Annotated in this window: 109 protein-coding genes and 1 riboswitch (2 of these 110 cut by a window edge); of the genes, 50 read left to right on the top strand and 59 right to left on the bottom strand. The window is 69.1% G+C overall.

All coding sequences use genetic code 11. From position 1 onward, the window contains the following. Window positions 1-8,184, bottom strand: partial view of a non-ribosomal peptide synthetase gene (locus C8D87_RS20570; RefSeq protein WP_170166508.1) — the 5' portion only. 1,134 nt of this gene lie to the left of the window's left edge; the window shows 8,184 of its 9,318 coding nt (coding positions 1-8,184); it begins with the start codon at window positions 8,182-8,184; its stop codon lies beyond the left edge, outside the window. A gap of 404 nt (window positions 8,185-8,588) precedes the next feature. On the opposite strand from C8D87_RS20570, the gene C8D87_RS20565 reads away from it, so the two are divergent. Genes C8D87_RS20565 through C8D87_RS20555 form a run of 3 tightly spaced genes read left to right on the top strand, consistent with a single transcriptional unit; the run spans window position 8,589 to window position 10,876 of the window. After that, on the top strand, window positions 8,589-9,578 hold the full coding sequence (locus tag C8D87_RS20565; protein WP_112227963.1) for a class I SAM-dependent methyltransferase: 990 nt from the start codon (window positions 8,589-8,591) through the stop codon (window positions 9,576-9,578). Window positions 9,579-9,591: 13 nt separating this feature from the next. Further along, entirely contained in the window at window positions 9,592-10,653 is a 1,062-nt protein-coding gene (locus C8D87_RS20560; RefSeq protein WP_112227962.1) for a histidinol-phosphate transaminase, read from the top strand. A 16-nt stretch (window positions 10,654-10,669) separates the two neighbouring features. Continuing rightward, window positions 10,670-10,876 carry an MbtH family protein gene (locus tag C8D87_RS20555; RefSeq protein ID WP_112227961.1) on the top strand — a complete coding sequence of 69 codons (207 nt, stop codon included), beginning with the start codon at window positions 10,670-10,672 and terminating at the stop codon, window positions 10,874-10,876. A 3-nt stretch (window positions 10,877-10,879) separates the two neighbouring features. Here the strand turns inward: C8D87_RS20555 and C8D87_RS20550 are convergent, their stop codons facing one another. Continuing rightward, the gene (locus C8D87_RS20550; protein ID WP_146231593.1) at window positions 10,880-11,773 is read right to left on the bottom strand and encodes an ArsR/SmtB family transcription factor; all 894 of its coding nucleotides are present in this window, start codon (window positions 11,771-11,773) and stop codon (window positions 10,880-10,882) included. A gap of 1,366 nt (window positions 11,774-13,139) precedes the next feature. Here C8D87_RS20550 and C8D87_RS20540 point away from each other — a divergent pair. Beyond that, window positions 13,140-13,997 (top strand): hypothetical protein, encoded by an 858-nt coding sequence (locus C8D87_RS20540; RefSeq protein WP_112227959.1) that lies wholly within the window; start codon window positions 13,140-13,142, stop codon window positions 13,995-13,997. Here the strand turns inward: C8D87_RS20540 and C8D87_RS20535 are convergent. Further along, window positions 13,994-15,427 (bottom strand): IucA/IucC family protein, encoded by a 1,434-nt coding sequence (locus tag C8D87_RS20535; RefSeq protein ID WP_112227958.1) that lies wholly within the window; start codon window positions 15,425-15,427, stop codon window positions 13,994-13,996. The two genes, C8D87_RS20540 and C8D87_RS20535, sit on opposite strands and share 4 nt — an antisense overlap. Before the next feature lie 22 nt (window positions 15,428-15,449). Between C8D87_RS20535 and C8D87_RS20530 the strand changes: the two genes are divergently transcribed. Beyond that, window positions 15,450-16,823 carry an IucA/IucC family protein gene (locus tag C8D87_RS20530; protein ID WP_112227957.1) on the top strand — a complete coding sequence of 458 codons (1,374 nt, stop codon included), beginning with the start codon at window positions 15,450-15,452 and terminating at the stop codon, window positions 16,821-16,823. Between the two features lie 7 nt (window positions 16,824-16,830). Here the strand turns inward: C8D87_RS20530 and C8D87_RS20525 are convergent, their stop codons facing one another. After that, the gene (locus C8D87_RS20525; protein ID WP_112227955.1) at window positions 16,831-17,844 is read right to left on the bottom strand and encodes a transcriptional regulator; all 1,014 of its coding nucleotides are present in this window, start codon (window positions 17,842-17,844) and stop codon (window positions 16,831-16,833) included. A gap of 72 nt (window positions 17,845-17,916) precedes the next feature. Next, entirely contained in the window at window positions 17,917-18,207 is a 291-nt protein-coding gene (locus C8D87_RS20520; RefSeq protein ID WP_112227954.1) for a hypothetical protein, read from the bottom strand. A 236-nt stretch (window positions 18,208-18,443) separates the two neighbouring features. Between C8D87_RS20520 and C8D87_RS20515 the strand changes: the two genes are divergently transcribed. The 5 genes from C8D87_RS20515 (at window position 18,444) to C8D87_RS20495 (ending at window position 21,936) form a co-directional block, all read left to right on the top strand. After that, window positions 18,444-18,974 (top strand): NUDIX domain-containing protein, encoded by a 531-nt coding sequence (locus C8D87_RS20515; RefSeq protein WP_233439602.1) that lies wholly within the window; start codon window positions 18,444-18,446, stop codon window positions 18,972-18,974. Then, window positions 18,974-19,834, top strand: a complete 861-nt coding sequence (locus C8D87_RS20510) for a cobalamin-binding protein (RefSeq protein WP_112227952.1) — start codon at window positions 18,974-18,976, stop codon at window positions 19,832-19,834. The genes C8D87_RS20515 and C8D87_RS20510 overlap by 1 nt, the downstream gene beginning before the upstream one ends. Next, the gene (locus C8D87_RS20505) at window positions 19,825-20,796 is read left to right on the top strand and encodes a D-cysteine desulfhydrase family protein (protein ID WP_112227951.1); all 972 of its coding nucleotides are present in this window, start codon (window positions 19,825-19,827) and stop codon (window positions 20,794-20,796) included. Before C8D87_RS20510 ends, C8D87_RS20505 begins: the two co-directional genes overlap by 10 nt. A 66-nt stretch (window positions 20,797-20,862) precedes the next feature. After that, window positions 20,863-21,243, top strand: a complete 381-nt coding sequence (locus C8D87_RS20500) for a tubulin-like doman-containing protein (protein WP_112227950.1) — start codon at window positions 20,863-20,865, stop codon at window positions 21,241-21,243. Between the two features lie 51 nt (window positions 21,244-21,294). Next, window positions 21,295-21,936 carry a GTP pyrophosphokinase gene (locus tag C8D87_RS20495; protein ID WP_233439600.1) on the top strand — a complete coding sequence of 214 codons (642 nt, stop codon included), beginning with the start codon at window positions 21,295-21,297 and terminating at the stop codon, window positions 21,934-21,936. Window positions 21,937-21,959: 23 nt separating this feature from the next. Here the strand turns inward: C8D87_RS20495 and C8D87_RS20490 are convergent, their stop codons facing one another. Next, a complete protein-coding gene (locus C8D87_RS20490; RefSeq protein ID WP_112227949.1) occupies window positions 21,960-22,355 on the bottom strand; it encodes an SSI family serine proteinase inhibitor in 396 nt (131 codons plus the stop codon). A gap of 49 nt (window positions 22,356-22,404) precedes the next feature. Here C8D87_RS20490 and C8D87_RS20485 point away from each other — a divergent pair, with 49 nt between their 5' ends. Next, entirely contained in the window at window positions 22,405-23,490 is a 1,086-nt protein-coding gene (locus tag C8D87_RS20485; protein WP_325049693.1) for an MFS transporter, read from the top strand. Here the strand turns inward: C8D87_RS20485 and C8D87_RS20480 are convergent. Continuing rightward, window positions 23,477-24,298 carry a MerR family transcriptional regulator gene (locus C8D87_RS20480; RefSeq protein ID WP_112227947.1) on the bottom strand — a complete coding sequence of 274 codons (822 nt, stop codon included), beginning with the start codon at window positions 24,296-24,298 and terminating at the stop codon, window positions 23,477-23,479. The genes C8D87_RS20485 and C8D87_RS20480 overlap by 14 nt on opposite strands. 101 nt (window positions 24,299-24,399) lie before the next feature. Here C8D87_RS20480 and C8D87_RS20475 point away from each other — a divergent pair, with 101 nt between their 5' ends. From C8D87_RS20475 to C8D87_RS20465, 3 genes are all read left to right on the top strand, one after another. After that, window positions 24,400-25,323, top strand: coding sequence for an anti-sigma factor RsbA family regulatory protein (locus tag C8D87_RS20475; RefSeq protein ID WP_112227946.1), 924 nt, complete (start codon window positions 24,400-24,402; stop codon window positions 25,321-25,323). A gap of 216 nt (window positions 25,324-25,539) precedes the next feature. After that, window positions 25,540-25,893, top strand: a complete 354-nt coding sequence (locus C8D87_RS20470; RefSeq protein ID WP_211337383.1) for a DUF742 domain-containing protein — start codon at window positions 25,540-25,542, stop codon at window positions 25,891-25,893. A gap of 63 nt (window positions 25,894-25,956) precedes the next feature. After that, complete coding sequence (locus C8D87_RS20465) at window positions 25,957-26,322, top strand: LapA family protein (protein WP_407656947.1); 366 nt, start codon at window positions 25,957-25,959, stop codon at window positions 26,320-26,322. On the opposite strand, the gene C8D87_RS20460 is transcribed toward C8D87_RS20465, so the two are convergent. Beyond that, on the bottom strand, window positions 26,276-28,897 hold the full coding sequence (locus C8D87_RS20460) for a helix-turn-helix transcriptional regulator (RefSeq protein ID WP_146231591.1): 2,622 nt from the start codon (window positions 28,895-28,897) through the stop codon (window positions 26,276-26,278). The two genes, C8D87_RS20465 and C8D87_RS20460, sit on opposite strands and share 47 nt — an antisense overlap. Window positions 28,898-29,177: 280 nt before the next feature. Here C8D87_RS20460 and C8D87_RS20455 point away from each other — a divergent pair, with 280 nt between their 5' ends. Further along, a complete protein-coding gene (locus C8D87_RS20455) occupies window positions 29,178-31,748 on the top strand; it encodes an AAA family ATPase (RefSeq protein WP_170166507.1) in 2,571 nt (856 codons plus the stop codon). Window positions 31,749-31,782: 34 nt separating this feature from the next. Continuing rightward, window positions 31,783-32,286 (top strand): EF-hand domain-containing protein, encoded by a 504-nt coding sequence (locus C8D87_RS20450; protein WP_109637954.1) that lies wholly within the window; start codon window positions 31,783-31,785, stop codon window positions 32,284-32,286. Here C8D87_RS20450 and C8D87_RS20445 read toward each other — a convergent pair. The 4 genes from C8D87_RS20445 to C8D87_RS20430 are packed head-to-tail and all read right to left on the bottom strand — an operon-like array spanning window position 32,265 to window position 34,287. Next, window positions 32,265-32,834, bottom strand: a complete 570-nt coding sequence (locus tag C8D87_RS20445) for a maltokinase N-terminal cap-like domain-containing protein (protein WP_112227944.1) — start codon at window positions 32,832-32,834, stop codon at window positions 32,265-32,267. The two genes, C8D87_RS20450 and C8D87_RS20445, sit on opposite strands and share 22 nt — an antisense overlap. Window positions 32,835-32,844: 10 nt before the next feature. Further along, window positions 32,845-33,321 (bottom strand): DinB family protein, encoded by a 477-nt coding sequence (locus C8D87_RS20440; RefSeq protein ID WP_112227943.1) that lies wholly within the window; start codon window positions 33,319-33,321, stop codon window positions 32,845-32,847. A gap of 31 nt (window positions 33,322-33,352) precedes the next feature. Next, a complete protein-coding gene (folE, locus tag C8D87_RS20435) occupies window positions 33,353-33,913 on the bottom strand; it encodes a GTP cyclohydrolase I FolE (RefSeq protein ID WP_109637549.1) in 561 nt (186 codons plus the stop codon). Then, window positions 33,910-34,287 (bottom strand): DoxX family membrane protein, encoded by a 378-nt coding sequence (locus tag C8D87_RS20430; RefSeq protein ID WP_112227942.1) that lies wholly within the window; start codon window positions 34,285-34,287, stop codon window positions 33,910-33,912. The genes folE and C8D87_RS20430 overlap by 4 nt, the downstream gene beginning before the upstream one ends. A gap of 78 nt (window positions 34,288-34,365) precedes the next feature. Between C8D87_RS20430 and C8D87_RS20425 the strand changes: the two genes are divergently transcribed. Continuing rightward, window positions 34,366-35,016: a helix-turn-helix transcriptional regulator gene (locus C8D87_RS20425; protein WP_112227941.1), complete on the top strand. Its 651-nt coding sequence runs from the start codon at window positions 34,366-34,368 to the stop codon at window positions 35,014-35,016. Window positions 35,017-35,062: 46 nt separating this feature from the next. On the opposite strand, the gene cobN is transcribed toward C8D87_RS20425, so the two are convergent. Next, on the bottom strand, window positions 35,063-38,626 hold the full coding sequence (cobN, locus tag C8D87_RS20420) for a cobaltochelatase subunit CobN (protein WP_112227940.1): 3,564 nt from the start codon (window positions 38,624-38,626) through the stop codon (window positions 35,063-35,065). 8 nt (window positions 38,627-38,634) lie between these two features. Further along, window positions 38,635-38,776: riboswitch (adenosylcobalamin (AdoCbl) riboswitch) on the bottom strand. 26 nt (window positions 38,777-38,802) lie between these two features. On the opposite strand from cobN, the gene C8D87_RS20415 reads away from it, so the two are divergent. Genes C8D87_RS20415 through C8D87_RS20405 form a run of 3 tightly spaced genes read left to right on the top strand, consistent with a single transcriptional unit; the run spans window position 38,803 to window position 41,911 of the window. Beyond that, entirely contained in the window at window positions 38,803-39,849 is a 1,047-nt protein-coding gene (locus tag C8D87_RS20415; protein WP_112227939.1) for a hypothetical protein, read from the top strand. After that, window positions 39,846-40,466: a precorrin-8X methylmutase gene (locus C8D87_RS20410; RefSeq protein WP_112227938.1), complete on the top strand. Its 621-nt coding sequence runs from the start codon at window positions 39,846-39,848 to the stop codon at window positions 40,464-40,466. The genes C8D87_RS20415 and C8D87_RS20410 overlap by 4 nt, the downstream gene beginning before the upstream one ends. Next, window positions 40,463-41,911: a precorrin-2 C(20)-methyltransferase gene (locus C8D87_RS20405; RefSeq protein ID WP_109637535.1), complete on the top strand. Its 1,449-nt coding sequence runs from the start codon at window positions 40,463-40,465 to the stop codon at window positions 41,909-41,911. Before C8D87_RS20410 ends, C8D87_RS20405 begins: the two co-directional genes overlap by 4 nt. Here C8D87_RS20405 and C8D87_RS20400 read toward each other — a convergent pair. After that, on the bottom strand, window positions 41,886-43,073 hold the full coding sequence (locus C8D87_RS20400) for an MFS transporter (protein WP_109637953.1): 1,188 nt from the start codon (window positions 43,071-43,073) through the stop codon (window positions 41,886-41,888). The two genes, C8D87_RS20405 and C8D87_RS20400, sit on opposite strands and share 26 nt — an antisense overlap. 94 nt (window positions 43,074-43,167) lie before the next feature. On the opposite strand from C8D87_RS20400, the gene C8D87_RS20395 reads away from it, so the two are divergent. Beyond that, window positions 43,168-44,100 (top strand): LysR family transcriptional regulator, encoded by a 933-nt coding sequence (locus C8D87_RS20395; RefSeq protein WP_170166506.1) that lies wholly within the window; start codon window positions 43,168-43,170, stop codon window positions 44,098-44,100. Here the strand turns inward: C8D87_RS20395 and C8D87_RS20390 are convergent. The 7 genes from C8D87_RS20390 to C8D87_RS20360 all read right to left on the bottom strand — a co-directional run bounded on the left by C8D87_RS20390 (window position 44,054) and on the right by C8D87_RS20360 (window position 49,846). Then, window positions 44,054-44,773 (bottom strand): cobalt-precorrin-6A reductase, encoded by a 720-nt coding sequence (locus C8D87_RS20390; protein ID WP_215732401.1) that lies wholly within the window; start codon window positions 44,771-44,773, stop codon window positions 44,054-44,056. The two genes, C8D87_RS20395 and C8D87_RS20390, sit on opposite strands and share 47 nt — an antisense overlap. Further along, on the bottom strand, window positions 44,770-45,510 hold the full coding sequence (gene cobM / locus C8D87_RS20385; protein WP_109637527.1) for a precorrin-4 C(11)-methyltransferase: 741 nt from the start codon (window positions 45,508-45,510) through the stop codon (window positions 44,770-44,772). The genes C8D87_RS20390 and cobM overlap by 4 nt, the downstream gene beginning before the upstream one ends. After that, window positions 45,507-46,652 carry a precorrin-6y C5,15-methyltransferase (decarboxylating) subunit CbiE gene (gene cbiE, locus C8D87_RS20380; protein ID WP_109637524.1) on the bottom strand — a complete coding sequence of 382 codons (1,146 nt, stop codon included), beginning with the start codon at window positions 46,650-46,652 and terminating at the stop codon, window positions 45,507-45,509. The genes cobM and cbiE overlap by 4 nt, the downstream gene beginning before the upstream one ends. Beyond that, a complete protein-coding gene (locus tag C8D87_RS20375; RefSeq protein ID WP_109637952.1) occupies window positions 46,633-47,022 on the bottom strand; it encodes a PPOX class F420-dependent oxidoreductase in 390 nt (129 codons plus the stop codon). The genes cbiE and C8D87_RS20375 overlap by 20 nt, the downstream gene beginning before the upstream one ends. An 83-nt stretch (window positions 47,023-47,105) precedes the next feature. After that, complete coding sequence (locus tag C8D87_RS20370; protein WP_109637521.1) at window positions 47,106-47,315, bottom strand: hypothetical protein; 210 nt, start codon at window positions 47,313-47,315, stop codon at window positions 47,106-47,108. 17 nt (window positions 47,316-47,332) lie between these two features. Beyond that, a complete protein-coding gene (locus C8D87_RS20365) occupies window positions 47,333-47,521 on the bottom strand; it encodes a hypothetical protein (protein WP_109637519.1) in 189 nt (62 codons plus the stop codon). 48 nt (window positions 47,522-47,569) lie between these two features. Then, complete coding sequence (locus C8D87_RS20360) at window positions 47,570-49,846, bottom strand: chitobiase/beta-hexosaminidase C-terminal domain-containing protein (protein WP_411711420.1); 2,277 nt, start codon at window positions 49,844-49,846, stop codon at window positions 47,570-47,572. Window positions 49,847-49,971: 125 nt separating this feature from the next. Here C8D87_RS20360 and C8D87_RS20355 point away from each other — a divergent pair, with 125 nt between their 5' ends. Further along, complete coding sequence (locus C8D87_RS20355) at window positions 49,972-50,817, top strand: helix-turn-helix domain-containing protein (RefSeq protein WP_109637514.1); 846 nt, start codon at window positions 49,972-49,974, stop codon at window positions 50,815-50,817. After that, window positions 50,792-50,974, top strand: a complete 183-nt coding sequence (locus C8D87_RS20350) for a DUF397 domain-containing protein (protein ID WP_109637512.1) — start codon at window positions 50,792-50,794, stop codon at window positions 50,972-50,974. The genes C8D87_RS20355 and C8D87_RS20350 overlap by 26 nt, the downstream gene beginning before the upstream one ends. Here the strand turns inward: C8D87_RS20350 and C8D87_RS20345 are convergent. The 4 genes from C8D87_RS20345 to C8D87_RS20330 are packed head-to-tail and all read right to left on the bottom strand — an operon-like array spanning window position 50,952 to window position 55,085. Next, entirely contained in the window at window positions 50,952-52,616 is a 1,665-nt protein-coding gene (locus C8D87_RS20345; RefSeq protein WP_112227935.1) for a PAS domain-containing protein, read from the bottom strand. The two genes, C8D87_RS20350 and C8D87_RS20345, sit on opposite strands and share 23 nt — an antisense overlap. Window position 52,617: 1 nt before the next feature. Further along, window positions 52,618-53,376, bottom strand: a complete 759-nt coding sequence (locus C8D87_RS20340; protein ID WP_211337381.1) for an amino acid ABC transporter ATP-binding protein — start codon at window positions 53,374-53,376, stop codon at window positions 52,618-52,620. Continuing rightward, entirely contained in the window at window positions 53,363-54,193 is an 831-nt protein-coding gene (locus C8D87_RS20335; RefSeq protein WP_109637504.1) for an amino acid ABC transporter permease, read from the bottom strand. The genes C8D87_RS20340 and C8D87_RS20335 overlap by 14 nt, the downstream gene beginning before the upstream one ends. Then, window positions 54,183-55,085 (bottom strand): ABC transporter substrate-binding protein, encoded by a 903-nt coding sequence (locus C8D87_RS20330; protein ID WP_112227934.1) that lies wholly within the window; start codon window positions 55,083-55,085, stop codon window positions 54,183-54,185. Before C8D87_RS20330 ends, C8D87_RS20335 begins: the two co-directional genes overlap by 11 nt. A 135-nt stretch (window positions 55,086-55,220) precedes the next feature. On the opposite strand from C8D87_RS20330, the gene trxA reads away from it, so the two are divergent. The 8 genes from trxA (at window position 55,221) to C8D87_RS20290 (ending at window position 59,784) form a co-directional block, all read left to right on the top strand. Continuing rightward, on the top strand, window positions 55,221-55,586 hold the full coding sequence (gene trxA / locus C8D87_RS20325) for a thioredoxin (RefSeq protein WP_109637499.1): 366 nt from the start codon (window positions 55,221-55,223) through the stop codon (window positions 55,584-55,586). A 33-nt stretch (window positions 55,587-55,619) separates the two neighbouring features. Then, window positions 55,620-56,009: a phage holin family protein gene (locus C8D87_RS20320; RefSeq protein ID WP_109637951.1), complete on the top strand. Its 390-nt coding sequence runs from the start codon at window positions 55,620-55,622 to the stop codon at window positions 56,007-56,009. After that, window positions 56,006-56,293, top strand: coding sequence for a DUF3618 domain-containing protein (locus C8D87_RS20315; RefSeq protein WP_112227933.1), 288 nt, complete (start codon window positions 56,006-56,008; stop codon window positions 56,291-56,293). The genes C8D87_RS20320 and C8D87_RS20315 overlap by 4 nt, the downstream gene beginning before the upstream one ends. Continuing rightward, window positions 56,290-56,559, top strand: a complete 270-nt coding sequence (locus C8D87_RS20310; protein ID WP_112227932.1) for a DUF4235 domain-containing protein — start codon at window positions 56,290-56,292, stop codon at window positions 56,557-56,559. Before C8D87_RS20315 ends, C8D87_RS20310 begins: the two co-directional genes overlap by 4 nt. Window positions 56,560-56,664: 105 nt before the next feature. Beyond that, a complete protein-coding gene (locus C8D87_RS20305; protein WP_146771801.1) occupies window positions 56,665-57,525 on the top strand; it encodes a chorismate transformation enzyme, FkbO/Hyg5 family in 861 nt (286 codons plus the stop codon). 37 nt (window positions 57,526-57,562) lie between these two features. Continuing rightward, entirely contained in the window at window positions 57,563-58,081 is a 519-nt protein-coding gene (locus tag C8D87_RS20300; RefSeq protein ID WP_109637490.1) for a VOC family protein, read from the top strand. Window positions 58,082-58,096: 15 nt separating this feature from the next. Next, window positions 58,097-59,185, top strand: a complete 1,089-nt coding sequence (locus C8D87_RS20295; RefSeq protein WP_112227930.1) for an S-(hydroxymethyl)mycothiol dehydrogenase — start codon at window positions 58,097-58,099, stop codon at window positions 59,183-59,185. Next, a complete protein-coding gene (locus tag C8D87_RS20290) occupies window positions 59,185-59,784 on the top strand; it encodes an MBL fold metallo-hydrolase (protein WP_109637486.1) in 600 nt (199 codons plus the stop codon). Before C8D87_RS20295 ends, C8D87_RS20290 begins: the two co-directional genes overlap by 1 nt. On the opposite strand, the gene C8D87_RS20285 is transcribed toward C8D87_RS20290, so the two are convergent. Both C8D87_RS20285 and C8D87_RS20280 read right to left on the bottom strand, forming a co-directional pair. Further along, the gene (locus C8D87_RS20285) at window positions 59,781-61,133 is read right to left on the bottom strand and encodes a pentapeptide repeat-containing protein (protein ID WP_112227929.1); all 1,353 of its coding nucleotides are present in this window, start codon (window positions 61,131-61,133) and stop codon (window positions 59,781-59,783) included. The genes C8D87_RS20290 and C8D87_RS20285 overlap by 4 nt on opposite strands. Continuing rightward, entirely contained in the window at window positions 61,133-61,891 is a 759-nt protein-coding gene (locus tag C8D87_RS20280) for an enoyl-CoA hydratase/isomerase family protein (protein ID WP_112227928.1), read from the bottom strand. Before C8D87_RS20280 ends, C8D87_RS20285 begins: the two co-directional genes overlap by 1 nt. Window positions 61,892-61,995: 104 nt before the next feature. On the opposite strand from C8D87_RS20280, the gene C8D87_RS20275 reads away from it, so the two are divergent. Further along, window positions 61,996-62,964: a DUF2332 family protein gene (locus C8D87_RS20275; protein WP_112227927.1), complete on the top strand. Its 969-nt coding sequence runs from the start codon at window positions 61,996-61,998 to the stop codon at window positions 62,962-62,964. Here C8D87_RS20275 and C8D87_RS20270 read toward each other — a convergent pair whose 3' ends face one another. Then, the gene (locus tag C8D87_RS20270) at window positions 62,965-63,558 is read right to left on the bottom strand and encodes a pentapeptide repeat-containing protein (RefSeq protein ID WP_112227926.1); all 594 of its coding nucleotides are present in this window, start codon (window positions 63,556-63,558) and stop codon (window positions 62,965-62,967) included. After that, the gene (locus C8D87_RS46015) at window positions 63,545-63,718 is read right to left on the bottom strand and encodes a hypothetical protein (protein WP_170166505.1); all 174 of its coding nucleotides are present in this window, start codon (window positions 63,716-63,718) and stop codon (window positions 63,545-63,547) included. Before C8D87_RS46015 ends, C8D87_RS20270 begins: the two co-directional genes overlap by 14 nt. A gap of 9 nt (window positions 63,719-63,727) precedes the next feature. Here C8D87_RS46015 and C8D87_RS48630 point away from each other — a divergent pair, with 9 nt between their 5' ends. After that, window positions 63,728-63,862, top strand: coding sequence for a hypothetical protein (locus tag C8D87_RS48630; protein ID WP_267899874.1), 135 nt, complete (start codon window positions 63,728-63,730; stop codon window positions 63,860-63,862). 146 nt (window positions 63,863-64,008) lie between these two features. After that, the gene (locus C8D87_RS20265; protein ID WP_112227925.1) at window positions 64,009-65,376 is read left to right on the top strand and encodes a glycoside hydrolase family 28 protein; all 1,368 of its coding nucleotides are present in this window, start codon (window positions 64,009-64,011) and stop codon (window positions 65,374-65,376) included. A 3-nt stretch (window positions 65,377-65,379) separates the two neighbouring features. On the opposite strand, the gene C8D87_RS20260 is transcribed toward C8D87_RS20265, so the two are convergent. After that, on the bottom strand, window positions 65,380-66,198 hold the full coding sequence (locus tag C8D87_RS20260; protein WP_112227924.1) for an esterase/lipase family protein: 819 nt from the start codon (window positions 66,196-66,198) through the stop codon (window positions 65,380-65,382). A 223-nt stretch (window positions 66,199-66,421) separates the two neighbouring features. On the opposite strand from C8D87_RS20260, the gene C8D87_RS20255 reads away from it, so the two are divergent. Together C8D87_RS20255 and C8D87_RS20250 are read left to right on the top strand one after the other, a co-directional pair. Next, window positions 66,422-67,816 (top strand): WS/DGAT/MGAT family O-acyltransferase, encoded by a 1,395-nt coding sequence (locus C8D87_RS20255; protein ID WP_233442212.1) that lies wholly within the window; start codon window positions 66,422-66,424, stop codon window positions 67,814-67,816. A gap of 50 nt (window positions 67,817-67,866) precedes the next feature. After that, the gene (locus C8D87_RS20250; RefSeq protein ID WP_146771800.1) at window positions 67,867-68,370 is read left to right on the top strand and encodes a hypothetical protein; all 504 of its coding nucleotides are present in this window, start codon (window positions 67,867-67,869) and stop codon (window positions 68,368-68,370) included. Here the strand turns inward: C8D87_RS20250 and C8D87_RS20245 are convergent. The 3 genes from C8D87_RS20245 to C8D87_RS20235 are packed head-to-tail and all read right to left on the bottom strand — an operon-like array spanning window position 68,280 to window position 70,718. Continuing rightward, on the bottom strand, window positions 68,280-69,194 hold the full coding sequence (locus tag C8D87_RS20245) for an alpha/beta fold hydrolase (protein ID WP_112227921.1): 915 nt from the start codon (window positions 69,192-69,194) through the stop codon (window positions 68,280-68,282). The genes C8D87_RS20250 and C8D87_RS20245 overlap by 91 nt on opposite strands. A gap of 43 nt (window positions 69,195-69,237) precedes the next feature. Beyond that, window positions 69,238-70,119 (bottom strand): hypothetical protein, encoded by an 882-nt coding sequence (locus C8D87_RS20240; protein WP_112227920.1) that lies wholly within the window; start codon window positions 70,117-70,119, stop codon window positions 69,238-69,240. Next, window positions 70,116-70,718 carry an RNA polymerase sigma factor gene (locus C8D87_RS20235; protein ID WP_112227919.1) on the bottom strand — a complete coding sequence of 201 codons (603 nt, stop codon included), beginning with the start codon at window positions 70,716-70,718 and terminating at the stop codon, window positions 70,116-70,118. The genes C8D87_RS20240 and C8D87_RS20235 overlap by 4 nt, the downstream gene beginning before the upstream one ends. A gap of 71 nt (window positions 70,719-70,789) precedes the next feature. Here C8D87_RS20235 and C8D87_RS45225 point away from each other — a divergent pair, with 71 nt between their 5' ends. Both C8D87_RS45225 and C8D87_RS20230 read left to right on the top strand, forming a co-directional pair. Continuing rightward, complete coding sequence (locus tag C8D87_RS45225; protein WP_146771799.1) at window positions 70,790-70,996, top strand: hypothetical protein; 207 nt, start codon at window positions 70,790-70,792, stop codon at window positions 70,994-70,996. A gap of 369 nt (window positions 70,997-71,365) precedes the next feature. Further along, the gene (locus tag C8D87_RS20230; RefSeq protein ID WP_215732400.1) at window positions 71,366-71,671 is read left to right on the top strand and encodes a hypothetical protein; all 306 of its coding nucleotides are present in this window, start codon (window positions 71,366-71,368) and stop codon (window positions 71,669-71,671) included. Here the strand turns inward: C8D87_RS20230 and C8D87_RS20225 are convergent. Further along, window positions 71,668-73,764, bottom strand: a complete 2,097-nt coding sequence (locus C8D87_RS20225) for a discoidin domain-containing protein (protein ID WP_170166538.1) — start codon at window positions 73,762-73,764, stop codon at window positions 71,668-71,670. The genes C8D87_RS20230 and C8D87_RS20225 overlap by 4 nt on opposite strands. A gap of 463 nt (window positions 73,765-74,227) precedes the next feature. Between C8D87_RS20225 and C8D87_RS45220 the strand changes: the two genes are divergently transcribed. After that, entirely contained in the window at window positions 74,228-75,751 is a 1,524-nt protein-coding gene (locus tag C8D87_RS45220; protein WP_146771798.1) for a Mom family adenine methylcarbamoylation protein, read from the top strand. A gap of 41 nt (window positions 75,752-75,792) precedes the next feature. Beyond that, a complete protein-coding gene (locus C8D87_RS20215) occupies window positions 75,793-76,845 on the top strand; it encodes a hypothetical protein (RefSeq protein ID WP_146771797.1) in 1,053 nt (350 codons plus the stop codon). A gap of 30 nt (window positions 76,846-76,875) precedes the next feature. On the opposite strand, the gene C8D87_RS20210 is transcribed toward C8D87_RS20215, so the two are convergent. Together C8D87_RS20210 and C8D87_RS20205 are read right to left on the bottom strand one after the other, a co-directional pair. Then, window positions 76,876-77,736, bottom strand: a complete 861-nt coding sequence (locus C8D87_RS20210) for a patatin-like phospholipase family protein (RefSeq protein ID WP_112227916.1) — start codon at window positions 77,734-77,736, stop codon at window positions 76,876-76,878. Window positions 77,737-77,747: 11 nt separating this feature from the next. After that, complete coding sequence (locus tag C8D87_RS20205) at window positions 77,748-78,839, bottom strand: alkaline phosphatase family protein (protein ID WP_233439596.1); 1,092 nt, start codon at window positions 78,837-78,839, stop codon at window positions 77,748-77,750. A gap of 48 nt (window positions 78,840-78,887) precedes the next feature. On the opposite strand from C8D87_RS20205, the gene C8D87_RS20200 reads away from it, so the two are divergent. After that, window positions 78,888-81,218, top strand: a complete 2,331-nt coding sequence (locus C8D87_RS20200; protein ID WP_112227915.1) for a Tex family protein — start codon at window positions 78,888-78,890, stop codon at window positions 81,216-81,218. 49 nt (window positions 81,219-81,267) lie between these two features. Here C8D87_RS20200 and C8D87_RS20195 read toward each other — a convergent pair whose 3' ends face one another. After that, entirely contained in the window at window positions 81,268-82,506 is a 1,239-nt protein-coding gene (locus C8D87_RS20195; RefSeq protein WP_146771796.1) for an ABC transporter substrate-binding protein, read from the bottom strand. Between the two features lie 205 nt (window positions 82,507-82,711). On the opposite strand from C8D87_RS20195, the gene C8D87_RS20190 reads away from it, so the two are divergent. From C8D87_RS20190 to C8D87_RS20180, 3 genes are read left to right on the top strand one after another with little or no spacing between them, the layout of a single operon-like run. Beyond that, window positions 82,712-83,251, top strand: coding sequence for a hemerythrin domain-containing protein (locus tag C8D87_RS20190; RefSeq protein ID WP_109637441.1), 540 nt, complete (start codon window positions 82,712-82,714; stop codon window positions 83,249-83,251). Then, entirely contained in the window at window positions 83,248-84,111 is an 864-nt protein-coding gene (locus C8D87_RS20185) for an NAD-dependent epimerase/dehydratase family protein (protein ID WP_112227913.1), read from the top strand. Before C8D87_RS20190 ends, C8D87_RS20185 begins: the two co-directional genes overlap by 4 nt. Then, window positions 84,108-85,646, top strand: coding sequence for a phytoene desaturase family protein (locus C8D87_RS20180; protein WP_112227912.1), 1,539 nt, complete (start codon window positions 84,108-84,110; stop codon window positions 85,644-85,646). Before C8D87_RS20185 ends, C8D87_RS20180 begins: the two co-directional genes overlap by 4 nt. Here the strand turns inward: C8D87_RS20180 and C8D87_RS20175 are convergent. The 4 genes from C8D87_RS20175 to C8D87_RS20160 form a co-directional block, all read right to left on the bottom strand. Continuing rightward, entirely contained in the window at window positions 85,640-86,086 is a 447-nt protein-coding gene (locus tag C8D87_RS20175) for an SRPBCC family protein (RefSeq protein ID WP_109637433.1), read from the bottom strand. The genes C8D87_RS20180 and C8D87_RS20175 overlap by 7 nt on opposite strands. A 38-nt stretch (window positions 86,087-86,124) precedes the next feature. Continuing rightward, window positions 86,125-86,754 (bottom strand): DUF4041 domain-containing protein, encoded by a 630-nt coding sequence (locus tag C8D87_RS20170; RefSeq protein WP_170154978.1) that lies wholly within the window; start codon window positions 86,752-86,754, stop codon window positions 86,125-86,127. A 75-nt stretch (window positions 86,755-86,829) separates the two neighbouring features. Further along, window positions 86,830-87,588 carry an LLM class flavin-dependent oxidoreductase gene (locus C8D87_RS20165; protein ID WP_109637428.1) on the bottom strand — a complete coding sequence of 253 codons (759 nt, stop codon included), beginning with the start codon at window positions 87,586-87,588 and terminating at the stop codon, window positions 86,830-86,832. 30 nt (window positions 87,589-87,618) lie between these two features. Then, window positions 87,619-88,092 (bottom strand): hypothetical protein, encoded by a 474-nt coding sequence (locus C8D87_RS20160; protein ID WP_109637426.1) that lies wholly within the window; start codon window positions 88,090-88,092, stop codon window positions 87,619-87,621. Between the two features lie 142 nt (window positions 88,093-88,234). On the opposite strand from C8D87_RS20160, the gene C8D87_RS20155 reads away from it, so the two are divergent. Beyond that, window positions 88,235-88,786: an NlpC/P60 family protein gene (locus tag C8D87_RS20155; protein ID WP_109637424.1), complete on the top strand. Its 552-nt coding sequence runs from the start codon at window positions 88,235-88,237 to the stop codon at window positions 88,784-88,786. Here C8D87_RS20155 and C8D87_RS20150 read toward each other — a convergent pair. Both C8D87_RS20150 and mug read right to left on the bottom strand, forming a co-directional pair. Then, on the bottom strand, window positions 88,776-91,607 hold the full coding sequence (locus C8D87_RS20150; RefSeq protein WP_109637422.1) for an AfsR/SARP family transcriptional regulator: 2,832 nt from the start codon (window positions 91,605-91,607) through the stop codon (window positions 88,776-88,778). The genes C8D87_RS20155 and C8D87_RS20150 overlap by 11 nt on opposite strands. A gap of 193 nt (window positions 91,608-91,800) precedes the next feature. After that, on the bottom strand, window positions 91,801-92,295 hold the full coding sequence (mug, locus tag C8D87_RS20145) for a G/U mismatch-specific DNA glycosylase (protein ID WP_112227910.1): 495 nt from the start codon (window positions 92,293-92,295) through the stop codon (window positions 91,801-91,803). Between the two features lie 23 nt (window positions 92,296-92,318). Between mug and C8D87_RS20140 the strand changes: the two genes are divergently transcribed. Beyond that, entirely contained in the window at window positions 92,319-92,786 is a 468-nt protein-coding gene (locus C8D87_RS20140; protein WP_112227909.1) for an HAD domain-containing protein, read from the top strand. On the opposite strand, the gene C8D87_RS20135 is transcribed toward C8D87_RS20140, so the two are convergent. From C8D87_RS20135 to C8D87_RS20115, 5 genes are all read right to left on the bottom strand, one after another. Then, complete coding sequence (locus C8D87_RS20135) at window positions 92,773-93,420, bottom strand: SIMPL domain-containing protein (protein ID WP_109637415.1); 648 nt, start codon at window positions 93,418-93,420, stop codon at window positions 92,773-92,775. The genes C8D87_RS20140 and C8D87_RS20135 overlap by 14 nt on opposite strands. A 23-nt stretch (window positions 93,421-93,443) precedes the next feature. Beyond that, window positions 93,444-93,758: a sunset domain-containing protein gene (locus C8D87_RS20130; protein WP_112227908.1), complete on the bottom strand. Its 315-nt coding sequence runs from the start codon at window positions 93,756-93,758 to the stop codon at window positions 93,444-93,446. A 9-nt stretch (window positions 93,759-93,767) separates the two neighbouring features. Then, on the bottom strand, window positions 93,768-94,223 hold the full coding sequence (locus tag C8D87_RS20125; protein WP_109637410.1) for a hypothetical protein: 456 nt from the start codon (window positions 94,221-94,223) through the stop codon (window positions 93,768-93,770). 74 nt (window positions 94,224-94,297) lie between these two features. Beyond that, entirely contained in the window at window positions 94,298-95,947 is a 1,650-nt protein-coding gene (locus tag C8D87_RS20120) for a bifunctional metallophosphatase/5'-nucleotidase (RefSeq protein WP_112228253.1), read from the bottom strand. 89 nt (window positions 95,948-96,036) lie between these two features. Next, window positions 96,037-96,345, bottom strand: coding sequence for a hypothetical protein (locus tag C8D87_RS20115; protein ID WP_112227907.1), 309 nt, complete (start codon window positions 96,343-96,345; stop codon window positions 96,037-96,039). Window positions 96,346-96,533: 188 nt separating this feature from the next. On the opposite strand from C8D87_RS20115, the gene C8D87_RS20110 reads away from it, so the two are divergent. Next, window positions 96,534-97,259: a response regulator transcription factor gene (locus C8D87_RS20110; RefSeq protein ID WP_325049691.1), complete on the top strand. Its 726-nt coding sequence runs from the start codon at window positions 96,534-96,536 to the stop codon at window positions 97,257-97,259. After that, entirely contained in the window at window positions 97,237-98,646 is a 1,410-nt protein-coding gene (locus tag C8D87_RS20105; protein WP_112227906.1) for a sensor histidine kinase, read from the top strand. Before C8D87_RS20110 ends, C8D87_RS20105 begins: the two co-directional genes overlap by 23 nt. A 226-nt stretch (window positions 98,647-98,872) precedes the next feature. Here C8D87_RS20105 and C8D87_RS20100 read toward each other — a convergent pair whose 3' ends face one another. From C8D87_RS20100 to aspS, 4 genes are all read right to left on the bottom strand, one after another. Next, window positions 98,873-99,643 (bottom strand): SGNH/GDSL hydrolase family protein, encoded by a 771-nt coding sequence (locus tag C8D87_RS20100; RefSeq protein WP_233442211.1) that lies wholly within the window; start codon window positions 99,641-99,643, stop codon window positions 98,873-98,875. Window positions 99,644-99,696: 53 nt separating this feature from the next. After that, window positions 99,697-100,869, bottom strand: coding sequence for a hypothetical protein (locus C8D87_RS20095; protein WP_112227904.1), 1,173 nt, complete (start codon window positions 100,867-100,869; stop codon window positions 99,697-99,699). A gap of 102 nt (window positions 100,870-100,971) precedes the next feature. Then, entirely contained in the window at window positions 100,972-101,913 is a 942-nt protein-coding gene (locus C8D87_RS20090; protein ID WP_109637400.1) for a DUF389 domain-containing protein, read from the bottom strand. After that, on the bottom strand, window positions 101,913-103,682 hold the full coding sequence (aspS, locus tag C8D87_RS20085; protein WP_112227903.1) for an aspartate--tRNA ligase: 1,770 nt from the start codon (window positions 103,680-103,682) through the stop codon (window positions 101,913-101,915). The genes C8D87_RS20090 and aspS overlap by 1 nt, the downstream gene beginning before the upstream one ends. Window positions 103,683-103,800: 118 nt before the next feature. Here aspS and C8D87_RS20080 point away from each other — a divergent pair, with 118 nt between their 5' ends. Further along, the gene (locus C8D87_RS20080) at window positions 103,801-104,088 is read left to right on the top strand and encodes a hypothetical protein (RefSeq protein WP_112227902.1); all 288 of its coding nucleotides are present in this window, start codon (window positions 103,801-103,803) and stop codon (window positions 104,086-104,088) included. Between the two features lie 47 nt (window positions 104,089-104,135). On the opposite strand, the gene C8D87_RS20075 is transcribed toward C8D87_RS20080, so the two are convergent. From C8D87_RS20075 to C8D87_RS20065, 3 genes are all read right to left on the bottom strand, one after another. Beyond that, window positions 104,136-105,305 carry a S8 family peptidase gene (locus tag C8D87_RS20075; RefSeq protein WP_109637392.1) on the bottom strand — a complete coding sequence of 390 codons (1,170 nt, stop codon included), beginning with the start codon at window positions 105,303-105,305 and terminating at the stop codon, window positions 104,136-104,138. Window positions 105,306-105,420: 115 nt separating this feature from the next. Then, on the bottom strand, window positions 105,421-106,494 hold the full coding sequence (locus C8D87_RS20070) for a S8 family peptidase (RefSeq protein WP_325049690.1): 1,074 nt from the start codon (window positions 106,492-106,494) through the stop codon (window positions 105,421-105,423). Window positions 106,495-106,571: 77 nt separating this feature from the next. Then, complete coding sequence (locus C8D87_RS20065; RefSeq protein WP_109637389.1) at window positions 106,572-107,735, bottom strand: S8 family peptidase; 1,164 nt, start codon at window positions 107,733-107,735, stop codon at window positions 106,572-106,574. 179 nt (window positions 107,736-107,914) lie between these two features. On the opposite strand from C8D87_RS20065, the gene C8D87_RS20060 reads away from it, so the two are divergent. Further along, a complete protein-coding gene (locus C8D87_RS20060) occupies window positions 107,915-108,820 on the top strand; it encodes a helix-turn-helix domain-containing protein (RefSeq protein ID WP_146771795.1) in 906 nt (301 codons plus the stop codon). Here C8D87_RS20060 and C8D87_RS20055 read toward each other — a convergent pair. The 4 genes in view from C8D87_RS20055 to C8D87_RS20040 are tightly spaced (at most 13 nt apart) and all read right to left on the bottom strand, a layout consistent with a single transcriptional unit that may run on beyond the window. Further along, window positions 108,760-109,572 carry an alpha/beta fold hydrolase gene (locus C8D87_RS20055; RefSeq protein WP_112227900.1) on the bottom strand — a complete coding sequence of 271 codons (813 nt, stop codon included), beginning with the start codon at window positions 109,570-109,572 and terminating at the stop codon, window positions 108,760-108,762. The genes C8D87_RS20060 and C8D87_RS20055 overlap by 61 nt on opposite strands. Before the next feature lie 13 nt (window positions 109,573-109,585). Then, complete coding sequence (locus C8D87_RS20050; protein WP_112227899.1) at window positions 109,586-110,725, bottom strand: acyl-CoA dehydrogenase family protein; 1,140 nt, start codon at window positions 110,723-110,725, stop codon at window positions 109,586-109,588. Beyond that, window positions 110,722-112,569 carry an ATP-binding protein gene (locus C8D87_RS20045; protein WP_112227898.1) on the bottom strand — a complete coding sequence of 616 codons (1,848 nt, stop codon included), beginning with the start codon at window positions 112,567-112,569 and terminating at the stop codon, window positions 110,722-110,724. The genes C8D87_RS20050 and C8D87_RS20045 overlap by 4 nt, the downstream gene beginning before the upstream one ends. 5 nt (window positions 112,570-112,574) lie before the next feature. Continuing rightward, on the bottom strand, window positions 112,575-113,528 hold the 3' portion of the coding sequence (locus C8D87_RS20040) for an acyl-CoA carboxylase subunit beta (RefSeq protein WP_112227897.1). 597 nt of this gene lie beyond the right edge of the window; 954 of the gene's 1,551 nt are visible here — the last part of the coding sequence; its start codon lies off the right edge, out of view; it ends in the stop codon at window positions 112,575-112,577.

Raw genomic sequence — 113,528 nt, 5'->3', positions numbered from 1 at the left:
CGGGCCGGAGAGCACGAGCGTGGCGCCCGCGACCAGCGTGCTGAAGATGTCCTGCACGCCGCCGTCGAAGCTCATCGAACAGACCTGCAGCACGCTGCTGTCCGGAGTGAGGCCGTACGTCTCGTTGATCGCCTGAACGACGTTGTACAGCGACCGGTGTTCCACCATCACGCCCTTCGGCGTGCCCGTGGAACCGGACGTGAACATCACGTAGGCCAGATCCCGGTCGTCACCGGCGACGTCCGGCGCGGTGGCCGGCCGGGCCTCGACGCCCGCGCGGTCGCGGTCGAGCAGCACGACGTCCACATCGGACCCGGCGAACCGGCCTGCCTGGTTTTCGAGCGTCAGCAGCACACGCGGCTTGGTCTCGGCGAGCATCGTGGTCAGCCGTTCGGCGGGGTAGTCCGGGTCCAGCGGCACGTACGCGCCACCGGCCTTGAGCACCGCGAGCACCGCGACGACCAGGTCGGTGCTGCGTGGCACCGACACACCGACGAGCACGTCCCTGCCCACTCCGAACGTGGACAGGTGGTGTGCCAGCCGGTTCGCCGCCGCGTCCAGCTCGCCGTAGGTCGTGGCGACCCCGTTGTGCACCACCGCGACATCGTCCGGCGCGGCGGCGGCGCGAGCGCCGATCACCTCGTGCAGACGACCGCCGGTCCGAGCCGGCCCGGTGCTCGCCCACTCGGTCAGCAGCGTCCGCCGCTCGGCCTCGGTGAGCAGGGACAGCTCGCCGACGCACCGGCCGCCGGAGTCCGCGACCGACTCGAACACCATGCGCAGGTGTCCCGCCATCCGCGCCACGGTGGCCGGGTCGAACAACGCCGGGTCGTAGTGCAGCAGCAGCGAAAGCTCGTCCTCCGGGTAGACGACCACGTTGAGCGGGTAGTTGGTGCCGCTCGTCGAGCCGATGTCCACAATGGACGGTGCATCGCCCTCGGCGGGGTCGACCGGGTAGTTCTCGAACACGACGATGCTGTCGAAGAGGTCGCGGCCGCGCGGCAGCCCGCACCACTCCACGACCTCCGACAGCGACACGTGGTCGTACTGCCGGGCCGCAGCCTGCCCCGCCTGCTGGTCGCGCAGCCAGGTGACGACGTCGGCGTCCGGGTCGACGCTCACCCGCACCGGGAGGGTGTTGATGAACATGCCCGCGATCTGGTCGGCACCCGCGAGATCGGCGGGCCGCCCGGCGACCGTCGCGCCGAAGCACACGTCGGTCTCGCCGCTGTAGCGGGACAGCAGCAGCGCCCACACGCCCTGGACGACCGTGTTGATCGTCACCTGCGCCCGCTTCGCCGTGGCGTACACGCGCGCGGTGAGGTCCTCCGGCAGCGCGACCCGCAGCCGCGCCGACGACACGGTGCGGTGCAGCCCGGACTTCGGCCGGTCGAACGGCAGCGGCGTGGAGGCCTCGAACCCGGCCACCGCCCGCTGCCAGTACTCGCGCGCGGCGGTGAAGTCCTGCCGCGCCAGCCATTCCACGTAGTCGCGGTACGGGCGCCTGGGTACGGGCACCGCCTCGGCCGCGCACTCCCCGAGCACCTCGGAGAGCACCTGCATCCCGCTCCAGCCGTCGAGCAGGGCGTGGTGGAACGTCCACACCAGACGGACGCGCGCGTCGGTGAGGCGGATGATCGCCACCCGCATCAGCGGCGCCTCACCGAGGTCGAGTCCCGCCTTGCGGTCCTGGTCGAGGTAGTGCGCGACGGCGGCGTCCAGCTCGGCCTTCGCCAGGCCGCGCCAGTCCAGCACGGTCACCGGAATCCGGACGTGCTCGTACACGACCTGGTACGGCGCAGGCAGGTCCTCCCAGACGAACGCGGTGCGCAGCACCGGCACCCGGCCGGCCACCCGCTGCCACGCCGCGGCCAGCACCGACGAGTCGCGCACGCCGTCCAGAACCGCGGAGATCTGCTCGAAGTAGGCCGTTCCGCTGGTGTCCATCAGGCTGTGGAACAGCATGCCGTTCTGCATGGGCGTCAACGGGTAGATGTCCTCGACGTCCCGACGCGTCCCCACGATCTCGTCCACTGTGGACTGGTCCAGCGCCGCCAGCGGGAAGTCGGACGGCGTCCGCCCGCCGGTGCCCGGAGTCAGGCAGTGCGCGACGGCGGCGGTGAGCTCGGTGACGAGGTGGTTCGCGAGCCCCGTGATCGTGTGCTCGTCGTGCACGTTCGCCGAGTAGTACCAGCGGAACTCCAGACGACCGCCCCGCACCGTGCCGACGACGTCGACGAGGTGCGGCCTGGTGTCGCCGGGGTGCTGGTGCAGCCCGATCTCCGAGACGGAGCCGAAACCACCCGCGGCGGAGCCGAACTGGCCGAGGTAGTTCAGCACCACCTGCGGGTCCAGCTCCGGTACCCGTCCGGCGTCGCGGAGCACGCCGTAGCCCAGCCCGCGCCGGGGAACGGCACGCACCTGCTCCTTCACGGACTTCAACGCCGCGTCCCAGTCGCCGCCCGCCTCGACCACGAGCGGGAACCGCGTGGTGAACCAGCCGACCGTCCGCGTGATGTCCAGGTCCTCGAACAACTCCTCGCGGCCGTGCCCTTCCATGCCGAGCAGCACGCGCCGTTGCCCGGTCCACGACGCCAGCACCCGCCCGAGGGCGGCCACGAGCACGTCGCCGACCTCGGTCCGGTACGCCTTCGGCACCTCGCGCAGCAGCTTCGCGGTGGTGTCCGCGTCGAGACCCGCCCTGACGATCCTGGTGCTCTCCACCGAGTTCGGCCCGGTTCCGTCCACGGGCACGGTCACGTCCACGCCGTCCAGCGCGGACCAATGGGCAGGCTCGTCGTCGAACCCGCCCGCGGCCAGGTGGCCGGCGAGCCTGCCGGCCCAGGCCTGCGGGGAGTCGGTGGTCGCGTCGAGCACGATCCGCTCGCCGCGCGAGGCCTGGTCGAGCGCGACCCGCAGGTCCTCGATCAGCACGCGCCACGACACGCCGTCCACGGCAAGGTGGTGCACCGCCAGCGTGAGGCGCCCCTGTGCCAGGACTGCCCCCACCAGCCTGCCCTCGGTGATGTCGGTGGAGGCCGAGGCGATCTCGACGGCGCGTTCCGCGGTGACCTCGTCGACGGTCTCGAACGCCGCGCCCGCGGCGGTCTCCTCCTGCCACCACTGGCCGTTCTCCGAGAAGAACCGGGTGCGCAACGCGCCGTGGTGCGCCACAAGTGCTTCGACCGCCGCACGCACGGCGGAGGGCGCGACGGGAGGCAGTTCCAGCGTCACGTGCTGGTGGAAAGCCGCAGTGGGGGTGAACGTGTCGAAGAAGAACCGCTGGATCGGAGTCAGCGGAGCGCGTCCTTCGAACCGGACCGACGGCGCGGCAACAGGTTCTCCCGTCGCCACGACCTCCAGCGCCGCGATCGTCGGGCGTTGGAACAGGTCCCGTGCGCTCAGCCGGAATCCGGCGTCCCGCGCCTTCGCCACGACCTGCATGGCCACGATCGAATCGCCGCCCAGGGTGAAGAAGTTGTCCTCGACGCCGACCTGCGGCACGCCGATCGCGTCGGCCCAGATCCCGGCGAGCACCCGCTGGACTTCCGTGCGCGGCTCGACGTGGGTGACGACGCCGACAGCCTCGGGTTCGGGCAGCGCGGCGTGGTCCACCTTCTCCCGCGACGTGAGCGGGAACTCCGCCAGCACGACGACCGCGGCCGGCACCATGTACTCCGGCAGCACGCCACGCACGTGGTCGAGGAGTACCGAAACCTCCGGGTCACGTCCCGACGGCACGACGTACCCGATGAGGCGCACGCGTCCCTGCGCGTCCTTCCGTGCCACCACGACGGCCGCCGCGACGTCGGGGTGCTCGGCGAGCACGGCCTCGACCTCACCGGGTTCCACGCGGTAGCCGCGGATCTTCACCTGGTTGTCGACGCGGCCGAGGAAGTCCAGCTCGCCCGTGGGCAGCCGGCGCACCAGATCACCGGTGCGGTACAGCCGCGCGTCGGGATCCGGCGAGAAGCGGTCCGGCACGAACCGGGTCGCGGTCAGCTCGGGCCGGTTGACGTAACCGCGGGCGACGCAGACACCGCCGATGTGCAGCTCGCCGGGAACGCCGACCGGCAGCTGGTTGCCGTGCGGGTCGAGCACGTGCACCGTCGTGTTCGCGACCGGCACGCCGATGGTCGGCAGCACACCGGGTTCGACGGTGCCCTCCGGCGCGACCCGCGACCCGGTCGCGAGCACCGTCGCCTCGGTCGGGCCGTAGTGGTTCACCATCAGGAACCGGAACTCGGGGCTCGGGCGGCGGCGCAGCACGTCACCACCCGCGATCACCACGCGCAGCTTCGTGTCCACCCGCTCGAGCTGGTCGAACACGGCGTCGACGCGCGGCGTGATCACCACGGACAGCGTGACGCCCTGCCCGGCGAGCCAGCGGACGAGCACAGCGGGGTCGTCCAGCACGTCCGGCGTCGCCACGGCGACAGAGGCACCGGCGGTGAGCGCCGGCCAGATCTCCAGCGCGACGGGGTCGAACCCCTGCGCGACCAGGTGCGACGACCGGTCGTCCGGGGTGACGTCGTAGTAGTCGTGGTACCAGAGGCAAAGATTGACCAACGAGCGGTGCTCGACCATCACGCCCTTGGGCCTGCCGGTCGAACCCGAGGTGTAGACGACGTACGCGACATCGGTCGCCGCGACGCCCGTTTCCGGTGCGGTAGCGGGATTCGCCGCGATGACCGGCCAGTCGTCGTCAAGGCGCACGACCGTTGCGTCTACTTCGGACACTCGCGCGGCGACGGAGCGCTGGGTCAGCACCACCCGCGCCCCGGTGTCGCCGACGACGAACGCCAGCCGGGCCGCCGGGCTGTCCGGGTCCAGCGGCACGTACGCGCCGCCGGCCTTGAGCACCCCGAGCAGCGCGACCACGAAGTCCGCGCCGCGGTCGAGGCACACCGGCACGGGCACGTCCGGGCCCACGCCGAGGCCGACGAGGTGGTGCGCGATCCGGTTGGCCCGCTCGTCGAGCTCGCGGAAGGTCAGCACCCGCTCCCCGCAGACCACCGCCACCGCGCCGGGATCACGCCGTGCCCGCCGCGCGACGAGCTCGTGGACGCTCACGTCCAGGTCGTGGTCGACAGCGGTGTCGTTCCACTCCGCGAGCTGCCTGCGCTCCCCCGCGGTCAGCAGGGACAGTTCTCCCACCGGCAGGTCGGGAGTCGTGGCGAGCTGGTCCAGCAGCACGTGCAGGTGGCCGGCCATGCGCTCGATCCGCGCGGCGTCGAACAGGTCGGTGTTGTACTCGACCATCACGTCCATGCCGTCGTCGAGCTCGGTGAACTCCACCGTCAGCTCGAAGATCGACGACACGTGCGGGAGCGCCTGCCGCTCGACCCGCGCGTCACCGAACCGCAGCGGCTCCGCCGGGGTGTTCTGCAGCACCACCAGCGCCTGCACCAGCGGCGTGCGGCTGGGGTCGTGGTCGGTACGCACCTCGGAGACGACACGCTCGAACGGCACGTCCTGGTGGGCGAACGCCTCCAGCACGGTGGTGCGGACGTGGCCGAGGAACTCGGTGAACGGCAGCGCCGCGTCGACCGTCGAGCGCAGCGCCAGCGTGTTGATGAAACACCCCACCAGCCGCTCGAACTCGACCCGGCCGCGACCGGACACCGCCGTGCCGACCACGACGTCGCGCTGGCCGCTGTAGCGGGCGAACAACACCTGGCAGGCGGCCACGAGGACGGTGAACAACGTGGTCCCGTGCGCCTCCGCCAGCCACCCGAGCCGCGCGGAAAGGCCCGCGGGAAGCCGGAAGCGGTGCTCGGCGCCGGCGGAGGTGCGCACCGCGGGACGCGGCCGGTCGGTCGGCAGCTGCAGCGGTGCCGCGCCCTCCAGCTCGTGCCGCCAGTGGTCCAGCGACCTGGCCAGCGCGGAGCCGGTCAGCGCGGCGCGCTGCCACACCGCGAAGTCCGCGTACCGCGCGGGCAGCGGCTCGATCCGCGCCGCCCGCCGCTCGAGCGCGGCGGCGTACCGCTCACCCAGCTCGCCCGCGAGCACGCCCATCGACCAGCCGTCGATCGCGATGTGGTGCACGCCCAGCACGAGGACGTGCTCCTGGTCGGCCACCCTGATCAGGCGCACCCGCGCCACCGGTCCGGCGGCGAGGTCGAACGGGGTGGCGACCTCCTGGTGCAGCAGGCGGTCCAGCTCGGCGGCGTCCTGCCCGCGGAGATCGGTCACCGTGATGGCGGCCGATTCCGGACGGATCACCTGCCGCCGTCCGCTGTCCACGGTGGTGCGCAACGGTTCGTGGGCCTCGACCACCCCGCGCCACGCCAGGGCGAGCGCGGCGGCGTCGAACGGGCCGCTGATCCGGTAGGCGAAGTGCACGTTGCTGTCGACGGCGCCGGGGTCGAGCTCGTGCGCGACCCACAGGCGTTCCTGCGGGAACGACAACGGGAAGACCGAACCGGGTGTGTGGTGCGGTGCCGCGGTCACCTCGGCGGCGGGACGCGCGGTGATCTTCGACGCCAGTTCCGCGAGCGTCGGCGCGTCGAAGAGGTCCGCGACGGTGAGCTCGACACCGAACCGGGCGAGAATGCGCGCCAGCACGCGCACGGCGAGCAGCGAGTTGCCGCCGAGCGCGGAGAACGCGTCCCCCGCGCCCACGCGGTCGACCGGCAGCACCTCGGCCCAGATCTCCGCGAGCGCGGTCTCAACCTCACCGCTGGGTGCCCGATGACCCGACTCGGCCCCGCGTCCCGGCTCCGGCAGCGCGGCGCGGTCCACCTTTCCGTTGGGCGTCAAGGGGAACCGGTCCAGCAGCACGAACTCCGACGGCACGAACGGCTCCGGCAGCACCCCGGTCAGCCGCTCGCGCAGCAGCACCGGCGTGACGCCCGCACCGCTGTCCGCGACGACGTACGCGACCAGGCGAGCACCCTCCGCCTCACCGCGGCGCACCACCACGACGGCGTCCGTGACGCCGGGGCACTGCCGCAGCCGGGTCTGCGTCTCGCCGGGTTCGACGCGGAAGCCGCGGATCTTGACCTGGTCGTCGGTGCGGCCGAGGAACTCGAGCCGGCCGGCGTCGTCCACCCGCACGAGGTCACCGGTGCGGTACAGCCGCTCGCCAGACGGCGCGGCGACGAACCGGGTCGCGGTGAGGGCGGGACGGTTCAGGTAGCCCCGCGCGAGCCCGTCACCGCCGATGTACAGCTCGCCCTCCTGCACCGGCCGCAGGTTCTCGTCCAGCACCCGCAGCGTCGTGCCGTCCAGCGGCACGCCGATCGGCACCGGACCGGTCACCTCGGTGATCCGGTGGCAGGCGGTGAAGGTGGTGCCCTCGGTCGGCCCGTAGCCGTTGACCAGCCCCAGATCCGGGAACCGTGCCAGCACCCGCGCGCAGTGGCCGGGTGAGAGCACGTCGCCACCCGCAAGCAGCAAGCGCAACCCGCCGAACACGGTGACGTCCGCGTCCACCACCTCGTGGAACATGCCCGCGGTCAGCCACAGCACGCTCACCTCGAAGCCGGAGAGGAACCTGCCCAGCTCGGCCACGGACACCGCACCGGACGGCCCCACGGCGAGGCTCGCGCCACTGCTCAGCGCAGCCCACACCTCGAAGGTCGACGCGTCGAACGACACCGATGCCAGGTGCGCCACGACATCGGCGGGAGTCAGCGCGGCGTAGCTCTGGCCGCGGACGAGCCGCACGACACCGCGGTGCTCGACCAGCACGCCCTTCGGCTGCCCGGTGGAGCCCGACGTGTACATGACGTAGGCGAGATCGCGGCCCGTGACCTCGACCTCGGGGGACTCCGCGGGCTGCGCCGCGATCAGGTCCGCGTCGGTGTCCAGGCAGACGACGGCGGCGGCACCGGGCGGAACCCGGTCGCGCAGCCGCTGCTCGGTCAGCACGAGCGGCGCGGCGGTGTCGGCGAGCATGAACGCCAGCCGTTCGGCCGGGTAGCCCGGGTCGAGCGGGAGGTAGGCACCGCCCGCCTTGAGCACGGCCAGCTCGGCCACGACGAGGTCGACGCCGCGGTCCAGGCACAGGCCGGTGACGACGCCCGGACCGACGCCGCGCCCGGCCAGGAAACGCGCCAGCCGCGAGGCGCGCGCGTCCAGTTCGGCATAGGTCAGGCTCAGCCCGGCCGCGGACACCGCGGTCGCGTCGGGTGTGCGCCGGACCCATTGCTCGAACAGCTCGTGCACGACCGTGGGCATGACGGTATCCACGCTGCCGCTCCGTTCTGTCGATTCCCCCGGGAAGAATGCGGACACCACACCCCCATGTGGCCCGCTCACCGGAAGTCTTGTTCGGCGGCCCACCCACGGCAACGTCTTTAAGCCGAGACCAAAAAGGACTCGCTGCCGGGCTCCGCCGAGCTGGGCTTTTCGGCAGTACCTAAAGGAGGTGGAATCCTGCGGCGTCCTGCGCAAGGCTGTTGTGGCCGGGCAACCGTGCCGTTCGCAGTCCTGCACGCGGCAATGCCTGCGATGCACCGGACACGTGTTCCGGCATTGCCGGGCAAACATTCGGTGAACACCGAGCGAGTTCTCGACGCCCGCCTGTACCACCGTTTCCGAAAATCGGAGTCGCGGCGTCGCCGCGCGACAGGAGGCTGTCCATGACCAGCACGACCACGCGGGCGACCGCGCAGATCTTCAACTCGGCGGTGGCCGCGTCCGCCATCGCCGCGGCGTGGGAACTGGGGGCACTGGCGGAACTGCGCGAGTCCGGCACGCTGGACGTACCCGAATTCGCCTCGAGGCATGATCTGCACGAGCAGTCCACAATGGGCCTCTTCGTGGCTCTCGCCAGTGTCGGGGTGGTGCGGCGCGACGGCTCGACGGTGGCCACCGGCGAGCACTTCGACGAGGTCTACCAGGCAAAATCGCTGTTCCACTGGCTCATGCGGGGTTCTGCCCCGCTGTTCGCGGAAATCCCGGCGGTGCTGCGCAACGGCAACCGCACCGGCGCCTTCTACCGGCGTGACGCGAAGGCCATCAGCGCCGCGTGCCGGGAAGCGAACGCGCAGTTCTACGACCCGGTTTTCTGGCCGGTCCTCGAAGGTCTCGACTTCGATCCGACCGTGGTCGCCGACCTGGGTTCGGGAAGTGGTGAGCGACTTCTCCAGATTCTCAAGCGCCACCCCGGTGCGCGTGGTATCGGAATCGACATCGCGAGCCCCGCGATCGACATGGCGAGGACCGAGGCGCAGCAGGCCGGCATGGGTGACCGGCTCACGTTCATCGAGGCCGACGTGCGGCAGCTGGAGCCGGCCGCAGAATTCGCCGACGTGGATCTGCTCACCTGTTTCATGATGGGCCACGACTTCTGGCCCAGGGAACGGTGCATCACCTCGCTCCAGCAGCTGCGGAAGGCATTCCCGTCCGCCCGCAGGCTGTTGCTCGGCGACAACGTGCGCACCACGGGCGTGCCGGACGACGAAATCCCGGTGTTCACGCTGGCCTTCGAATTCGGCCACGCCATGATGGACGTGTACCTGCCGACGCTGGACGAATGGCTGGACGTTTTCGACGAGGCCGGGTGGAAGTGCGTCGAGGCGCACCACGTCGAAAGCCTCGCCGGAGCCGTCGTGTTCGAGCTGAGCTGAGCCGGAGCACCCGATGACCATCCCGGTTCGCCCAGACCTCGACGCGCTGCCCCTCTACCAGCAGCTGCCCACGACCGCGCGGGTCCAGCTGTCGAACAACGAGACCGCCTTCCCGCCGTTGCCGCGGGTGGCCGCCGCGCTGGCGGAAGGCCTCGAGCACATCAACCGGTATCCCCCCGTCAGCCCGCACGCGGTCGCGACTCACCTCGCCGAGCACCTCCGCGTCCCCGCCGGCTCCGTCGCGGTGGGCGCGGGGTCGGCCACGCTGCTGCTGCAACTGATGCAAGCGGTGGTGCACGGACCGAGCAGCATCGTGTACCCCTGGCGTTCCTTCGAGGCCTACCCGATCCTCGTGCGCGTGGCGGGCGCGGAGCCGCGACCGGTGCCGCTGACCGGCGACCTCACGCACGACCTCGACGCCATGCTGGCCGCGGTGACGCCGACGACCCGCATGATCATCATCTGCAATCCCAACAACCCCACCGGAACCGCGCTGCACCGGGAGGCGCTCGCGAAGTTCCTCGCCGCCACGCCCGATCACGTCGTGGTGGTGCTCGACGAGGCCTATCACGAGTTCGTCACCGACCCGGACATCCCGGACGGGCTGGAGCTGGTGCGCGAGGCCGCAGGCCGGGGCAACCTCGTCAGCCTCAGGACGTTCTCGAAGGCCTACGGCCTGGCGGGACTGCGCATCGGCTACTGCGCGGGACCGGTGAACCTGATCCAGGCGGTCACCAAGGTCGGTGTGCCGTTCAGCGTCAGCACCCTGGCCGAGACCGCGGCGCTGATCAGCCTCGACTCGGCCGACGAACTGGCGGAACGCTGCCGGCTCGTGCGCACCGAACGCGACCGCGTCGGAGCGGGGCTGCACGCGCTCGGGCACGAGTTCGTGCCGTCACAGGGCAACTTCCTGTGGCTGCCGCTCGCGGACCGGGCGGCCGCCTTCGCCTCGCACTGCATGGCCGACGGCGTGATGGTGCGCCCGTTCGCCGGCGAAGGCGTGCGGGTCACGATCGGCAGCCCCGCGGACAACGACGCCTTCCTGGCGGTCGCACGCACCTTCGCGACCGGCTGACACAAAGGAGATTCCCATGAGCAGCAACCCCTTCGACGACCCCGACGGCACCTACCTCGTGCTGGTGAACTCGGCGAGCCAGCACTCGCTGTGGCCGCTGGCGATCCCGGTGCCCAGCGGGTGGACCGAGGTCCACGGGCCGGGCACCAGGCAGGAGTGTCTCGACTACGTGTCGGGCCACTGGACGGATCTTCGTCCGCGGGAGACCGCCGCACGGGCGTGACGCTCACTCACCAGCCGCCGCTTCCATGAACTGGTACGTCGTGTACTCCAGCAGCGCGGTGCCGAGCGGCGTCACGCTGTGCAGCACGGTGTTCCGGTTGCGGCGGCTGGTGATCAGGCCGGCCTCCCGCAGCACCGACGTGTGCTGGCTGATGCTGGCCGACGAGATGTTCAGGCGTTCGGCCAGCTCGCCGGTGGTGCAGCTCTCCACCAGCTCCTGCAGGACCGCCGCACGCGTCCGCCCGACCAGGGCGGCCAGCGCCTGCTCGCCGCGTTCGGTGACGTCCCAGAAAGCCGTCGCCGCGCTCGCCGCCGCGCTGACGGGCGGCGCGGCGAACACGAGGATCGGGCTGGACTCGTCCCACTCGGCGCCGATCAGCACGGCCGCCGCACCGTCGTGCAGGAACAGCGACGGCGCCAGCAGCAACCCGCGGCCGTTGAGGTGGACGTCGATCTCCTGGTCGTGTGGCACTTCCAGCACCGACGAGCGCCATCGCACCTTGGGGTGCAACGTCCCCAGCAGGCGCTCCACACCCCCGGTCATCGCCAGACGCCCCCTGACGTCGCGGACCGTCTCGAGATAGCCGCGCACCTGCCGCCAGTAGGGCGACACCGCCACGCGGCAGAACCCGTGCGCGGTCTCCAGCACGTCCTCGCGACTCAGCCCGACCTTGCCCAGTGCTCTCTCGTCAGCCTTGAATCCTCCGTCCACCAGCCACAACAAATCCGGGACCGGCCGCAGCGCGTGCAGCATGCGTTCGATGCGACCGGCACGTTTGCCCAGACGCTCGCCCACACGCTCGCGCCAGATCCCGAAGAAACCACCTCGTGTACGTCCGAGCGACTCCATGGCGAACACGGTCTCCGCACCCATGCCCAACGTCGCCGAGACTTTCACCCGCGCCAGATCCTCGCTGGTGAAATGAATCCTCTGCAACCCTGCCCCCCGGTTGTTGGCCCGTTCGGCTGACGCGTCGATCGCGAACTCAGCCGATTCGGGACCAGTCCAATGTGGACCGAACGGAGCACCTGAAGGTTAAAGCTCCTCCCAGCCCGTGTTTGTCCGCAAGACCAGGGCAGCCCTGATCTCCTGAGCGCAGGCAAACGTTCCCCCAGGACCGCGCGTCAGGTGCGTCCATCCCAGCCTACATACTCGAGAGGGAAACCGCCGCACCTCATTGGAGAGAGCGAAAGTCTTTCACCGCGAACACTTCCCGGCCTTTAAGCCAGAGCTGAAAGTGCAGACACGGCAGCGCGCGTCACGTTAGGTTAAAAGGCTAGCCCGCGAACGGGCGCACCCCGGCGACCAGCCCTCTTACCACAGCTCAGCCGCCAGTCAACCGGTTGTGGACACGCCACCCAGGAGACCGTCACCACACGATGGACCAGTCCCGGTGGCACGGCCGCAACCTACTCGCGAATAAAGTCAACGGCTCACTCCTGCGCGCCCCATCGGCACGATCCAGCCAGAACGCCGAAAAGACCAGGAAATCACCCATTGAGCCCACTCACCCTCAATTGAACGAAAGACCGTTCGATCACGCCGTGTAACCGGGCGATTACAGCGAGATGAACTCGCCTGGTGGACATTTCAAATTCACCGATTCGACGACGTCAGTCGGGAATATGCACTTCAGAAGTCCGCATCGGCCCCTGATTGTCCACACCGGACCAATAACCCGACGATTCCCTCAGGCCATCGGACCGTGCCGGAAGGCGTGCAAGACGGTCTGCACGCGTTCACACAGGCGGAGCTTGTGAAAATGCGCGCGACACAGGTATTGACGGCCTCGTGATCGGCAACCCGCGGCATCACCTGGGGTTTCCCTGCCGAAGGAGGCGAGCCCCGGCTCCACCGACGATGTCAGCGGGTACAGCACGCCCGCCACGTCGCGTGGGCGGGGCAGTTCGAGGGGCAGACGACGATCGGGCTGGGCGTGCGCGGCTGCCGTTCCGGGTGTTCTGCTCGACGGACCGGGCACCGGGTTCGCGCTACATCACCGAGCCGTGCCTCACCGCGGAGGGCCCTTGCGTCGCCGTAGCCCGCACACGACGGCGGTCAGCAGGACCACCAGCACCTCGGCCACGCGAATGGACAACAACGATGTCTCCACCACGATGCGCATCGGTCTTCCCTTCCGGCTGCTCGTGATTACACGATGTCGGCAGCGGTCCTGTTCGTCATCCTCCTGTTCAGGAGGCTCGTCAGGGCGTTGCTGATGCGCCGGGCGCGTGCTGGAATGAGGTGATCTCCAGGGGGTGCCGTGCACTTCAACGACGAAGTCGACTGGCCGGAGGTGTTCGGGGAGCACATTTCCCGGCCCAGCCTCGCGGATCCGCGCAACCCGCGCCGGTCCGTCTACGCCGCCACGATGGTGTTCCTGGAGGGCGGGCTCCAGGAGATCGACGACCAGCTGTCCGGCCGCAGCCGCCGCAGCCGCGACGAGCTCGCCGGTGCACGGCTGACGCGGACCGTTGTCGTGCGCAGGGCTGCCGCGCTCGCCGCTGACCTGCCGTGCGCGGTGAGCGTGGGCGAAGGCGCGTTCAAGGATCGCTGGCCGAGCCACGGCGGTATGGCGAACTTCTTCATGTGCCTCATCAAGTACACCTGCACGGCGCCGCGCTGGGGGCTTTTCCTCGACTACGGACCGCGCCGGGCACTCGCCGAACTGCCCAGGGTGCGCGCGGGAGAGCTCGAACTCACCGACCTCATCACGAAAATCGCCACGCACGACCTCCGGATGCGCACGCGACTTGCGCGGTACTGGCTCTTCCAGCTCTCGCTGACCATCGACGCGAAGTGGCGGTCCGTTGCCACGAAGGCGTATCGCGAGATGCTCGACGCGTACTCCACGCGATGGGTGCCCGTGTACGAGGAAGGCCTGCGGCTGCTCGGCGTCCGGCTCCGGCCCGGCATCACCGCGAGGATGCTCAGCTCGATGGTGTCGGCGCAGACGTCGGGCTTCGCGCAGCACATCGCGGGCACCGGCGACGACACGAGGGAGAACCGGGACCTGTTCGTGGCTTCCGTCCAGGCGCTGATCTACGCCGCGCTCGACCCCGGTGACGAGCGCGCCATCACCGACGCGTTGCGCAGGATCCTCGGCGAGGGCCCCGGCTAGTTCCGATACAACGGGTTCGGGCAGTCGACGTACCGGCTCGCCGCACCCTCCGCACGGGTCCAGCGCAGCAGCAGGTTGGCCTTCGCGGGCACGACCGGGCTCTCCAGCAACGACGTCAGCAACGGAAACGACCCGTACCCGGCGAAAACGGCCCGCGCCTCCGCCCACACGCCGAGATCGGGGTGCCGGGACAGCACCGCGCCCGCGATCTCCACGAGGTGGTTCACCACGAGGCAGTACTGCAGCCGCTCCCAGCCCTTCGCCTCCGAGACACCGCGCGACCCGCTCTCACCATCCACTTCGGACAGAAGTGCGGCATGCCCCGGCAGCAAACGCATTCCCTCGTGGTCGCGGTAGAACGCCTGCACCGGCATCCCGGCGGCGTCCACGCCCACCAGGACGTTCTGCAGGTGGCACTCCATCACGACGCCGTGCGCGAAGAACGCGTGCAGCACAGGGGGAACGACGACCGACACGTACTTCCGGAACCACCGCAGCGCACCGTCCCGGTCCAGGCCGTCCAGCGGGTTGCCTTCGAAACCCTCGCTGATTCCGGCCGCCAGCAACGGGGTGACGCCGGGCAACGTGTGCCGCCGCACGCCGTCGCGCACCACCACCGCGAGCCCTTCGAAACAGTCCGGCGACGTCCGGTAACCGCGATCGATCAGAAAAGCCGTACCGGGATAGGTCGAGGCGATGTCCGCGAACACGGGTCTCAGCACCCGCGCGAGCGGCGGGATCCAGCGCAGGTCGTGCGCCCACAGCCGGCGCACGTCGTTGGTGATCTGCACGTCGAGGCTGAACTTGTAGAACAGGTCGGCGGCCGGGTCGTAGACCGTGCGCACCGACGACGTCGGCCAGACCTCGTGGTCGGCGACCTCCCCGGACATCCCGAGCAACGACAGCTGCCACGGATGCGCGGGCAGCACTCCTGGCGGCAGCGGCACGTCGCCGTCGTCGGCGAACTCGCCTTCCAGGTGCACCAACGAAAAGCGCGCGTGCACCTCGGGCGAGTACGGCAGCCACTCCGCCGCGGGCAGGCCACCGCGGCCCTTCGGCGCCGGGTGGTAGCGGTGACCGGCGACCAGCGCCTGCTCGGAGCGCTGGTAGAGGTCGGCGGGCGGAGCGGGACGCGCGCCCAGCATCGCCGCGATGGCCGACCGGGAGCCCGCGATCTCGTCGAGGAAGCCGATCGGCGGGTCGCCGAGCTCCTTGGTGATCAGCAGAGCCAGTTCCTGCCACGACAGGGATTGCCACGAACCGGTGAACACCTCGGGATCTGACAGCCAGCGGCCCTGCCGTGCGCGCAGCAGGACGCCGGTCCGCGGCAGGCGGATCGTGCCGTCCTCCCTCACCTGGCCGACCTCGCGCCGCAGGCAGTTGAGCAGGGCGGTCGAGGTGATGCCGTCGGGATCAGAGGTCGCTTCCACCGGTGTCCGCTTCCCTGGGGCGATGTGTCAGGATCTGATCATTCTGACCGAGACGCCGATCGAGGCCGAATTCGCCGCGGCACTGGACGGCGAGCGTGCCGAGCGCTTCCTCGCGGCACTGCCAGGAGCCCGCGCGGCCGTCCTCGCGCGCCTGCGCAGAGCCCTCGCGATCGAACCGTTGCCCCAGGTCAGCGCCACCGAGGCCGAGTACGCCCATCCGGTCGGCCTCCTCACCGCCCTGCGCTGGCCGGGCTCCGCGAACCTGATCGCCGAGGTGGCCCACAGCGTGGCCGGGCTGGCGCTGTCCCGCACGACGAGCCCGCTCACGACACCGTTCCTCGACCGCACTCTGGAGGAGCACGAGCAGAGCGTCGTCGACGGCCATCCGCTGCACCCGTGCTGCCGCAACCGCACGGGTTTCACCGCCCACGACCACCTGGCGTACGGACCTGAACACCGCCCCACGGTCGCGCTGCGCCTGCTCCCCGCGCAAGACCACGTCGTGTACGGCGACTGGCCTTCCGAACTCAGGGACGGCAAGGCGATCCTGCTCCCGGTGCACCCGTGGCAGGCCGGCCGCCTGAACCTCCCCAGCGCCGGCACGCTCGACGCCAGCCCCCTGATGGCACTGCGCACCCTCTCGACCGGCGGCTGGCACGTCAAAACGACGCTGAGCGCCCAGATCACCTCGGCCGTGCGGGACATCTCCGGCAGCTCGATCACCACCGCGACCACGGTCTCCGACTTCCTCGCTCAGGTCGTCGAGGGCATCGAACTGCAGCACAACCGAGCCTCCGCCGCAGTCGTCACGAACGGTGAGCCGAACCGCGAACTGGGCGTGATCCTGCGAGACAAACCGGTTCCACGCGAGCACGAAACCCTGCTGCCACTGGCCGCACTGACCGCCCTCCCGGTCGACGGCGGCCCTCCCCCGATCCGCGCGCTCGGCGATCCGGTCGAGTGGCTCGGCGAGTTCGCCGAACTGACCGTGCCACCGTTGATGACGCTGCTCGCGCGCGGTGTCGCGTTGGAGGCGCACGAGCAGAACCTGCTGGTGGGCCTCGTGAACGGCAGACCACGCCGGGTGATCTACCGCGACCTGGCCGACATCCGCGTCAGCCCGCGCGAGGACCTCCCCGAACGCCTCCACGCGAACCGGGAGACGTTGCGCACCAAGGCTTTCGCCACGTTCTTCTCGACCGCGCTGACCGGCCTCGTGACCGCGCTCGACGCACCGGCCGGCGAACTCTGGCGAACGGTGGCGAAGGCGGTCCCGGACACCCCGGACCGGCCCGCGCTGCTGCACGACCCGCTGCCCGCCAAGCCCCTGACGTTGATGCGGCTCGACCCGAGGACCACGGCCTGGGCCTACCTGCCCAACCCCTTCAGCCCGTGATCGTGGATCAAGCGCACAACAACGACTCCCGGTGCTGCCACGCCAGCGACAACAGCGCCGCGCCGGCCGCCTGGGTCGGTTCGCCGTGGACGAAGCGCTCGACGTTCGCGGCGGTGAACGGAAGTCCCTCCAGGACCCGGCCTTCGTCGTTGTGGGACACCAGGTCGCCGAAGAGGGAGTCGAACTGCCCGGCCTCGATCACCGCGACGGTCAGCATGTCGGTCGCGAACGTCAAGGGATCCACGCCCATGCCGAGGTACGACACCCGCGCCGCCGACGTCAGCCGCCGCGCGAACGGCCAGGTCCCGTAGTCGGCGCCGTGCACCTCCGGCACCCCGAGCAGCTCCTCGGCGAACTCGCGGATCATGCTGTGCCACAACGAGAAGTCGTCGTCACCGGCGGACTGGAAGACCCCGACGGGCAGCACCTGGTACATGCCGCCCGCGTGCCCGACCCGCTTCGGATCACGCCAGTGCAGGAAGAACGTCGCCTCGCCCGTCGCCTGGTCGTGCCGGATCGTGAGGGTGCTGATGGCGACGTTGGTGGGCCGCCGCGAAGGGTCGCACGGGTCGCCCACAGCAGCACGCAACGGCAACGCGTCGGTATGCCCGAGCTCGCGCGCCGCGTACTCGTGCGCACACGCCTCGCCCACGTCGATGCCGTCGAAGTACGAGCCGATGCCGAACGTCAGCCGCCGGTCGGTGAAGCCGAGCAGGCGGTAGGTCTCGCGGTTCTCGAACACGGCCGGCGCGGCGAGGGCGGCCATCGCGTCCGAGTAGCTGCGGAAGCCGTCGGGGAGCAGGTCCGAGGTGAAACCCGGGAGCGGCGACGAGCGGGCCAGTTCCAGCGAGAGATCGGCCAGCGGGACCGGCGCGGCGGGCATCCAGTGCGGGGACGTGAGCAACGGCGTGCCCGCGACCTTCGGAACGTCCGGATACTCCCCGGCGGCCTTCGACGCCAGCGCGTGGCGGTGTCGCAGCAGGTGAGCGCGTACTTCGAGCCACTGTTCCGGCGTCGGCATGAGGCCATTGTCCCGAACAGGGCGACATGACCGGGCCACCCTGCCTGGCCCGGTCTCCGCTCTGCGAGGCTGTCAGGCCCTCCAGCGCCGCGACGCGTGGACCACGTCGCCGACCGCACGCGCGAGGCTTCCGTCGGCGTCGACGTGGCACTCGTACTCGGCCGGAAGCGGCTCGGCCACCTCGGGCGGGGCCTCGTACGGGTCGCTGTCTTCCCAACGCAGCCTGCGCGCCGTCTTCACGAACGCGACCGCCGCGGCCAGCAGCAGCACCCCGATCGCGACCGGCCACCAGACCGATTCCGCGACCGCGATGGCGAACTGGACCTGGGCCACCACGACGAAGACGACAGTGAGCCCGACCACCGACCACGGGGCCGATCTACCATCGCTTCTGCGCTTGGCGGCACCGGTTGCCCCCATTGGCGTCACCTCCACCGATGTTGCCGTGGACATCGGCGATTGATCGCACGGAGTTACAACCCCCAAGCGTACTCCCTGGTCGTTCGGTTGCGTTCCGTCATCGTCGGCACCACCGCCCACCAGGCGCTGACCACGGCACAGCCCGTGCGGGATTCACCCTGTGGTGTGATCATCAACTCGTGTCAGCACAGCACGCGGGAGACCCCGCAGCCTTCGCCGCCGACGTCCTCGAAGAGGGACCGGCCGAGGTCGAGTACGAGCCGGGCATAGCCGCCAGGAGGCCCGGCAAGACGTCCGCCGGCGGCGCCCTGATCCGTGATTCCACCGGACGTGTGCTCTTCGTGGTGCCGACGTACAAGCCGGTGCTGGACATCCCGGGAGGCATGACCGACGAGAACGAGTCGCCGAAGGCGGCGACGATCCGCGAGATCCGCGAGGAGCTCGGCCTCGACGTCGAACTGGGACCGCTGCTCGTGGTGGACTGGACGCCGCGCAACGGCGTGTGGCGCGACTGTCACCAGTTCGTGTTCGACGGCGGGATCGTCGACGACGCCAGCCCGCACGACGACGAGCTGGAGGCCGTGGTCTACCTGAGCCTCGACGAGGCCAGGCCGCGGATCTACCCGTCGCTGCACCGCAGGCTGACCCTGGCGCTGAAGGCTCTCGACGCCGGGACGACGTTCTACGCCGAGTTCGGGCGGGAGGTCTGATGCGGATCGTCTCGCTGCTGCCCGCCGCCACCGACATCGTCGCCGAGCTGGGCCTGCTCGACCACCTCGTGGGCCGCACCCACGAGTGCGACTGGCCGGCCGGGGTGGCGGGCGTCCCGGTCGTCACCAGCACCGGCATCGACCAGAACACGCTGAGCAGCAGGGAGATCTCGGCGACCGTCCACCGCGGGTCGTCGCTGTACGGGTTGGACACCGCGCTGCTCGACGACCTCAAGCCCGACGTCATCCTCACCCAGGACCTGTGCGACGTCTGCGCGATCTCCTACCGCAGGGTCACGGACACGGTCCGCATGATGGACGTCGGCCCGACCGTGCTGAGCCTCGAACCTTCCACACTGGACGAGGTGCTGGACTGCCTGAAGACCGTCGGTGACACGCTCGGCGTGGACAGCACGGACAGGATCGCCGCGCTCCACCACCGCGTCGACCGGATCGAACAGCAGACCAGGGACCTCGCCCACCCGCGAGTCGCCGCCATCGAGTGGCTGGACCCGGTCTGGCCGGCCGGGCACTGGGTCCCGGAGCAGATCGCGAAGGCCGGTGGCGTCCCCCTCCTCGCCGAGAAGGGCGAACACACCAAGCCGATCACCTGGCAGGCCGTCCACGACGCGAACCCGGACGTCGTCCTGCTGATGCCCTGCGGCTTCCCGCCGGAACGAACCCTGCGGGAACTCCCCGCCGAGCCACTCCCCGAGACCTGGGTGCTCGACGGTCCGTCCTACTACAACCGGCCGGGCCCTCGCGTCGTGCGCGGCATCGAGGTGCTCGCCCACGTCCTGCACGGCCTCGGCCCGGACCCGCGGCCAGGGGAAGCACATAAGCTCGCGGCATGGATCTGAGCGCGTTCCCCCGAGTCGCACTGGGCAACTGGCCGACCCCGCTGGACGAGGCACCGAGGCTCACGGCCGCGCTCGGCGGCCCGCCGGTCCTGATCAAGCGCGACGACGTCAACGGCCTCGGCGCGGGCGGCAACAAGCTGCGCAAGCTCGAGTTCCTGCTCGGCCAGGCGATCGAGCAGGGCGCGGACACGATCATCACGTTCGGCGCGCTGCAGACCAACCACGGCCGCCAGACCGCCGCCGCCTGCGCCAAGCTCGGGCTGCGGTGCGAGCTCGTCCTCACCGCCAAGGTGCCGATGTCTGGCGACGCGTACGAGAAGTCCGGCAACGTCGTGCTGGACCACATGTTCGGCGCGAACGTGCACGTCTGCGCGGACGCCGAGGAGACCGTGCGGACGTACGAGAAAGTCAACCACGACAAGGCCGTCACGCTGCCCGTCGGCGGCTCGAACGGTCTCGGCACGCTCGGCTACGTCGCCGCGGCAGCCGAGCTGGCCGGGCAGCTCACCGAGCGGGGCATCGACAATGCCACCATCGTCGTCCCCCAAGGCAGCGGCGCGACGGCCGCGGGCATCGCGCTCGGCACCGAGCTCCTGGGCTGGCAAGGCACCGTCCACGCCGCGAGCGTCTCCCACAGCGGGGAAGACGCCGAGCGGGAACTGTGCCAGCTCGCCGGTGACGCCGCCGAACTGCTCGGCACGGGCGAACCGAAGCTCGGCCACGTCACCGTCACCGACGACACCATCGGCCCCGGCTACGGCGTGCCGACCCAGGACGTGTGGGACGTGCTGAAGCTGTTCGCCCGGACCGAGGGCGTCATCCTCGACCCGGTCTACACGGGCAAGGCGGCGGTGAAGTTCGCCCGTCTCGCGCCCGCCTGCGACGTCCCCGTCGTGTTCCTCCACACGGGTGGACTGCCGGGTTTCTACGGCTACGCGCAGGAGGCCGTCGCGCAGTTCTGACAGTTGGCCAGGTTTTGCCCATGATTTCCGTTCATCCGGCCGGGCCCGGCCGGATGAATTGAGCTCATGCGGATCCACCGGCCCACGCTGTACGTCGGACTGGGCGGCACCGGCTGTCGCGTCGGGGCCGAGCTGGAACGCGGGCTGCGCGAGCACTTCCCGCCGGACCAGCTGCCCTCTCGCGTTCAGTTCTTGTACGCGGACCTCAACGAGAACGACCTTCCTGCACGGCCGCACCCGCCGTCGCGGCTCTTCGACCGGATCGTCGGCCTGGCGGCGGGCGAGCTGGACCTCGCCGAATCCGGACAGTACCGGGAGTTCTGGGCGGAGACGCTGCCCGGCGCGCTGCGGCTGCCGTTCCGCGGTGTCCGCAACCCGTTGCAGGACAACCTGCACGACCTGCGCGAGTGGGTCGCGCGCGAGCCGGAGCGGCTGGCCCGGCCGTAGCGCTGCGTGACCGCCGCGAGGTCGCCCCCGCGTGATCAGTACCCTGGTGACGTGACCGACTTGGCCGACGACCTGAGCCTGCTTCGCGACCTCGAACGGCGGTTGCTCGTCTACAAGTTCGCGATCGAAGAGCTGATGACGAAGCTCCGGATCCTCAGCGAGGAGTTCGACTCCGTCCACCGGCACGACCCGATCGAACACATCACGAACCGGGTGAAGAAGCCGGAAGGCATTCTGGAGAAGTTGCGGCGCAAGGGGTTGCCGCTCGACGTCGACGCCATCGGCGAGGTGCTCGACGACATCGCCGGTGTGCGGGTCATCTGCCCGTTCGTGTCCGACGTGTACCGCGTCTCGGCGATGCTGGCGCGCCAGCACGACGTGGAGATCCTGCGCACCAAGGACTACATCGCCGTGCCGAAGCCGAACGGCTACCGCAGTCTTCACCTGATCGTGCGGATTCCGGTGTTCCTGTCGGACCGGGTCGAGCACGTGAAGGTCGAGGTGCAGCTGCGCACCATCGCCATGGACTTCTGGGCCACGCTGGAGCACAAGCTCTTCTACAAGTACGACGACAGCCCGCCCGCCGACTTCGTGGACGAGCTGATGTCCTCGGCGATGATCGCGGCGCAGCTGGACGAACGCATGGAGTCGTTGCACCGCAGGATCCACCAGGACGAGGCGCGACAGCCCTGAGGACCGCCGCGCCGGACGGATGGTTACCTGATCTCCGGCACGAACACCGAGCCGGTCTCCCGGATCAGCTCACACGTGCTCGGGAACGTCTCCTGGTAGTTGACCTCGTGGCCCATCCACCTGCCGGTCGCCGACACGGTCACCGGGTCGTAGATGTAGGTGCACAGCAGGCCTGGTTCGCCGGGCAACGCCGCGAAGTCGCCGTTCGCCGCCTCGATCTCGGCACACGCGGCATCGGCGCTCGGGTGGTCACCGCCGTCCGGGTTGCACGTGAGCGAGTACGCGGCCGCAGCGCTGGTGTTCTGCGGCGTCACGGTCATGGTCAGCTCGCCATCGGCAGCCGCGGCGGTTCCGGACAGTGGAAACAAGAGGCCGGCACAGGCGAGCGCGGACATGGTCACGATTCGCTTGCTGTTCATGACCGAGGGCTTCCCGCGAACCCAGGGGAGCCAACATATTCTGGCTCGCGTGAAAAACGTCCTACCGTTGTGCGCCGCGGGTTTCGTGACCGCGTTCGGAGCTCACGGCGTCGCATCCGGTTTGGGATTTCTGCAGACCAACCTGCTCGCGCTCGGGCTCCTGCTCGCGATCTACGACGGCGCGGAGATCGTTCTCAAGCCGGTCTTCGGCTCGCTGGCCGACCGAATTGGCCCCCGCCCGGTGCTGCTGGGCGGCCTCGTGGCGTTCGTCGTCGCGAGCGCCGCGTTCGTGCTGATCGACAACATCGCCGTCGCGCGGTTCGGGCAGGGCGTGGCCGCGGCGGCGTTCTCCCCCGCCGCCGGCGCGATGGTCGCCCGCCTCACCCCGGCGGGCGCCAAGGGCAAGGCGTTCGGCCGGTACGGCGCGTGGAAGGGCGTCGGCTACACGGCCGGACCTCTGCTCGGTGGTGTGCTGATCCATCTCGGCGGCTTCGACCTGCTGTTCCTGACCATGGCCGCACTCGCGGCGGCGGTGGGCGCATGGGTGTTGACGGTGCCGGCCCTGAAACCGCTGCCCCGCCACCGGCAAACCCTCGCCGACCTCGCGAAGCGCCTGTCCCACAGCGACTTTCTGAGGCCGACGGCGGCACTGGCGGCGTCGACGGCCGCACTGGCCACCGCGGTGGGCTTCCTGCCGGTGAAAGCCGCCCAGCACGGCCCGATCGTCACCGGTGCCGCGGTGTCGCTCCTCGCGATCACCGCGGCACTGGTCCAGCCGCGCCTCGGCAGGGCGCTGGACGCCGGACGCGTGACGACCCGCCCGGGCATCCGCGCAGGCGTCCTCACCGCCGCGGCGGGTTTCGTGGCCGCCGCGGTGATCCCCGGACTCGCGGGCGCGCTCGTGGCCGCCCTCCTGATCGGCGCCGGATCAGGAGCCGTGACCCCGCTGGCGTTCGCGGCGCTCGCGACCGCCACGCCGGAGGAACGCCTGGGCCAGACGATGGGCAGCGCCGAGGTGGGCAGGGAACTGGGCGACGCGGGCGGCCCGCTCCTGGTGGGCGGGCTCGCCTCGCTCGCCTCGCTGCCGGCCGGGCTGCTCGGCCTGGCCGTGGTGATCGCTCTTACGGCTTGGTGATCTCCAGCTGCAGCTCGGTGACCCAGTCCGCGGGGTCGCCCACGCCGTAGTTCAGGTAGACCTCACGGGCGAACCCGTTCTGCTGGTAGCCGTGAGCCTCGACCCACTTCGCCACGGCCTGGTACGTGACGTCGACGTCGTCCATCGTGCCCCGGTGCACGATGGTCGCCGCCTCCGCCAGCGCCGGCAGGTCCACGACCTCGAAGTCGTACGCCGGGGACGGGTCGGCCGACACCGTCATCCCCGCGTGGACCAGCACCTGATCCCCCTCGGCGGGCTCGTACGTGGCGATCCCGTACCCGGTGATCGGCACCCCGGCGCGCTCCAGGCGCGCCATCAGCTCCGGGTACAGCGGCTGGATCACGGGCCCGATGTCCTCGGGCCCGTACGACGCGGCGGTAGCCGTCAAACGGGCGATCCGCGCAGCCTCGACCGGCTTCACAACAACGTCGTCAGTGGGCATTGCGCCTTCCCTTTCAATGGCGCGGAGACGTGCTTCAACCCGCCGCAACCGCGACTCGTCCGCGAGAATCTGCTGCCTCAGCTCGGCGCGCCGCAACGAAAGCATTCCGTGCAACTGTTCAACGGAAAGCTTTTCGTCGAGCACGATTTTTACCTGGTCGAGCGTCAGACCGAGATCCTTCAACGCGACCAGCCGGTTGAGCCGCTGCAGCTGCGCGGCGGTGTAGAAGCGGTAGCCGGACGACGGGTCCACGTGGGCCGGTGGGAGCAGCCCGACCGCGTCGTAATGGCGGAGCATCCGCACCGACACACGCCCCAGATGGGCGAAGTCTCCGATGGTGAACATGACTGCTCCTGTGTAGGGGCTGACACGGTGTCAGGGTCAAGAAATGATGGTTTGAGCAACGCACCGGGTGCGCATCCTGGGGCGTTGACGAGAGGTGGCACATGACGTTCGCACATCCGGCGTTGTTCTACTCCGACGAGGAGTCCTACATCGACGGGACTGTTCCGTTCGTCGTGGAAGGCCTGGCCAACGCCGAGCCCGTCGCCATCGCGGTGCCGAGCCAGAACCTGACCCTGCTCAGGGACGCTCTCAGCAGGTTCGCGCACCTCGTGACGTTCATCGACATGACAGACACCGGCCGCAACCCCGGCCGGATCATCCCCGAGCTCCGCGCGTTCGCCGACCGGCACCGCGGGGCCGTGCGGATCATCAGCGAACCGGTGTGGAACCACCGCACCGAGGTCGAGTACCCCGCGTGCGCGCTGCACGAGGCGCTGGTGAACTACGCGTTCAGCGGCCGTGACCTCAGCATTCTCTGCCCGTACAACACCTCGGTGCTGCGCCACGACGTCCTGGCCGACGCCGAGAAGACCCACCCGATCGTGATCGACGCGGGCGGCCACCGTCCCAGCGACCACTTCCACCCCGCACGGGTCGTCCTCGCCGCGCACTCGCTGCCGTTGCAGACGCCGGTGGACGCGGCGAGCACGTCGGCCGCGGCCGGAGCGATGGCGGCGGTGCGGGCGTTCGCACGTGAGCAGGCCTTCAAGCTGGGGCTCGCGCAGGACCGGGTGGACGACTTCGCCCTCGCGGTGACCGAGCTCGCGACCAACAGCGTGCGGCACGGCGGCGGCGAGAGCACCGTCCGGGTCTGGACGGAAAGTGAAAGTATTGTTTGCCAAGTCAACGACAACGGGCACATCACCGATGTGCTGGCCGGCCGCACCCCTGTTCACGCAAACGAACCAGGCGGTCGCGGTCTGTTGCTGGTGAACCGTTTGGCGGACCTTGTGCGCACCCAAACGACGTCGTCCGGGACCGCAATCCAGGTCAGATTCGATCTGGCCAACAAAAAGGCAACGTGATCGACATACATTCGGGCGTGTTCGTTATAGCTTGAGCACGTGCACGACGAGGAAGCGACGGAAATCGGTTACACGGGGGCGCGTTTCGGGTCCCCGGCGACCCGTAGACGACTGCGCGCCGAACGTACTCACGACACGAGCGGTGCGGAGACGCAACAACTGCCCCGTCAGCAACCGTTGCGCCAACGCCCGCCGGAACCGCCACCGGAGTGGCCGATGCAGGAAGAAGAACCACCCCATGTCCCCGCGCGGGACAGCGCTCTCGTTCGTCCGTACGCCCGCACCGGCGGCCGTACGGCGGCCCGTCACGACCTGCGCCTGGAAACGCTGCTCTCCACGGACGAGGACCGCCTGTACCGCGCGAACAACGACCAGGCGGCGATGATGCGGCTGTGCCTGCAACCGCGGTCGGTCGCCGAGATCTCCGCGCTCATGAAGATCCCGCTGGGTGTCACGCGGGTGCTGCTCAGCGACCTGATCACGCTCGGCCTGGTCGCCGTGCACGAGCCGAGCGCCCAGCCGAACCTGTCGCTGCTCGAACGCGTCCTGTCCGGTCTGCGTCGTCTCTAGGGCCGGTGGTAGCCACCCGTTCGCCGACGAGCAGGATCACCGGGGGTCGCCGATAATGAGATCGTGGCGACCCCGAACGACGAGACGTCAGACCCGATCACCAAGCCCGTGCCGGTGTCGGGAAGCGAAGCCGCACCGAAGAAGCTGCGGCCCACGAGAATCAGCGGCACCTGGATCGCCGTGCTGATCGCGATCGTCGTGCTGATCTTCCTGCTCGTCTTCATCCTGCAGAACGGCGGCACCACGACCATCCGCATCATGTGGGGCCAGTTCAGCCTTCCGCTGGGCGTGGCACTGCTGTTCGCGGCGATCGGCGGTGCGGTGCTGGTCGCGACCGTGGGCGCGGCCCGCATCCTGCAGTTGCGGCGTCAGGCGAAACGGCTCACTGGTCGTCCCTCGACCTCATCACCAGCTCGACGCGAGAGCTGATTTCGAGCTTCCGGAAGATCTTGCGCAGGTGGAAGTTCACCGTGTGGGGTGACATGAACAGCTGCGTGGAGATCTGCCGGTTCGTCTGGCCCTTCGCCACGAGGTTCGCGATCGCCCGTTCGGTGTCGTCCAAACTGGACCATCCGGACGCGGGGCGCACCGGTGCCGCTCTCCTGCGCCTGCCGAGCTTGCGCAGCCGTCCCAGCACCCGCGCGCTGTCGCGGGACGCGCCGATCTCCCGGTACAGCTCGAGCGCGTTCTCCAGCGCCTTGACCGACGCGGCACGCTCGGAGGTCGTCAGCAGCACACCGAGGTCCTCGGACGCGTTGGCCCGCGCCCACAGGTCGCGGTGCTGCTGCGACGCCAGTTCCAGCAGCGTGGCGTCACCGTCGAACAGGCCGCGCGCGTGCATCGCGGCCGCCGCCACCGCGCGGAACCCGGGGTTCTCCTCTGCCAGCCGCTCCACGCGGTCGACGACGGCCTTGGCCAGCCGCTCGTCCCCCGCCTCCACGGCCCGGCGCACGAACCACCCGGCCGCACGGGGTTCCTCGGCGAACAGGCCCGACGACACCAGGCCCGGATACTCGTCCGTCAGCTTCGCCATCGCCTTGTCGAGCCCGAACCCCACGTGGGAGACGAGAACGTCGGCCCACTGGTAGTAGGCGCGCGAGAAGACGATCCCGTCGACCGGCACCTGCCCGCGGTAGCGCTCGACGTGTTCGATCGCGGCGGGGAGGTCACCGGTGTGGATCGCGACCATCGCGAGCACCGTCAGCGCCGGTGCCACCAGCGCGGTGTGCCCGGTCTCCTCCGCCACCGACAGCGCGTTGCGCGCCTCGACCGACGCCTCCTCGATCCGCCCGGCCTGCAACAGGATCCGCGCCTGCACGACCGAGGTCATGAGCTCCTTGGTCACCGCCGACGACGGCCCGCTGCGCGCCCGCCGCACCACGCTGTCGGCCTCCGCGAACTCCCGCAGGCCGGAGTGGAGCGTCGCCAGCAGCAGCTGCGGATACGCGCACAGGTCGTACGAGGTCACGGACTGCGCGGCCTCGCGCGCCAGCTCCAGTGCCGCGCCTGGCTGTCCGGTGTCCCGCGCGATCGCCGCGAGCACCGCCAGCGCGGTGGCCAGCACGTCGTCCGGCAGGCCCGTGTGGGTGCGCACGACCGTCTCGGCCAGTTCCTCCGCGCGCTGCCGGTCGTGGCCGAGCAACGCCATCATCCGGGTGATCTCCACCCACGGCGCCAGTTCCGGCGGCAGATCGGGTTCGTCCAGCAACGCCTCGCAGATCTCGGCCGACTCGGCGTGCTGCGCGCCCAGCGCCGTCGTCATGGCCACGCAGTGCCGCAGCTTGGCGGCGGGCGCCGGGGGAACCTGGCGGGACAACGCGTCCTGCGCGAGCGCTTGCGCCGCCGTGAGCTTCCCGGCCGCGATCAACGCCCGGACCGCGATGACCGTTCGATGCACCAGCGAACCCGACGCCTGGTCGGTGAGCTCGAGTGCGCGGACCGCGAGCTCGGCGGCGGCGTCCGGCGCGTTCCACAGCACGGCTTTCGCGGCGGCGACCAGGCCGTCGATCGACCGCACGTCACCGCGCTGGGCGCCGTGCAGGAGGTGCTGGGCCGCCACGACCGCGGAGTCCCCGCGCCCGAGCAACATCTCGCCGGCCTCGCGGTGCAGCGCCCGCCGCACCGGTGGCGGCACCGAGTCGGCGACCAGCCGCCACACCAGCTCGTGCCGGAACGCCAGGCGGTCGTCGAGCGACGTCACCACGCCCGCGCCGATGACCTCGTCCAGCGCCGGCAACAGGATCGCCGTGCTGGAGGCGAGCATCTCCGCGACGTCACCGGGTTCGAAGCGCGGGCCGAGCACCGACGCGACCTGCAGCAGGTGCCTCGCTTTGCCGCTCAGCGAACTGACGCGGTCGCGCAGCAACGCCTCGGTGCGGCGCGGCAACCGGTCGGAGCGCAACGACGCGTGCTCTGCCGACACCTCGACCTGATCGTCTTCGCGCAGGGCGGTGAAGAGACTGATCAAGGCGGCGGGATTTCCCTGCGCCGTCGAGGCCAGTGCCCGGAGATCGTGATCCGGGATTCCGCCGGTGAGGTCGGCGACGAGCTCCGCGATCACGTTGTCCGTCAACGGGCGCAGCTCGATCCGCACGGCACCGCGCGCGGCGGCGGCCGCGAACAGTCGGTCCGCGCCCTCGCCGCAGCGGCGGGCGAGCAGCCAGACGACCTTCTCGTGGGTGGAGGCCGGTAGCAGCGAGCGCAACGCGGCCAGGGTGCCTGGCTCGGCCAGGTGGAGATCGTCGAGCACGACCAGGGTGGGACCGTCCGGTTCACGTTCTGCCAGACGGGCCAGCAGAAACGGCTGATCCAGCTCGTCCTGCGCGGTGGCGACGTCGAAACCGCGGCGTGCGGCGACCGCGGCGGCCTCGGCCAGCAACCGCGTCTTGCCGGTTCCCGCCGCGCCGTCGACCAAGACCACACCGGTGCCCGCTTCCAGCACACCGTTCAGGAGCTCTCGTTCTCCCTCACGGCCGCGGAACACCCCGTCCCGATTCCCCGACACCCATTTTTCCTTTCGCTCCGCGGCGGCGGAGAACACACGCTGCACTACCACAACGCCCGTACCGCGACCAGCCCTGAGGCAGTCTCCCTAGGCCGTCCGGATGACCAGGTGAGGCCGCTTCCCGGCTGCCGCTACCCGTTCGAGTAGTTGCCCGGCGGATCATACGGGCCGCAGACGTGTTGAGACGCCCATAGCGTAAGAACCTCTACCTGGGCAAGTGGCGCTGTTTCTCCTAGCATCAATTCCGCTGATCCATTCACCACCGGATTGCGGGGAGATCTTGAAAAACCGGCTGAAAGTGTGGTGTGCCGGAATCAGCGACCAGGTGACGCCGGGCACGACCACCGTGCTGGAAGGCGCTCCCGGGACGGGCAAGACCGCGGTGGTGGACGATCTCGCCGCGCGCTGGGAGGCCTGCGGCAGGCAGGTCGTGCGGGCGCGCGGCAGTGCCCTCGAGGGCGATCTTCCGTTCGGGATCGTGGCCCAGCTCTTCGACATGGCCGACCCCGCTCTCGTGCCACCGGAGGCTCTCGGGGCGCTCCAGCTGACCGCGCCGGCCGCCGACTTCGCCGTGCTGCACGGCGTGTACCGGCTGGCCACGGCGCTCGCGGGCACGTCAGGGCTGCTCATCGCGGTGGACGATGCGCACTGGGCGGATGCCGCGTCGTTGCGCTGGCTCGCCTACCTGGCTCTGCGCGTCCAGCGTCTGCCCATCGCCCTGGTGCTGGCCGTGGGTGCGGGTGAGCGATGTGACGACGCTTCTTATGGCGAGATCATGGCCACGTGTCGTCGCGTGACGCTGACCAACCTGTCCGCGGACGCCATCGCCGGGCTCATCACTCCGGCACCCGCCCCCGAGTTCGTCGCCGCCTGCTTCGAGGCGACCGGTGGCAACCCGCTGACCGTGACGCGGCTGCTCGCGGCGTTGGAGGAGGACGGGGTGCCGCCGACCGCCGAGGCCGCGTGGCAGGTGGCCCAGCGCGGTGCGGAGGTCTCCGCCGGTGTCATGGCGGACTGGCTGCGCCGTCGGCCCGCCGCTGTGGTGGCGGCGGCGCAGTGCATCGCCGTGCTGGGACCGTCGCCGCATCCCGGCGTGCTGGCGGAGCTGACCGGGCTGGGCCCGGTCGAGCTGACCGAGGCCGTTCGGACGGTCGAGCTGCTGGGCGTGGCCGGGCCGGCGGTTCTCCACGACATGCCCGGACCCGCGCGGGCTGCTTTGCATCTGCGGGCCGCACGGTCGCTGCGCGCGCACGGCGCGTCGGACCGGGTCGTGGCCGATCATCTGCTGGAGACCTCGCCGGGGCTGGAACAGTGGGCGGGCGAGGTGCTCGACCGGGCCGCGCAGGAGGCGGTGAACCAGGGCGACATGCCCGGTGCCGCGCGGTTGCTGTGGCGGGCGCTGCGCGAACCGGTGGCGAACCCGTCGCGGGCGTTGCGGCTGCTGGGTGTGGCCGAGCTGGTCGGCAATCTTCCCGGCGCGACCGCCCGGCTGCGCGAGGCGTTCCAGTCCGATGAGGACGATGAGGAGTCCGCCGTCGCGTTGTCCTACGCCCTGCACGCAGAGGGAAAGCCCGTCGAGCTGGCGGCGGTGCTCTCGGGCGGTTCGCCGTGGGCGCAGGCCCACCTCGCCGTGCACGGGCTGGCGTGGCAGGAAGCCGTGCCGTCGTCGGTGTCGCTGGACACGCCCGCCGGGGTGCTGCACCACGTGATGGTCGGTGACATCAGCGCGGAAGAGGCTGTTTCGCTGGTGTCGGCCGACAGCACGATGTCCGCGCTGGCGTCCGCGATGATCCTCAACCTGGCCGACGCGCTGGACTCGGCGCTGACCGTGCTCGACGACGTGGACCGCGCGCAGGCACCGGCGTTGCGCGCCCTGACGTACGTGATGCGCGCGAACGTCCAGCGCCGCAAGGGAGATCTCGTCTCCGCCCGCGCCGACCTGACGCTCGCCGGCGACCACCTGCGGCAGGACGGGCGCTGGCTCGCGGTGTCGACCTGGCACGCCGCGCTGCTCGCCGACATCCTGCTGGAGGAGAGCCGCACGGACGAGGCCGCCGCCGTGATCGCGGCGGCGTCGACCGACGAGGCTCGGCAGATGTGGACGTACGGCGGCCTGCTGACCATCCGCGGCCGGATGCAGACCGTGCGCGGCGACGACCACGAAGCGCTGGAGTCGTTCCTGGCCGCCGGACGGCACTGCGAGGCGTGGCCCTACCGCAATCCCGCACCGCTGGCGTGGCGTTCCGGAGCGGCCTTGGCTTATGCGGCACTGGGTGACGGCGAACAAGCGCGCAAGTTCGCCGACGAAGAGGTGTCGTTGGCACGCGCGTGGGGTGCGCCGCGCGCGCTGGGCATGGCATTGCGCGCGGCGGGCCGGGTCACCGCGGGCACCGCCGGTCGGACGTTGCTGGAAGAGGCCGTGCGGGTGCTTCGGACCTCCCCCGCCCGTTTGGAGCTGGCGCGCGCGTTGGTAGACCTTGGTGTTGTTCTGCGGCGTCAGGCCGACACGTCCGGTGCGCGCGCCAGTTTGCGTGAGGCTTTGGATCTCGCGCAGAAGTGCGGGTCTTCCGCGATGGCCGCGCGGGCGTACTCCGAACTGGTCGCGACGGGCGCCGGCCCCCGCCGCCTGCGCCAGACCGGTCCGACCGCGCTGACCCCGGCCGAGCACCAGGTGGCGGCGCTGGCGGCACGGGGACGGTCCAACGAGGAGATCGCCTCGACGTTGCTGATGCCCGCGGACACCGTCGAGGGCGTGCTCTCCGGGATCTGCCGCAAACTGGGCGTCTCCAGCCGTTTGCAGCTTTCGGAAGCACTCGATGGTCACACTGGTTCGGACCCGTTCGGCCGATAGTTTCTGTTACGACGATCGGCCTATGGTCCTGCTCATGGCGAGCGACTTGCAAAGACGCAAGGTGTCGGTGGTGTTCGGCGCGATGGACGCCAACGGCGACGGCTACCTGGACGAGACCGACTTCCGCGCCCTCACCGCGCGCTGGGTGTCGTTGCGCGGCGGCGACGAGGAACTGCTGTCCGGCGTGATGATGGGCTGGTGGGCGACGCTGCACGCGATCGCGGGCCAGAGCCGCGTGACCATCGACAACGTGCTGAGCATCGTGGACGCGCTCCCGAAGACGCCGGAAGCCGTCACCGACACCGCCGACGCGATGTTCGCCGCCGTCGACGAGAACCACGACGACTACATCTCGCGGTCCGAGTACCAGACGATGATCACCGCCTGGCTCGGCCACGAAGGCGTCACCGACTTCGCCGCGCTGGACTCCGACGGTGACGGCAGGCTCTCGCGCGAGGAGTTCGCCCGTCTGTGGCTGGAGTTCTGGGCCGGCGACGACCCGGACGCCGCCGGCACCTACGTCTTCGGGCCGGTCTGACGGAGCACGGCGAGACGACCGGACTTCACCGAACCGTCCTCGTGCCACGAGCCGGTGACCACGCCGATCGCGTCCCCCGGCGTGCTTTCCGGGACGATCCGCCGGTCCAGGTCGATCGTGACCGCCTCCGGGACGAGTGGCGCACGGATCAGCCGGCCGCGCGCCTCTGCCGGACCGAACCCGCTGCGGGCAGCCGGATCCGAGGTCCCGCCGGTGGCGACCAGGCCGAGGATCGCGGCGATCCACACCGGATCCGTCACCGCGTCGTAGATCCACCGCGTACCCAGCACGCTGTGTTCGGCGGTCGTGACGAGCGCGCCTCCGGCGAGCGGCGCGGGACGGTACGTCAGCGGCACCTGGTACACCGCCTCGCCGTCCCGGAGCACGTGTGTTTCCACGCCGACCTGGCCGGCCGGGTCCTCGAAGCGGAGGAAACCGACCGGCCGCGGTGAGCCTTTTCCGTCGTACCACGGCTGACCCGCCAGCCAGGCGGGCAGGAAGTCGCGGAACGACGGGGTCAGCGTGGCACCGGCGTGAATCTTCCCCATGCTGTGCAGGCTAGGCGAGCACCTGTTCGCGCAGGATGTCGGCGTGCCCGCAATGCTGCGCCAGCTCGCGCAGCACCTGCAGGTACACCCAGTGCAGCGTGCGCGGCCCGGACCGGTGGCCGGTCACGACGGCGTCCAGCGGCAGGTCCGCGACCGCGGTTCTCGCGGTGGCGCAGGCTTCCCGGTAGGCCGCCGTGACCGAGACGATGGTGTCGCCGGGGTCGAGCCGGAAGGACTCGTCCGGCCTCTGCACCAGGCCGAGCTCCCGGCGCGACGTGCCACCGACGCATTCCTCGAACCACACCCGCTGCATCCACGTGACGTGCTTGAGCAGCCCGAGCAACGTGGTCGCCGACGGGACCAGCCGGCGGCGGGCCTGTTCCTCGGTGAGACCGTGAAGAGTCACCTCGATGGCGCTGCGACAGTCCTCTATGAACGCTTCGAGCTGTACGCGTTCCTCGTCCAGCGGTACATCGAACACACCCATCAGAGTCTCCCGTCCGGCGGCGACGTCGACTCTAAGCATGCACGAGGGTGAAGAACTCCTGACGTGACGCGGGGTCCGACCGCAGCAGGCCCTGCAGCGCCGACGTGACGGTGCGGGATCCGTTGACCCGCACGCCTCGCAAGGCCATGCACAGGTGCTCCGCCTCGATCACGACGCCGACTCCCTTGGGGCGCAGGTGTTCCTGAAGCCAGTCCGCGACCTGTTTGGTCAGTCGTTCCTGCACCTGCAGGTCGCGCGCGAACATCTCCACGACCCTCGCGAGCTTCGACAGGCCCAGGATCCGTTCGCCCGGCAGGTAGCCGACGTGCGCGACACCGTGGAACGGCAACATGTGGTGCTCGCACAACGACTGCACCGGAATCCCGCGTGCCAGCACGAGCTCGTCGTAGCCCTCGTCGTTCGGGAACGTCGTGAGGTTGAAGGCCCTCGGCGTCAGGAGTTCCGCGTACGCCTCGGCGACCCGGCGCGGTGTGTCCGCCAGGTGCACCGAGAACGGGTCCTTTCCCAGCGCCTTCAGCAGGTCGGTCACCGCGTGCCGGGCCGCCTCCGTGTCGATGACGGGATCGGTCATCGGCTGGCCAGCCTGGACAACGCGAGCGCGCCGACCAGCAGACCGACGTCGCGCAACGCGACGTCGTAGTAGCCGGGCAGGGTCAGCAGGTTCACGATGATGCCGAGCAGCCAGGCGGCGACGACCAGCCCGCCCCACTTCGGCTGCAGCGCGACCAGCACACCGGCCACGATCTCGATCACGCCGACGATGTACATCGCGGTCTGCGGGCTGCCGGGCACGATCGAGTCGATCCACGGCGCCAGGTAGACGGGCCAGTCCACGAGCAGGTTGAAGAACTTGTCCAGCCCGAACAGGATCGGCGCCACCGTGAAGACCGTGCGCAACAGCACGAACGCCTGCGTCGCGGGATCCGTGCGCGTCAGGACTGCCATGACTCCTCCTTCTAACGACAACTTTCGCTAACGTTAGAACCACTGGCGGATTTTCGTCAACCGAAGTAGGTTTTAGAGATGGCCGACCCCGTCGCCGCCGTCGCGGCCCTCGACGAGCCGAACCGGCGCAAGCTCTACGACTTCGTGGTGCGCCAAACCGCGCCCATCAGCAAGGACGAGGCGTCCGAGGCCATCGGTCTGCCGCGCACGACGGCCGGGTTCCACCTCGACAAGCTGGTCGAGATGGGGCTGCTGGACGTGGTCCACGAGCGGCGCTCCGGACGCACCGGGCCCGGCGCCGGACGGCCGGCGAAGCTGTACCGGCGGTCGGACGAGCAGATCGAGGTGTCGTTGCCCGATCGGCGGTACGAGGCCGCGAGCCACCTGCTGACCGAGTCACTGCTCGAGGCGGAGAGCACCGGGGAGCCGCCGCGCGAGATCCTGAACCGGCGCGCGTACGAGTGGGGCGAGGACCTGGCGACGCAGGCGGATGGCGACGTCGTGCAGGTGCTGGAGGATCTCGGGTTCGAGCCGCAGGCCGACGGGGACGCGGTCCTGCTGGGCAACTGCCCGTTCCACAGCCTCGCCCAGAAGCACACCCAGCTGGTGTGCGGGATGAACCTGTGCCTGATCAGCGGCTTGCTGGACGGCCTCTCCTCAACAACGCACACCGCCAGCCTGGCCCCCACTCCAACCCACTGCTGCGTCCGCCTGGATCAAGAGCGATGAGGGGAGCTTTCATCAACCTGAGGTTTGTGAAAGCTCCCCTCATCAGTCAGGCGCCGTCTTCCAGGTCGCCCTCGGTCTCCAGGTAGGCCGACCTGAGTGCGTCGAGAGTCGCCGGCTCCGGGTGCTCCCACATCTTGCGCTCCGCCGCCTCCAGCAGCCGCTCGGCGATGCCGTGCAACGCCCACGGGTTCGAGGCCTGCAGGAACTTGCGGGTCTCCGGGTCGAGCACGTAGGTCTCGGTCAGCTTCTCGTACATCCAGTCCGCGACGACACCGGTCGTGGCGTCGTACCCGAACAGGTACTCGACCGTCGCCTGCAGCTCGAACGCGCCCTTGTACCCGTGCTGCCGCATCGCCCCGACCCAGCGCGGGTTCACCACGCGGGCGCGGAAGATGCGTGAGGTCTCCTCGGTCAGGGTCCGCGTGCGCACCGCCTCCGGGCGCGTGCTGTCACCGACGTACGCCGCGGGTGCCTTGCCCGTCAGCGCCTTCACCATCGTGACCATGCCGCCGTGGTACTGGAAGTAGTCGTCCGAGTCGGCGATGTCGTGCTCGCGGGTGTCGATGTTCTTGGCCGCCACCGCGATCCGCCGGTATGCCGACTCCATGTCCTCGCGCGCGGCAACACCGTCGACGCCGCGTCCGTAGGCGTAGCCGCCCCACACCGCGTAGACCTCGGCGATGTCGGACGAGTCGCGCCAGTTGCGGCTGTCGATCAACGGCAGCACGCCCGCGCCGTACGCGCCCGGCTTGGAGCCGAAGATCCGCAGCGTAGCCCTGCGCTCGTCGCCGTGCTCCGCCAGGTCCGCGACCATGTGCGCCCGCACGAAGTTCCGATCCGCCGGCTCGTCCAGTGACGCCACCAGCTGCACGGCATCGTCCAAAAGGGACACGACGTGCGGGAAGGCGTCGCGGAAGAACCCGGAGATCCGGACCGTGACGTCGACGCGCGGCCTGTCCAGCTCCTCCAGCGGGATGACCTCGAGGCCCGTGACGCGGCGGGACTGGTCGTCCCACACCGGCCGCACGCCCAGCAGCGCGAACACCTCGGCGATGTCGTCGCCGGCCGTGCGCATCGCCGACGTGCCCCACACCGACAGGCCGACCGAGGGCGGCCACTCGCCGTCGTTCTCCTCGCGGTACCGGGCGAGCAGCGAGTCGGCCATCGCCTGACCGGTCTCCCACGCGAGGCGCGACGGGATGGCCTTCGGGTCGACCGAGTAGAAGTTGCGGCCGGTCGGCAGCACGTTCACCAGGCCGCGCAACGGAGAGCCCGACGGACCGGCCGGGATGTAGCCGCCGTCCAGCGCGTGCAGCACGTTCGTCATCTCGTCCGTGGTGCGCGCCAACCGGGGCACGACCTCGACGGCGGCGAACTCCAGGATCTTCTGCACGTCGGCCGACTCGTGCAGAGTCCGTGCCACGGAAGCGTCCCAGCCCGCGTCTTCCATGGCCTGGACGAGCGCGCGAGCCTGTTCCTCAACGGCGTCGACGTCTTCGCGGGTCGTCGTGGTGAGTCCGAGTGCTTCGCGCAGGCCCGGCAGCGCGGCGACCTGGCCGCCCCACATCTGACGTGCCTGCAGCATCGCGAGCACGAGGTTGACCCGCACCGAACCGGTCGGCGCCTCGCCGAGGACGTGCAGGCCGTCGCGGATCTGGACGTCCTTGACCTCGCACAGCCAGCCGTCGACGTGCAGCAGGAACTCGTCGAACTCCGCGTCGTGCGGCCGGTCGTCCAGGCCGAGGTCGTGGTCGAGCTTCGCGGCCTGGATCAGCGTCCAGATCTGCGCCCGGATCGCCGGCAGCTTGGCCGGGTCCATCGCGGAGATGTTGCCGTACTCGTCGAGCAGCTGCTCCAGCCGCGCGATGTCGCCGTAGCTGTCGGCGCGGGCCATCGGCGGTACGAGGTGGTCGACCAGCGTGGCGTGCGCGCGCCGCTTCGCCTGCGTGCCCTCACCGGGGTCGTTGACGAGGAACGGGTACACCAGCGGCAGATCGCCCAGCGCCGCGTCCGTGCCGCAGGACGCCGACATGCCGACGGTCTTGCCCGGCAACCACTCCAGGTTGCCGTGCTTGCCGACGTGCACCACGGCGTCCGCGCCGAACCTCGACTCGATCCACCGGTAGGCCGCGAGGTAGTGGTGCGACGGCGGCAGGTCCGGGTCGTGGTAGATCGCGATCGGGTTCTCGCCGAACCCGCGGGGCGGCTGGACGATCACGACCACGTTGCCGGACTCCAGCGCCGCCAGCACGATCTCTCCGTCCTTGGACCGCGAGTGGTCGACGAACAGCGAGCCGGGCGCGTCGCCCCAGTGCTCCTGCATCGACTCGCGGAAGTCCTCGGGCAGCGTCTCGTAGAACTCCCGGTACTCCGCCGCGGCGATGCGCACGGGGTTGCTCTCGAACTGCTCCTGCGTGAGCCAGTCCGCGTCCTGCCCACCGGCGGCGATCAACGCGTGGATCAACGCGTCGCCGTCCTGCTCGTCGACACCCGGCAGCTCGGTGCCGATGTCGTAACCGTGCTCCCGCATGGCCTTCAGCAACCGCACGGTCGAGGCGGGCGTGTCGAGACCGACCGCGTTGCCGATCCTGGAGTGCTTGGTCGGGTACGCCGACAGCATCACCGCGATCTTGCGCTCACCGACCGGGATGTGCCGCAGCCGCGCGTGCCTGACCGCGATGCCGGCGACGCGCAGCGCCCGCTCGGGATCCGCCACGTAGACGGTGAGGCCGTCGGAGTCGATCTCCTTGAACGAGAACGGAACCGTGATGATCCGCCCGTCGAACTCGGGGATCGCCACCTGCGTCGCGGTGTCCAAAGGGGACAGTCCGTCGTCGTTGGAGTCCCACGACTCGCGGCTCGACGTCAGGCACAACCCCTGCAGGATCGGCACGTCCAGCGCCGCCAGCGCCCCGACGTCCCACGCGTCGTCGTCCCCGCCTGCGCTCGCCTTGGCGGGGTTCGTGCCACCGGCCGCCAGCACCGTCACGATGAGCGCGTCGGCCTGGCCCAGCGTCTCCAGCAGCTCGGGCTCGGCGGTGCGCAGCGACGAGCAGTAGACCGGCAGCGGCTTCCCGCCCTTGGCCTCGATCGCGTCGCACAACGCGTGCACGAACGCCGTGTTCCCCGCGACGTGATGCGCCCGGTAGTAGAGCACCGCGACCGTCGGGCCGCCCTGCGCGGGCTCGCGCTCCAGCACACCCCACGTGGGCGTGGCGGCAGGTGCCGCGAACCCGTGCCCGGTCAGCAGGATCGTGTCCTCGAGGAACTTGTGCAGCTCGGTGAGGTTCGCCGGCCCGCCGTGCGCCAGGTAGAGGTGGGCCTCGGCGCAGACACCGCCGGGCACCGTCGACAGCTCCATGAGCGCCGCGTCCGGCTGCTGCTCACCGCCGAGCACCACCACGGGCAGCCCGCAGGCCAGCAGCCAGTCGAGCCCTTCCTCCCACATCCTCCGCCCGCCGAGGATGCGCACCACGACCAGGTCGACGCCCTCGACGAGCGCGGGCAGGTCGTCGACGGTCAGTCGCGCGGGGTTGCCGAGCCGGTACTCGGCGCCACTCGCCCGGGCCGACAGCAGGTCGGTGTCGGAGGTCGACAGCAGCAGGATCACGCAGGCTCCATCCCTCGTGGGGTCCTCGCCCCAGGTTGCGGGTGACAGACGAAGCGGAGTTCCTGACTCCCAGCGGTTCGCTGGTCACAGTGGCGGGACCGCGCCGGATTCACACCGGCTTCCTCCTGCGCTTCGTCGTTCGGGCTCACCCTAACCGGCGGGTTACAGTCCGACCTATGCGTACTCACCCGGATGCCTGCCCAGGCGCCGTCGAGCTGCACCAGGCGGCTGACGGCGGCCTCGCGCGCATCCGGGTGCCCGGCGGCACCCTCACGGCAGCTCAGTGGGACGTCGTGCGGCTCGCCGCCCTGGAGCTCGGCACCGGCTCGCTGGAGCTGACCTCGCGGGCGAACCTCCAGATCAGGGGCCTCGCGGACGGTCTGGAACTGGGTGCGCGGCTGCGTGCGGCAGGCCTGCTGCCTTCGGACACGCACGAGCGCATCCGCAACATCATCGCGGCGCCGCTGGAGGACAACCAGGCGCTGGTCGACGCGCTGGACGCGGCGCTGTGCGCGGAACCCGCGCTGGCCTCGCTGCCCGGGCGTTTCCTGGTGACGGTTGGTGCGCCGGTCAGCGGCCTCGGCGGCGACTTCGGGCTGGTCGACGACGTGCTGCTGCTCGCAGGGACCGACACGGGTGTGCGTGTTCAGGACCCCGTGGACGCTCTCGTGACCGCCGCCCGTCTCTTCCAGGAGATGCGCGGGGCCGCCTGGCGCCTGTCCGAAGTGGACGGCGGTGTGCGGAAGATCACCGAGCACTTCGGTGCCACCGACAGCCCGCTGATCACTCCGGCTGTGACGCCTGTCGCACCTTCGCCGACCACACCGGGTGTGCCGCTGGGACGGCTGGATGCGCATCTCCTCGCGGGTGTGCCGGTGCGGTTGACGCCGTGGCGCAGCCTCGTCGTGCCGACGGGTACCGACACGTCCGGCCTGATCACCGACCCGGCCTCCCCTTGGCACGGCGTGAGCGCCTGCACCGGCCGCCCCGGCTGCGCGAAGTCACTCAGCGACGTACGGGCCGACGCGCGCGCTTGGGTAGACGCGGCCCACCACACACACGCACCGGCCGGGGTTCCCCCAATTTCAACTCCAGTGAGCAGGTCTGACATTTCTCGTGGCCAACCGGTCCACTGGTCGGGTTGCTCACGCCGGTGTGGCCGCCCCACCGGCGATGTGATCGAGTTCGTCGCGACCGGCGACGGCTACGAGGAGACCAGGTGACGGAGTACATCAAGGAAGGCGCGGAGATCTACCGCCGCTCCTTCGCTACCATTCGCGCGGAGGCGGACCTCGCCGGCTTCCCGCAGGACGTCGCGCGGGTCGTCGTGCGGATGATCCACTCGTGCGGCATGACCGACCTGACGCACGACATCGCCTTCTCCCCCAACGTCGTGCGGCACGCCCACGCCGCGTTGCTCGACGGCGCGCCCATCCTCTGCGACGCCAACATGGTCGCGGCCGGGGTGACCCGCCGCCGCCTGCCCGCGGACAACGAGGTCCTGTGCTACCTGCAGGACCCGCGCACGCCCGAGCTGGCCAAGCGCATCGGCAACACCCGCAGCGCGGCAGCGCTGGAACTGCTGGCGGACCGCTTCCAGGACGCGGTGATCGCGATCGGCAACGCGCCGACGGCGTTGTTCCACCTGCTCGACCTGATCGCGCAGGGCGCCCCGAGGCCGGCCGCCGTCCTCGGCATCCCGGTGGGCTTCATCGGCGCGGCGGAGTCCAAGGAAGCTTTGGCCGGAACGGATCTGGAGTACCTGGTGGTGCACGGCCGGCGCGGCGGCAGCGCCATGACGGCAGCAGCTATCAACGCGATTGCGAGCGAAGAGGAATGACGGGCAAGCTCTACGGCGTCGGCCTGGGTCCTGGCGACCCGGAACTCGTGACGGTCAAGGCCGCGCGGCTCATCGGGGAAGCCGACGTCGTCGCGTTCCACAGCGCCCGCCACGGCCGCTCAGTGGCCAGAACCATTGCGGAGCCCTACTTCCGCGAAGGTCAGATCACCGAACAGCTCGTCTACCCGGTGACGACCGAGGACACGGACGACTACCAGGGCGAGATCGACCAGTTCTACGAGGAGGCCGCCGCCCGCCTCGCCGCTCACCTCGACGCCGGCCGCAACGTCGTCGTCCTGGCCGCGGGCGACCCGTTCTTCTACGGCTCCTACATGCACATGCACAAACGCCTCGCCGACCGCTACGAGTGGGAGGTCGTTCCCGGCGTGACGAGTGTCAGCGGCGCGAGTGCCGTCCTCGGCACCCCGCTCGTGGAACGCGACGAGGTCCTCACGATCCTGCCCGGCACCCTGCCGCCGGCCGAGCTGGCAGCCCGCCTCGCCGACACCGACTCGGCCGCGATCCTCAAGCTGGGCCGCACCTTCGGCAACGTCAAGGCAGCCCTCGAAGCCTCCGGCCGACTCGGCAACGCCTGGTACGTCGAGCGCGCCACCACGGGCCGGCAGAAGACCTCGCCGCTCGCCGACGTGGACCCGGACACCGTCCCGTACTTCTCGCTGGCGCTGCTGCCCAGTCACTCCAAGCCCAAGGCGCGCAAGGGCGAGGTGACCGTCGTGGGCCTGGGCCCCGGTGCCACCGCCTGGCTGACGCCGGAAGCCCGCCAGGAGCTGGAAGCCGCCGACGAGCTCGTCGGCTACACCACCTACCTCAACCGCGTCCCCGACCGGCCCGGCCAGACCAAGCACGCCTCCCACAACCAGGTCGAGTCGGAACGCGCCGCCTTCGCCCTGCACCTGGCGCGCCAGGGCAAGCGGGTCGCGGTGGTGTCGTCGGGCGACCCCGGCGTCTTCGCGATGGCCACGGCGGTTCTTGAAGCAGCCGCCGAACAACCGGACGTGCCGGTCAGGATCATCCCCGGAGTCACCGCCGCGAACGCCGTGGCGGCCAAGGCGGGCGCGCCGCTCGGGCACGACTACGCGGTCATCTCGCTGAGCGACCGCCTCAAGCCGTGGGACGTCATCGCCGAACGCCTCACCGCCGCCGCCAAGGCCGACCTCGTCATCGCCATCTACAACCCGGCGTCCAAGGCCCGCACGCACCAGGTCCACGAGATGCGCGACCTGCTGCTCCAGCACCGCGCCCCGGACACACCGGTGGTGGTCGGCCGCGACGTGGGCGGCCCCGAGGAGGAGATCCGCGTCGCCACGCTGAAGACCCTCGACCCGGACACGATCGACATGCGCTGTCTGCTGATCATCGGCTCGTCGCAGACAGTCGTGACGGACGCGGGCGTGGTGTTCACGCCGCGCCGCTACCCGTCCTGAGCAGCAACGGGGTCGCGAGCAGGAACAGTCCCGAGAGGGTGATCGCGGTGAGCGGGCTGGTGAGTGTCGCCAGGCCGCCCCAGATCACCATCAGGGCGGCCTGAAGGAGTTTGCTGCTGACGCTCCACGTCGTGAGCACCTGCGCGACGCGGTCCGCGGGAGTGCGGCGCAGGCGTTCTGTCGCGAGGATCGGGTTGAACACGCCCATGCACGTGATCAGCAGGCCCTCGACGACGATCACGGTGAGGAGTCCGGGCAGGCCGGGCTGGACCAGCGCCAGCCCGAGCGGGAAGAACGAGCGCGACCAGCCGGAGACGATCATCACCCGGTGCCGGCCGTAGCGGGCGGAGAGCCGGGCGGAAAGACGGGCACCGGCGAAGCCGCCGAGTGCCGGCAGGCCGAACGCCAGACCGTACTGCCAGGCGGGGTAGTGGTACTGGCCGAGCAGCAACACGGACAGCAGCGGCACGGTCGCCATGATCAGGCCGCTCACCAGGATCGCGTTGAGGAACAGCCGCCGCAGCGCACGGTCGCCGACGATGAACCGCCAGCCCTCCAGAAAGCCGGATTCCCGTGACGCTGCGGGTGCGGCGACGTCGCTGCCCCGCAGGCGCAGGATCCCGAGCGCGGACAGCAGGTAGCTGAGCGCGTTGGCGAGGACGGTGACGACCGGGCCGAGCACCGCGACGAGCGCACCGCCCAGTGGAGGACCGGCCGCGGTCGCCACCCAGCTCGTGCCCTCGAACCTCCCGTTCGCGACGAGGAGCTGGTCGCCGCGGACGAGGTGCTTCAGGTACGCGCCGGACGCGGCGGTGAAGGCGATGCTCGCGGTTCCGGAGACGACCGAGACGGCCAGCAGCTGACCGAACGACAACGAGCCGCAGAAGTACGCGAGCGGAACGCTTGCCATCGCGAGGAACCTGGCCAGGTCCATCGCGATCATCACGGGCCGCTTGGCCCTGCGGTCGACCCACGGCCCGAGCGGGAACGCGACGACCGCCGCGACGGCGAGCCCCGCCGCTTCCAGCAGTGCCACGGCGAACACCGTTGAATGCAGCACCTGGACCGCGATGAGCGGGAACGCCCCGAACGCCATCCACGTGCCGTAAGTGCTGACGGCGTAAGCCGACCACAACCACCGGAAGTTGTGCCCCAATCGCATGCGCCGCATCACATCCCCTGCACCGCGGCAAGATCAAACAACCGTCTCCCCGACAAGCCACAACGATCGGTTGGGCATGCATAGGCTGCGTCCCATGGACACCGAGGCAGTGCGATCCTTCGTCCGCGCGGCCGAGCTCGGGCAGCTGCAACACGCGGCCGACGAGCTGGGCGTGACGCAACAGGCCGTCTCGAAGCGGATCGCCACGCTGGAACGGCAGCTCGGCGTCCAGCTGTTCACCCGCACCGCCCGAGGTGTCGAGCTGACCCTGGACGGGCAGGCGTTCCTGCCGCACGCGCGCGGCATCGTCACGGGCGCCGACCGCGCCGTCACCGCGGTCACGCCGGGCTCGCGCGCACTTCGCGTCGACGTGCTGGGCTTCCGCAGCGCCCAGGCCGTCGTGCTGCACGACTACTGGCGATCACATCCGGGAGTCCACCTCGACGTGGTGACTCTCAAGGCCAACGACCCGCGCACGGTGGTCACCGCCATCCAGGCAGGTGATGTCGACGCCTCGTTCCGCACCGTCACCGATCCGGCCGCGCTGCCGCCCGGCGTGCGCATGATCCACGCCTTCGACTCCCCGCTGGAGCTCCTCGTCGGCCCTCGGCACCCGCTGGCCTCCGCCCGCACGCTGACCCCGGCCCAGCTGCGCGGGCACCGGATCTGGGTGCCGGGAATCGCGCCCCGCAGCGAGTGGGCGGAGTTCTACGACCAGCTCGTCACCGCCTTCGACCTGTGCCTGGACGGGGCGGGCCCGCACTTCGGCGACGAGGTGCTCCTCGACACCCTCGCGGAGTCCGCCGACGTGGCCACCTTCGTCGGCGCGCGCGACCGGTACGTCTGGCCCGCGAGCTACGACCTGCGCCGCATCCCGATCGTGGACCCGGTGCTCGTCTACCCGCTGTCGCTGCTGCTCCCGGAGCACGCGCATCCGGGACTGCGGCCGATCATCAACCACCTGCGGAACCTGCCACCGCTCACGGCGAAGGCCTGGCGCCCGTCCTGGGCTTCTCCAGCCACGTGAGGGCTTCCTCCACGGTCGCCACCACCTGCGCGGGCGGGAGTGGCGGCCGGCGCACGACCACCACCGGAATCCCCAGCTGCCGCGCGGCTTCCAGCTTGGCCGACGTCATCGAGCCGCCGCTGTCCTTGGTGACCAGCACGTCGATCTCCCACGACCGCATCAGCTCCAGCTCACCGTCCACAGTGAACGGACCGCGCGACAGCAGCACCTCGATCCGTTGCGGCATGGGCGGCTCCGGTGGCTCGACCATCCGCGCCAGGAACCACTGCCGGCAGCCGGCGAACTCCGCGAGATCCTGACGCCCGGTCGTGAGGAACACCCGCTCCCCCGGCAGGTGCCGCGCGGCATCGGCGACGCTGTCCACCCAATGCCATCCCTCGGCGGGCGTGAAACCGGGCCGGCGCAGGACGAGGAACGGAACCCCGGCTCGCGCGCAGGCCTTGAAGGCGTTGGCGGTGATCTGCCGCGCGAACGGGTGGGTGGCGTCGACGACGGCGTGGATGTCGTTGTCCCGCAACCACTGCGTCAGCCCGTCCACCCCGCCGAACCCGCCGACCCTGACCTCGCCTTCAGGCAGCTTGGGGTTGCTCACCCGGCCGGCGAGCGACGAGATCGCGGGGACGTGCCGAGCCAGCTCCCGCGCCTCTCCCGTCCCCCCGAGGATCAGGATCATCGAACGCGAGTGGCCGAGTACAGGTGGCTGTCGGGGAACTGGGTCGCCCCCAGCACGTTCCCGACGATGATCACCGCGGTCCGCTTGATCCCGGCGGCCCGCACCTGGTCCGCGATGTCGTCCAACGTCCCGCGCAGCACCACTTCATCGGCACGGGACGCGTAGGCGACCACCGCGACCGGGCAGTCCGGCCCGTAGTTCGGCACCAGCTCCGCGACCACGTCCTCGACCCGCTGCACGGCCAGGTGCAGCACGAGAGTCGCGTGGCTGCGGCCCAACGTGTCCAGGTCCTCACCGTCCGGCATCGGCGTCGCGCGCTGCGAAGTCCGCGTGAGGATCACCGTCTGCCCGACCCCCGGCACCGTCAGCTCACGCTGCAACGACGCCGCCGCGGCCGCGAACGCCGGCACGCCTGGCGTGACGTCGTACGGAATCTCCAGCGCGTCCAGCCGGCGCATCTGCTCGGCCATCGCGCTGAACACCGCCGGATCCCCGGAGTGCAGCCGCGCCACGTCCAAGCCCTGCTCGTGAGCCGCCTGAAGCTCAGCGATGATCTCGTCCAGCGTCAGCTCGGCGGTGTCGACCTTCCGCGCGCCGGCGGGACAGAAGTCCAGCAGCTCGACCGGCACCAGCGCCCCCGCGTACAGGCACACCGGCGAAGCGGCGATCAGGTCACGCCCGCGCACGGTGATCAGGTCAGCGGCACCGGGCCCGGCGCCGATGAAGTGCACGGTCACTTGGTCACGCTCCACGTCGTCACGGGCATGTGCGGCCGCCACCCGGTGAACTTGCCGACGGGCGAACCGCGGTTCACCGCGATCCGCACCAGGTCGCCACCGAGCCGCTCGTACCACTGCGCCACGACGGCCTCGGACTCCAGCGTCACCGCGTTCGCGACCAGCCGCCCGCCGGCGCCCAGCGCGTCCCAGCACGTCTGCATCACACCGGGTACGGTCAGCCCGCCACCGATGAAGATCGCGTCAGGCTTCTCCAGTCCCTCCAGCACCTCGGGCGCGCGGCCGAGGTGAACCTCGATCCCGGGCACGCCGAGCGCGGCGGCGTTGCGCTGAATCCGTTCAGCGCGCACGACGTCCTGCTCCACCGCGATCGCCCGGCACGTCGGATGCGTCCGTGCCCACTCGATCGCGATCGACCCCGACCCGGCACCCACGTCCCACAGCAGCTGCCCCGGCAACGGCGCCAACGTCGACAGCGAAATAGCCCGCACCTCACGTTTGGTCAACTGGCCGTCAGTCTCGTAAGCGTCGTCCGGCAGCCCGGGCACCCGCGAATAGGCGCTCCCGGCGTACTCGGCAGCGATGACGCACAACGGATCCGCACTCTCTCCGGACCACTGGTAGACCCGCTCGGCGGGCCCACCCAACTGTTCGAGCACTGTAATCGGCCCAGCCATTTCCGCAACGGTCGCGGGATCACCACCCAGCACCAAAATCCGGCGGCCGGGCGTCAGCGCAGGTCGCAGCAGGTCGGGCGAGCGGCCCACGAGCGACACGACCTCGACCTCGTTCAACGCCCACCCGAGCCGCGCGCAGGCCAGCGACACCGACGAGGGGTGCGGGATGACGGTGACGCGCGAGCCCAGCAGCCGCACCAGCGTCGTGCCGATGCCGTGGAACATCGGGTCGCCCGACGCCAGCACGCACACGTCGCGGTACTTCTCGAACAGCGCGGGCAAGGCCGGGACCAGCGGCGACGGCCACGGCACCCGCTCGAACTCCCCAGGCACGAGGTCCAGCTGCCGCTTCGACCCCATCAGCACCTTCGCCCCCGCGACGGCCTTCCGCGCGGCAGGCGACAGCCCGTCCCACCCGTCGGCCCCGATGCCGACGACGACGACGTCAGACGGTTCCGGTGACACGCTGCACCTGAATCTCGATCACCACGCGCTCCGGGTTGACCCGCGGCTGCCGGTACCGCTCGGCGTACCGGCGCACGGCGTCCTCCACGGATTCCACGTCATCGCGAACGACAGCGGGACCCTCCAACGTGGACCAGCGGCGACCGTCCACCTGGCACACAGCGGCGTACCCGGCCTTGCGGACGTGCTTGACCTTCCACGACGCGCCGTGCGTGATGATCCGCGCCACACCGTTCTCACGATCGAGGGTCACGCCCACCGGCACCACGTGCGGCGTCCCGTCCGGACGCACGGTGGACAGCGTGCACAGGTGCCGCTCGGTCCAGAACTCGGCGAACTCTGCGCCCCGCTCGATCGACATGGCACGCATCATGCAATGCCGCGCGCGCGAAACGAAATCAGCCTCTCACTCCGCGAACCGCGGCTTGTTGAGGCAGTGGTCGTGGTATCGCATCACAGCCCGGCCTTCGCCGGTGCCCAGGAACCACGCGCCCCCTGGCGGGTCGGCGGGAACGTGCCGTCCAGCAGTTCCACGAACCCGTCGGCCACTTCGAGGATCCGGCCGACCTCGACGTGGTCCTTTCCAGTTCGCGTGAAATCACGCGGCACGTCACCGGACTCGCGGGCGCACCGTCGTGCCTCGAGGGAGATCTCCAGCAGCACACGCGACTGTTCCGGGGTCAGCCCACGAAGGACTTCCCCACGTCGAGGCATTCCAGGGTGCCCCGCCAGTCCTCGGCGCGCTCCGCCAGCCACGGGTCAGCCACGCGCTCGGCCTGGTCGATCAGGTAACCGGGCCACACGGCGAGGGCGTCGTCCAACACCCAGAAGCCCTGGTCCTCCACCGAGACCGTCGTCGTCCTGCTCACCAGGCGAGGGTACGGCCCGCCACCTCGGTGACGGGCCGCATTTCCGCACTACGGGTAACTGACGACGTTCACCGGCACCGTGCCCGGCGGCGTCACCGCCCCCACCTCGTTCACCACGTGCGTGATCGTTCCCTGGTAGTTGAGCGACACGGTCAGCAGGTTGTGCAGCCGCACGCCGGGCCGGTCGGGCACCTCGAACGCGTGATGCGCCCGCACCGACGGGTTGACGTTGAAGAAGCAGTAGCTGCCGAGCCCCCACGCCTCGTGCGTGGTGACGTTGTCGCCGACCTTGTAGGCCGCATAGCCGGCCAGCCCGTTCGGACTCATCCACGTGGCCTGGTTCGGCACGTCGTAGGGCATCTCGTTCTGGAAGAAGATCGTCCGCCCGCCCTGGCCGTTCCAGATCACCTGGTACTTCTGGTAGTGCTCGACGAACAACCCGGTCGCCAGCACGTTGTTGCCGTTCACGACGACGCCCGTGTCACCGACCGCCTCGGTCCAGCCCCAGGTGCCCGCGTTGCCGTGGTCGGCGCGCCAGGCCCAGGTGTGGTCGATGATCGTGTTGTGGCTGTTGACGACCAGGCTGTTGGTCGCCTTGCCCGCGATCGCCCCGCCGACCCGGAAGAACACGTCCTGCAACGTCGTCGGGTTCGCCGCGTGCGACGCCGACGAGCCCGCCGGCCCCACCGTCAGCAACGCGTCCGATCGCGTCGTCCCGGCGTCGAACAGGATGCCCTTGATCCGCACGCCGTCGACGTCCGCGACCTGCATCGCGTTGACCCCGTTGTCCGGCACGATCGTGGCGTAGCCGATGCCGAGCACCACGGTGTTCGGCCGGGTCACGTTGATCGTCTGGTTCACGTGGTAGATGCCGGGCGTGAAGAACAGGTTGCAGCCCTGCGCCAGCGCCGCGTTGATCGTCGACGCGGTGTCACCGGCCTTCACGACGTAGAACTGGCTCATCGGCAACGACGTGCCCGGCGTGCCACCGTTGATCCACGACGCACCGGAAGCGTTGGTGCGCAACGAAGGCAGGAACACCCGGTACTGGTTGCCTTCGAGGTACAGGTACGGCACGTCACGCGAGACCGGCGTGGTCGCCAGGTTCGTCGACGGCGGGTTCGGGAACGTGGTCGGTGGTGCGCCCGGCGTCCCGGAGAACACCATGTTCCACACGCCGCCGTTCCAGCTGCCGTAGTTCGAGTCACGCGTGTACCACTGCTGTTGCGAGACCGATGCCGTCTGACCGGACACGCGGGTGTCCGCCGTGTAGCCACCGCTGGCGAAGCCGTACGACGCCGGGTACAGCGCGAGGTTGCCGCGGATGTCCATGCGGCGGAACGGTGCCGCCTGCGCCACGGCCCACCGGTTGGTGCCGTTGCTCGGGTTGACCGCCATGTTCTCGGCGGAGCGCCAGAAGTTCTGCAGCGCCACGCCCTTGTCGGACTCGTTGAAGGCGTCCACGGTGATGTCACCGTTGATCAGAACATCTCCGGGGTTGCGCCCCAGACCCGAAACGGACGTGTAGTAGCCCACGTCGTCGTGGATGCCGTTGTACGTGCCCGGCTTGAACAGGTGCGCGACCCGGCGCGGCGCCATCTGCGCCGTCAGCGTGTCCTTCTGCATGTTGAAGTCCGCGTCGAGCTGCGTCTGGATGCTCGCAGCGGACATCGACGGGTCGAAGATGCGCGTGTTCGGCCCGAAGTTCGGGTTGTCGGACTGGACGCAGCCCTGCTGCGTGCCGATCGTGTAGGTGGCGCTGCCCACCGACGAGTTCGTGAGCCCGGCCTTGATGCCTATCGCGTTGATCGTGCGGCTGGTGGGCACGGAGATCGGCCCGGTGTAGAGCGGAGAGCCGGCGGTCGGCGTGGAACCGTCCACTGTGTACCGGATCGACGCGCCGGCGGTGGCCGTCGTGATCGTCACGGTCTGGGCGGACGTGTACGCCCCACCCGGCGGACTGAAGGTTGGTGTGGCCACGGGAGCTTGCGTGCTGCCGTGTGTGTAGGTGAAGTGCGGCGTGTCGTACTGAGGTCCGCTCTTCTCGTAGGTGAACCAGTATTCGATGGCAGTGCCCGATGACAGCCCACCGACGGTCTTCTGCCAGACGCCGCCGTTGTTGGTCATGCGGAAGTTCTGCTGCGGAACACCGGTGATCAAGTAGTGCACGTCGACGTACAGGGCAGGGGTTGTCGGCGTGAAGTCGATCCGCGCCTGAGTGGAGTCCAGCGCCGTCACGTTCTGCGTGTAGTCCTCGGCCGCGGACGCGGCGGTGGACGACGCCAATGACGACAGGGCAATCGCTGCGGCGGCCAGTCCGGCCAGCCATCTCACCTTTGAGAGCGCTCTCACACCTCGAACGGTAAGCGGCGGACGCCTGTTTGAACAAGCGACGTTTTCACCCGAACGAGCCCGTACCTTGAACCGGAAACAACCCATAGCGTTGACACATGACCGCGACGACATCCACCGCCTACAGCCGGGATCTCGGCGAGGAACTGCGCCTCCTGCGCGAGCGGTGCTCCACGCTCAACGGCCGCAAGTTCGCGATTTTGCTTGGATGGGATCCAAGCAAGGTGTCCAACATCGAGCACGGCAAGGCGCGCGCGAGCGAGATCGACCTGGTCCAATATCTCACGGCGTGCGGCAAGGACATCGACTACTTCAACGACTTCCTGACCCGGTACCGCAACGCCTTCGACCCGTACATCGCGCAAGTCCCGGACGATCTGCGCACGCTGGCCATGGCCGAGTCGATGGCCACGAAGATCACGTGGGTCGACGTGCTCGCCGTCCCCGGCCTCATCCAAACTCGGGAGTACGCCGACGCCCTGTACCGCAAAGCTGGCCTCGTACCCGAGGAAAAGATCGCGGGGTGCGTCAAGTTCCGCATGGACCGCCAGTCGATCCTGCGCCGTGTCAACAGGCCGGAATGCCGGTTCTACGTCCTCGAACGCGTCTTGCAGACACGTGTCGGCAGCGACAAGGTCATGGAGGACCAGTACCTCCGCATGCTCTTCAACACGCACATTCTGCGGATCGTCCCCGACGACGCCATCACTCTGATGGCGGGTTGTGCGTTGCTGGAGTTCGACAAAGCGCCCACGCTCGCTTACAGCGAAACCGACCTGGCCCAGGTGTTCGCGCAGGACAGCCTCGCCGTCGATCGCACCACCAGCCTGTTCAAGCGACTGGATGAGCTGGCATTGGATGAGGAACAATCGAAGCGCAAGCTGGCGGAGTACGTCAGCCGACTTCGAGAGGAACCTCATGACGGAGAAGCGGACCTGGCGTAAGAGCAGCTACAGCGGTGGCAGCGAAAGCGGCGCCTGTGTGGAGGTGTCGCTGGCCCAGGACGCATTCGTGCGGGACTCGAAGAACGCGAGTGGCGACGTGCTCGCGTTCTCGTCCCCCGCCTGGGCAAGCCTGATCAGGTACCTCGGTTCTCGTTGAGGTAGTTGTAGATCGTGTAGCGGGTGACCTCCAGGACACCCGCCAGGTGGTCGACGGAGTCGCGGATCAGGAAGAACCCGGCTTCGTCCAGCACGCGCACGACCTGCGACTTGTGCACCTTCTTCATCAGCTCGACCGGCACACCCACATCGGCGATCGCCTTCTCGACCAGCACCCGTTGCAGCGTGTCCACGTCCTGCGGAAACGACTCGACGGGCCCGGAAGCCTCGTGCACGGCCAGCTTGTTGACGCACAAGCACCCCACGGCCACACCGGCCGCATCGCGCACGAAAGTGGTCGACGACCAGATGGCCCGCCCATCGGGCGCGTACGTCTCATAGCCGGGCATGTCGGTGGTCGTGCCGCGCCGGACCAGCCCCAGCAACAGGTCGGTCATCGGCCCGCCCACCTGCCGCCCGGTCAGCGAGCCCGCGATCGCGATGATCGAGTTCGGCAGCCGCGACAGGTCGTGCACGACGACCTCGGTGTCGGGCCCCAGCGCCGACGCGAGGCTGTCGACCGTCGGCACCAGCGCCGACAACGCCGCCGGAACCTCGGAGACCGAGGGCCCGGACAGCGACTTCAACGCGGCCCGCACCCGTTCCAGCGTCCCGCGCGTGGTCGTGGCGTGCGGCGACAACCGGACGTGCTCGGGCCGCACGGTCGCGGTGACTCCGAAGGCGTTCAACGCCTCCCCGACCACGGAAGCCGCCTCCGGCATGGTGAACGCGAGGATCCCGGCCCGCCGCTCGCGAGCCGACACGATCTTGCCGCCGCACGACAGCACGATCTCCTCCAGCTCGGAGACCACCTCCGCCACCGCCGCTTCCAGCGAGCTGACCCCGGCGAGCTCGACCAGCTCCAACGCTTCCGCGAAAGCGCCGGAGACGACCGGCGAGAGGTTCGTGATGTTCCAGGAGGCGGCGTCCGGAGCGGCGTCGTGCACCGAGTTGTCGAACAGCCCGGCGTCGACCGCGCCCGTCCACCCGGAGAGCACCGGCGAAAGCCGCTCCAAGGCCCGGTCCGACAGCACGACGAAACCCGTGCTCCACCCGGCCCGCAGCCACTTCTGCCCACCGACGACCAGCACGTCGGCGAGCTCCCACGGCTCGTCGACCACGCCGAAGCCCTGGATGCCGTCGACGATCAGCAGCCGGTCGCCGACGACCTCGCGCAACGCCGCCAGGTCCGCGCGGTAGCCGGTGCGGAAGTCCACAGCGGACACCGACAGCGAGGACACCTCGGGCGTCAGGCGGGTCGCGACGGCGGCCGGCGCCACCGGACCCTCGAAGACGATCGACGGCAGTCCCGCCCGCACCCACGGATAGGTGTTGGCCGGGAACTCCGACGCCGAGTACATGACGGTCCCGGACAGCCCGAACGCGGCCTGGAACAGGCCGATCGAGGTGCTGGGCACCAGCGCCACGTGGTCGGTGTCGGAGCGGCACAGCCGGGCGACGGCGGCCTTCACCCGTTGTTCCTCGCGCATCAGCGTGTCCACTGTGGAGGGCCCGGCGAGCGAGGCCTGTTCCATCAGCCGCGAGGTGGCCTGCACCACCGGGATCGACGGCGGGCCGAAGCGGGCGAAGTCGAGGTACCCCTCCGGTTCACGGAACTGGGCGAGGTACGAGGAGTCGGTCAACTCAGAACACCTTTGCGAGGAACTGTTGCGTGCGCGGCTGCTGTGGATTGTCCAGCACGTCGGCCGGTGTGCCGCTCTCCACCACGGCGCCGTCGACGAGGAACACCACGCGGTCGGCGACCGAGCGGGCGAAGCCGATCTCGTGAGTGACCACGATCATCGTCATGCCGTCGCGGGCCAGCGAGGTCATGACGTCGAGCACCTCGCCGACCAGTTCCGGGTCCAGTGCGGACGTGGGCTCGTCGAACAGCATCAGCTTGGGCTTCATCGCCAGAGCGCGCGCGATCGCGACACGTTGCTGCTGGCCGCCGGACAGCTGGCCCGGGTACGCGCCCGCCTTCTCCGCGAGGCCCACCCGTTCCAGCAGCGCCAACGCCTCCGCCCGCACCTCGGAGCGGGCGCGCCGCAGCACCTGGACCGGGCCCTCCATGACGTTCTCCAGCGCGGTGCGGTGCGGGAACAGGTTGAAGCGCTGGAACACCATGCCGACGTCGCGACGCTGCCGGGCGACCTCGTGCTCGCGCAGCTCGTGGAGCTTGCCTCCGGCCGCGCGGAACCCGACCGGCACGCCGTCGACCCAGATCCGGCCGGCGTCGATGGTCTCCAGGTGGTTCACGCAGCGCAGGAACGTCGACTTGCCCGCGCCCGACGGCCCGAGCAGGCAGACGACCTCGCCGCGCTCGACCTCCAGGTCGATCCCGCGCAGCACCTCGGTGTGGCCGAAGGACTTGCGCACCCCGATCGCCTCAACGAGGGCCATAAGCACGCTCCAGGTAGTGCTGCCCGATCGACGCGACGGACACCATCACGAGGTACCAGGCCGCGGCGGCGAACAGGGTTTCCATGATCTCCAGGTTGCGCGACGAGATGTTGTTCGCGGCGTGGATGAGCTCCAGGAAGGCGATCACGGACGCCATCGAGGTGCCCTTGATCATGTTGATGAAGTTGTTGCCGGTCGGCGGGATGATCACGCGCATCGCCTGCGGCAGCACGACCCTTCTGAGCGTCGTCATGGGTGTCATGCCGATCGACTTGGCCGCCTCGGTCTGGCCGGAGTCGACGCTGCTCAGGCCCGCGCGGACGATCTCGGCCATGTAGGCGCTCTCGTTCAGCCCCAGGCCGAGCAGTGCCGCGACGAACGCGGTCATGACCACGTTGGTGGGCACCGAGAACAGCATCGGGATGCTGATGTTCTGGAACACCAGCGCGAGGTTGAACCAGATCAGGATCTGCAGCAGCACCGGCAGCCCGCGGAAGAGCCAGATGTAGCCGACGGCGAACCACCGCGCGACCGGGTTCGCCGACAGCCGCATCAGCGCGATCACCACGCCCAGCACGATCGCGCCGCCCTGCGCGCAGACGGCGAGCACGATGGTGTTGAGCAGGCCTTCGAGCATCACGGGGTGCGTGAAGAACCCCGGCACGTCCTCCCACTGGATCTGCGCCTCGGCCATCGCCCAGCCGAGACCGCCGATGACCAGCACGATCACCGCGCCGCTGAACCACCGCCAGGGATGGCGCAGCGGCACGACGACCAGTTCTTCCCGGAGGTCGTTCTGGGCGAGATCACTTGCCATTGATGGTGGCCTTCGCGATCGCACCCTGCTTGATGTCCCAGGTGGTGAGGATCCTGTCGTAGGTGCCGTCGTCGATGAGCGACTGCAGGGCGCCCTTGATCGCCTCGGACAGCTTGGCGTTCTCCTTGTTGACGCCGATGCCGTACGGGCCGCCGTTGATCGGCGGGAGCTGGACGACCTCGAAGTAGCTGCCGTCACCGGCGGTCTTCGCGACGTACACGGCGGTCGGCAGGTCGTTGAGGATCGCCGCGACCCGGCCGGTGCGCAGCTGGTTCTGGTTGCCGGTGTCGCTGTCGGTGACGCTCAGTTGCACCTCGGGCTTGCCCTGGGCCTGGCACTTCTGGCTCTGCTCCTTGGCGAACTGCTCCTGCGAGCTGCCGAGGTTCACCGCCACGCCCTTGCCGCACAGGTCGTCCGGTCCCTTGACGCCCTTCGGGTTGCCCTTCTGCACCATGATCGTGATGCCGGAGGTGAAGTAGTCGACGAAGTCGATCTTCTGCTGGCGTTCGGCGGTGTCGTTCATCGCCGCCATGGTCACGTCGACGCGCTTGGTCTCCAGGCTCGTGATCAGCGAGCTGAACGCCATGTCGCTGTGCTCGGCCTTGAGCCCGAGCTTCGCGGCGATCGCCTTGATCAGGTCGACCTCCGAGCCCATCGGCGTCTTGCCGTCCTGGTCGTAGAAGTTGTTGGGCGGGTTCTGGATGTTCGACCCGACCCGCAGCTTGCCCGCCGACGCGATCTCGGGCGGCACCAGCGCGGCGAGCTTGTCGTCCTTCTTGACCGACGACAGATCCGACGAGGGCGGCGTGGACGTCTGCGCGGGGTCAGACGTGGACCCGCAGGCGGCGAGCCCCAGTACGAGCAGCGAGGTCACGAGCAGGCGCGGCATCATGGCGGGGACCGTACAACGCCGAGTTGAACACGTCCACAAAAAGTTGAAGTCGTGAGCGGCCGCGCGCATCCCGGGAATTCCGTTGACGTCTGCTCCGTTGGAGTGGGTACCCCCCAGAAAAACGAGGAGGACCACATGGCGACGGTCGAGCTGACCACGGAGAACTTCGACGAGGTGGTCGGCGGATCCGGCATCGTCCTGGTCGACTTCTGGGCCGAGTGGTGCGGCCCGTGCCGCGCGTTCGCGCCCACGTACGAGGCCGCGTCGGAGAAGCACGAGGATCTCGTGTTCGGCAAGGTCGACACGGAGGCGCAGCAGGAGCTGGCGGCCACGTTCGGCATCCGCAGCATCCCGACGCTGATGATCGTCCGCGAGGGTGTCGTGCTGTTCGCGCAGCCGGGTGCGCTGCCCGGCAACGCGCTGGACAGCCTGATCCAGCAGGCGCGTGACGTGGACATGGAAGAGGTCCACGCCAAGGTGAAGGAAGCCCAGCAGGGCTGATTGGCCCAGATCAGCTGTGGGTACCTGACGTGCATGAACACCGACACGTCGACCGCACAGCTGGTCAACCAGCTGTCCGAGCAGGTGAGCAGGCTCGCCCGCGATGAGATCCGTCTCGCGGTCGCCGAGCTGAAGGACAAGGGCAAGCACGCCGGTGTCGGCGCCGGGATGTTCGGCGCGGCCGGCGTGTTCGCGTGGTGGGGCGGGCTCAGCGTCGTCGCGGGCATCATCCTCGCCCTGAGCCTCGTACTACCCGCGTGGGCGTCCGCGCTGATCGTCGCGGCCGTCCTCTTCGTGATCGCGGGTGTCGCGGCGCTGATGGGTCGTTCCCAGGTCCGGCAGGCCACCCCGCCGGTGCCGAGGCAGGCGATGGACAACGTCCAGGAGGACATCGCGACGATCAAGGAGCGTGCGCACCGATGAGCGATCCCAGGGAAGAGCTGCAGCGCGACGTCGAGCGCACCCGCCGCGAGCTCGGTGAGACCGTGGAAGCGTTGGCGCACAAGGCCGACGTGCCCGGCAGGGTGAAGGAGCGGGCGCGCGACACCAAGGTCAGGATGACCAGGGCCACCAGCGAGGCGATCGAGTCGCTGCCGGAGCCGGTGGCGGAGCAGGTCGAGAAGGCGCGCCGGCATCCGGCGGCCATCGCGGCAGTGCTCATCGCACTTGTCCTCGTCATCTGGAAAATTTCCAGGAGGAATGGATGAAGTTGCTCTACCGCCCACTGGGAATGCTGTTCGGCGCGCTGGGAGGCTTCGTCGCGACCGCCATCTTCGGACAGGTGTGGAAAGTTGTGGCAGGCGACAAGGAAGCGCCGAGCGCGACGATGAGGAACCGCACCTGGCGCGAGGTCCTGCTGGCCGCGGCGTTGCAGGGAGCCATCTTCGGCCTGGTCAAGGCCGCGATCGACCGCGGCGGAGCCAAGGGATATCAGAAGCTGACGGGCAAATGGCCCGGCGACGAAGAGGATTGATCGGCACCCGTAACCGGTTCCGCCGAACATCCAAACGAGACACAGCGGTACACACCAATCGTTTGGCGACTTAATCTGGCCCGGTTGCCTGCGAAAGGGCCAGTGATGACTCGTCAGCTGCGGGCTCGTGCGCTTTCCTCGAGGTTCGAGCCGCTGACCGCGGTTCCGGACGACCCGGCCCGCTCCCGGCTGGGCGTCGTGCGGTTCGCCGGCACGTCGTTCAACCCGGTGCTGCGGGCCGGTCACCCGGAACTGACCGTGCACCTGGCCGACGAGCGGAGCGGCTTCGCCGAGGTCTGGACCAGCTCGCGGGGCGTCGAATCCGGTGAGCACAAGGCGATCACCTACGCCCACGACGGCGAATACCTGTTCTGCGCGGGACGAATTCCCCCGTGCGACGAGTACACCTACGCCGGGCGGCTCGCGTTCCGCGCCGCGCTGGAGCTCGCCGGCAAGCTCGGCTACCACCACATCTTCCGGATGTGGAACTACCTGCAGGACCTCAACCCGCAGAGCTACCGCGAGTTCCTGCTCGGCCAGGCCGAAGCGTTCGCGAAACGACCCGTGACGTGGAGCGGCCTGCCCGCGGCGACGGTGATCGGCTCACGCGGCGGCGGCATCGCGTTCCACTTCCTGGCCTGCCGCGCGGGCACCCCGATCACGATCATCGCACCGAGCGGCGCGCGTGGCGTCTACGTGCACGGCAGGCTTTTCTTCACCGCACCGTCGCTCGACGACGCCGAACAACTGATGAGCGCGGTGAACCTCGGGCAGTGGGGAATCGAGGACGGTTTCGGCCTGCACGACATCACGTCGCTGAAGGTCTACGCGCGGCAACCGGGTGATCTTTCCCTGGCGCGGTTCGAGTGCGACACTCGTCTGGATCGTGAGACGAGCCTGGCATATCTGCAGGCCACACTGCTTCAGGAAGAGCGCGTTCTGGAGTTCGAGGGCGTCGCTGGTTAGCCTGCGAGAGTTTGAAAACTAAACTATTCTCACTCGCATGCCACAGCCAGAGGGTGCCGAGCTCGACGCGATCAGGTCCAAGCGCGACGAGCTGCGCGACAAGTACGTGAAGCCGCTCGACGAGCGCGGCGGCTCACCCACCCGCGGCGTCCACCACATCGCGTTGATCTGCAAGGACGTCGAGGAGACCATCAAGTTCTACCAGGAGTTCCTCGGCTTCCCGCTGGTGGAGCTCGTGGAGAACCGCGACTACCGCGGCTCCAGCCACTTCTTCTTCGACCTCGGCAGCAAGAACCTGCTGGGGTTCTTCGACTTCCCCGGTCACGACCACCCGGAGTTCATGGAGACGATCGGCGCCGTGCAGCACCTGGCGCTGTCCACGTCCCCCGAGCGGTTCGACGAGATCAAGGCCAAACTGGACGACGCGGGCATCGAGTACCTGGGCCCCGACCGGGGCGTCGAGGACAGCCTGTACATCCGCGACCCCAACGGTGTAGGGATTGAGTTCTACCGGGAAGAGCTCGGCGAGTTCGAAGGCACGACCTTGATCAGGTAGGAACGGAGTCGCAGCGTGGCGCAAGAGGTCAGAGGTGTTGTCGCCAGAGGAAAAGGTCAGCCGGTAGAGCTGACCACGGTGCTGGTGCCCGATCCCGGTCCGGGCGAGGCCGTGGTTCGCGTGCAGGCGTGCGGCGTCTGCCACACCGACCTGCACTACCGCGAGGGCGGCATCAACGACGACTTCCCGTTCCTGCTGGGCCACGAGGCCGCGGGCGTGGTGGAGTCCGTCGGCTCCGGCGTCACCGACCTCGCGCCCGGCGACTTCGTCGTGCTGAACTGGCGCGCCGTCTGCGGCACCTGCCGCGCCTGCAAGCGCGGCAAGCCCTGGTACTGCTTCTCGACGTTCAACGCCTCCCAGCCCATGACGCTGACCGACGGCACCAAGCTCTCGCCGGCACTGGGCATCGGCGCGTTCGCCGAGAAGACCTTGGTCCACTCAGGACAGTGCACAAAGGTCGATCCCTCCGCACGAGCCGCAGCCGTGGGCCTGCTGGGCTGCGGTGTCATGGCCGGCGTGGGCGCCGCCATGAACACCGGCGGAGTGACCCGCGGCGACTCGGTGGCCGTGATCGGCTGCGGCGGCGTCGGTGACGGCGCCATCGCGGGTGCCCGCATCGCCGGCGCCGCGAAGATCATCGCCGTCGACACCGACCCGCGAAAGCTGGAGTGGGCCAAGGGCTTCGGTGCCACCCACACCATCAACGTCCGCGACGTCGACGACGTGGTCACCGAGATCCAGCACCTGACCGACGGCTTCGGCGCCGACGTGGTGATCGACGCCGTGGGCCGCCCCGAAACCTGGAAGCAGGCCTTCTACGCCCGCGACCTCGCCGGAACCGTGGTCCTGGTCGGCGTTCCGACGCCGGACATGAAGCTCGAGATGCCGCTGATCGACTTCTTCTCGCGCGGCGGCTCGCTCAAGTCCTCGTGGTACGGCGACTGCCTCCCCTCACGCGACTTCCCGATGCTCGTCGACCTGTACCAGCAGGGCCGCTTCGACCTGGACGCGTTCGTCACCGAGGAGATCTCGCTGGAAGGCGTCGAGGGCGCGTTCGAGAAGATGCACCACGGCGAGGTGCTGCGATCGGTCGTGGTCTTCTGATGGCGCTTCGTGTTGACCACGCCGTCACGTCCGGCACCTTCTCGCTGGACGGCGAGACTTTCGACGTCGACAACAACGTGTGGGTCATCGGGGACTCGTCGGAGTGCGTCGTCATCGACGCGCCGCACGACGTCGATGCCATCTTGAAGGTTGTTGATGGCCGTCGCGTCGTGGCGATTCTCTTGACCCACGCCCACGACGACCATGTCCGCGTCGCCCCGGACCTCGCCCACGCCACGGGCGCGCCTCTCGCCCTGCACCAGGACGACCACATCGTGTGGTCGCTGACGCACACCGGCGTGATCCCGCACCAGGCCTTGGAGGACGGGCAGGTTCTGACCGTTGCGGGCGAGGAGATCCACGTGCTGCACACACCCGGGCATTCGCCTGGTGCGGTGTGCTTCTACGTGCCCTCGCTGGGGGCGGTGTTCACCGGGGACACGTTGTTCCAGGGCGGGCCCGGGGCCACCGGGCGGTCGTTCTCGGACCGGCCGACGATCGAGAAGTCCATCCGGGAGAAGCTGTTGACGTTGCCCGGCGACACCGTGGTGCACACGGGCCACGGGCCGGACACGACGATCGCCGCCGAGGTTTTCTAATCGCTCGCCGAGGTCTCAACCGGCCGCTCTGTGATCACACCGTCCTCGCCGACAACCCAGTTCTCGGGCCAGGTCGAGCGGGTGGCGACATCGCCGGTTGAGACCTGGGCGTGGATGAACTGACCAGCGCCGTCATCCACCAGGCATTCGGCCAGGATGGTCGTGCGGTTGAACTTCGTGACTCCACCGAAGCAAGCCCCGCCGAACTCCAGTCCGCTGCCGGTGACATCGCTGAAGTCGACGCCGGCGTCGAAGGACGCCCGCCGGAAGTTCCCCAGCTCCCGGAAGTGGGCGGTGTTGAAGTAGTCGCCTGGGCGGTCGCTGCCTCCATGGCGAGGATGGTGGGCCTCGGCGACTTCGGCACGCACAGCCGCGCGGAACCTGGCGCCGTCGAACTGCGCGAGGCGGAACGCGGCGTTCATGAAGTTGGACCCGTGAAAGGTGGCGTTCACGAAGAAAACCGCGTCGAACTTGACGTTCACGAATTGCGCGAAGCCCTCGAACACGACGCGGTTGAACGAAGCGAGCCGGGTGAACGCGGCTCCCACAAAGTTCGCGGTACCGACGAACACGGCTTCGCCGAAGTCGGCTTCGCCGAAGTGGCAGCCGCTGAAGTCGACGTCGACCAGGGTGGCCCCGTTGAGGTTCACTTCCTGCGCCTCGCCCCAGAACGTCACACCGGCCGCAGGGCGCAGGTGGGACGAGAGAACGTGCTGGGCGGTGCGGCGGACCTCCAACTCCTGAACCCGCTCGCGGTGGTCGGCGTCGTTCTCGTCGCCGCGCGGTGGGTAGGGCATCCGCAGGTAGGCGCACAGCAGGTTGACGATGGTCTGACGATGTTCGGGGTTGTCCTGCGCCAACCGCTCCAGCGCGTAGATACCGGCGAACCGGACCGGCGCCTTGTCCGAGCCGAGCTGCTCGCTCGCCTTGGTGTACAGCTCGGTCACTCGACGGTCGGAGGCATCCTTCTCAGTGGCCGCGGCGACCCGTTCCGCGTGCAGGCGGTTGTGCTCGGCCACTTCACGCTGCAGCTCGTACGCCCGCGCCACATCAGCCTGGTCGAGTTCTTTCTGCACCAACCCGACCTCAGTCGCGTGCTGCCGTCGCCAGGCCAGGTACAACGCGAAGACCCCGCCACCACCGATGCCGATGCTCAACCCGGTGCGCAACGCGTCCAGCCGAGCGGTGACGAGCTCCTTGCCGGAGAGACCGGCCGTACCCCACCACCACAGCACGACCACCAGCACGATGGTGACGAGAGCGATTCCGGTCGCCACGAGAGCGATCACCTTGCGCGGCATCGGTTGCAACGGCTCACGCGAAGTCGGCTGTGGCACAGGGGAAGCCATCAGAACCTCGGCGGCCGCTTCTCCAGGAACGCCGACACGCCCTCCTCGTAGTCCGCACTGGAGGCGGCCTCCGCGTACAGCGCCCGCACGAAGTCGTCCTCGTGCCCACCGTCGGTGATCGAGTTGATGATCTTCTTGGCCCCACGGACGGACACCTGCGCACGCCCCGCGATCTGTTCGGAGAGTTCCTTCACCCGAGCGTCCAAGGACTCCACGACCTCGTTCACCAGCCCGATCCGCAGCGCCGTCGAAGCGTCCATCAAATCGGCCGAGAACAGGATCTGCTTCGCCCACGCCGGCCCCACCGCGTCGACGAGCGCCTTGGTGGACGTGAAGTTGTAAACGATGCCGAGTTTTGCGGGCGTGATGCCGAACTGCGCATCCGAAGACGCCACCCGAATGTCGCAGGCGAGGGCGATCTCACACCCACCGCCGACGCAGAACCCGGAAATCGCGGCAATCGTCGGCTTGTCCAGCTGGGCAATGGCGCGTTCCCCGTTGTGCACCGCCTCGCCGTAGCGAGCAGCCCCGGCAGCACCCCGTCGCAACGTCGAGAACTCGGCGATGTCGGCACCGGCGGAGAAGTGCGAGCCGCCCCGGATGACCAGCACCCTGACGCGCTCATCAGCGGAAACCTCAGCCATCAGCCCCGGCAGCGCGGACCACATCTCGTAGCTCATCGCGTTGCGCTTGGCCGGCCGGTTGATCGTCAACGTGGCGACCGGACCGGCCGCGGACAGCTCCAGGAACTCGCTCACAGGCCGCACGATACCCACCGCCTTCCGCCGCCACGCCCGGTCTCGGATGGGAAGAATGCGTTCACGCCCTTGTAAGGTCCGTTGCCGAAGAAGGGGAGGGAAGCGTGACCGCGGCAGGCATCGGCGCCTCCACACTGCGCACGTTCGCGGTGCGGTTGCGCACCAGCGCGCCCGTGTCGGCACGCATCCTCTCGGAACTCGCGAGTGAGCTCGACCGCGGCGGGCCGGTGGCCGAGCTGCTCTGCTCGCACAGCGCCGTGCACAGTCCGTTGTTCGGCATCCAGGCGCTCGCGGGTGTGCGGTTGCTGATGCTGTCGGGAAAGGCGCCGGAGCTGAGCCAGCGGTTCGCCGGCGCGCACGCCGCGGCGATGGCGGGCGAGTCCGATTCCACGGCGCTGCTGGCGTGGCTCGCGGCACGGCGGGCGATCGTCGAGAACGCGGGCGAGATCCTGGCGGCGCTGGACCGCACGGTGCAGCAACACCAACCCAAGACCGCCGGGTTCCTCCTGCGCGGGCTGACGATGATCGGGGCGCCCAAGGTCCGGCTGCTCGAACTCGGTGCCTGCGCCGGGCTGAACCTCATCCTGGACCGCTACCGCTGGTTCGGCCTCGGCTGGGAGTGGGGCGACAAGGACTCGCCGGTGCGACTGGCCGCGGTCGGGCCGCGGCCGCCCGAGCTGGAGATCGTCGACCGGGCGGGCTGCGATCTGCAGCCGCGTGACCCGAGCGACCCCAAGCACGCGATGATCCTGCACTCGTTCATCCCGCCGGAGCACGACTCGTTGCGGTGGGACCTCGACGACGCCATCGAGGTCGCCGCCAAGGTCGGCGTGAAGGTCGCGCGGTCGCCCGCCGGGCGGTGGCTGCGGGAGAACCTCGTGCCGCCCGAGGAGCGCGGCACGTACACGGTGATCTGGCACAGCTCGTTCTGGCCGTACCTGACCGAGGACGAGCGCAACGAGATCGAGACGACGCTGACGGCGGCGGCCGGCTCGATGCCGCTCGCCCGCGTCGCCTACGAGCCGATCGACTTTCGCTCCAACCCGCGGCTGACGGTCACCATCTACAGCTGACTACCAGGTCATGAAGTTGCGGGTCTCGTCAGGAGACCCGCGGCGGGTGCGCCGAGGCTCCCTCGCGGGCGGGGGTGGTGCGGTGATCACGTAGGTGCCGTCCGCTTCGTTCACGTTGGCCGCGGGGATGGTCCGAGGCCACCGCGTGGACGAGTCGAAGCGGGCACCGTCGAGCGCTGGGAGGTCGGGCAGCGTGGCACCCGCGAGGTTCGCGCCGCGCAGGTCCGCGGACGTCAGGACGGCCTGGCTGAGATCGGCCCCGGTGAGGTCGGCCCCGGTGAGATCCGCCCTGTTGAAGTTCGCCTCACCGAACTGCGTTCGCCTGAAGTCGAGCCCCGACAGGTTGGCGCCGCTGAGGTTGGCACCCTCGAAGTCCGGTGCTCCGAGCCACGCCCCGCGAAGGTCCGCACCGGACAGGTTGGCGTTGGTGAGCTCCACGTTGCAGTCGCCGTACCTGCTGACCGCACGGAGGTCCGCGCCGCGGAGGTCCGCACCGTGCAGATCTACACCGGCCAGGTCGTCGTAGGCGGGAAAGGTGATTCCGCGGAGATCGGCACCCGGGACGAGCCGTCGGCGGAAGTCATCGGCGTCCATCGGTCGATTGTGGCACCGTCCGGTCGTGCAACGCCTTCCGCTGAAAGGCCGCTACCGCCTCGTCGATCGCCTTGTTGTTCCAGCGCCGGAGGTTGACGGCGAGCGACACCTGCCGCTTGCCGTCCGCGCTGTGGAACGACCAGGTGCCCGCGCCCCACACCGAACCGTCGTGCCCCAGAAGTCCCCGTGCCGGTGCAGCCCGAGCCCGTACTCGACCGTCGAGCCGTCGAAGGCGACCACCGGCCCCGTCTTCTGCATCTCCCCCAACGACTTCAACGAGATGATCCTGCCGTCGAGCAGCTGAGCGAAGAAGACGTTGAGGTCCTCCACGATGCCGACCTGGCACGGGTGAAGCTCGCCCTGGCGGCTTTCCGGCTGTTGTGAGGCGCGCCGCAAACGTTTACAGTCTTGTTCCAACGCCGCCGTTCGCCTCGAGGAAGAGGACGTCGAATGGACGGCAGGATCACCCGTCGGCTGCTCATGAAGTCCACCGTCGTGGCCGCCATCGCCACCCCGGTCCTGACCCCGGCCGCGCTCGCGGTCGCTGTGCCCGACCTGCCCTGGCCGGCCGCCAACGAGATCGTGCGGAACACGAAGCTCCCGTCGTTCCCCGACAAGAACTTCGACGCGACCGCGTACGGCGCCAAGGGTGACAACAAGACCGACAACACCGAAGCGTTCCGCAAGGCCATCGCCGCCTGCAACGCGGCGGGCGGCGGCCACGTGATCGTGCCGCGCGGCACCTACGTGACAGGCGCGATCCACCTGCTGAGCAACGTCGACTTCCACCTGGAGGACGGCGTGCTGCTCAAGTTCTCCGGTGACGCCTCGAAGTTCCCGACCGTGCTGACGCGCTACGAGGGCATCGAGTGCATGAACCGCTCCCCCATGGTCTACGCGTACAAGCAGACCAACATCGCGATCACCGGCCGCGGCACCCTGGACGCGGGCGCCACCGGTTCGTGGAACAAGGGCAGCGACCGCTCGTACCTGGAGTCGTTGGTGGCCAAGGGAACCCCGCCCGAGAAGCGCGTGGTTCCCGGCTCTGGCAAGAACATGCGCTCGACGTTCATCGAGCCCTACTCGTGCGACACCGTGCTGATCCAGGGCGTCACGCTGAAGAACCCGAAGTTCTGGCAGATCCACCCCACGCTCTGCAAGAACGTCACGGTCGACGACGTGCACACCGACCCGTCAACGGCCGCTAACAACACCGACGCGTGCGACCCGGAGTCGTGCGACCACGTCGTGATCTCCAACAGCGACCTCGGCGCCCACGACGACAACGTGGCCATCAAATCGGGCCGCGACGAGGACGGCCGACGGCTCAACGTCCCGTGCCAGAACATCGTCGTCGTCAACTGCCGCATGAACGGCAACTGGGGCGCCATCACGTGCGGCTCCGAGCAGACCGGCGGCATCCGCAACGTCTACGGCTACAAGCTGAACTGCGTCAACGCCACCAAGTTCGCCCTGTACGTCAAGTCGAACACGAAGCGCGGCGGCTTCTCGCAGAACATCAACCTGGACAGCGTGTCCGGCGTCTTCGCGCGCGCGTTCGTCTACGTGACGACGACCTACAACTCGCAGACGGGCAACCACGTTCCCAAGTTCGGGCCGTTCTTCATCTCGAACTCCAGCTGCACCAAGGCGTCGAAGGTCCTCGACGTGTCCGGGCTGCCGCAGGAGCACGTGAAGGGCCTGGAGGTCCGGGACAGCAGGTTCAACGGTGTCGGCTCCACCACCAACACCGTCAAGAACGTGGACGGCCTGAAGTTCACCAACGTCACGGCGAACGGCAGGCCGATGACGAAGTAGGCCTCAGGCGGCCCGCGGGTACAGGCGGGCCATCCCCGGCGGCGCGGCGAAGGGCGCCCACGTGCCCTCCGCCTGCGCCAGCCGGTCGGCCACGACCCACAGAACGCTCGAGTTGAAGCCATATCCCAGGTGCGAGGACGACACCTGGACGTTCTCCCGCCGCGGCCCCGGCTCCTCGATGCACGACTCCCACGACACGATCCCGTCCGTCTTGGAGTAGATCGACGTGGCGGGCACCGGGATCGGCGGCCTGGTCGACTCCAGCGGCGGGAACTCCTCGCGCGGGATGTGCAGGCGCGAGAACAACGCGAAGGCGGGCATCGCCCGTGACTGCACGGGATCCGACATGTTGTACGGCGAGCCGAGCGTGATCACCTGACGCACCCGGTGCGGGTGGTCGCGTGCCATCTCGCGCGCGAAGATCCCGCCGAGCGACCAGCCCACGATGGAGACCGGGCCGCCGTGCTCGGAGGACACCTTCTTCACCAGGGCGTGCATTCCGTCGACCGCGCGCCGGGTCGGGCCGATGTTGCGCCCCAGGCCCCACGGGACCACCCGATAGCCCAAACCGGACAGGAACCGGCGCAGCATCACCGTCGACGAGTCCGCGGCCCCGAGACCGGGGAACACCAGCACGGGATGGCCGTCACCGGCGGGCGCTCCTTTGAGCATCGACCGCGTGGCGACGAACTCGCCCACGTCGAGGGCGCAGCGGGTGGGCTCGGTGAGGTACCAGAACAGGCCGGGCGCGGACCCTCTGACGAGGTGGAGCGGAGAGGCAGCAGGAACTTCGAAGACCTCGTCTGAAGGTACGGCAGACATAGGAGCCTCCCCACACGTCGACAACCCCGAGCCGGCGTCACCGGGCCGCGTTGCCCAGTGAGTCCATGATGTTTCGTGAACGATCTTTTTGCCAGTACTTTCGAGTCTCGATTCGCCACGTCCAGGTAACGCGTTGGCAACCTCACACGTGTGCAGTGCCTCTCACCTGCATGGACGTCGATTCTCCAAGCTTCGGTCCTCTAGCATTTTTCGAGTGGATCGGATGAGCTCTTTGGACGCAGGCTTCTACTTCATCGAGGACGAGAACGTGCCCATGCACGTCGGCTCCGTCCTGGTCTTCGACGGGCCGGCCCCGTCCTACGGCGATGTGATCCGCCTCTTCGTGTCGCGGCTGGAGCACGTGCCGCGCTACCGGCAGAAGGTGAAGGCCCTGCCGTTCCACGTGGGCCGTCCGGTCTGGGTCGACGACGACCACTTCAACGTCCTCTACCACGTGCGTCACACCGCGGTGCCGTCGCCGGGCGGTGAGGACCAGCTGCGCAACCTCGCGGGCCGGATCTTCGCGCAGAAGCTCGACGACTCGAAGCCGCTGTGGGAGGCCTGGCTCGTCGAGGGCCTCGAAGGCGGCCGCTGGGCCATCATCTCCAAGGTCCACCACTGCATGATCGACGGAGTGTCCGGAACGGACATGCTCCAGCTCATGCTGGACTTCCAGAAGGAAAGCGTTGTCCCGGAGCCCGCGGAGTGGAAGCCGGCGCCGCAGCCGTCGACCCTCGACCTGGTGGTCGACGGGGTGCGCGACGCCGTCGTGACGCCCGTGCAGCACCTCGCCGCCCTGCCCGCGCTGGCGCGGAACCTGCGGTCGCTCAACGAGATCCTGGACTTCGGCAAGTCGGTGCTGGGTTCGCTGCCCGGCACGGCACGGCGACTGGTCACGCGGGCGGCGACGTCGCTGAACGGTCCTATCGGGCCGCACCGCCGCTGGGTGTGGGCGCGCGCGTCGCTGGCCGAGATCAAGCAGGTGCGCAGGGCCGCCGGTGGCACGGTCAACGACGTGATCCTCACGGCGGTCACGCGCGGCTTCCGGGATCTGCTGGAGAAGCGCGGCGAGCTGATCGACGGCATGGTCGTGCGGACCATGGTTCCGGTGTCGATGCGCAAGGCCGACCAGCACAACGAGCTGAACAACCGCGTCAGCGCCGTGCTGGTGAACCTGCCGGTCGGCGAGGCCGACCCGGTGAAGCGCCTCGCGTCGATCCGCACGCAGATGGACGACCTGAAGAACTCCCGCCAGGCCGCCGGCGCCGACGTGATCACGAACCTGTCGAACTTCGCCGCGCCGACGCTGATGGCGCTGGGCTCGCGGACCGCGATGCGGTTCCCGCAGCAGATCCTGCAGACCGTCACCACGAACGTGCCCGGCCCGCGCATCCCGCTCTACATGCTCGGCCGGCCGCTGGTGGAGATGTTCCCGTACGTGCCGATCGCCTCGACGATCCGGATCACCGTCGGTATTTTCTCCTACCTGGACAAGTTCACCTTCGGCATCAACGCCGACTTCGACGGTGTGCCGGACGTCCAGCTGCTCGCGGACGGCATCCGCGCGGGCTTCGACGAGATGGTGGCACTGGCGGCCGAGAAGGACGAGCAGGGCTGAGGCACGATCTGACGGTCCAGGCGGGTGCGCACGACCTGCACCTGACCGTGGTGGGCCTCGACGCACGGCTGGGCGCCCTCGGGCTGGCGCTCGGACAGGTCGACGACCTCCGCATCGAGCTGGAGAACGTGCGGTGGTCGCGCTGGCGTGCCCGCCGCGCGACCGTCGTGTGCCGCGACGTCCACGTGAACCCGCCCGCGACGCTGGTGTCGTCGCCCGTGGAGTTCCGCGTCGAGGTGGCGCATTCGGACATTCCGGAGCTGCAACTGGTCAGCTGGTTGCCGCTGACGGTCAAGCTGGTCGGCTCCGAGCTGCACGTGCGGCTGCACCGGTGGTTGCCGGCGCGTGTGTTCGCGGTGCCGGAGCTGCCGCGCGGGATCCAGCTGACCGGTGTGGAGCAGCTCGACGACCACTTCGTGCTGACCGGAGCCGCCCCCGTGCTGCGGGAGCGGCTCACGTTCGGTCAGCTGGCCGCGGTGCTCAGGCGGTTGGCGTCCATCCAGTCCAGGACCCGCTCGGACACGACCTCGGGGATCTCCATCTGGGGCACGTGACCGATGCCCTCGTACTCGTCGTAGCGCCAGTGCGGGTGCCTCCTGGCCACGTACCGGGCGGCGGCGACGTTGACCAGCCGGTCGCGGTCGCCGCTCATCAGGAACACCGGCACGCGCAGCTTGGCCATCGCCGCGTAGTAGGCGCCGCGCTTCGACGTCGTGAACACGGTGCTGCGCGCGGCCGCGAGGAACGCGGCGTCGAGGCCGGGGATCTTGGCGCGTTCGCCGATGAGGTGCTCACTCGCCTGCTTGAGCTCCTCGGGAATGGTCGTCGGGTCGGCGCAGCACAGCTCCAGCACCCGTTCGACCTGCCTGCGTGCGGGGGCGGTCTTGGCCTTGGCGAGGAACCGTTCCCCCAGCCCCGGCACCGAGTACATGAAGAAGGTGCTCAGCATCAGCGGGTCGGGGCGCGTGCCGAACACCATCGGCAGTGCGGGGTCGACCAGCACCAGGCCCCTGACCAGGCCGGGGTTGTAGGCGGTGTGGAAGAGCGAGATCATCCCGCCCATCGAGTTGCCGACGAGGATCACCGGCTCCCCCACGACTTCCCTGATGAACCGGCCGAGCAGCTTCGAGTTGGCCTGGACCGTGGTCTGGCGTCCCTCGGGGGAAGTCAGGCCGTGGCCCGCGAGGTCGACGGCGGTGACTCGCGCCTTCTGCGCGAGCAAGGGGGCGAGGAGTGCCCAGTTCAGGTGCGAGCCGCCGAGCCCGTGCACCAGGACCATCTTCGGACCGTCTTCCGGTCCGCCGAAGTCGACCCAGTGCACGGGCCCGTCGAGGTCCGCGTAGTGGCTGGTGCCGCCGAAGTTCGCCACAGTCGTCATACCAACCAGTATGTCGGTTGTTGCTACCGGTTGGTAGCGTCCGTTAGCGCCAGGGCTGTGCCTGCTCGCACGTCTTGGGGTCGACGTTCGGGTCTCGCCAACCACCGGAGACGATCACGCCCTGCGGGTTGACGAAGCACTTGTCGGACCCGTTGTTGGTGCCGAGCAGGTTGCCGGCCGCGTCGTAGGCCTTCACCTCGCCCAGGTCGATCCTTTCCGGGGGCGACCAGGTCGTGGCGTGCACCATGCGCGCGACGTAGGTGTTGTTTGCGATCTTGGCGTCGATCGTCCGCCCGTCCTGCGTGTACGTCACCCGCGCGACCTTCGAGTCGACCCGGCCCGCGACGAGCCGGTAACCGCGCTGCCCGCGGTAGATCGGCTTGTTGCCCGGCACGTCACCCCCGCCCATCGCCTCGTTGTTGTCGACCGAGAAGTGCCCCGGCAACCACTCGGGGTTGAACCCGCTCGTCATGCCCGAGTTGTAGGGGAAGGCGGCGGTGTCGAGGGTGCAGGTCAGCACCGCGCTGCCGGTGTAGATCAACGCGAGCTTGCCCGCCTCGTCCTGCACGTGCTGGTAGAGCTTCGGCGTGCCCTGCACACCCGCGGACTCCTGGCAGCCCTTCTCGATCGCGGCGATCCGCTCCTCGGAGAGGCCGGGGATGACCGGCGCGGGCCTGGTCGCGGGAGCGGAGGTGGTGGGCTCGCTGGTCGTGGGGATCGGCTGGGTCGCGGTCTGCGGTTGCTGTGACGGCGCCAGGAAAACCACCCCGGCAGCCACGGCGCCGACCGCGGTGGCCGCGGCGAGCACGGGGGCGAGCCGCATCCGCCGCTGGCCGCGTCCCGCGACGGCGTGTTCGATCTCGACGCGAATCTCGTCCTGGCGGCCGGGCGGCAGGTCGCGTGCGGGCGGAAGCATGCTGGTCATCGGTCCTCCACGGTCAGTGCGGCGAGCGGGACGACCTCGCGTTGCTCACCGAGAATCCGGTGCAGCCGGGACTTGGCCTTGCTGACCCGCGCCCGCACACTGCCCTCGGCGATCCCGAGCACGGCGGCCGCGTCGGCGTAGGACACCCCGGACCACAGGCAGAGGGCGAGCGCCTCCCGTTCGTTGCGAGGCAGCCGCGCGACAGCCTTGAGCACCTCTTTCATCCGCCGCTGGTCGTCGATCCGCTCGGCGACGTGGTCGGCGTGGTCAGGCACCGGCCGCTCCTCGGCCACCCGAGCGAACAGCCGCAGCCGCCGCCCGAGGGACCGCTGGTCGTTGCGCACGACGTTCGTGGCCACCGCGAGCAACCACGGCAACGCCGACTCACGCTCCAGCGCGGGCATGTTGCCGCGCTTGCGCCACGCCATCAGGAACGTGGCCTGCAGGTGGTCCTCGGCCGCGGCCCACGACGCGGTCAACCGGAAGCAGTGGTTGTAGACCGCTTTGGCATGCCTGTCGAACAGCACCCCGAAGGCGTACGGACTGCCCCCAGCGGCCTGCGACCACAACGCGCGGTCGTCAGGGTCTTCGGTCGTCATACCTGTTCGTGTCCGCTCGCCCCGTGAGTGTTGGCACCAGTTTCACGTCTTCGTGTCTAGCGTTGCGGAGCGTGGCACATCTGGGGGTGGCCGATCTGGCGGGCATCGCGCACGCGGCGTACGGCCGTTCGCTGCGCGACGTGGCCCGTCTGCGCGGCTTCGCCTGGCTGCAGGCCGCCAACCGCCTGACGCTCATCGCCTCACTTGCGACGTCGCGCTGCGGACTACTGGCCCGCGCACGAGCCGGGCCTGTTGTTCAACCATGCGAGCGGGCGTGACCTGCTCCTGACGTCCCGCACCCGCGCTGCCCGAGGCCGGGACGTCACCGCCGCAGTTCGCGCTGACCGACCGCTAACGCGATCGTGGTCGAGGACCTCAGCAGGAGCGCCGACTCACTCGACCGAGTGAACCTCGTCCACATCTGGGCCGGACGTTCTCTAGTAGATGTCACAAAGCCATGGTCATCTTCGCCCGCGACAAGAGGAAGCGCGAGGGGGACGCGACCGGGAACCGTCACCGCAGCCGGAGAGGAGGGAACCGGATGAGAGCCCACCCGCTCCGCCACGACGGGGCCGCTACCCCGCACGACCGCCCGAAACCCGCTGCGGCAAACGCGATCCGCCGATGGCCCGCGCGCGAGGATCGGGATGATCCACAGCGGGATGATCCACAGCAAGCGAGGGCGCCACGCACGCCCGTTGCCGCCGGCCCGCGAGTCCTCCGGCATCGAGGGCGTGATGTTCTTCGACGTCGAGCGGGAACACGAGCTGCGGTTCGGGCCGCACTACCGGCCGGTGGCGGGTCTCGACCCCGCGCGGATGAACCTGTACCGGCTGGCGCAGTACCTGTCGCTGGTGGAGGGGCCGCTTCGGTTGCTGGACGGCGATTTCCCGCACCGGGACGCGATGCGGGACATCGCCGAACAGAACATCGAGCGCACGTTGTTGTGCTAGATCTCCAGGTAGTCCAAGTTCGGGCCGCCGTTCGCTGTCGTCGCCGTCGCCCTGATCGTGTTCTCGCCCGCTTCGAGGTTGAGCGTCACGGTCGCGGTCTGCCACGTCGTCCACGCCCCGGTGCCCGCGAACGCCTGCTCGTCCACCGCGAGCCGGCCGTTGACCGAGATGTCGAGCGGCCGGTTCGCCGTGGTGCCGTTGGCGAACCGCAAGGTCACCTGGCGCGGTCCGGCCACGTCGCTCGTCACCTTGAACTCGACAGCGGAGCCCGCGACGTTGTCGTAGTTGACGAAGCCGGTGCCGGAGAACCCTGCGTGGTTCGACTCCACTACACCTTGCGACACCACACCGTTCTCCGCCTCGTACCGCGATGACGGTGCAGGCCCGCCCGCGCCGGGGTACGACGAACCCAGCCACGCCTCGTCGACCCGCAGCTGCGCCTTGCCCTGCGTCGACGTCTTCTCCACGCGGATGTGGCGCGCCGTCGTCCCCGCCGGCAGGTCGATGAACTGCACACCGCGATGGTTGGCCAACGACCCGGACTTCACGTTGGTCCAATTGGAACCGTCGTTGGACGTGTAGACGTTGTACCCCTTGATCCTCGCGGAGTTTGACGCCGGATGCGTCGTCGAATCCTCACGCTGGTTCAGCGCGACGTACGAGACCTTCTTCGCCGACCCCAGGTCGAAGCGCAGCGACACCGTCCCCGCACCCGTTGCGTCCCAATAGGTCTGATAGTTGCCATCCGCCGCGTGCGAAGCGGGATGGCCGGACCCGGACGCCGACGCGCTCATCGTGTACGACGCCGAAGGAATGATCCCCTCACTGCCAGCCGTCTCGACCTTGAACACGGTGTCGTACTGGTCCCAGTTCGAGATGCCGTTGAGCGTGATCGTCCCACCCGACTGCGTCCACGAGACCGCCGCGCCAGTTCGCAGGTTCGTCACCCGGCTGACCTTGTAACCGTTGTCCCGCACCTTCAAAGTCGCACCCGAAGGCCTCGTGATCACGTGGATGTAGTGCTGGTTCGGGTTGGCCTTGGACACGGTCGTGACACCGTGCGCGCCGTCGTTCCAGAACCCCGGCTTGAGACCACCGTGCAGGTAGCCACCACCGTACGTGCCACCGATCGACTCCCAGATGTCCCGCAGGTAGGTGGCGGTGAAGTTGTTGAAGGCGGCCTGGTTCGCCGGGAACTTCCCGTTGACCATCGCGGTCTCGGCCATCAACGCCTTGACGTCCGACCCCGCGTTGGTGATGAGGCGGCCCAGCGTCAGCTTGTAGTCGACCGCCGAGTTGGAGCCCGAGTACCACCACGCACCGGAACTCGGCAGCTTGAAGCACGCCTCGATCAGCCGCGGCGCCGCCGTGTAGACCGCCTGCGGGTAGTCGTAGTTGGGCGTCATGCCGGTCTTCTGCTCGTTGCTGATCGTGTCCATGATCGGGGTGTCCTCGTTGTTGTTGCTGAGGACCATGTCCGGACGTTCCCGCCGGATCCGTTCGTACAGGCCGTTCTGCTCCCAGTAGGCGTTGTCGTTGTCGATCCAGAACCCGGCGAGCTTCGGGTAGCGCTGCATCACCTCGACGAAGTTGTCGTAGCTGAACTGGCCGAAGCCGGGGCGCTCCTGCAGGTTGACGGTCTTGCCCTTGTACTTCGAGTAGCCGGCCGAGTCGAGCCACTCGTGGCCGCCCTCGTTGTGCCACTGCGGGTCGTCGGTCATGTAGTTGATGACCTTCAAACCCGCGGCGGAGGCGGCGTCGATCAGCTCGCCCAGGAAGTCGCGCTTCGTCGAGCAGCTGCCGGGGATCGACGACGGCCACGCCCGCGCATAGCCCAGGCGCGAGTGGAACGACGCCAGGACGAGGTACTGCGCGTGCAGCTTCTTCGCCTCGTCCACCCAGTACTTGGCCGTCCAGCCGCCGTTCGTGACGGCCGCTTCCCAAGCGGTGCAACTGGTGTAGCCGGGGTTCGTCCGCATTCCCCAGTGCAGGAACAGACCTGACGTCGACGCCCGCAGCCAGTCCTGCCGCGGGTGCAGCACCTCGGCGCGCGCCGGGGAGCTCACGCCGACAACGAGTAGAGCGGCGGTCATCAACACGCCGAGACGACGCAACGTTTCGCGCACGAGCCAGCCTCCTGGTGGACGCCTCCTGCGGCGGTAGGAAGACGTGCTCGGTGTACTGCGCAAAGGTCTACGCCAATCGACGGCCGCACTCAAGAGGTCATCGGAGGTATGAGCGAGTTACAGGCCAACCGAATCGGTAAAGGCTCCAAATGAGCCGATGTCTACCGGTCGTCCCGCTTGAAGAGCCGACTCACTCCGGTGACTGAGCACGGCGACCATCCGCCGCTCGCGCCTCGCTCGGAGCAGCCCCGGTCGTGCCAGCGACACTGCCGCAAGCGGCAACGATAGGGCGCTTTACTGTGTCCACCCGGCAGGGAAATTCGTCAAATTGTGTGTTCTTCACTTAAAACCCGGAAGGCCGACGCACGCCCCTTCTACACTGACCGAGCATCAGGACACCACGGCTCTCGATGCACCGGAGGCCGCCGCTATGCGTACTGAGCTGGCATGCATTGGCACAGGTACGCCAGTGCCGGGAGCGCCACGAAGCACGTCCTGGCGGCGTTTGGTGTATACCCTTCGCGATCCCCTGATCGAGAAGGTGATCACAACCTCACAAGAGCGCATACGTCGCGATGCCCATACCGCAGGTGTCGACGAGCGCACCTTTGAGATTCAGGTTCGCCTACACATTCCCTCGATACCTGACGCGGAGCTGCGCTCACACACCGCAGGCGAAGTCTACGAAATGGTGCGTTCCATCGCATTGACGCAGTCCGCAGAAATCCGCCAAGGACTCGAAGACGCCGAGCTCTACGCAAACACATCGTTGTTGATCAAACAGTACACGGCCAAGAAGAGCCTGGCACTGGAGTCGCTCGACGGTGATCGATTACCACTCCGCTTCGGAGCAGTGAAGCCGAGCGTTGGACACCTCTACCAACGACGCCTGCACTACCTGCGAGCAGCACGGAGTGACACACACCTTCAGTACGGCATATATCTTCCTGGGGGTACCTATCCCATTACCTACGCAGCTTTCTCCGCATGCGACCGCCCATACATTGCAGACAGCTTGATCGCGGAAGCTCTGCGTTGCCCCATCGAGGAATGCCTCGTCCTGACCAGGATGTACGGATTGCCAGGTATTCCCACCAACCTGATCAGCCTGACCCTGAAACACGCCATTCGAGCCTTACGACGGAGTGCCGAATACCGACTACTGCTCACCGCTTTCAATCCCATGCTCGGCTTCACGGGCGCCGCATTTCAGGCTTCCGGGTTCTACCCGTTCGCCGTGGCGCCGGTGGCTTATCACTACACACACCGCGGAAACTTCGTCACTCGTCGCGGTCGTCGATCAACAAGCCGTCACGCAACTGGCACACCGCCCAATGTTCTCACCGTCCGGGGTATCGACAGAAGCATGCAGAAGAACGTCATTGACAGCGTCAACGTGATCTCCATATCGATGGAGGATCACGCGTTCAAGACCAAGGTTGACGGCAAGCTCCCGGGCCGCGACTCAGCTTTCCTCGATCAACTGTTCCAATATCGAATCCGACTCGAACGCGCCTGGTCCGACCAGACCATCCATCCCAGTTACTTGTCAGTGACAGATCGCGGGCCTCGATCCCGCGGGCAATGCGGAGTCAGTTCGGTGTGGCTGGCACGCGAGCTGCGCAAGAAGCACCACGCCGATGCAACGTACTGCTACGGCGATCTGGTGTTCACCGACGCCCGCCACCGTCCCGTCCTGCACCATTGCTGGATCGAGATCGGAAGCGAGGACGACCCTTCGCGTCACGTCATCGACATAACGTGCGACCAGGCAGAAGCGCTGGATGCGCCCGTCCTGTACCAAAGGCATGACGAACTCGTCCGACAGGGCCTGGACTATCGCGCGCGGACTCGGTTGACACTGGACGAGCTGCCAGAAGATCGTGTCTGGCGCCGGTTTCTCGCGCTCAGCGACGCAGTTGACTCCGATGTCGACATGATCACAACAAACTAGAAATCCTTCACCGAACCGGGGTTCAACCGAGTGGGGGCGCCGTGTCAGTCGACCAGAACAGCATTCTGCTGCTGTCGTCGAACGTACGCCGACGATATTCCGAGGACATCCTCACCGCCTTGGCGCTTCCCTCAGGTGCGATGATCCAGTTTCGGTATGAGACCGACTACGTGTCGCCCACCCTCCAGCGCACGGTGGCGAGCGGTTCCATCGTGTCCTCCGCAGTGACCATAGCCTTCGTGGCAGAAACCGAGACCGATAATCCGTTCCTGCTTCCAGTCAGACATGCAAAGGTGATATCCGCCGTGTGCGTGGCCGACATATTCATTTTCCGGCTTCAGGTCGGCAGCTACGTAAACCTGGGCGACTTCCCCCGCAACGAAGGGGAGATACGCAACCGGAGCAGGGTCATCCTTGACCAGGTCACTGCCGCAAACAAGCGATACTACCCCGCTGTGACCAGCTTTCCCGATCTGCACATGCGCGAGTCGGTCGACCCGGCAGGCGACTGGCTCAGTTCGGCCCGGCGACTCGTCCTGCACTCAACCTTCTCGAACTCGTATTTCCTCCGGATAGATCCGCCAACGACGCAGACCGGAAGTCCACTGACCTTCAACAGCGACGGACGCCTCGAGGTCGTGGATCGCGAGTCTGTCCGCATTCATGTGAGCTTCTACTCCGGCCTCTATGCACCCGAACGCAAACACGTGCTCTCGTGCACGACGGATGGAACTTTCCTGCGAGTGTCCTCGGACGATTCCTACGAAGTCGCCTTGCGATACGACTCGGTCGAGTTCTGGTTGCACCCCGGAAGCCTGGACTTCAACACCCTGTCGCGCGTTACGATTTCTCTGACTGGTGAGCAAGAAATCAGCGACTTCGTTCCAACTCACGCCAGGTTTCCCGTGGTGGTCAAAAGATCCGCATCACGCTTGACCTTGAGAGTTGCGACGACTGCACTCGGCGCGCTTCTGGTCGCGCTGCCGGCCATCCTGGGGGCATCGTCACCGCTTGCCGTTCGCATAGCGATCGGGCTCGTTGGCGCAGCACTGCTCGCCACGTCGACGGTTGTGCTCGGCTCCACCACCAAATAAGACCCAGAATGCGCCGCCCAGGTCAGCCGTTCAGCCGTGTGAGGGGTGGCCGTACAGCCCGGCGTCGGTGATCTCCAAAGAAGTCAGGAACGCCGCAGAAGCCTGATGAGAAACCTCCACCAGCTCCGCCGTGTGCGAGAAGTCCAGCGGCGTCACGGCCTGCACCGGCGGCCCCGGCAGGTACAGCACCGGGGCGCGCTGCGACGCCAGCTCCACCTCCAGCACGGCCTGGTTGCGCATGCCCAAGGTGGCCCAGAACAACAAGGTCTCCGCCAGCGTCTGCGGCACCGTCGGCAGGTGGCCGGGGAACGCGCAGTCCAGCACGACCAGCGACCGCGCGCCCATCGCCAGCGCCTGCCGGATCGGCACGTTCGCCAGCACCCCGCCGTCGTAGAGCACGCGATCGTCGATGCGCACCGGCGGATACACGCCGGGAATCGCCGCGCTGGCCAGGATCGCCGGGACCAGGGGCCCGGAGGTGATGTTGACCGCCTCGCCCGTCACGCAGTCCACCGACACCGCGCCGAACGGCAGCGTCAGGTCCTCGAACGACGCGCACCCGTCCAAACCCTCCACCAGCACGGAGGCCAGGCCGGTGTTCGGGAACAGGTAGGTCTTGTTGGTGCGCAACGACCGCAGCTGCGCGAGCGGGCCGCCGGGGAACACCCGCTGGCGGGTCATGCCCTCCCACAGCACGGCCAGTCGCGCGGCCGCCTTCTCCGGGTCCAGTGCCAGCAGGGAGCCGTTGACCGAGCCGACCGAGGTGCCGACGACGAGGTCCGGGCGCACGCCGTGTTCCGCCAGCGCGCGCAGCATGCCCACCTGCGAGGCACCGAGGCTGCCTCCGCCGCCGAGCACGAAGGCGACCGGTCCGGGCAAGGAGATCGTCACGTCCGGTGATCCTAGGACGAGCGGTGGAAGAGCACCGGAATTGCCAGTTCCGCACGGGTCCGCGAGCCGTGAATGCCCTTCAGGTTGCTCAGCACGGGCTCGGCCTGGCTGCGGACCACCACCGCCGAGCCCTTCATCGCCACGACGACGTCGCCGATGCGATCGAAGGCCAGCGGGCCGACAGGGCCGAACCAGCCCGCGTCCACGGCCTCCTCCCGCGACAACACGTCCGCCCTGGAGCCGAGGAACTCCCGCCACACGTCGAGGACTTCCGCGGACCCGGTGTGCAGGTAGCGCACGCGCGGTTCACCGGCGATCACCCGGACTCCCTCCCACAGCACGGGTTCCGTGTCGAAGTCGATCCGGTCGGACGTGGTGATCATGCCGTGGTCCGCCGTCACGACGAGCATCGAGTCGCGTGGCAGCCGCGAGGCGATGCGTTCGGCCAGCGCGTCCACGAACTCCAGCTGCAGCAACCACTCGTCGGAGCCCGGCCCGTAGAAGTGGCCGATCGTGTCGAGGTCCGCGTGGTAGGCGTAGCAGAACGCGCGGTCCTGGCCGAGCGCCGCGACCGCGCCCAGCGCCAGGTCGCCGAAGCCCGCGGTGCCGCGGAACCACGAGCCGCGCAGGACGGCACGGGTGAGGCCGCTGGTGCGATGGTTCATCGGCGCGACCGCGCTGACCGCGACTCCGGCCGCCGCCGCGCGTTCGAACAGCGTCGGGTGTGGCTGGACGACCTCCGGCACGAGGGTCTTGCGCAGGTCGTGGTGGTGATCGCCGGCTCGCGACCAGGTCAGGGCGTTGAGCACCTCGTCGCCCACGCAGAACGTGTAGCCGACGATGCCGTGCTCGCCCGACAGCAGGCCTGTGCCGATCGAGGCGAGGCTGGTGGCGGTCGTGGACGGGAAGCCCGCGGAGCTCTCCCGGCCGGGCAGCGCAGCGAGAAAGGGGGCGTGATCGGCGTGGGTGCGCAGCAGCTCGTGGCCCAGGCCGTCGACGAGCAGCAGCACGACACGCCGGGCGGACGGCAGGTCCAGGGTGTTGTCGGCACCCGGAACGTCCAGGCCCGACAGCAGGGACGGAACGACCTCGGCGATGGTCACCTGGACACCGTGCCACGCGGAATCGGGCAACGGGCAGAATGGCGCGCTGTGACAACGCTCATCCACCAGAAGATCGCTGACGAGCTCGGCGTGGCCGCGGGCCAGGTCAGCTCTGCTGTCGAACTGCTCGACGGTGGCGCGACCGTCCCGTTCGTCGCCCGATACCGCAAGGAGGCGACCGGCGGTCTCGACGACGCGCAGCTGCGCACGCTCGAGGAGCGGCTCGGCTACCTGCGCGAGCTGGAGGAGCGCCGCGCGGCGGTTCTCACCTCGATCCGGGAGCAGGGCAAGCTCGACGAGGCACTCGAAGCGCAGATCCTCGCCGCCGACTCCAAGGCGCGGCTCGAGGACCTCTACCTCCCCTACAAGCCGAAGCGCCGCACGAAGGCCCAGATCGCGAGGGAAGCCGGCCTGGAGCCGCTCGCCGACGCACTGCTGGGCGACCCCACGCTGAACCCGCAGGAAGAAGCCGCGAAGTTCGTCGACGCCGGCAAGGAGGTCGCGGACGCCGCGGCCGCGCTGCAGGGCGCGCGGGCCATCCTGGTCGAGCGGTTCGGCGAGGACGGCGACCTGATCGGCGAGCTGCGCGAGCAGATGTGGACGCGCGGCCGCGTCGTCTCCAAGGTCCGCGAGGGCAAGGAGACCGAGGGCGCCAAGTTCGCCGACTACTTCGAGTTCGACGAGCCCTTCACCAAGCTCCCGTCGCACCGCATCCTCGCGCTGTTCCGCGGCGAGAAGGAGGAGGTCCTCGACCTCGTCCTGGAGCCGGAGGAGCCGAAGGAAGACGGCCCGTCGTCGTTCGAGGTGCGCATCGCGGCCCGCTTCGGCATCGACGACCGCGGCCGCCCCGCCGACAAGTGGCTCACCGACACCGTGCGGTGGGCGTGGCGGACCCGCATCCTCGTCCACCTGGGCATCGACCTGCGCGGGCGTCTCCGCCAGTTCGCCGAGGACGAGGCCGTGAAGGTGTTCGCGTCGAACCTGCGCGACCTGCTGCTGGCCGCCCCGGCCGGTACCCGCGCCACGATGGGTCTCGACCCCGGCTACCGCACCGGTGTGAAGGTCGCGGTCGTCGACGCCACCGGCAAGGTCGTCGCGCACGGCGTCATCCAGCCGCACGTGCCCGCGAACCGCTGGGACGAGTCGATCGCCAAGCTCGCGGCACTGGCCAAGCAGCACAACGTCGACCTGATCGCGATCGGCAACGGCACGGCGTCGCGCGAGACGGACAAGCTCGCCGCGGACCTGATCAAGCGCCACCCCGAGCTGAAGCTCACCAAGATCGTGGTCTCCGAGGCGGGTGCGTCGGTCTACTCGGCCTCCGCCTACGCCTCCTCGGAACTGCCGGACCTCGACGTGTCGATCCGCGGCGCGGTGTCGATCGCGCGGCGCCTGCAGGACCCGCTGGCCGAGCTGGTGAAGATCGACCCGAAGTCCATCGGTGTCGGCCAGTACCAGCACGACCTGGCGGAGGCGAAGCTGTCGCGCTCGCTGGACGCGGTGGTCGAGGACTGTGTGAACGCGGTCGGCGTCGACCTGAACACCGCCTCCGTGCCGCTGCTGACCCGCGTCTCCGGCATCACCGCCGGTCTCGCGGAGAACATCGTGCTGCACCGCGACCAGAACGGCCCGTTCCGGACCAGGGCCGCGCTGAAGAACGTCGCGCGGCTCGGCCCGAAGGCGTTCGAGCAGTGCGCGGGCTTCCTGCGCATCCGCGGTGGCGACGAGCCGCTGGACGCGTCGTCCGTGCACCCCGAGGCGTACCCGGTCGTGCGGAGGATGCAGGAGGAAGCGGGTGCCGAGCTGATCGGCAACACCGCGGTGCTGACCAAGCTGCGTCCCGAGAAGTTCGTGGACGACAAGTTCGGTCTGCCGACCGTCACGGACATCCTGAAGGAGCTGGAGAAGCCCGGCCGCGACCCGCGCCCGGCCTTCAAGACCGCGACCTTCGCCGACGGTGTCGAGAAGATCGCCGACCTCAAGCCCGGCATGGTGCTGGAGGGCGTGGTGACGAACGTGGCCGCGTTCGGCGCGTTCGTGGACATCGGCGTGCACCAGGACGGTCTCGTGCACATCTCGGCGCTGTCCAACAACTACGTCAAGGACCCGCGCGACGTCGTGAAGTCCGGTGACGTGGTGCGCGTGAAGGTGCTTGAGGTCGACGAGGCCCGCAAGCGCATCGGCCTGACGCTGCGCCTGACCGACGAGCCGGGCAAGCCCGCTCCGAAGCAGCAGGGCGGCAATGGCGGTGGCGGTGGCCGTGACCGTCGTCCGCAACGCGGCGGCGGTCAGCAGCGTGGTGGCCAGCAGCGCGCCACGCCGCCTCCCGCGAGTGGTTCGATGGCGGACGCGCTGCGGCGCGCCGGCTTCGGCAAGTAAGAACGACGAAGGGCCCCTCCCACGCCGGGAGGGGCCCTTTTCGTCGGCCTTACTTGGCCCGCGTGCCCTTGGCCTTCACGAGTTCGGACTCGAACAGCTCCTCCACGGTCGTCAGACCGCCGGGTGCCGCCCTGTCGACCTTGGTGATGTACGACTGGGTGGCGGACGGCCGGCCCACCAGCGAGTAGTGCAGCGGACCGGTCAGCCCCTGGGTGTCCAGGCCGTTGGTGTCGGTGAACGCCTTCAGCACGCCGTCTCGCGTGAGGTCGCCGTTCCTGCAGGCCTTCTCGACGATCGCGAGGAACACCTTGGCGACCGTGTAGCCGTGGTCGACGTAGATCGCGGGCTTGTCGTTGGGGTAGTTCTTGTTGAACGCCGCCGCCACCTCGCGCGGCCCGGCCTGAGTGCCGGTGAACGGCGCCACCGACGTCACCACGGAGACCTGCCTCTCCACGGCGGCGCCGACCGGCGAGTCCAGGATCGCGGTGTCGAAGCCCACGACGTTGACCATGAACGGCACATCCCACTTCAGCGCCGCGGCGACACCCACCGCGGCGGCGGTCTGCGCGGGCGTCGTGCTCAGCACGACGGCCTTCGCACCGGCGGCCTTCAGGGCGCCGATCTGCTGCGCCAGGTCGGCGGTCGTCTCACCGATCGGTTGCTCCGCGATCTTCATGCCCCACTGCTGGCCCACGAACCGGCTGCCTTCGACGGCGTTGTCGCCGTAGCTGCCCTGGACGTAGACGTGGCCGACGGTGTCGCCGTCCTTGATGACACCGCGGCGCTTGTAGTGGTCGAGGCCGTTGATGACGTCGAGGTCGTAAGTCGTGCCCACGATCATCATGTGCGGGTTGCCCAGCAGCGACGCGGCCCACGAGGCGGGCGCGGTCAGCGTGCGGGTCTGCATGATGTCGGGCTCGATGGCCGCGGTCATGGGCGTGCCCGCGAGCTCGAGCAGGCCGAGGACCTGCGGTTCGAGGTCGAAGTAGGCGTCGAGCGCCTTCTGCACGTCGTACGCGTGGTCCTTCAGCTTGAGCTCCACCCGGCGACCGCAGATGCCCCCGCGGTCGTTGACCTGCTTCAGGTAGAGCTCGTAGCCCTTCATGCGGGTCAGCGCGGAGGCTTTGAACGGCCCTGTCATGTCCGTGAGGATGCCGAGAGAGATGGTGTCGGCTGTCACGCCCGGCCCGGTCTTGACCTGGGCTTTCGCATCTTCTTTCGCACCACAGCCGGCCACGGCGACGGCGAGCGCTAAGGCGGTGGGCACTACACGGTGGCGGAAGGGCATGCAGGAGTCCTTGTCCAAAGATCAGAACATACTAAGCGGTAGCTCAGTATTCGTTGATCGGTCACGTATTGCCTCTCTATGTGCTACGTGCCACAGAATTGTTAGGTTCATGTGACTTCCGCTCGACTACTCACTGTGCTATTTCTTCGGCGCCGAACGAAATGAGATACCGCGTGATCAGTCACATTTCGGGTATCCGATCGGCATGGCTGACGACGTGATCACGTTGCTGCACAGGCAACACGAGAACATCCGGACGCTGTTCGCCGAGGTCGAGGCCTCGACCGGCGACGAACGCAAAGACGCTTGGTATCGGCTCGTGCGACTGCTTTCGGTCCACGAGACCGCGGAGGAGGAGATCGTCCACCCGGCCATCGCGCGCGTGAGCGGTGGCGAGCCGATCGTGGACGCACGGATCGCTGAGGAACGACGCGCCAAGGAGCTCCTCAGCACGATGAACGACATAGGGCCCGACGCGGAGGGCTTCGACACGCTGCTCGTGCAGCTCCGCGACGACGTGCTCGCCCACGCGGACCACGAGGAACAGGCCGAGTTCCCGCTGCTGCGCAAGGTGCACGACCAGGAACGCCTCGAACGCATGGCGCGCGCGGTCGAAGCCGCCGAAGCCATCGCGCCGACCCGGCCGCACCCCGGCGTCGAGAGCCCGGTCGCGAACCTGGCGCTCGGCCCGCTCGTGGCCGTCGTGGACAGGGCACGGGACGCGATCCGCAAGGTCCTCGGATGAGGATCGTCGTCACCGGTGGCAGCGGCAACGTGGGCACCGCGCTACGGCGTCACCTCGACTTCGAGGACGTCGGTGTGGACGTGCGCACGCTGTCGTCGTTGCGCGACGCCATCCGTGGTGCCGACGTCGTGGTGCACCTGGCGTGGGCGATCAAACCGACAGACCGCGAGACCAACATCGACGGCAGCGAGCACGTGCTCGCTGCCTGCGTCAAAGAAGAAGTGGGACACCTGATCTGCGCGTCGTCGGTGGCCGCCTACGCACCGGCGGCGCGCTACAGCCGTGTTGACGAGTCGTGGCCCGTGACGGGCATCCCCGGCAGCACCTACAGCGCGCACAAGGTGCTGCTGGAGCAGATGATCAGGCGCTATCCGTTGCCGTGCACGGTCATCAGGCCGTGCGGCATCGCGCAGGCCTCAGCGGCTGAGCAGCTTCGACGTTGGCTGCTCAGCCGCTGGCTCTCGCCGAAACTGCTGCCGTTGCTGCCGATTCCGTTGTGGAACGGTCTGCGCCTGCAGCTCGTGCACTCCGACGACGTGGCGCGCGCGATCGTCGAGATAGTGCGCCGTAGGGCATTGGGTGCCTTCAACCTCGCAGCCGAACCGGTGTTGACTGCGCCGATGATCGCCGAACGCGTCGGCGCCGGCCGGCTCCCGGTGCCTTATCCGCTGGTCGAGAAGCTGGCGGGGGCGACGGCGAAGCTCAGGCTGCAGCCACTGACCCCCGAGTGGGTCCGGATGGCCGATCAGGCACCTCTCGTGCGGACCACCCGAGCGCACAAGGATCTGGAATGGTGGCCGGAACACGACGCGCGTGATGTGCTGAGTGAGGTCGTCGTGGCGATGGGGAGGCGTGTGTGAACGAGGTGGACGCGGTCGTCATCGGCGCGGGACCGAACGGGCTGGTCGCGGCGACGTTGCTGGCGGACGCGGGCTGGGACGTCCTGGTGCTGGAGCAGCGCGCCACCCCCGGCGGTGCCGTCACGTCCGCCGAGATCACCGCACCGGGCTTCACGAACGACGTCTACAGCGCGTTCTACCCGCTCGGCCTCGGCTCGCCGGTCATCGGCGCGTTGAACCTCGACGTGCAGTGGCAGCACGCACCGGCCGTGCTCGCCCACGTCCTGCCCGACGACCGCGTGGCGCTCCTCTCTCGTGAGGTGGAGACGACCGCGAAGTCGGTCGGTGCTTTCGCCGACGCGGACGCCGATCGCTGGCACGCCGAGTACACGCGCTGGATGTCCGTGCGTGAGGCCGTGCTGGGCTCACTGCTGCGTCCGTTTCCACCGGTGCGTGGCGCGCTGTCCTTGTTGAAGGCCGCAGGCGCGGGAGACGCCCTTCGCCTGGCACGCATGCTGACGTTGCCCGTGCGCCGTCTCGGCGAGGAACTCTTCGAGGGCGATGGTGCGCGAGTGTTGCTGGCGGGCAACACGATGCACACGGACCTCGGCCCGGACCAGGCGGGCGGCGCGGGCTTCGGCTGGCTGCTCGCCATGCTCGGCCAGGACGTCGGCAACCCCGTGCCGCGCGGCGGAGCGGGCGAACTGACGGCGTCGCTGGTGCGCCGCTTCGGCGGTCGCATCGAGACGAACGCGCGAGTGAGCTCTGTTCTGCACGCGCGCGGTGTCGCCGTGGGCGTGCGTCTGGCAGACGGTTCCGTTGTGCGCGCACGCCGAGCCGTCCTCGCCGACATCCCCGCACCGAACCTGTACCTCGACCTGATCGGCGAGAACGGTCTGCCGCCGAAGCTCGCCGAGGACCTGAAGAAGTTCCAGTGGGACGGCGACACGATCAAGGTCGACTGGGCGCTGTCGGGCCCGATCCCGTGGACCAACCCGGAAGCCGCGCAGGCGGGCACCATCCACATCGGCGGCGACCTCAACGGCATGGCCGGCTTCGCCCACGAACTGGCGTGCGGCAAGGTCCCGCGCACCCCGTTCACGATCATGGGTCAGATGACGACGACCGACCCGTCACGCTCCCCCTCCGGCACCGAAGCCGCCTGGGCGTACACACACGTCCCGCTCGGTGGCAAGTGGACAGAAGACCGCCTGAAGCGCCGCGCCGACCGCATCGAACAGGTCATCGAGGAACGCGCACCCGGCTTCCGCTCCCGCATCGTCAAGCGCTCGGTGCTGGGCCCGGAGCAGATCGGCACGGTCAACGGCGGCACGGCGGCCATCCACCAGCAGCTGATCTTCCGGCCGATGCCCGGTCTCGGCCGGGCCGACACCCCGTTCGACCGGCTCTACCTGGCGAGCTCGTCGGCGTGGCCGGGTGGCGGCGTGCACGGCGCGACGGGGGCGAACGCGGCACGGGCGGCGCTGGCGCGGTGGGGTGCGGCGGGCGAGGTGTACCGGCTGCTGATCCAGGGCCTGCACAAAGCCGTCTACTGAACTGCTGAGCGGCCCTGAGCCAGCGCGCTGAGGCGCTGCAGCGTCTCCCTGTTGCGTGGAGTCAACAGCAGGTCCTGCAGGAACGACGGCAGGACCGAGGTCGGGCCGCGCTCCACGCTCTCGGTCATCCGCACCTCGGTGAGTGCCTCCGACCGGGCGCGCAGGGTGAAGGTGATCCTCGCTGCCCCCGCCGGCCACAGCCGGGCGTCCAGCTCGAGCAGCCGGGACGGCTCACAGCGCACGACCTCGGTGGTGTCGTCGATGACCAGCGGCCACGGCCCCACGCTGTGGTGGATGCGCGTACCCGGCTTGGGCCAGCCGGTGTCCACGTCGCGGATGTGGGACGCGCCCACCACCCATCCCGCGTAGGACCAGCCGTCGGCGAGCACGGCCCAGACGGCGTCGATCGGAGCTTCTACGTCCAGCGAAACCTCAGCCACGCAGGTGAGGTACCCAGCCCGTCAGAAAGCAACCCGGCTCAGGAGGCGATCCGGCGGGTGCGGCGGCTCTCGGCCTTGCGCTGCAGGTGGTCGGCGGTGAGCTCCAGCTCGTAGGTTCGCAGGGCCTGGTAGCGCGGCGAGATCCGGAGGGCGAACGTGCCGCTGAGCCGCTCGATCGCCGACGCCGCGCGATCGAGCCGCCTGCGGGCGGCGTCCAGGCCCCCGGCTCGCAACATGCGCAGGCAGTTCTCGGCCTCGCAGTTGTACGAGCGGAGCATCAGCGCCGACCAGTCCTCGAGGAGCCGCCGCCCCGTGGCGTCCGACCCGTTGTAGGTGACCTGCCCGCCGCCCTCGATCGCGGCGCCGGTCTTGATCAGAGTCTTCATCTCGGAGTGGATCATGTCGATCTGCGTCTGGTGGTCGGTGACGGTGTCGGTGCGGAAGACGCCGGCCCGCTGGAAGGTCAGCTCCTCCTTCAACGGCTGCAGCTCGGCCCGCGCGTTGTCGATGCGGTGCCGCAGCGCGACGAGCTCGGCTCCCGCACGGTCGACCTCTTCCAACGCCTCCGTTTGCGCTGTTCGGGCGTCACCGATTCGAGCGAGCAGCTCCTGCAGGCCTTCCATGGCCCGCTCCAGCTCAGCGATCCGGCGGCTCTTGCGCCCAAGCATCATTACCTCCCCGAACAGCGACGAAAGGCCCACAACCGTTCCATCGCAAGGAGGTATCCACCGTTATCTACCGCGCTATGCACTCACTCCATCGAGTGAACCCACGAATCGGACGAACCCTTCCGGGTCCTCACTCGTGGCCGACTGTTGCAAGATCACGCTGGTAGCGCCCGCTTCAGCCACCGACGCGACGAGATCCGTGACGAACGCGCGGTCGCGCGAATCGGTCTCCACGTAGACGACGATCGGGTGCTCACGGCTTGCCCGCGTCTCGCGCACGCGGTCGAGATCAGCCGACGCGTCCAGGATCGTGCCGTCGCCCACCTGGCCGGCGAGCTCCAGCGTCCTGGGCCCGAGCCCGCCCACGTAGATCGGCATCGGCGCGGCGGGCGGCCAGTCCAGCGCCACACCGGTCAGCGACACGTACTTGCCGGCACAGGTCACGTTCTCACCGGCCAGCAGCGCCTTCAACGCCTCCGTGTACTCGCGCAGCAGGGTGAGCGGTGACGAGACCCTCGCTCCGACCTGTCCCATCCACGACTGCAGGCCGTGCCCGACGCCGATGGTGACGCGGCCGGGGAACAGCCGGTCCAGCGTCGCGGCCTCCATGGCGGTGAGCGCGACGTTGCGCAACGGCACCGGCAGCAGGCCGACCCCGACCTTCAGCCTGGACGTCCAGGCCAGCGCGGCGGAGGCGCAGGCGATGCCGCTCTCCAGGAAGCAGTCCTCCCACAGCCACAACGAGTCCACACCGGAATCCTCAGCGGCGAGCACGACGGATCGGAGGTTCTCTGGCGGGAGCTGGGGCCGGTAGACAGCGCCGAGTGTAGTCACCCCTCCACTACTACCGGCCCCGGGCTCGGCTCAGCAACCGCCGCAGTTGTAGTACAGGACGTCCCAGTGGTTCGACTCGCGGTAGTAGATGTTGCCGGAGCCCGACCGCCACTTGTTGCCGCCGATGGACGTGAAGGTCCGGGTCACGTAGTTGTTGAGGCAGGTCGACAGTGAGAAGTCGAGCTTGTAGCCGTTCCAGTGCGAGTAGGTGCCCGACGCGTGCCCGGTCTCGGTGCCACCGGTGACGTTGAGCGCGCAGCCCGACGCCCGCTTGAGCGTCTTGGCTCCCGCGATGCTCATCTGGTTGACCTGTTCGAACGAGGTGCAGTTCGGACGGTTGCGGTCGCTGCAGCCGCCGCTGGACGACCAGGTGATCCCGGCCGCGCGCAGCTGCGCGGTCGCCTGCGAGTGCGTGTACTTGGCGGGGGCCGCCTGTGCGACCGACGCCCCCACCACGAGTGCGGCGAACATCGCGATCACCGCGGTGATCATGCGAACGAACATGCTCTTCTCCTTATGCCCAAACCGAAGTGCGGCGAAGCTAGGAAGAAGCGGTAAAGAGATGCCTAAATCGGTCTTTGGCCGATCTTTGGCGCGCTCGTGGACAGTCCCGGTCGTCACCAACAAGTCGATCGGAGCTACAACGATGCGCATTCGCCACGCCGTCGCGGCGACCGCCATTTCACTCGGGCTGCTGGGCGGCCTCAGCGGCGTCGCCCAGGCCGCGCCGGAGGGTCCCGCCGAGCAGGAGACCGCCATCTCGCAGGTCGAGGCGGCGGCCGGGTACGGGGGCGCGATCACCCGCACCGAGGTCATGAAGCGGGCGAAGGACTGGTGGGACCGCAAGATCCCGTACAGCCAGAGCGCCTACGCGTGGGACATCAACAAGGGCAAGAAGTACCGGACGGACTGCTCCGGCTTCGTCTCCATGGCGTGGAAGCTGACCACCAGCCGCAACACGTCCACTTTGGACGAGGTCGCCACGAAGATCACGTGGGGCGGGCTCAAGCCCGGCGACATGATCCTGCGCAACGGCCACGTGAAGCTGTTCGAGAAGTGGGCCGACTCGGCGCACACCGTCGCGTGGATCTACGAGGAGGGCAGCACCGCCACCGACATGGACCACGAGAAGGTGTCGATCTCCTCGCTGAAGAGCGGCGGCTACGCGCCGTGGAAGTACAAGAAGATCACCGGCTGACCAGCCGGTGCCACCGAGTGCGCCACTGGTGAACTTCCCCGGCTTCACGGGTGCCCAGTCGCGTGAACAGCTCGGCGGCCTCACCCCAGCAGCGGTCCGCGCCCGCACCTTCCCCCAGGCGGGCGTGGACCGCACCGAGGTCTCTGAGCGTCCGAGCCCGCCACAGCGGCAGGCCGAGATCGGTGAACGACGCCAGCGCCTCGGTCAGCACGATCCGCGCGCCGTGGTGGTCGCCGGCCGCGAGCCGCAACTCTCCCAGGGTGCGGCGGACGAGCGCCTCACCGAACCGGTCGCCGACGTCGCGGCAGCCGTTCATCGCGGTGCCGAGGAGCTCCTCGGCCGGGTCGAACGAACCCTTGCGCAGCAACACCTTCGCCCACGCCTGGGCGGTGTAGCAGCCGAGCAGCTCGTCCCCGGTGCCCGCGACCATCTCGTGGGCGCGCACGATGTGCTCCTCGGCCAGGTCCAGCTCGCCGCGGGCGCGGTGCACCAGCCCGATCCCCCGTGCCGCCAGGGCTTCGCCCCTCCTGCTCTGCGCCGCGCGGTAGGTCGTTTCCGCCAGCGTGAGGGTGCCCAGGGCTCCCTCGTCGTCGCCGAGTTCTCGTTTGACGGAGCCGATTCCGTAGAGCGCGTGACCGACTCCCTCGGTGTCGTGCGACTCCAGGAGCTCGCGGGCCCTGCCGAGCGCCTCCAGTGCGCACGGGTACTCACCGAGATCACGGCACACCATGCCGATGCCGTTCATCGCGACGGCCTCACCGCGTTTGTCGCCCAGGTTCACGAACAGCGTCTGCGCGGTGTCGAACCACGACCGCGCTTCCACCAGGTTGTCACGCTTGTAGTACATCTGGCCGAGGCTGCAGCGCAGCACCGCCTCCAGCCTCAGATCCCCCGTCTTCCACACGGCCTCCAACGCCGCCGTGTGTGTTCGTTCCCAGGCCTCGTACCGGTTTCTGAGCCCGAACCAGGCGAACACCAGCACCTCGGCGAGCTGGGACGCGATCTCCGCGAGCCCGAGCTCCGCCGCACGTTCGACGAGCCTGGTCAGCAGGCTCTCCTCGCGCGCGAACCAGGCGTCCTTGTCGGTGGGCCGCGCGGCCGTCGCGACGATGCCGAGGGAGTCCTGCATGCGCGGCACCGCGAGGAAGAGCTGTTCGGTCAGCCCGTCCACAGTGGACAGCGCGGCGACCACGGCCCTGCGGACGAGATCCTCGCGTTCCTCTTGCGGGTCCTCGGCTTCGGCGAGCTCACGGGCGTGCAGCCGCACCAGCTCGTGCATCCGGTACCGCGCGCTGCCGATGACGTCGAGCAGCCGCGCGTCGACGAGCTGGTCGAGCACGTCCTCGTCGAGCAGGTGCATCCACAGGAAGCTCGGCACCTCGGGCAGCCCGAGGAACCCGAAGATCCGGTACGCGCTACGGGCGTTCTCGTCGAGCGCCCGATACGTGAGCTCCAGGCTCGACCGCACCGCCAGGTCGTCGGCGACCAGCTCGTCCAGCCTGCTGCGCTCGTCGGCGAGCCGTCTCACCAGCTTCGACACCGGCCAGTGCGCCCGCCCGGCCAGCCGCGCGCCGGTGATCCGCACCGCGAGCGGCAGGTACCCGCACAGCCGCGCCACCTCGTCGGCCTGGTCGGGTTCCGCGGAAACCCGGTCGTCGCCCAGGATCCGTCGCAGGAGCGTGACCGCCTCGTCGCTGCTCAGCACGTCCAGCGGAATCCGCCGCACACCTTCCAGCCCGCACAGCCGGCTGCGGCTCGTGATCAGCGTCAGGCAGCCTGGGCTGCCCGGCAGCAGCGGCCTGACCTGCGACACGCTCGTGACGCCGTCCAGCACGATCACCACGCGCCGCCCGCTGACCGTCGCCCGCCACAGCGCCGCGCGTTCCTCGGCCGACTCCGGAATCCGCGCGCTGGGCACGTCCATCGCGCGCAGCAACGAGTCCAGCGCCCCTGACGGCGAGTGCAGGTCGACGAACAGCTGCCCGTCCGGATACCGGTCCGCGAGCCGGTGCGCCGCGTGCACCGCCAGAGCCGACTTGCCGACACCCGCCGGTCCCTCGATCCACCAGACACCGCCGTCGCTGTCGAGGAGCCTGCTGAGCTCCCGGTCGCGCCCGGTGAAGTCTCCGGCATCGCGCGGCAGGTAGTTGCGCCGGCTGTCCCGCGCGCCCTCCAGCACGTCGCGGTAGAGCTGCTGGAGCTGCTCCCCCGGCTCGACGCCCAGTTCGTCGACCAGCACCCTGCGCGTCTCGCGGAACACCCGCATCGCGTCCGCCCGGCGCCCGGCCCTGGCGAGCGCGGTCATGAGCTGGCCCCTGAGCCGCTCCGCCAGCGGGTACTCGCTGACGAAGGCCCCGAGCGGGTCGACGACCTCGGAGTGCCGCCCCAGCGCGAGCTCGGCGTCGGCCCACGCCTCCGCAGCCGCGAGCCGTTGCACCTCGAGCGTCTGCGCGAACACCACCGGCGTCCCGCGCCACAGCCCGAGCGCCTGGTGGAGCGTCTCGGCCTTGACCTTGAGGTCGGCCTCGTCCCCGGCGTCCGCGACCCGCCTGCGGAACAGGTGCAGATCCACGCTCTCGGGCTCGGCGTTGAGCACGTATCCCGCCGCCCGGTGCTCGACCGGCAACCCGGCCCGGCGCAGGCTGCTGATGTGCACCTGCAGCGACTTGCGGGCCTGCGGAGGCGGCTCCTCACCCCAGATGAGGTCGATGAGCCGGTCGACGGGCACGATCTTCCCGCACTCGACAGCCAGGACCGCTAGGATCTGCGCGGGCTTCGGCGGCACCGCCGGTTCGATCGGCCCCAGAATCCTGATCTCCACTGCGCCCCCACCAGTGTTGAAGATTCACCATGTTCTGCGCGGAATAGCCAAACTTTGGCGCACCCCGGGCGTACGCGGTTCCACTTTCCGGTGAAGGCCACTCGAATGGACGCAGATCCGGATGCAACCAGACCAGAGTTCACTCCGTCCAGCCCACTTTGAGTGGGCATGAATGTGAACTTCCGTCTCGCTTTCACAAGCTCGCTTTGAGCCTGCCGAACTCCTCCGCGAGCGCCGGCAACTGCCAGTGCGCGTTCAACCCGCTCGGATTGGGCAACAACCACACCCGCGCACCGCCCACGGTGTCGTCCTGCGGCCCCACCTGTGCTTTCTTGCGCCCGAACGCCGCCCGGTACACCGTCACACCGAGCACCGCGAGAACCTTCGGTGAATACCGCTCGACTTTTTCGGCGAGCTCGGCCCCACCCGCTTTGAGTTCGTCAATTGTTAATTCGTCGGCTTTGGCGGACGGCCGCGCGACGACGTTCGTGATGCCGAGTCCGAGCGGGAGGAGCTCCAGCTGCTCGGCCGGCGCGAAGAGCCGCGGCGTGAAACCGGACAAATGCAGGGCGGGCCAGAACCGGTTTCCCGGCCGCGCGAAGTGATGGCCGGTCGCCTCCGACACGAGGCCGGGGTTGATACCGCAGAAGAGCACTTCCAGCCCTGGCTTGATCACGTCGGGAATCACGCGATCAAGCCTACGGTGTCCGGGTGACCGGTCTCCCGATCCTGTTCCTCGACGTCGACGGCCCGCTCCTCCCGTTCGGTGACGGAGTCGCCGGAGAACCCGGACTCACCCGCCTGGCCCCTCTGCACGGCCCGTGGCTCGCCGCCCTGCCGTGCGAGCTCGTGTGGGCGACGACCTGGATGGACGACGCGAACGAACACCTCTCGCCCCTGCTCGGCCTGCCGCGGCTGCCAGTCGCGAACTGGGCGGACGACCCGGAAGCCGAAGCGCAGGACACACACCTCGGCCTGCACTGGAAAACCCGCGGGCTGGTCACGTACGCCGGAAACAGGCCGTTCGCCTGGGTCGACGACGAGCTGACCGACCGGGACCGCGCCTGGGTGGCCCACCATCATGGCAAAGCCCTGCTGCACAGGGTGAACCCGCGCCACGGCCTGACGGACGCCGACTACCTGGAGCTGGACGCCTGGCTCCGCCTCACCCGTGGTTGATCGAGAACCCCAGGATCACCGCCGCCATCACCACGACGTGCCCCGGCGCGAGGTCGTCAGCCGAAGCGTCCCCACCGCCCCCGTGCCCCCGGTACCGCCCACCGCCCGCCTTCTCCGGATCCACGTCCTCGATGTGCACCACGGACCCCAGCCGCACCAGCGCGGCCTCGGCGTACAGCTCCGCCTTCCGGCGCGCGGCCGCGACGGCCTGCCTGCGGGCCTCGGCGCGCAGTTCCGCCTTGCCCGACACGTCGAACTCCACCCCGGCGATCTCGTTGGCGCCGGCCGCGACCAGGTCCACCAGGAGCGGCTGCACGTCGTCGAGGTCGCGCGTCTCCACCGCGAACGTCGCCTCGCACTGGTAGCCGAGGAACTCCCGCGGCGTGCCGTAGGTGTGGGAGCTCTGCAGGTCCAGGTGGGAGCGTTCGACCGCCGCGTCGGGCACACCGTGGCCGCGCAGCACCTGGCGCACCGCGCCGATGGCCTCGCTGGCGGCGGCGAACGACTCCGACGGCGTCTGTTCCACGCGGCTCACCTTGAACCTGACGCGGACCAGGTCCGGGCGCGCCTTCACGTCCGCCGCGCCGAAGACGGTCACGCCCCAGGGTCTTTCCACCATCTGCGAGTTCAGCATGGCGGAGATCGAACCACCGGGATCTAGGACACCGCAGGCACTCGGGGCCGCGGCGTCCACATGGTGTAACCGGCCCGGCGCGCATCCTCCGGCGAGTGGAAGAACGCGTCGCCCTTCATCCGCTTGTAGTAGGGCGACTCCGGGGTGTGGAACATCATCGTGCGCGAGTTCGCCTTGATCGCCGGCGCGGACGGCACCGGCTCCTCCATGATCGACAGCGGCGCGCCGGCGACCTCGGGTGCATCGGGACGCGCGCGCATGGTCAGCCACGTCAGCAGCACGCCCGCGAGGAACGCGCCCGCGCACAGCAGGAACATCTGGATGAAGAACCCGAACAACGAACGCTCCTAGCCCGTAGTGAAGTCCTCGTCGACGCGCAGACCGGGAACGGCCGAGTGCAGGGCGTCGCTCAGCATCCCCGCGCGCTCCGGGTCCGCCACGCGCGCCGACGCGGTCAGGTGTCCTTTGTGGACGACGCCGGTGAACTCGGTGACGTCGTGGTCCAGCACCACCCCCAGCAACGACGCGGCGGCGGCCGGGGATACGGGCATCCGTTCGCCCGCGTTGGGGGTGATCATGTCGGTGACGCGGTGGGCGGCGGTCAGCTCGCGCACGGCGTCGACGACCTCCTGCCGTTCGACGGCGGTGCCCGCGGTGCCGGCCAGCACGATCTCGGACGAGCGCACGGCGAACACCAGGTGGCCGGGCTCGATCTCGGCGACGGGACGGAACGCGGTGCCCACCGAGGCGAGCAGCACCGGCACGACGAGAGCGCCGACGAAGACGCGCTGCGATAGCTGCACGCGCCTGACCTATCTCATTCGGACGAGCCCATGCCACCACCTGGAGCAGAACTCCCAGGACAACACGCCCGAATTCACCCGTTCGTGGAGATCACCACGGGCACTCCGGACGCCACCAACCGCCAGTCCGACCGGGTGAACGCGGCGGGGTCCAGCACGCCTGCCGCCTTGACCCAGTCGATCAGCAGCTGACGGATCTCCTGCTGCTGGTTGTGCAGCACGGGCGCGGACGCGATGTGCGGGAAGTCGCCACCGCCCGCCTGCCGGTAGTTGTTGACGGCGACCGCGAACTCGAACGAGTCCGAGACCGGGACGCCGTCGTAGGCGAGCCCGACGATCCGCGACCCCTCCGGCTGAGCGATGTCGATGCCGTAGGTCAGCGGCGCGGACAGCCCGTAGGCGATGTCGAAGTTGTAGTCCGGCACGTCGGCCGACACCTCGGCGGCGGTGAAGGGGCCGGGCCCGGAGACCTGCCGGAAGTACCGCGCGGACTCCTCCAGGAAGTCGCGCAGCTGAGCCCCGGTCATCCGCACGCCCAGCAACGTGTTGTCGAAGATGTAGAGCCCGGCGACGTCGCGGATCGACACCTCCCCCGCCGGAATCGCCGCCGCGCGGTTGAACGGCGCGCACAGCGAGATCACCGGCAACGACGTGGACTTCGCGACTTCCAGCGCCTGCACGTGGTTGATGAAACCGAGAGCGGGCGTGTCCTCGAACCGCGACCGGGCGGCCGACATCGCCTCCAGGCACGTGCCGATCCGCGCGTTGACGTACGTGACGACCTTCTCGTGGTCACGCCGCAGCAGCCGCACTATCCGCGGGTCCTCGTCCACGGAAGCGGACGACAGCACGGAAGAGCGCGATCCCACGAGCTCCCAGCGGGAGTCGACCTGGAGGTCGAACTCCATCAGCGACAAACGCTTGCCCCAGAACAACGGCTCGGTCAGCAGCACCGGCCGGCCCGTCACCTTGTTCGTGACGAACCGCTGCGGGATCTCCACGTGCGCGTGCCCGACCAGAATCGCGTCGATGCCCGGCACGGTCTCGGCGACCAGTTCCGCGCAGTTCTCCGGGAACGGCACCTGATCCCCCAGAGACGACGAGAGATCGGCGCCCGAATGTGCCGCCACGATCACGAGATCGGACTTGGCCCGCACCTCCGGCACCCAGTGCAGCGCCTGTTCCACGAGACCGGGAAACGTCAGCAGACCCTCGACGACCGCGCGGTCCCACACCGCGATGCCGGGGTTGGTCAGGCCGAGGATCCCGACCCGCAACGGCGGCCCGCCCGTGCGCCACACGGTCTTGACCACGTACGGCGCAAAGGCCGGCAGGCCGGTGGAGACGTCGATCGCGTTGGCCGCCAGCAGCGGGAAGTCCAGCTGCCGCTCGAACATCCGCAGCACCTGCAGCCCGTAGTTGAACTCGTGGTTCCCCACCGCGGCCGCCGTGTACCCGATGGCGTTCATCGCTGCCGCCATCGGGTGCACGTGTGCGCGCGTGATCGGCTCGACCTTCGCGTAGTAGTAGGCGAGCGGCGTGCCCTGGATGGTGTCACCGGCGTCGAGCAGCAACGTCCGATGCCGCCCCACGTCGTCTCGCACTCCGGACACGAGCGTGGAGATCTTCGCGAGGCCGACGTCGTTGTGCGCGTAGTCGTCGAACTCGCGGTCCAGGTAGTAGTCCCAGTTGAAGAGATTGCCGTGCAGGTCAGTGGTGCCCATCACCGTCAGCGTGAACGTGCGCAGACCGCTCACCTCCGGTTGTGGTCGGGCATGCTTCCGACCATAACCACTCACGCTTGACCCGGTAACTATCTGGTTGGAGGGGCCTGCTGGTTCCGCTGACCGCGTTGACCAGGCTCGACCACGTTCGACGCCACCGTTTTGCCGTCCTCTGTGGTGGCGATCACCGTCACGGTGTCACCCTTCTCGACACCTTCGGCCACTGTGCCGGCGTCGATCACGTAGGTCTTCGTGTAGCCGTCGGTCGACTTCACCTCCAGCGACGTGTCGCTGATCGACGTGACCTCACCGGTCTGGAACTCGCCGTGCGTGGCCGTGCCGGAGCCGAGGCCGAGAAAGGGCCCGCCCTGCCGCCCTTCCGGCGGCACCCCGCCCATGCCACCGGGGCCATGCCGGTCTGCTGGCCCGTGCCGCCTGCTCGGGTGCGCCCCACTCCGGGGGCTGTTGTTCGGTCATGTCAGCCACCGTGGCGGCGCAGTCTGCGCCGAACCTGTGCCGGGCGTAGGCCTGAGCTGTGCGCGGCGCTCACAGCTGGTACACAGGGTCGGCGTTCACGATGGGAGCCATGCGCGCGATGAAGACCGAACTCCGCAGGCCGGACGGGCAGCCCGTGCGGGTGCTCGTGGTGGACGACGAGTCCACTCTGGCCGAGCTGATGTCGATGGCGCTGCGGATGGAGAAGTGGGACGTCCGCACGGCTCTCGACGGCCAGTCGGCGGTGCGGACGGCACGCGAGTTCCGGCCGGACGTGGTCGTGCTCGACGTGATGCTGCCGGACTTCGGCGGTTTCGAGGTGCTGCGCAAGATGCGCGCGGACTTCCCGGTGTTGCCGGTGCTGTTCCTGACCGCGAAGGACGCGGTGGAGGACCGCATCGCCGGGCTGACGGCGGGCGGCGACGACTACGTCACCAAGCCGTTCTCGTTGGCGGAGGTCGTGTTGCGGCTGCGCGCACTGCTGCGCCGCACCGGCGTGACCGACGCGGACGCGGGCGCCCGCCTTGTCGTCGGGGACCTGTCGCTCAACGAGGAGACGCGCGAGGTGTCCCGCGGCGGCGACTCGATCGACCTGACGGCGACGGAGTTCGAGCTGCTGCGCTACCTGATGAGCAACCCGCGCCGGGTGCTGAGCAAGGCGCAGATCCTGGACCGGGTCTGGAGCTACGACTTCGGCGGTCAGGCGAACATCGTCGAGCTCTACATCTCCTACCTGCGCAAGAAGATCGACGCCGGACGCGCTCCGATGATCCACACGATGCGAGGCGCTGGCTATGTCCTCAAACCTGCGACCTAGAACGCTGCGCGCCAAGCTCGTCGCCGGCCAGATCGTGCTGCTCACCGCACTGTGCCTGGTGATCGGCGGAGTCGCGGTGCTCGCGCTGCACGCGTTCCTGATGGGCAACCTCGACCGCGAGATCACGAACCTCAAACCACCGCCGCCCGGTTCACCCTACGGCGCCCCCGGTCTCAACGCGATCATCCGGCCCGACGGCACCATCCAGGGCACGGTCGAACTGCCGGGCTGGCAGGAGCCGCGCCGGCTCACTGCCGAGGAGATCTCCGCACTCGCGGCGGTGCCGTCCGGCCCGCACACGGTCGACCTCGGTGAGGTCGGCGAGTTCCGCGTCGTCACCGATCGGATGATGAGGATCAAGGGCCTGCCGCTGGCGCCCGTCATGGACGTGGTGTGGCAGATGGTCTGGATCCTCGCCGCGCTCGTCGTCGCGGGAGCGGCGGCCGTGGCACTGGCGGGCCGGGTGATCGTGCGGCGCGCACTCGTGCCGCTCGACCGCGTCGCGGACACCGCGACGCGGGTGTCCGAACTGCCGTTGCACGAAGGAGAGGTTGCGCTCGCCGAACGGGTGCCGGACGAGGACACCGATCCGCGCACCGAGGTCGGCAAGGTGGGACTGGCGCTCAACAAGATGCTCGGGCACATCGGTGACGCGCTGAAAGCCAGGCACGACAGCGAAACGCGTGTGCGGCAGTTCGTCGCGAACGCCTCGCACGAGCTCCGAACACCGCTCGCAGCCATCCGCGGGTACGCCGAGCTGACCCGGCGCTCCGCCGAGGAGGTGCCACCACAGGTCGCGCACGCGATGGGCAGGGTCGAGTCGGAAGCGCTGCGAATGACCTCGCTGGTCGAGGACTTGCTGCTGCTGGCCCGCCTCGACGCGGGCCGTCCGCTGGAGAGCGAGGACGTCGACCTCTCGCGGCTGGTGCTCGACGTCGTCGGTGACGCGCGGATCGCGGGTCCCGGCCACAGCTGGAAGCTCGCGCTGCCGGAGGACCCCGTGATCGTTCCGGGCGACGTGCAACGGCTGCACCAGGTGATCGGCAACCTGTTGTCCAACGCCCGCACGCACACCCCGCCGGGCACCACCGTGACCACCGACCTGTCCGTCCACAACGGACGGGTGGACCTGACCGTCACGGACGACGGACCGGGCATCCCCGAGGGCCTGGAGGTGTTCGAACGGTTCGCGCGCGGGGACTCCTCGCGGTCGCGGGCGGCGGGCAGCACCGGGCTGGGGCTGTCGATCGTGGCCGCCGTGGTCGGTGCGCACGACGGTGAGGTGTCCGTGGAGAGCGTGCCCGGCCGCACGACTTTCGCCGTTTCCCTGAGGACGTCACGGCGCACAGGTCGTTCACAGCAAGAGCACACGACCGACCCAGGGTAGGCCGCGAATCTCGTCCGCATGAGACGAGAACGCCTGGCGCTGGCGGTCCTGCTGGTCGCGACCGCCGCGCTGTACCTGTGGCCGCTGGGTGACTCGGGCTGGGCCAACGCCTACTACTCGGCCGCCACCCAGGCCGGTGCGACGAGCTGGAAGGGTGGCGGCGAACTTCAAGGCCGTCACGGCAGGCGGTCAGACCATCTACGACCTGACGGCCGCGGGCTGAGCCTCAGAGGCGGCCGGTGTCAGCGGGGAGCGCCTCCCCCGGCACCGGCCCTTCGACCGCTGTCTCCTCGATCCACAGCAACGGCAGCAGGTCCGCACCCCTGCGCCACAGCCACGGAATCCCCTTCACCACGAGCCACGCGACGTGGTGCCACACCGTGAGCTCGCGACCGCCGGAGCACTCCAGGCTGACCTCGCCGACCGGGTGCCCGAGAGCGCGCAGCTCACCGGCGAACGCCTGCGCCAGCATCCGGTGGCCGCGCTCGGACGGGTGCAGCCGGTCCACGGCCCACGTCTCCAGCTCGTAAGCCCCCGGCAGCGTGTGGAGATCGACACAGCGGACGCCGTGCCGTGCGACGACGACGTCGATCACGCGGTTGTACTCGTCGATGCGATCCTTCAGCACCCGCCGCATCCGTCCGGGCAGCTTGAACACGCGGCCCTGGTCGTGGAACCGCACGGTGACCACGGAAGCCCCGGCTGCGGTGAGCTCGCGGCAGATGTGGTCGAGGTCCTCGTACATCCGCCGCACCGAGAAGTCCGACCGGAGGGTGTCGTTGACGCCCGCGATGACGACGGCGGCACTGGGCCTCTCCCGCAGTGCCTGCGGCAGCTGGGTGCGCCGGACATCCGCCAGCCGCGCGCCGGAGACGGCGTGGTTGCGATAGCCGTTGCCGCCGAACGCGGACGCGAGGATCGGGCCGAAGCCGCGCCAGCCGCCGGGAACGAGGTCGCCGATCCCGACCGCCGTCGAGTCACCGAGTAGCACCAGCACGCGACTCAGCATCAGCGTGCCCGGTGATCCCGGAATGACCGCGCGGGAACGGTTCAGCGAAATGCAGGGTAAAGCGCGAGTTCGAGCACCTCGGCGCCGTAGCGGTCGACCAGTGCGCCGACCACCGCGTCCGCGTGCGAGGCGACCGTCTTCTCACCCAGGATCAGCGCGTCGGACCGCAGCCTGACCCACCGGCCCGCCAGCACGACACTGCGCGGTGGCGCGTTGTCGCCGCTCGGCATCGGCTTGGAGAGCGCCCGCCACGTCGCGAGCCACACCCACAGCAGCTGGGCTTCGAGCAGGCGCGGTAAGAGCACCGCGTCGTCGTCCATCTCGGGCCACACCGACCCGACCTCGGCGCGCCACGCGGCGACCATGGCCTCGGACATGCCCGGCGGCAGGCCCCACCCGCACCAGCAGGACGGGAACGGCACGCGCAACGCGGCCGCGTCGAACACGATGTCGCGGACACAGCCGCCCTCGAAGTCGACGAACCGGACACCGCGCGAGGTGACCAGGTGGTTGTCCGGACAGGACGTCGACGGGCTGAACGCACGCCGCCTCGACGAGCTGAACGACCGTGCGGCGTCGGCGGCGAACTCGGTGGCCTGCGGGGAAGTCTCCACCCCCAGCGTGGACCCGAGCAGCGCCGGTAACCCGGCGATGGCCGCGTGCACGTCGACCGCGATCGGGTCCTGGCAGCACTGCGCACCAGCCCGGCGCATCAACGCGTCGAAGTCCGCGTCACGGCCCGCTGTGGTGGCGTGCAGGCGGCCCATGGCGTGTGCCCACGACAACAGGCCACGTTCCGCGGCGCGCGCGTCGCCCGAATGCAGCTTCTCGGACAACCGGGGCGCACGGCCCAGGTCTTCCAGCACGACCAGACGCGACGTCGCGTCGTGGGCGAACAGTTCCGGCGTGGCGCGCTCTTCCGCGGGCAGCGCGGTGAGGAGCTGGTGGCTGACGGCCTCGTGCGCCCACGGGTCGCGGTCGCCGCTCGCGGCCGGATACCGCTTCACGACCAGGGTGCGGGGCATCGAGAACGGCGAGGACGCGACTCTCACCCGGATGACGACGGAACGACCGGTACCCCCGAGAGCCTCGGGGTCAGCCAGGCGCACCTGTGCGCCCAGTCGCTTGGTCAGTACCCGCTCGGCCGCGTCGACAGCTTCGACGATCTCGGGTGAAGTCGTCTCGGGAGGGCCCGCGGTGATCTCCACGCTCATCCCCTCCGACCCTACTCCCCATGTCCGTGAGCCGGACCGACGCTAATCCGGCCAGGCTGCGACTACCACCACTCGTTGATAACGGCTCGCGCTGTTTCCGGATCACCCCTTGGACAGTGGACGTGTGGAAACACCATCCGTTGCCCTGCGCCTGCGGATCAACAGGACGAGCGAAGCGGCCGCGACAATACCGATCAAGTTGATGCCCAGCTGGGCAACAGCAGGTCCCACTCTGTCCCACACTCCGAGAACAGCGGCCAGCGCAGCGTAGCCCGCCGCCGGCACCGTGGTGACCGAGATGAACACACCGACGAGCGCCGCCGACTTGGCCGACGTCATCGACAGCATGCCCGCCGCACCCGCCAGCAGGGCGACGATCAGCGAGAACGGTCCGAACTCGTAGACGAAGTCGACCTGGTGACCGTTGAGCAACGACGCCCGGTCGAACAGCCCGCCGAGCTCACCGAACCACGTCAGCGCCGACGTGATCACCATGGCCAGCGGGAAGCCGATCACGAGTGCCATAGCCGCCCGCTTGACCAGGTCCATCCGTTTCGCCACGAGGCCGACCGCGATGGCGGCGAGCGGCCCGAACTCCGGACCGACGACCATCGCGCCGACGATCGTGACCGGAGAGTTCGTCGCGACGCCCACCGCCGCCAGCAGGCAGGCGATGGTGAGGAACGCCTGGAAGGTCACGCTCGGCCGGGACTCCTCGCCGGACTTCGCGATCAGCTCCTCCCACACGATCACGTCCGAGCCCTCGCCGGGAGCGTTCTCCTCGGCGCGGTCGGCGTGGTCGGACAGCGAGGTGTCGATCGTTTCGATCGTGACACCACCGGTGTGGTCGATGTGCAGGTCGCACAACGCGATGACGATCTCGTCGACCGCCTCCCGCGCCACGTCGGCGGTGATCAGATCACCCTCGGGATCGATCGCCGCGCCACGCAGGACCACCAGGTGGGTGGCTCCTGCGTGGTCGCGGAGGATCGTCAGCGCGGCTTCGGTCTGGTCTGCCGGGCAGACCACCCTGAGCCGCAGCATTACGCCTTCTGGTCGGGCTTGGCGTCGACGCCGGCTTCCTTGCGCTGCTGCGGCGTGATCGGCGCCGGAGCCGCGGTCAGCGGGTCGTAGCCGCCACCGCTCTTCGGGAACGCGATGACCTCGCGGATCGAGTCGTAGCCGCCGATCAGCATGGCGATGCGGTCCCAGCCGAACGCGATGCCACCGTGGGGCGGGGCGCCGTACTTGAAGGCGTCGAGCAGGAAGCCGAACTTCTCCTGCGCCTCCTCCTCGGTGAGGCCCATGATGTTGAAGACCCGCTGCTGCACGTCGGCGCGGTGGATACGGATCGAGCCGCCGCCGATCTCGTTGCCGTTGCAGACGATGTCGTAGGCGTACGCGAGCGCGTTGCCCGGGTCCTCCTCGAAGCGGTCGATCCACTCCGGCGTCGGCGAGGTGAACGCGTGGTGCAGCGCGGTCCACTTGCCGCTGCCGACCGCCACGTCGTCGCCGATGTTCTCGACGGCCTCGAACAGCGGCGCGTCCACGATCCACACGAACGACCAGGCGTTCTCGTCGATCAGGCCGACGCGCTGGGCGATCTCGTTGCGCGCGGCGCCGAGCAGCGCGCGGGCGCCGTTGCGGTCACCGGCGGCGAAGAAGATGCAGTCGCCGGGGTTCGCGCCGACCGCCTTGGCCAGGCCGTCGCGCTCGGCGTCGGTCAGGTTCTTGGCGACCGGGCCGCCCAGCGTGCCGTCCTCGCCGATGAGCACGTACGCGAGGCCCTTGTGGCCGCGCTGCTTGGCCCACTCCTGCCAGCCGTCGAGCGTGCGGCGGGGCTGCGAGGCGCCACCGGGCATGACCACGGCACCGACGTACGGCGCCTGGAACACGCGGAACGTCGTGTCCTTGAAGTACTCGGTGAGCTCGGTCAGCTCGAGGTCGAAGCGCAGGTCCGGCTTGTCCGTACCGTACTTGGCCATGGCCTCGGCGAACGGGATGCGGCGGATCGTGCCGATCTCGTGGTCCGCCAGCTCCTTCCACAGCGCCTTGATGACCTTCTCGGCCAGCGCGATGACGTCGTCCTGCTCGACGAAGCTCATCTCGATGTCGAGCTGCGTGAACTCCGGCTGCCGGTCGGCGCGGAAGTCCTCGTCGCGGTAGCAGCGCGCGATCTGGTAGTAGCGCTCCAGGCCACCGACCATGAGCAGCTGCTTGAACAGCTGCGGCGACTGCGGCAGCGCGTACCAGGAGCCGGGACGCAGCCGGGCGGGCACCAGGAAGTCGCGCGCGCCCTCCGGCGTGCTGCGGGTCAGGGTCGGGGTCTCGACCTCGACGAACTTCTCGGCGTGCAGGACCGTGCGGGCGATCCGGTTCGCCTCGCTGCGCAGGCGCATGGCCTTGGCCGGGGCGGTGCGGCGCAGGTCGAGGTAGCGGTGCTTGAGGCGGGCCTCCTCACCGACCTCCAGGTGGTCGTCGACCTGGAACGGCAGCGGCGCGGCCTCGTTCAGGACCTCGAGCTCGGAGACGTAGACCTCGATGGCACCGGTGGCGAGGTCGGGGTTCTCGCTGCCCTCCGGACGCCTGGACACCTCGCCGGTGACCTTGACGACGAACTCGGCCCGCAGCTTGTGCGCGCGCTCGGCCATCTCGCCTTCGCGGAACACGACCTGGGCGACACCGGAGGCGTCGCGGAGGTCGATGAAGATGACACCGCCGTGATCACGCCGGCGAGCGACCCACCCGGTGAGGGTGACGGACTGCCCGGCGTGCTCGGCCCGGAGTGATCCGGCCTCGTGCGTGCGCAACACGGTGGTGGCTCCTTGTAGACGAAGTCAGCTTTGCCGTCAAGGCTAGCCAACGGCACCGACGGATTCTCACGCAGGGCTTTCACGGGCGGAAGTGATCTAGGTTCGCTAGCTTTTCCGCATGCGGATCCCGGTGGCCGTCTTCGGCATGCTCGTGATGTTCGTGGTCGCCGTCGGCGTGCTGTTCTTCGGCATTCTCGGCTTCACACCGGTGCAGGCGTGCACGGGCGCGTGCTACGCGCCGTTCATGATGGCGACGGTCGGCACCATCGTCATAGGGCTGTCCGCGACCTTCGCGACGTGGTTCCGCGCGTTGCGAGAGCCGCGTGCCTACTGGCCGTGGATCGGTGCCGCGCTGATGGTCGTCCTCTACCTGGCGTCGCTCTCGGTGGCGGAACAGGTCCTCTGAACGAAAAGGCCGCGGCGACAGCCGCGGCCTTTTCAGACGGTGCTAGCTCACGCGGAGGGCGCGAGGTACAGCAGGCGGTTCGGCGAACCGGAACCGGGGTTCGTCACCTTCGACGGCGTCGACTGCGCGATCAGGTAAGAGGCGACCTGAGCCGGCGTGGCCGACGGGTTGCTCTGCAGGTACCGCGCGGCCGCACCGGCGACGTGCGGGGTGGCCATCGAGGTGCCCGAGATGGTGTTGGTCGCGCTGTCACCGGTGTGCCAGGCCGACGTGATGCTGCTGCCCGGCGCGAAGATGTCCAGGATCGAGCCGTAGTTCGAGTAGGACGCGCGGGCGTCGGTGCGCTCGGTGGCGCCGACGGTGATCGCCTCACCGACACGTGCCGGGGAGAAACCGGACGCGTTGGCGTTGGAGTTGCCCGCCGCGACCGCGAACGTCACGCCCGCCGCGATGGCGCGGCGCACGGCGTCGTCGATCGAGGAGTTGGCGCCGCCGCCCAGTGACAGGTTCGCCACGGCCGGCTTCCGGTGGTTGCGCGCCACCCAGTCGATGCCCGCCACGACACCGGCGAGCGTGCCGGAGCCGGAGTTGTTCAGCACGCGGACGCCGACGATGCGCGCGTTCTTCGCGACACCGTACTGCGAACCCGCGATGGTGCCGGCGACGTGCGTGCCGTGGCCGTTGCCGTCCTGGGCGACGTTGTCGTTGTCGACCGCGTCGTAGCCGTTGACCGCACGGCCGCCGAACGTGGAGTGGCTGATGCGCACGCCGGTGTCCACGACGTACACGTTCACCCCGGAGCCGGTGGTCGTGTAGCTGTAGGAGCTGTTCAGCGGCAGGTTGCGCTGGTCGACGCGGTCGAGCCCCCACGACGGCGGGTTCGTCTGCGTCGCCTGGGTGTGGATCACCTGGTCCTGCTCGACGTACTCGACCGACGGGTCGGCAGCGAGACGCTTGGCCTGCTTCTCGGTCAGCTTCACGTTGAAACCGCCGAAGCTGGCGTAGCTCCGCTCCACGCTCGCGCCGAAGCGGGAAGCCAGGGAGTGGGCGGAGGTCTTGCTGTCCTTCAGCTTCACGATGAAGCTGCCGGCGATCTTCTCAGGGGCGCCCAGAGAGCGGATCTCACCCTCGGCGGCGGACGCTCCCGGCGTCATCAGGACCGACGCGGCGAGGGTCGCCGCACCGGCACCGGCCAGGAACCGGATCTTTCGCGTCATGCTGCATTCCGTTCTTTGCAGGGGAACGAACACTTTCGACGCTAAGTTGCGACCCGGTTCCTGCCAAGGGTGTACTAAAGATTAAGACGCGGTTGTATTGCCGAACAATTCACTTTCACAGTGAAGGCGGCCAGTAAAGGATACGAGTGACGGGTGGTGTGCCGGGAGTGCCCGTGGTAACCAGCGCGCGCTCCACCTGTGCGGGAGTGGCGGCGCGGTTGAACTCCAGATAGCGGGCGGCGACACCGGCCGCGTGCGGGGCGGCCATCGAGGTGCCGGAGATGGTGTTCGTCGCGATGTCGCTCGTGTGCCAGGCGGACGGAATGCCGACGCCCGGCGCGAAGATGTCGACCAGCGGGCCGTAGTTCGACGACGACGCCTTGGTGTCGCTCGTCGTCAGCGCACCCACGCAGACAGCCTCGGAAACCCGTTGGGGCGACGAGTTCACGGGGCTGGTGTTGCTGCCGCCCGCGGCCACCGTGTACGAGACGCCGGACGCGATCGAACGGCGGACCGCGTCGTCCAGCGCCGCGGAAGCACTGCCGCCCAGCGACATGTTCGCCACGGCGGGCTTGACGGCGTTGCGCGTCACCCAGTCGACACCCGCGATCACGCCGGAGATCGTGCCGCTGCCGGACCCGTTCAGCACCCGCACGCCCCACACGGTCGCCTGCTTGGCCACGCCGTGCTTCGTGCCGGCGGCGATGCCGGCGACGTGCGTGCCGTGGCCGTTGTCGTCCTGCGCGATCGCGTCGTTGTCCACCGTGTCCCAGCCGTTGCGGGCACGGCCGCCGAAGTCGGTGTGCGACACCCGGATGCCGGTGTCGAGCACGTAGATGTTCACGCCGCGGCCGGTGCTCGTGTAGGAGTACTTCTGGTCCAGCGGCAACGCTCGCTGGTCGATCCGGTCGAGGCCCCACGGCGGGTTGAGCTGCGTGCCGTTCGCGTGCACGATCCCGTCACGCTCCACATGGGACACGTTCGGGTCGGCCTTCAGCGCACGCAGCTGCTGCGAGGTCAGCCGTGCGCTGAAACCGTTGAAAACACTGGTGTACCGGTGCTCGACCGCGCCGCTGAACGACGACACGGCTCCGTCACGCAGCACGACGATGTACGGGGATGTGGCCGCGGACGCCGGGGCGACCACGACCGCTGCCGCCAGGGCGACGACCGTCAGCAGGGCTCTCACGTGCGGACTTCCTTTCGGTGCAGGGGAAAACGGCCCCGGCTCGCAATGAGCCGGGGCCGCACATCTCACAGTGCCGTTCAGCTGGTCGGCGGCCAGTGCAGGAGCCTGGTCGTCGTGCCGGCACCGGGGTTGGTCACCTTGCCGTTGGTGGCGTTGGAGGTGATCGCGGCCGACACCTGCGCGGGCGTCACGTTGAAGTTGCCCTGCAGGTAGCGCGCCACCACGCCGGCGACGTGCGGCGTCGCCATCGAGGTGCCGGAGATGGTGTTCGTGGCGGTGTCACTGGTGTGCCACGCGGACGTGATGTCCCGGCCGGGAGCGAAGACGTCCACGACCGCGCCGAAGTTGGAGAACGACGAGCGCGCGTCGTTGCGGTCGGTCGACCCCACCGTGATCGCCGACGCGACCCTGGCCGGGGAGAAGCCGGACGCGTTGGCGTTGGAGTTGCCCGCCGCCACCGCGAACGTGACACCGCGCGTGATCGCGCCCGCCACGGCGTTGTCGAGCGAGGAGTTCGCGCTGCCACCGAGCGACATGTTGGCCACCGCGGGCTTGACGTGGTTGGACGCCACCCAGTTGATGCCCGCGACGACACCGGCGAGCGTGCCGGAGCCCTGGTTGTTCAGCACACGCACGGCGACGATGGTCGCCGCCTTCGCCACGCCGTACTGCGTGCCCGCGATGGTGCCCGCGACGTGCGTGCCGTGGCCGTTGCCGTCCTGCGCGACGTTGTCGTTGTCGACGAAGTCGCGGCCGTTCTTGGCGCGGCCGCCGAACGTCTGGTGGCTGATCCGGACACCGGTGTCGAGGACGTAGGCGTTCACGCCGGAACCGGTGCTGTTGTAGGTGTAGCGCTGGTCGAGCGGCAGGTTGCGCTGGTCGATCCGGTCGAGACCCCACGACGGCGGGTTGACCTGGGTGGCGGAGATGCTGAGAACCTGGTCGCGTTCCACGTAGTCGACCGACGGGTCGGCGGCCAGTCTGCGGGCCTGGGCGTCGCTCATCTTGACCGAGAAGCCCTTGAACACGGTGTCGTACACGTGGCCGATCTGACCGCCGAACCGTGCACCGAGAGTCGCGGCACTCGCGGTGACCCGGTCGTCCTTGAGCTTCACGACGAAGCTGCCGGCGATGTTGTCCGCGCCCTCGAACGTGCGGATCTCACCGGCCGCGGCGGTGGCGGGTGCCGCGAACGCGGCGATCATGACCGCCGAGCCGAGCAGGGTTGCTGTCTTGCGCATTGCGTAGTCCTGTTCGTCGCAGGGGTGATCAGGAACCCAATCGAGACTATTGGCGGCGTAATAGGCTCGAGATCTGAACTTTCCGGGTTTCGAACCGGCGCAAAACCGCCGATCGGCTGTACCGCGTTCCCTTTGCTGCCGATAGCCTTCCGAGCTTGACCCCGGGAAACGGAGGGGTGATGCTGACGATTTACCCACCGCGCGAGGAGCTCGCCGACCTGTTGGTGACGGGTCCGTTCGCGGACGCGTTGCGGGTGGCGATCCAGGTGCGGGGTCTCAGCCTGGAACGGCTGCAGCACCGCCTGAAGGTCCGCGGCACGCCGATCAGCGTGACGGCGCTGAGCTACTGGCAGTCGGGCAGGCGCAGACCCGAGCGGCCGGAGTCGCTGATGGCGCTCGCCCAGCTGGAGGACGTGCTCGGGCTGCCGGAGGCAGCACTGTCGCGCCTGCTCGGCCCGCCCCGGCCGCGCGGCCGTTCACGCAGGCGGGAGCTGTCGGAGAGGACGGCGTGGGACGGCTCAGGACTCGTCCTGACCGCCCAGCACGACCGCGTGGACGTCGCACCCTGCGGAGGGGTGCGCGCGGTCAGGTCACGTCAGGTCCTGCAGGCGACGGCGGCCGGAGTGGACCGCTGGATCCTCTGCCAGGAAACGGGTTCGTCGCAGCCGGCGCTGACCGCGGTCCGCGCGTGCCGCGTCGGCAGGGTCGCCCGCGAACGGACCAACGGCGTGCTCGTCGCGGAGCTGTTGTTCGACGAACCGATCTCTCCCGGCGAGACGGCGGCGATCGAGTACGAATTGATCTATCCACATCCGACGGTGGAGCACACGCATTTCCGCCGGTTCGCCGAACGGGTGCACGACTACGTGCTGGAGATCAAATTCCCCGCCGAGTCCCCACCGGCCTCCTGCGAGCAATTCGCGTCCGGTCCGGCCGGGACGGAAATGTACGGCGGCGCACGCCCGGCCCCGGTGGACTCCTGGGGTTACGCGCACGCCGCCGCGCTCGACTTCGGTCCCGGCCTCTACGGGATGCGCTGGACCGTGGCGGCGAACGCCTCCGGGTCGTCCACCCACGGGAAGTGACCGGCGCCGGGCTGCACGACGAGCCGCGCGCGTGGGAACAGGTCCGCGTACTCCTGCGCGCGCTTGGGCGGTAGCGCGACGTCGACCTCACCGGCGATCAGAAGTGCTGGCACGTCGAGGGTCTCGAGTGCCGCGCGGGTGACATCGGGGTCGAGTGCGCCCTCGGCGTAGAACTCCCGGGCGCCCTCGTCGTTGGTCGGGTGATCTTCGAGCTCGCGCGCGGCGTCGTCGTATCGGCCGTACCAGAACGGGCCGATCCGCTTGAACGCCTCAGGCGTCATGTTGCCCGCCCAGATCTCTTCGAAGGCCTTGATGGCCTCGGGGTACCAGGGCTCGCCGCTGCGCCGCAGGGCGACCTCGCGGCGGTCCTCGTCGGTGACGTCGATGCCGACGACGCGCGGGCTGGGTGCGACGAGCACGATTTCCTTGACGTGCTGGGGAAATCGCGCCGCGTAGAGGATCGCGAGGGTACCGCCCGCAGAGTGACCGAGCAGCCTGAGCTTGTCGAGCCCGAGGTGCTGCCGGAACGCTTCCACGTCGTCGACCTGCCGGTCCGCCCGGTAGGTCTCCTTCGGTGCTTCCTCGGAGTCGCCCGTGCCGCGCAGGTCGAGCCGGAGCACGTCGCCGAGCGGCAGGCCGGCCAGATAGGACGACGCCTGCATCGGCCCGCCCGGCAGGCAGATCAGCGGATCTGGGCCGGACGGGCCGTGGTAAGCGAGTTTGGTGCCGTCATACGTGCTGAATGTCCCCATGCCGCGCAGTGTGTCAGTACGACCTGGGCAACTTCAGGCTGTTTTGCGCGACGAAGTTGAGGACCATCTCCCGCGAAACGGGCGCGATCCGGGAGAGCCGCGACATGCCGAGCATCGACGCCAGGCCGAACTCGGAGGTGAGCCCGTTGCCGCCGTGGGTCTGGATCGCCTGGTCGACGGCGGCCGCGATGGCCTCGCCGGCCGCGTACTTGGCCATGTTGGCGGCCTCACCGGCGTCCTTGTCACGGCCCGCGTCGTACAGCGCGGCTGCCTTCTGCGTCATCAGCCTGGCCAGCTCGATCTCGATGTGGATCTTCGCCAGCGGGTGCGCGAGGCCCTGGTGCGAACCGATCGGGTTGTCCCACACCTGACGCTGCTGGGCGTAGGTGACGGCTTTGCTGATGGCCAGGCGGGCGGAACCGGTGGCCATGCTCGCGCCCATGATCCGTTCGGGGTTGAGGCCCGCGAAGACCTGTAGCAGGCCCTGGTCCGGTGAGCCCACGACCGCGTCGTCCGGCAGCCTGACGTCGTCGAAGAACAGCGTGAACTGCTTCTCCGGCGCTAGCAGGTCCATCTCGATCTGGTGCCAGGTGAAGCCCTCGGCGTTGGTGGGAACGACGACGAGCACCGGCCCGGTCTTCTGGATGGCGACGACGAGGACGGCGTCGACCTCGTCGATGCCGGAGATGAACGTCTTGGTGCCCTTGAGGATCCAGTCGTCGCCGACGCGCCGGACGTGCGTCTTCAGCTGGTGCGCGTTGGATCCCGCGTCCGGCTCGGTGATCGCGAACGCCATCTTCAGCGTGCCGTCCGCGAAACCGGGCAGCCACTTGGACTTCTGCTCGCTCGTGCCGAACCTCGCGATCACCGTGGCGCAGATCGCGGGCGACACCACCATGAGCAGCAACGGACATCCCGCCGCGGCCAGCTCTTCACACACCGCCGCGAGGTCACCGATGCCGCCGCCACCACCGCCGTACTCCTCCGGCACCGCGACACCGAGGTAACCGAGCTTGCCCGCTTCCTCCCACAGCTCGGTGGTCTTCTCCCCCGAGCGGGCCTTGGCGACGAAGTACTCGGTGCCGTACTTGGCGCCCAGCTCGGACACGGCCTTGCGCAGCGCGATCCGCTCTTCGGACTCGACGAAGCTCATTGCTCGTCTCCACTCTTTTCGGCTACTACGGCCAGGACGTCGCCGGCGTTGACCTGCTGGGCCTTCTCGACGAGGAGTTCGGTGACGGTGCCCGCGCTGGTCGCGAGCACGCGGTGTTCCATCTTCATGGCTTCCAGGACCAGGAGCTCGGCACCGGCCTCGACCTGGTCACCCTGCTGGACGCCGACCCGGACGACCGTGCCGGGCATCGGGGCGACGGTCGCGCCCGGTGCGAGCCCGGTCTCCGGTTCGGGGAAGCGCGGCACGATCCTGAGGCTGACGGAGCCGCGCGGTGAGTCGACCTCGACGAGATCGCCGTACCGGGCGACGTGGAACGGCGTGCGCACTCCGTCCAAATCCAGAGCGACCACGTCGGGGGTGGCCTGCTTCGGGTCGTACTCGACCTCGATCTCGGTTTCCCCGACCAGGAACTTCGCCTTCGGCCGCTGCGAGCGGACGTTGCGCCAGCCGAGCGGCAGGTGCCCGACCCTGCGGGTGGCGGCGTTGGCCAGCGCCGCGGCGAGCGCAAACGGTTGCGGGTCGACGGTCCGGGCGAACTCGTGCTCCGCCAGGAACCCGGTGTGCGTGTCGCCGTTGAGGAAGGCGTCGTGCCTGAGGATGTCCACGAGCAGGCGGCGGTTCGTGACCAGGCCGTGGATCCGGGCACTCTCCAGCGCGGTCGCGAGCTTGCGGATGGCGGCCGCGCGCGTCGGTGCGTGCGCGATCACCTTGGCCAGCATGGGGTCGTAGTGGACCGAGATCTCCGCCCCGTCCTCGACACCGCTGTCGAGCCTGATGTCCCCCGGCACGTGGAACCGGTGCAGGGTGCCGCTCGCCGGGCGCCAGTCGCGGTCGGGGTCCTCGGCGTAGAGGCGGACCTCGATGGCGTGCCCGTTCGGTTCCGGCGTTTGCGTTGGCAGCTTTGCGCCTTCGGCGATCCGCAGCTGCCATTCGACGAGATCCACGCCGTGGACCAGTTCGGTGACCGGGTGCTCGACCTGCAGGCGAGTGTTGACCTCCAGGAAGTGGAAGTCCTCGCCCTTCAGCATGAACTCCACGGTGCCCGCGCCGACGTACCCGATCGACTCGGCCGCGGCCGTCGCCGCCGCGAACAAGCGCTTGCGGATGTCGTCGGTGACCGCCGGGCTGGGCGACTCCTCGACGATCTTCTGGTGCCGGCGCTGGATCGAGCACTCGCGTTCGCCGAGCGCCCACACCGTGCCGTGCGTGTCCGCGAGGATCTGCACCTCGACGTGCCGTGCGTGCTCCAGCAACGGCTCGCAGAACACCGTCGGGTCGCCGAACGCCGACTCGGCCTCACGTCGCGCGCTGGCGAGAGCGTCCGCGAACTCGGCTTTCTCGCGAACGATCCGCATGCCGCGACCGCCGCCGCCCGCCGATGCCTTGATCAGCACCGGGAACTCGGTGACCGTCTCCGGGTCGAGCTCGGGCAGCGTGGGCACACCGGCGGCCGCCATGCGCTTCTTCGCGGCGACCTTGGAGCCCATGGCCTCGATGGCGTCCGGTTCCGGGCCGACCCAGGTCAGGCCCGCCTCCTGGACCTTCCTGGCGAAGCCGGCGTTCTCGCTGAGAAAGCCGTAGCCGGGGTGGACGGCGTCCGCTCCCGCCTTGAGCGCCGCCTCGACGATCAGGTCGGCGCGGAGGTAGGTGTCGGTCGGGGACGCGCCGGGCAGGTTGACGGCGAAGTCGGCTTCCCGGACGTGCGGTGCGTCGGTGTCCGGGTCGGAGAAGACCGCGACCGTGCGGATTCCGCCTGCCTGGCAGGTGCGGATGATCCGGCGGGCGATCTCGCCGCGGTTGGCGATCAGGAGAGTCTTGATCACTGGTCTCACATCCGGAAGACGCCGAAGCCGTCGGCGCCCTTGATCGGTCCGCTGTGGACAGCGGAGAGGCAGATCGCGAGCACGGTCCTGGTGTCGCGCGGGTCGATCACGCCGTCGTCGTAGAGCTTTCCGGACAGGAACGGCGCCAGCGACTGCTCCTCGATCTGCGCCTCGACCATCTTGCGCATGGCCGCGTCGTGTTCCTCGTTGTACTCCTGACCCTTCGCCGCGGCGGCCTGCCGTCCGACGATCGACAGCACACCGGCGAGCTGCGCGGGCCCCATCACGGCCGACTTGGCGTTGGGCCAGGTGAACAGGAACCGCGGGTCGTACGCCCTGCCGCACATGCCGTAGTTGCCCGCGCCGTAGCTCGCGCCCATCGTGATCGTCAGGTGCGGGACCTTGCTGTTGGACACCGCGTTGATCATCATCGAGCCGTGCTTGACGATGCCGCCCTGCTCGTACTGGGCGCCGACCATGTAGCCGGTGGTGTTCTGCAGGAAGACGAGCGGTGTGTCGCTCTGGTTGGCGAGCTGGATGAACTGCGTGGCCTTCTGCGACTCCTCGCTGAACAGGACGCCGCGCGCGTTGGCGAGGATGCCGACCGGGTAGCCGTGGATCCTGGCCCAGCCGGTGACGAGGCTGTTGCCGTACAACGGTTTGAACTCGTCGAACTTCGACCCGTCGACGAGCCGCGCGATGACGTCCCTGGGGTCGAACGGCACCCGCTGGTCCTCTGACACGATGTCGAGGATGCTTTCGGCGTCGTGGAGCGGCTCTTCGACCGCGTACGGCTCCGGACCCTGCTTGCGCCAGTCGAGCCGCGCGACGACCCTGCGGGCCAGCCGGATCGCGTCGGTCTCGTCCTCCGCGACGAAGTCCGCGAGGCCGGACGTGGTGCCGTGCATCGTCGCGCCGCCCAGGCTCTCGTCGTCGGCGTCCTCACCGGTCGCCATCTT

Source organism: Lentzea atacamensis (assembly GCF_003269295.1).
GTDB lineage: Bacteria > Actinomycetota > Actinomycetes > Mycobacteriales > Pseudonocardiaceae > Lentzea > Lentzea atacamensis.
Note: the sequence above shows the minus strand (reverse complement) of the source record. Positions and strands in the feature narration are given on the sequence as shown.

Coding starts and splice junctions, on each gene's coding strand:
- C8D87_RS20565 (WP_112227963.1), top strand. CDS start 8,589: ATGACCAGCACGACCACGCGGGCGACCGCGCAGATCTTCAACTCGGCG.
- C8D87_RS20560 (WP_112227962.1), top strand. CDS start 9,592: ATGACCATCCCGGTTCGCCCAGACCTCGACGCGCTGCCCCTCTACCAG.
- C8D87_RS20555 (WP_112227961.1), top strand. CDS start 10,670: ATGAGCAGCAACCCCTTCGACGACCCCGACGGCACCTACCTCGTGCTG.
- C8D87_RS20530 (WP_112227957.1), top strand. CDS start 15,450: ATGTGTCAGGATCTGATCATTCTGACCGAGACGCCGATCGAGGCCGAA.
- C8D87_RS20525 (WP_112227955.1), bottom strand. CDS start 17,844: ATGCCGACGCCGGAACAGTGGCTCGAAGTACGCGCTCACCTGCTGCGA.
- C8D87_RS20510 (WP_112227952.1), top strand. CDS start 18,974: ATGCGGATCGTCTCGCTGCTGCCCGCCGCCACCGACATCGTCGCCGAG.
- C8D87_RS20505 (WP_112227951.1), top strand. CDS start 19,825: ATGGATCTGAGCGCGTTCCCCCGAGTCGCACTGGGCAACTGGCCGACC.
- C8D87_RS20500 (WP_112227950.1), top strand. CDS start 20,863: ATGCGGATCCACCGGCCCACGCTGTACGTCGGACTGGGCGGCACCGGC.
- C8D87_RS20490 (WP_112227949.1), bottom strand. CDS start 22,355: ATGAACAGCAAGCGAATCGTGACCATGTCCGCGCTCGCCTGTGCCGGC.
- C8D87_RS20480 (WP_112227947.1), bottom strand. CDS start 24,298: ATGTTCACCATCGGAGACTTCGCCCATCTGGGGCGTGTGTCGGTGCGG.
- C8D87_RS20475 (WP_112227946.1), top strand. CDS start 24,400: ATGACGTTCGCACATCCGGCGTTGTTCTACTCCGACGAGGAGTCCTAC.
- C8D87_RS20470 (WP_211337383.1), top strand. CDS start 25,540: ATGCAGGAAGAAGAACCACCCCATGTCCCCGCGCGGGACAGCGCTCTC.
- C8D87_RS20450 (WP_109637954.1), top strand. CDS start 31,783: ATGGCGAGCGACTTGCAAAGACGCAAGGTGTCGGTGGTGTTCGGCGCG.
- C8D87_RS20445 (WP_112227944.1), bottom strand. CDS start 32,834: ATGGGGAAGATTCACGCCGGTGCCACGCTGACCCCGTCGTTCCGCGAC.
- C8D87_RS20440 (WP_112227943.1), bottom strand. CDS start 33,321: ATGGGTGTGTTCGATGTACCGCTGGACGAGGAACGCGTACAGCTCGAA.
- folE (WP_109637549.1), bottom strand. CDS start 33,913: ATGACCGATCCCGTCATCGACACGGAGGCGGCCCGGCACGCGGTGACC.
- C8D87_RS20430 (WP_112227942.1), bottom strand. CDS start 34,287: ATGGCAGTCCTGACGCGCACGGATCCCGCGACGCAGGCGTTCGTGCTG.
- C8D87_RS20425 (WP_112227941.1), top strand. CDS start 34,366: ATGGCCGACCCCGTCGCCGCCGTCGCGGCCCTCGACGAGCCGAACCGG.
- C8D87_RS20415 (WP_112227939.1), top strand. CDS start 38,803: ATGCGTACTCACCCGGATGCCTGCCCAGGCGCCGTCGAGCTGCACCAG.
- C8D87_RS20405 (WP_109637535.1), top strand. CDS start 40,463: ATGACGGGCAAGCTCTACGGCGTCGGCCTGGGTCCTGGCGACCCGGAA.
- C8D87_RS20400 (WP_109637953.1), bottom strand. CDS start 43,073: ATGCGATTGGGGCACAACTTCCGGTGGTTGTGGTCGGCTTACGCCGTC.
- C8D87_RS20395 (WP_170166506.1), top strand. CDS start 43,168: ATGGACACCGAGGCAGTGCGATCCTTCGTCCGCGCGGCCGAGCTCGGG.
- C8D87_RS20390 (WP_215732401.1), bottom strand. CDS start 44,773: ATGATCCTGATCCTCGGGGGGACGGGAGAGGCGCGGGAGCTGGCTCGG.
- C8D87_RS20375 (WP_109637952.1), bottom strand. CDS start 47,022: ATGCGTGCCATGTCGATCGAGCGGGGCGCAGAGTTCGCCGAGTTCTGG.
- C8D87_RS20355 (WP_109637514.1), top strand. CDS start 49,972: ATGACCGCGACGACATCCACCGCCTACAGCCGGGATCTCGGCGAGGAA.
- C8D87_RS20350 (WP_109637512.1), top strand. CDS start 50,792: ATGACGGAGAAGCGGACCTGGCGTAAGAGCAGCTACAGCGGTGGCAGC.
- C8D87_RS20340 (WP_211337381.1), bottom strand. CDS start 53,376: ATGGCCCTCGTTGAGGCGATCGGGGTGCGCAAGTCCTTCGGCCACACC.
- C8D87_RS20335 (WP_109637504.1), bottom strand. CDS start 54,193: ATGGCAAGTGATCTCGCCCAGAACGACCTCCGGGAAGAACTGGTCGTC.
- C8D87_RS20330 (WP_112227934.1), bottom strand. CDS start 55,085: ATGATGCCGCGCCTGCTCGTGACCTCGCTGCTCGTACTGGGGCTCGCC.
- trxA (WP_109637499.1), top strand. CDS start 55,221: ATGGCGACGGTCGAGCTGACCACGGAGAACTTCGACGAGGTGGTCGGC.
- C8D87_RS20320 (WP_109637951.1), top strand. CDS start 55,620: ATGAACACCGACACGTCGACCGCACAGCTGGTCAACCAGCTGTCCGAG.
- C8D87_RS20315 (WP_112227933.1), top strand. CDS start 56,006: ATGAGCGATCCCAGGGAAGAGCTGCAGCGCGACGTCGAGCGCACCCGC.
- C8D87_RS20310 (WP_112227932.1), top strand. CDS start 56,290: ATGAAGTTGCTCTACCGCCCACTGGGAATGCTGTTCGGCGCGCTGGGA.
- C8D87_RS20305 (WP_146771801.1), top strand. CDS start 56,665: ATGACTCGTCAGCTGCGGGCTCGTGCGCTTTCCTCGAGGTTCGAGCCG.
- C8D87_RS20300 (WP_109637490.1), top strand. CDS start 57,563: ATGCCACAGCCAGAGGGTGCCGAGCTCGACGCGATCAGGTCCAAGCGC.
- C8D87_RS20290 (WP_109637486.1), top strand. CDS start 59,185: ATGGCGCTTCGTGTTGACCACGCCGTCACGTCCGGCACCTTCTCGCTG.
- C8D87_RS20285 (WP_112227929.1), bottom strand. CDS start 61,133: ATGGCTTCCCCTGTGCCACAGCCGACTTCGCGTGAGCCGTTGCAACCG.
- C8D87_RS20270 (WP_112227926.1), bottom strand. CDS start 63,558: ATGGACGCCGATGACTTCCGCCGACGGCTCGTCCCGGGTGCCGATCTC.
- C8D87_RS20265 (WP_112227925.1), top strand. CDS start 64,009: ATGGACGGCAGGATCACCCGTCGGCTGCTCATGAAGTCCACCGTCGTG.
- C8D87_RS20260 (WP_112227924.1), bottom strand. CDS start 66,198: ATGTCTGCCGTACCTTCAGACGAGGTCTTCGAAGTTCCTGCTGCCTCT.
- C8D87_RS20255 (WP_233442212.1), top strand. CDS start 66,422: ATGAGCTCTTTGGACGCAGGCTTCTACTTCATCGAGGACGAGAACGTG.
- C8D87_RS20245 (WP_112227921.1), bottom strand. CDS start 69,194: ATGACGACTGTGGCGAACTTCGGCGGCACCAGCCACTACGCGGACCTC.
- C8D87_RS20240 (WP_112227920.1), bottom strand. CDS start 70,119: ATGACCAGCATGCTTCCGCCCGCACGCGACCTGCCGCCCGGCCGCCAG.
- C8D87_RS20235 (WP_112227919.1), bottom strand. CDS start 70,718: ATGACGACCGAAGACCCTGACGACCGCGCGTTGTGGTCGCAGGCCGCT.
- C8D87_RS20230 (WP_215732400.1), top strand. CDS start 71,366: ATGATCCACAGCGGGATGATCCACAGCAAGCGAGGGCGCCACGCACGC.
- C8D87_RS20225 (WP_170166538.1), bottom strand. CDS start 73,764: ATGACCGCCGCTCTACTCGTTGTCGGCGTGAGCTCCCCGGCGCGCGCC.
- C8D87_RS45220 (WP_146771798.1), top strand. CDS start 74,228: ATGCGTACTGAGCTGGCATGCATTGGCACAGGTACGCCAGTGCCGGGA.
- C8D87_RS20195 (WP_146771796.1), bottom strand. CDS start 82,506: ATGCCCTTCCGCCACCGTGTAGTGCCCACCGCCTTAGCGCTCGCCGTC.
- C8D87_RS20190 (WP_109637441.1), top strand. CDS start 82,712: ATGGCTGACGACGTGATCACGTTGCTGCACAGGCAACACGAGAACATC.
- C8D87_RS20185 (WP_112227913.1), top strand. CDS start 83,248: ATGAGGATCGTCGTCACCGGTGGCAGCGGCAACGTGGGCACCGCGCTA.
- C8D87_RS20170 (WP_170154978.1), bottom strand. CDS start 86,754: ATGCTTGGGCGCAAGAGCCGCCGGATCGCTGAGCTGGAGCGGGCCATG.
- C8D87_RS20160 (WP_109637426.1), bottom strand. CDS start 88,092: ATGTTCGTTCGCATGATCACCGCGGTGATCGCGATGTTCGCCGCACTC.
- C8D87_RS20155 (WP_109637424.1), top strand. CDS start 88,235: ATGCGCATTCGCCACGCCGTCGCGGCGACCGCCATTTCACTCGGGCTG.
- C8D87_RS20135 (WP_109637415.1), bottom strand. CDS start 93,420: ATGCTGAACTCGCAGATGGTGGAAAGACCCTGGGGCGTGACCGTCTTC.
- C8D87_RS20120 (WP_112228253.1), bottom strand. CDS start 95,947: ATGGGCACCACTGACCTGCACGGCAATCTCTTCAACTGGGACTACTAC.
- C8D87_RS20115 (WP_112227907.1), bottom strand. CDS start 96,345: ATGGGCGGGGTGCCGCCGGAAGGGCGGCAGGGCGGGCCCTTTCTCGGC.
- C8D87_RS20110 (WP_325049691.1), top strand. CDS start 96,534: ATGCGCGCGATGAAGACCGAACTCCGCAGGCCGGACGGGCAGCCCGTG.
- C8D87_RS20105 (WP_112227906.1), top strand. CDS start 97,237: ATGTCCTCAAACCTGCGACCTAGAACGCTGCGCGCCAAGCTCGTCGCC.
- C8D87_RS20095 (WP_112227904.1), bottom strand. CDS start 100,869: ATGAGCGTGGAGATCACCGCGGGCCCTCCCGAGACGACTTCACCCGAG.
- C8D87_RS20090 (WP_109637400.1), bottom strand. CDS start 101,913: ATGCTGCGGCTCAGGGTGGTCTGCCCGGCAGACCAGACCGAAGCCGCG.
- C8D87_RS20080 (WP_112227902.1), top strand. CDS start 103,801: ATGCGGATCCCGGTGGCCGTCTTCGGCATGCTCGTGATGTTCGTGGTC.
- C8D87_RS20075 (WP_109637392.1), bottom strand. CDS start 105,305: ATGACGCGAAAGATCCGGTTCCTGGCCGGTGCCGGTGCGGCGACCCTC.
- C8D87_RS20065 (WP_109637389.1), bottom strand. CDS start 107,735: ATGCGCAAGACAGCAACCCTGCTCGGCTCGGCGGTCATGATCGCCGCG.
- C8D87_RS20060 (WP_146771795.1), top strand. CDS start 107,915: ATGCTGACGATTTACCCACCGCGCGAGGAGCTCGCCGACCTGTTGGTG.
- C8D87_RS20055 (WP_112227900.1), bottom strand. CDS start 109,572: ATGGGGACATTCAGCACGTATGACGGCACCAAACTCGCTTACCACGGC.
- C8D87_RS20050 (WP_112227899.1), bottom strand. CDS start 110,725: ATGAGCTTCGTCGAGTCCGAAGAGCGGATCGCGCTGCGCAAGGCCGTG.